Annotated in this window: 92 protein-coding genes (2 of these 92 cut by a window edge); 60 read left to right on the forward strand and 32 right to left on the reverse strand. The window is 53.3% G+C overall.

The window, feature by feature from the left end:
• Both H144_RS0115685 and H144_RS0115690 read right to left on the reverse strand, forming a co-directional pair.
• On the reverse strand, positions 1 to 3128 hold the 5' portion of the coding sequence (locus tag H144_RS0115685; protein WP_019943035.1) for an ABC transporter permease/M1 family aminopeptidase. The gene continues 406 nt to the left of window position 1, outside the view; 3128 of the gene's 3534 nt are visible here — the first part of the coding sequence; it begins with the start codon at positions 3126 to 3128; its stop codon lies off the left edge, out of view.
• Positions 3122 to 4018 carry an ABC transporter ATP-binding protein gene (locus H144_RS0115690; RefSeq protein WP_019943036.1) on the reverse strand — a complete coding sequence of 299 codons (897 nt, stop codon included), beginning with the start codon at positions 4016 to 4018 and terminating at the stop codon, positions 3122 to 3124. Before H144_RS0115690 ends, H144_RS0115685 begins: the two co-directional genes overlap by 7 nt.
• Before the next feature lie 205 nt (positions 4019 to 4223).
• Here H144_RS0115690 and H144_RS33340 point away from each other — a divergent pair, with 205 nt between their 5' ends.
• The 3 genes from H144_RS33340 (at position 4224) to H144_RS0115705 (ending at position 6898) form a co-directional block, all read left to right on the forward strand.
• Positions 4224 to 5708: a sensor histidine kinase gene (locus H144_RS33340; protein WP_169409401.1), complete on the forward strand. Its 1485-nt coding sequence runs from the start codon at positions 4224 to 4226 to the stop codon at positions 5706 to 5708.
• Positions 5705 to 6421: a LytR/AlgR family response regulator transcription factor gene (locus H144_RS0115700; RefSeq protein ID WP_019943038.1), complete on the forward strand. Its 717-nt coding sequence runs from the start codon at positions 5705 to 5707 to the stop codon at positions 6419 to 6421. Before H144_RS33340 ends, H144_RS0115700 begins: the two co-directional genes overlap by 4 nt.
• Positions 6422 to 6493: 72 nt before the next feature.
• The gene (locus H144_RS0115705) at positions 6494 to 6898 is read left to right on the forward strand and encodes a hypothetical protein (RefSeq protein ID WP_157504756.1); all 405 of its coding nucleotides are present in this window, start codon (positions 6494 to 6496) and stop codon (positions 6896 to 6898) included.
• An 83-nt stretch (positions 6899 to 6981) separates the two neighbouring features.
• On the opposite strand, the gene H144_RS0115710 is transcribed toward H144_RS0115705, so the two are convergent.
• Entirely contained in the window at positions 6982 to 7338 is a 357-nt protein-coding gene (locus H144_RS0115710) for a winged helix-turn-helix transcriptional regulator (RefSeq protein WP_019943040.1), read from the reverse strand.
• 190 nt (positions 7339 to 7528) lie between these two features.
• Here H144_RS0115710 and H144_RS0115715 point away from each other — a divergent pair, with 190 nt between their 5' ends.
• The 9 genes from H144_RS0115715 to H144_RS0115755 all read left to right on the forward strand — a co-directional run bounded on the left by H144_RS0115715 (position 7529) and on the right by H144_RS0115755 (position 20245).
• Positions 7529 to 8119 carry an RNA polymerase sigma factor gene (locus H144_RS0115715; protein WP_026350729.1) on the forward strand — a complete coding sequence of 197 codons (591 nt, stop codon included), beginning with the start codon at positions 7529 to 7531 and terminating at the stop codon, positions 8117 to 8119.
• 52 nt (positions 8120 to 8171) lie between these two features.
• On the forward strand, positions 8172 to 9302 hold the full coding sequence (locus H144_RS0115720) for a FecR family protein (RefSeq protein WP_019943042.1): 1131 nt from the start codon (positions 8172 to 8174) through the stop codon (positions 9300 to 9302).
• A 119-nt stretch (positions 9303 to 9421) separates the two neighbouring features.
• Positions 9422 to 12919, forward strand: coding sequence for a SusC/RagA family TonB-linked outer membrane protein (locus tag H144_RS0115725; RefSeq protein ID WP_019943043.1), 3498 nt, complete (start codon positions 9422 to 9424; stop codon positions 12917 to 12919).
• Positions 12920 to 12930: 11 nt separating this feature from the next.
• Positions 12931 to 14457, forward strand: coding sequence for a SusD/RagB family nutrient-binding outer membrane lipoprotein (locus H144_RS0115730; protein WP_019943044.1), 1527 nt, complete (start codon positions 12931 to 12933; stop codon positions 14455 to 14457).
• 22 nt (positions 14458 to 14479) lie between these two features.
• Positions 14480 to 15250, forward strand: coding sequence for an HpcH/HpaI aldolase family protein (locus H144_RS0115735; protein ID WP_019943045.1), 771 nt, complete (start codon positions 14480 to 14482; stop codon positions 15248 to 15250).
• 12 nt (positions 15251 to 15262) lie between these two features.
• Positions 15263 to 16729: a GntP family permease gene (locus H144_RS0115740; RefSeq protein WP_188982597.1), complete on the forward strand. Its 1467-nt coding sequence runs from the start codon at positions 15263 to 15265 to the stop codon at positions 16727 to 16729.
• A gap of 27 nt (positions 16730 to 16756) precedes the next feature.
• Positions 16757 to 17611 carry an NAD(P)-dependent oxidoreductase gene (locus H144_RS0115745; RefSeq protein ID WP_019943047.1) on the forward strand — a complete coding sequence of 285 codons (855 nt, stop codon included), beginning with the start codon at positions 16757 to 16759 and terminating at the stop codon, positions 17609 to 17611.
• Positions 17612 to 17645: 34 nt separating this feature from the next.
• Positions 17646 to 18767, forward strand: a complete 1122-nt coding sequence (locus H144_RS0115750) for a mannonate dehydratase (RefSeq protein WP_019943048.1) — start codon at positions 17646 to 17648, stop codon at positions 18765 to 18767.
• A 188-nt stretch (positions 18768 to 18955) separates the two neighbouring features.
• The gene (locus H144_RS0115755; RefSeq protein ID WP_019943049.1) at positions 18956 to 20245 is read left to right on the forward strand and encodes an enolase C-terminal domain-like protein; all 1290 of its coding nucleotides are present in this window, start codon (positions 18956 to 18958) and stop codon (positions 20243 to 20245) included.
• Here H144_RS0115755 and H144_RS0115760 read toward each other — a convergent pair whose 3' ends face one another.
• Both H144_RS0115760 and H144_RS0115765 read right to left on the reverse strand, forming a co-directional pair.
• Positions 20246 to 21127: a sugar phosphate isomerase/epimerase family protein gene (locus H144_RS0115760; protein ID WP_019943050.1), complete on the reverse strand. Its 882-nt coding sequence runs from the start codon at positions 21125 to 21127 to the stop codon at positions 20246 to 20248.
• A 55-nt stretch (positions 21128 to 21182) separates the two neighbouring features.
• Positions 21183 to 22739, reverse strand: a complete 1557-nt coding sequence (locus H144_RS0115765; protein ID WP_019943051.1) for a carboxylesterase/lipase family protein — start codon at positions 22737 to 22739, stop codon at positions 21183 to 21185.
• A 94-nt stretch (positions 22740 to 22833) separates the two neighbouring features.
• Between H144_RS0115765 and H144_RS0115770 the strand changes: the two genes are divergently transcribed.
• Positions 22834 to 23034 carry a hypothetical protein gene (locus H144_RS0115770; protein WP_157504758.1) on the forward strand — a complete coding sequence of 67 codons (201 nt, stop codon included), beginning with the start codon at positions 22834 to 22836 and terminating at the stop codon, positions 23032 to 23034.
• A gap of 12 nt (positions 23035 to 23046) precedes the next feature.
• Here H144_RS0115770 and H144_RS0115775 read toward each other — a convergent pair whose 3' ends face one another.
• Positions 23047 to 23928, reverse strand: a complete 882-nt coding sequence (locus H144_RS0115775; RefSeq protein WP_019943053.1) for a phytanoyl-CoA dioxygenase family protein — start codon at positions 23926 to 23928, stop codon at positions 23047 to 23049.
• A gap of 160 nt (positions 23929 to 24088) precedes the next feature.
• On the opposite strand from H144_RS0115775, the gene H144_RS0115780 reads away from it, so the two are divergent.
• A complete protein-coding gene (locus tag H144_RS0115780; RefSeq protein ID WP_019943054.1) occupies positions 24089 to 24955 on the forward strand; it encodes a helix-turn-helix domain-containing protein in 867 nt (288 codons plus the stop codon).
• A 116-nt stretch (positions 24956 to 25071) separates the two neighbouring features.
• Here the strand turns inward: H144_RS0115780 and H144_RS0115785 are convergent, their stop codons facing one another.
• Positions 25072 to 25590, reverse strand: coding sequence for a hypothetical protein (locus tag H144_RS0115785; protein ID WP_019943055.1), 519 nt, complete (start codon positions 25588 to 25590; stop codon positions 25072 to 25074).
• A 228-nt stretch (positions 25591 to 25818) separates the two neighbouring features.
• On the opposite strand from H144_RS0115785, the gene H144_RS0115790 reads away from it, so the two are divergent.
• Entirely contained in the window at positions 25819 to 27282 is a 1464-nt protein-coding gene (locus H144_RS0115790; RefSeq protein ID WP_019943056.1) for a Gfo/Idh/MocA family protein, read from the forward strand.
• Positions 27283 to 27341: 59 nt separating this feature from the next.
• Here the strand turns inward: H144_RS0115790 and H144_RS0115795 are convergent, their stop codons facing one another.
• The 4 genes from H144_RS0115795 to H144_RS0115810 are packed head-to-tail and all read right to left on the reverse strand — an operon-like array spanning position 27342 to position 32613.
• A complete protein-coding gene (locus tag H144_RS0115795) occupies positions 27342 to 28283 on the reverse strand; it encodes an amidohydrolase family protein (protein WP_019943057.1) in 942 nt (313 codons plus the stop codon).
• A 10-nt stretch (positions 28284 to 28293) separates the two neighbouring features.
• Positions 28294 to 30072 (reverse strand): amidohydrolase family protein, encoded by a 1779-nt coding sequence (locus H144_RS0115800; RefSeq protein ID WP_019943058.1) that lies wholly within the window; start codon positions 30070 to 30072, stop codon positions 28294 to 28296.
• Between the two features lie 42 nt (positions 30073 to 30114).
• A complete protein-coding gene (locus H144_RS0115805) occupies positions 30115 to 30471 on the reverse strand; it encodes a high-potential iron-sulfur protein (protein ID WP_019943059.1) in 357 nt (118 codons plus the stop codon).
• Positions 30472 to 30504: 33 nt separating this feature from the next.
• Positions 30505 to 32613 carry a PVC-type heme-binding CxxCH protein gene (locus H144_RS0115810; RefSeq protein WP_019943060.1) on the reverse strand — a complete coding sequence of 703 codons (2109 nt, stop codon included), beginning with the start codon at positions 32611 to 32613 and terminating at the stop codon, positions 30505 to 30507.
• A 236-nt stretch (positions 32614 to 32849) separates the two neighbouring features.
• Here H144_RS0115810 and H144_RS0115815 point away from each other — a divergent pair, with 236 nt between their 5' ends.
• From H144_RS0115815 to H144_RS0115870, 11 genes are all read left to right on the forward strand, one after another.
• Positions 32850 to 35960 (forward strand): heparinase II/III domain-containing protein, encoded by a 3111-nt coding sequence (locus H144_RS0115815; RefSeq protein WP_019943061.1) that lies wholly within the window; start codon positions 32850 to 32852, stop codon positions 35958 to 35960.
• An 83-nt stretch (positions 35961 to 36043) separates the two neighbouring features.
• A complete protein-coding gene (locus H144_RS33900) occupies positions 36044 to 38242 on the forward strand; it encodes a fibronectin type III domain-containing protein (RefSeq protein WP_169409402.1) in 2199 nt (732 codons plus the stop codon).
• A gap of 162 nt (positions 38243 to 38404) precedes the next feature.
• Positions 38405 to 39091: a hypothetical protein gene (locus H144_RS0115830; protein WP_157504760.1), complete on the forward strand. Its 687-nt coding sequence runs from the start codon at positions 38405 to 38407 to the stop codon at positions 39089 to 39091.
• A 21-nt stretch (positions 39092 to 39112) separates the two neighbouring features.
• Positions 39113 to 39739 carry a hypothetical protein gene (locus H144_RS0115835; protein ID WP_019943064.1) on the forward strand — a complete coding sequence of 209 codons (627 nt, stop codon included), beginning with the start codon at positions 39113 to 39115 and terminating at the stop codon, positions 39737 to 39739.
• A gap of 10 nt (positions 39740 to 39749) precedes the next feature.
• A complete protein-coding gene (locus tag H144_RS0115840; RefSeq protein ID WP_019943065.1) occupies positions 39750 to 40682 on the forward strand; it encodes a hypothetical protein in 933 nt (310 codons plus the stop codon).
• Positions 40683 to 40733: 51 nt separating this feature from the next.
• Positions 40734 to 41318 carry an RNA polymerase sigma factor gene (locus H144_RS0115845; RefSeq protein WP_019943066.1) on the forward strand — a complete coding sequence of 195 codons (585 nt, stop codon included), beginning with the start codon at positions 40734 to 40736 and terminating at the stop codon, positions 41316 to 41318.
• Positions 41305 to 42684: a hypothetical protein gene (locus H144_RS34600; protein ID WP_019943067.1), complete on the forward strand. Its 1380-nt coding sequence runs from the start codon at positions 41305 to 41307 to the stop codon at positions 42682 to 42684. The genes H144_RS0115845 and H144_RS34600 overlap by 14 nt, the downstream gene beginning before the upstream one ends.
• A 152-nt stretch (positions 42685 to 42836) precedes the next feature.
• A complete protein-coding gene (locus H144_RS0115855) occupies positions 42837 to 44057 on the forward strand; it encodes a Gfo/Idh/MocA family protein (protein ID WP_026350733.1) in 1221 nt (406 codons plus the stop codon).
• Positions 44057 to 45079 carry an FAD:protein FMN transferase gene (locus H144_RS0115860; RefSeq protein WP_019943069.1) on the forward strand — a complete coding sequence of 341 codons (1023 nt, stop codon included), beginning with the start codon at positions 44057 to 44059 and terminating at the stop codon, positions 45077 to 45079. Before H144_RS0115855 ends, H144_RS0115860 begins: the two co-directional genes overlap by 1 nt.
• Positions 45080 to 45423: 344 nt before the next feature.
• Entirely contained in the window at positions 45424 to 48501 is a 3078-nt protein-coding gene (locus tag H144_RS0115865) for a SusC/RagA family TonB-linked outer membrane protein (protein WP_019943070.1), read from the forward strand.
• A gap of 21 nt (positions 48502 to 48522) precedes the next feature.
• Positions 48523 to 50274, forward strand: a complete 1752-nt coding sequence (locus H144_RS0115870) for a RagB/SusD family nutrient uptake outer membrane protein (RefSeq protein WP_019943071.1) — start codon at positions 48523 to 48525, stop codon at positions 50272 to 50274.
• 67 nt (positions 50275 to 50341) lie between these two features.
• Here the strand turns inward: H144_RS0115870 and H144_RS0115875 are convergent, their stop codons facing one another.
• The 4 genes from H144_RS0115875 to H144_RS0115890 all read right to left on the reverse strand — a co-directional run bounded on the left by H144_RS0115875 (position 50342) and on the right by H144_RS0115890 (position 56674).
• Positions 50342 to 51058 (reverse strand): hypothetical protein, encoded by a 717-nt coding sequence (locus H144_RS0115875; RefSeq protein ID WP_019943072.1) that lies wholly within the window; start codon positions 51056 to 51058, stop codon positions 50342 to 50344.
• Positions 51059 to 51181: 123 nt separating this feature from the next.
• On the reverse strand, positions 51182 to 52540 hold the full coding sequence (locus H144_RS0115880) for a TolC family protein (RefSeq protein ID WP_019943073.1): 1359 nt from the start codon (positions 52538 to 52540) through the stop codon (positions 51182 to 51184).
• Positions 52530 to 55634 (reverse strand): efflux RND transporter permease subunit, encoded by a 3105-nt coding sequence (locus tag H144_RS0115885; RefSeq protein ID WP_019943074.1) that lies wholly within the window; start codon positions 55632 to 55634, stop codon positions 52530 to 52532. Before H144_RS0115885 ends, H144_RS0115880 begins: the two co-directional genes overlap by 11 nt.
• 8 nt (positions 55635 to 55642) lie before the next feature.
• Complete coding sequence (locus tag H144_RS0115890; RefSeq protein WP_019943075.1) at positions 55643 to 56674, reverse strand: efflux RND transporter periplasmic adaptor subunit; 1032 nt, start codon at positions 56672 to 56674, stop codon at positions 55643 to 55645.
• A gap of 220 nt (positions 56675 to 56894) precedes the next feature.
• Between H144_RS0115890 and H144_RS0115895 the strand changes: the two genes are divergently transcribed.
• Positions 56895 to 57371: a DUF6252 domain-containing protein gene (locus H144_RS0115895; protein WP_019943076.1), complete on the forward strand. Its 477-nt coding sequence runs from the start codon at positions 56895 to 56897 to the stop codon at positions 57369 to 57371.
• Between the two features lie 58 nt (positions 57372 to 57429).
• The gene (locus tag H144_RS32005) at positions 57430 to 57819 is read left to right on the forward strand and encodes a LytR/AlgR family response regulator transcription factor (RefSeq protein ID WP_019943077.1); all 390 of its coding nucleotides are present in this window, start codon (positions 57430 to 57432) and stop codon (positions 57817 to 57819) included.
• On the opposite strand, the gene H144_RS0115905 is transcribed toward H144_RS32005, so the two are convergent.
• From H144_RS0115905 to H144_RS0115920, 4 genes are all read right to left on the reverse strand, one after another.
• On the reverse strand, positions 57809 to 59059 hold the full coding sequence (locus H144_RS0115905; RefSeq protein ID WP_019943078.1) for an SGNH/GDSL hydrolase family protein: 1251 nt from the start codon (positions 59057 to 59059) through the stop codon (positions 57809 to 57811). The two genes, H144_RS32005 and H144_RS0115905, sit on opposite strands and share 11 nt — an antisense overlap.
• A gap of 208 nt (positions 59060 to 59267) precedes the next feature.
• A complete protein-coding gene (locus tag H144_RS0115910; RefSeq protein WP_019943079.1) occupies positions 59268 to 60248 on the reverse strand; it encodes an alpha/beta hydrolase in 981 nt (326 codons plus the stop codon).
• A 136-nt stretch (positions 60249 to 60384) separates the two neighbouring features.
• Positions 60385 to 61083 (reverse strand): hypothetical protein, encoded by a 699-nt coding sequence (locus H144_RS0115915; protein ID WP_019943080.1) that lies wholly within the window; start codon positions 61081 to 61083, stop codon positions 60385 to 60387.
• 26 nt (positions 61084 to 61109) lie between these two features.
• Positions 61110 to 63497, reverse strand: a complete 2388-nt coding sequence (locus H144_RS0115920) for a S8 family serine peptidase (protein ID WP_019943081.1) — start codon at positions 63495 to 63497, stop codon at positions 61110 to 61112.
• 488 nt (positions 63498 to 63985) lie between these two features.
• Here H144_RS0115920 and H144_RS0115930 point away from each other — a divergent pair, with 488 nt between their 5' ends.
• Together H144_RS0115930 and H144_RS0115935 are read left to right on the forward strand one after the other, a co-directional pair.
• A complete protein-coding gene (locus H144_RS0115930) occupies positions 63986 to 64843 on the forward strand; it encodes an SDR family oxidoreductase (RefSeq protein WP_019943083.1) in 858 nt (285 codons plus the stop codon).
• A gap of 33 nt (positions 64844 to 64876) precedes the next feature.
• The gene (locus H144_RS0115935; RefSeq protein ID WP_019943084.1) at positions 64877 to 65686 is read left to right on the forward strand and encodes an AraC family transcriptional regulator; all 810 of its coding nucleotides are present in this window, start codon (positions 64877 to 64879) and stop codon (positions 65684 to 65686) included.
• Here H144_RS0115935 and H144_RS0115940 read toward each other — a convergent pair.
• Entirely contained in the window at positions 65677 to 66657 is a 981-nt protein-coding gene (locus tag H144_RS0115940; RefSeq protein ID WP_019943085.1) for an endonuclease/exonuclease/phosphatase family protein, read from the reverse strand. The genes H144_RS0115935 and H144_RS0115940 overlap by 10 nt on opposite strands.
• Before the next feature lie 170 nt (positions 66658 to 66827).
• On the opposite strand from H144_RS0115940, the gene H144_RS32010 reads away from it, so the two are divergent.
• From H144_RS32010 to H144_RS0115980, 8 genes are all read left to right on the forward strand, one after another.
• The gene (locus tag H144_RS32010) at positions 66828 to 69488 is read left to right on the forward strand and encodes a DUF6528 family protein (RefSeq protein WP_019943086.1); all 2661 of its coding nucleotides are present in this window, start codon (positions 66828 to 66830) and stop codon (positions 69486 to 69488) included.
• A gap of 127 nt (positions 69489 to 69615) precedes the next feature.
• On the forward strand, positions 69616 to 70209 hold the full coding sequence (locus tag H144_RS0115950; RefSeq protein WP_019943087.1) for an RNA polymerase sigma factor: 594 nt from the start codon (positions 69616 to 69618) through the stop codon (positions 70207 to 70209).
• 94 nt (positions 70210 to 70303) lie between these two features.
• The gene (locus tag H144_RS0115955) at positions 70304 to 71563 is read left to right on the forward strand and encodes a FecR family protein (protein ID WP_019943088.1); all 1260 of its coding nucleotides are present in this window, start codon (positions 70304 to 70306) and stop codon (positions 71561 to 71563) included.
• A 294-nt stretch (positions 71564 to 71857) separates the two neighbouring features.
• Positions 71858 to 75322, forward strand: coding sequence for a TonB-dependent receptor (locus tag H144_RS0115960; RefSeq protein ID WP_019943089.1), 3465 nt, complete (start codon positions 71858 to 71860; stop codon positions 75320 to 75322).
• A gap of 23 nt (positions 75323 to 75345) precedes the next feature.
• A complete protein-coding gene (locus H144_RS0115965) occupies positions 75346 to 77070 on the forward strand; it encodes a RagB/SusD family nutrient uptake outer membrane protein (protein WP_019943090.1) in 1725 nt (574 codons plus the stop codon).
• Between the two features lie 21 nt (positions 77071 to 77091).
• Positions 77092 to 79332: an outer membrane protein assembly factor BamB family protein gene (locus H144_RS0115970; RefSeq protein ID WP_019943091.1), complete on the forward strand. Its 2241-nt coding sequence runs from the start codon at positions 77092 to 77094 to the stop codon at positions 79330 to 79332.
• 313 nt (positions 79333 to 79645) lie between these two features.
• The gene (locus H144_RS0115975) at positions 79646 to 81028 is read left to right on the forward strand and encodes an enolase C-terminal domain-like protein (RefSeq protein ID WP_026350737.1); all 1383 of its coding nucleotides are present in this window, start codon (positions 79646 to 79648) and stop codon (positions 81026 to 81028) included.
• Positions 81029 to 81091: 63 nt separating this feature from the next.
• Positions 81092 to 82789, forward strand: a complete 1698-nt coding sequence (locus H144_RS0115980; RefSeq protein ID WP_019943093.1) for an SGNH/GDSL hydrolase family protein — start codon at positions 81092 to 81094, stop codon at positions 82787 to 82789.
• Positions 82790 to 82820: 31 nt separating this feature from the next.
• Here H144_RS0115980 and H144_RS0115985 read toward each other — a convergent pair whose 3' ends face one another.
• Entirely contained in the window at positions 82821 to 83357 is a 537-nt protein-coding gene (locus H144_RS0115985) for a hypothetical protein (RefSeq protein ID WP_019943094.1), read from the reverse strand.
• A 181-nt stretch (positions 83358 to 83538) separates the two neighbouring features.
• Between H144_RS0115985 and H144_RS0115990 the strand changes: the two genes are divergently transcribed.
• From H144_RS0115990 to H144_RS0116020, 7 genes are all read left to right on the forward strand, one after another.
• A complete protein-coding gene (locus H144_RS0115990; protein ID WP_019943095.1) occupies positions 83539 to 84234 on the forward strand; it encodes a LytR/AlgR family response regulator transcription factor in 696 nt (231 codons plus the stop codon).
• Between the two features lie 15 nt (positions 84235 to 84249).
• Positions 84250 to 86124 carry a hybrid sensor histidine kinase/response regulator gene (locus tag H144_RS32015; protein WP_019943096.1) on the forward strand — a complete coding sequence of 625 codons (1875 nt, stop codon included), beginning with the start codon at positions 84250 to 84252 and terminating at the stop codon, positions 86122 to 86124.
• A 33-nt stretch (positions 86125 to 86157) separates the two neighbouring features.
• Positions 86158 to 86463 (forward strand): hypothetical protein, encoded by a 306-nt coding sequence (locus H144_RS0116000; RefSeq protein ID WP_019943097.1) that lies wholly within the window; start codon positions 86158 to 86160, stop codon positions 86461 to 86463.
• 24 nt (positions 86464 to 86487) lie between these two features.
• Positions 86488 to 87759, forward strand: a complete 1272-nt coding sequence (locus H144_RS0116005) for an MFS transporter (RefSeq protein ID WP_019943098.1) — start codon at positions 86488 to 86490, stop codon at positions 87757 to 87759.
• Positions 87760 to 87850: 91 nt separating this feature from the next.
• Entirely contained in the window at positions 87851 to 89062 is a 1212-nt protein-coding gene (locus H144_RS0116010; protein WP_026350739.1) for a GDSL-type esterase/lipase family protein, read from the forward strand.
• Positions 89063 to 89122: 60 nt separating this feature from the next.
• Positions 89123 to 92575, forward strand: coding sequence for a PVC-type heme-binding CxxCH protein (locus H144_RS0116015; protein ID WP_019943100.1), 3453 nt, complete (start codon positions 89123 to 89125; stop codon positions 92573 to 92575).
• A gap of 183 nt (positions 92576 to 92758) precedes the next feature.
• Positions 92759 to 93502 carry a ThuA domain-containing protein gene (locus H144_RS0116020; protein ID WP_026350740.1) on the forward strand — a complete coding sequence of 248 codons (744 nt, stop codon included), beginning with the start codon at positions 92759 to 92761 and terminating at the stop codon, positions 93500 to 93502.
• A 160-nt stretch (positions 93503 to 93662) separates the two neighbouring features.
• On the opposite strand, the gene bla is transcribed toward H144_RS0116020, so the two are convergent.
• Positions 93663 to 94400, reverse strand: a complete 738-nt coding sequence (gene bla / locus H144_RS0116025) for a subclass B1 metallo-beta-lactamase (RefSeq protein WP_019943102.1) — start codon at positions 94398 to 94400, stop codon at positions 93663 to 93665.
• Between the two features lie 86 nt (positions 94401 to 94486).
• On the opposite strand from bla, the gene H144_RS0116030 reads away from it, so the two are divergent.
• The 3 genes from H144_RS0116030 to H144_RS0116040 are packed head-to-tail and all read left to right on the forward strand — an operon-like array spanning position 94487 to position 95397.
• On the forward strand, positions 94487 to 94717 hold the full coding sequence (locus tag H144_RS0116030) for a hypothetical protein (RefSeq protein ID WP_019943103.1): 231 nt from the start codon (positions 94487 to 94489) through the stop codon (positions 94715 to 94717).
• On the forward strand, positions 94710 to 95030 hold the full coding sequence (locus H144_RS0116035) for a type II toxin-antitoxin system PemK/MazF family toxin (protein WP_019943104.1): 321 nt from the start codon (positions 94710 to 94712) through the stop codon (positions 95028 to 95030). The genes H144_RS0116030 and H144_RS0116035 overlap by 8 nt, the downstream gene beginning before the upstream one ends.
• A gap of 4 nt (positions 95031 to 95034) precedes the next feature.
• Positions 95035 to 95397, forward strand: a complete 363-nt coding sequence (locus tag H144_RS0116040) for a DUF1304 domain-containing protein (RefSeq protein ID WP_019943105.1) — start codon at positions 95035 to 95037, stop codon at positions 95395 to 95397.
• Between the two features lie 148 nt (positions 95398 to 95545).
• On the opposite strand, the gene H144_RS33345 is transcribed toward H144_RS0116040, so the two are convergent.
• Together H144_RS33345 and H144_RS0116050 are read right to left on the reverse strand one after the other, a co-directional pair.
• Positions 95546 to 96133 carry a helix-turn-helix domain-containing protein gene (locus H144_RS33345; protein ID WP_019943106.1) on the reverse strand — a complete coding sequence of 196 codons (588 nt, stop codon included), beginning with the start codon at positions 96131 to 96133 and terminating at the stop codon, positions 95546 to 95548.
• A gap of 86 nt (positions 96134 to 96219) precedes the next feature.
• Positions 96220 to 96495 carry a GIY-YIG nuclease family protein gene (locus H144_RS0116050; RefSeq protein ID WP_211220692.1) on the reverse strand — a complete coding sequence of 92 codons (276 nt, stop codon included), beginning with the start codon at positions 96493 to 96495 and terminating at the stop codon, positions 96220 to 96222.
• 94 nt (positions 96496 to 96589) lie between these two features.
• Between H144_RS0116050 and H144_RS0116055 the strand changes: the two genes are divergently transcribed.
• The 4 genes from H144_RS0116055 to H144_RS0116070 all read left to right on the forward strand — a co-directional run bounded on the left by H144_RS0116055 (position 96590) and on the right by H144_RS0116070 (position 103408).
• Positions 96590 to 98839: a M28 family metallopeptidase gene (locus H144_RS0116055; protein ID WP_019943108.1), complete on the forward strand. Its 2250-nt coding sequence runs from the start codon at positions 96590 to 96592 to the stop codon at positions 98837 to 98839.
• A gap of 405 nt (positions 98840 to 99244) precedes the next feature.
• On the forward strand, positions 99245 to 100174 hold the full coding sequence (locus H144_RS0116060) for a hypothetical protein (protein ID WP_019943109.1): 930 nt from the start codon (positions 99245 to 99247) through the stop codon (positions 100172 to 100174).
• Positions 100175 to 100227: 53 nt separating this feature from the next.
• Positions 100228 to 101766, forward strand: a complete 1539-nt coding sequence (locus tag H144_RS0116065; protein WP_019943110.1) for a DUF8727 domain-containing protein — start codon at positions 100228 to 100230, stop codon at positions 101764 to 101766.
• Positions 101759 to 103408 (forward strand): hypothetical protein, encoded by a 1650-nt coding sequence (locus H144_RS0116070; RefSeq protein WP_019943111.1) that lies wholly within the window; start codon positions 101759 to 101761, stop codon positions 103406 to 103408. Before H144_RS0116065 ends, H144_RS0116070 begins: the two co-directional genes overlap by 8 nt.
• Before the next feature lie 142 nt (positions 103409 to 103550).
• Here H144_RS0116070 and H144_RS0116075 read toward each other — a convergent pair whose 3' ends face one another.
• Positions 103551 to 104018, reverse strand: coding sequence for a hypothetical protein (locus H144_RS0116075; protein ID WP_019943112.1), 468 nt, complete (start codon positions 104016 to 104018; stop codon positions 103551 to 103553).
• Between the two features lie 358 nt (positions 104019 to 104376).
• On the opposite strand from H144_RS0116075, the gene H144_RS32025 reads away from it, so the two are divergent.
• A complete protein-coding gene (locus tag H144_RS32025; protein ID WP_019943113.1) occupies positions 104377 to 104643 on the forward strand; it encodes a SymE family type I addiction module toxin in 267 nt (88 codons plus the stop codon).
• Positions 104644 to 104669: 26 nt separating this feature from the next.
• On the opposite strand, the gene H144_RS33910 is transcribed toward H144_RS32025, so the two are convergent.
• From H144_RS33910 to H144_RS0116100, 4 genes are all read right to left on the reverse strand, one after another.
• Entirely contained in the window at positions 104670 to 104843 is a 174-nt protein-coding gene (locus tag H144_RS33910; protein WP_019943114.1) for a type II toxin-antitoxin system ParD family antitoxin, read from the reverse strand.
• A 98-nt stretch (positions 104844 to 104941) separates the two neighbouring features.
• Positions 104942 to 105697 (reverse strand): MBL fold metallo-hydrolase, encoded by a 756-nt coding sequence (locus H144_RS0116090; RefSeq protein ID WP_019943115.1) that lies wholly within the window; start codon positions 105695 to 105697, stop codon positions 104942 to 104944.
• An 81-nt stretch (positions 105698 to 105778) separates the two neighbouring features.
• The gene (locus tag H144_RS0116095) at positions 105779 to 106462 is read right to left on the reverse strand and encodes a hypothetical protein (RefSeq protein ID WP_019943116.1); all 684 of its coding nucleotides are present in this window, start codon (positions 106460 to 106462) and stop codon (positions 105779 to 105781) included.
• Entirely contained in the window at positions 106459 to 106788 is a 330-nt protein-coding gene (locus H144_RS0116100) for a T9SS type A sorting domain-containing protein (protein ID WP_019943117.1), read from the reverse strand. Before H144_RS0116100 ends, H144_RS0116095 begins: the two co-directional genes overlap by 4 nt.
• A gap of 148 nt (positions 106789 to 106936) precedes the next feature.
• Here H144_RS0116100 and H144_RS0116105 point away from each other — a divergent pair, with 148 nt between their 5' ends.
• Positions 106937 to 107767, forward strand: coding sequence for a hypothetical protein (locus H144_RS0116105; protein ID WP_019943118.1), 831 nt, complete (start codon positions 106937 to 106939; stop codon positions 107765 to 107767).
• Between the two features lie 10 nt (positions 107768 to 107777).
• Here the strand turns inward: H144_RS0116105 and H144_RS0116110 are convergent, their stop codons facing one another.
• Complete coding sequence (locus tag H144_RS0116110) at positions 107778 to 109145, reverse strand: alpha/beta hydrolase (protein WP_019943119.1); 1368 nt, start codon at positions 109143 to 109145, stop codon at positions 107778 to 107780.
• A gap of 198 nt (positions 109146 to 109343) precedes the next feature.
• Here H144_RS0116110 and H144_RS0116115 point away from each other — a divergent pair, with 198 nt between their 5' ends.
• Positions 109344 to 109781, forward strand: coding sequence for a glycine zipper family protein (locus H144_RS0116115; protein ID WP_229207916.1), 438 nt, complete (start codon positions 109344 to 109346; stop codon positions 109779 to 109781).
• A 52-nt stretch (positions 109782 to 109833) separates the two neighbouring features.
• Here the strand turns inward: H144_RS0116115 and H144_RS0116120 are convergent, their stop codons facing one another.
• Entirely contained in the window at positions 109834 to 111333 is a 1500-nt protein-coding gene (locus H144_RS0116120) for a BNR-4 repeat-containing protein (protein ID WP_019943121.1), read from the reverse strand.
• Between the two features lie 168 nt (positions 111334 to 111501).
• Here H144_RS0116120 and H144_RS0116125 point away from each other — a divergent pair, with 168 nt between their 5' ends.
• Together H144_RS0116125 and H144_RS0116130 are read left to right on the forward strand one after the other, a co-directional pair.
• Positions 111502 to 112155 carry a dihydrofolate reductase family protein gene (locus tag H144_RS0116125; protein ID WP_019943122.1) on the forward strand — a complete coding sequence of 218 codons (654 nt, stop codon included), beginning with the start codon at positions 111502 to 111504 and terminating at the stop codon, positions 112153 to 112155.
• Positions 112156 to 112242: 87 nt separating this feature from the next.
• Positions 112243 to 113007 carry a methyltransferase domain-containing protein gene (locus tag H144_RS0116130; protein WP_019943123.1) on the forward strand — a complete coding sequence of 255 codons (765 nt, stop codon included), beginning with the start codon at positions 112243 to 112245 and terminating at the stop codon, positions 113005 to 113007.
• A 3-nt stretch (positions 113008 to 113010) separates the two neighbouring features.
• Here the strand turns inward: H144_RS0116130 and H144_RS0116135 are convergent, their stop codons facing one another.
• On the reverse strand, positions 113011 to 113901 hold the full coding sequence (locus tag H144_RS0116135) for an NAD(P)H-binding protein (protein ID WP_019943124.1): 891 nt from the start codon (positions 113899 to 113901) through the stop codon (positions 113011 to 113013).
• A 79-nt stretch (positions 113902 to 113980) separates the two neighbouring features.
• Between H144_RS0116135 and H144_RS0116140 the strand changes: the two genes are divergently transcribed.
• The 3 genes from H144_RS0116140 to H144_RS0116150 form a co-directional block, all read left to right on the forward strand.
• Entirely contained in the window at positions 113981 to 114367 is a 387-nt protein-coding gene (locus H144_RS0116140) for a winged helix-turn-helix transcriptional regulator (RefSeq protein WP_019943125.1), read from the forward strand.
• Between the two features lie 84 nt (positions 114368 to 114451).
• A complete protein-coding gene (locus H144_RS0116145; protein ID WP_019943126.1) occupies positions 114452 to 114862 on the forward strand; it encodes a DUF6157 family protein in 411 nt (136 codons plus the stop codon).
• A 128-nt stretch (positions 114863 to 114990) separates the two neighbouring features.
• Positions 114991 to 115343, forward strand: the 5' portion of a protein-coding gene (locus H144_RS0116150; protein WP_019943127.1) for a hypothetical protein. It continues 229 nt past the right edge of the window; 353 of the gene's 582 nt are visible here — the first part of the coding sequence; its start codon is at positions 114991 to 114993; its stop codon lies beyond the right edge, outside the window.

Below are 115343 nucleotides of genomic sequence, written 5' to 3' on the forward strand. Positions count from 1 at the left end.
ATCAGGTCGGTGGCATCCGGTTTTTGCAAGGGATAGCCATGCTTGTTGACCAGTCCCCGCAATGCGCGGTTCAAATGGGTTTCGCCGAGTGTTTCTTTGAGGCGGAATAGGACCAATCCGCCTTTTTGATAATGTACGAAAGGCTGGTCGGTGGTTAGCCAAAGCGGTTTCTCCTTTTCACCGAAAGCACCTCGGTAGGCGAAATAGAGCTGCGAATCCTTCACTTGGCACGGCCGCAGGTGCATTTTACCAAACCGTTTTTCGGTCACCATTGCCTCGGTGTACTTGGCGAGGGATTCGGTCAGCAATGCGTCTCCGGGGCCCGCCGGGGCTGCCAGCCGTCCTGCCCACCACTGGTGCGCCGTTTCGTGCGCGGTAGTGGCGTAGGTGAAGTTAAAACCCGCGCTGTCGCTGAAATTGCCTCGGAAATTGGCCCGTTCCTGGCTGAAAATCACGCCGGGATAGGCGGTAGCGGAGCCGGGATAATGCGGGATTTCGGCCAGCGTGAGCTCGCGGTGCGGGTACGGGCCGAAATTTGCATTGCCGTAGTCGATGGCGTCTTTCATGGCTAGCAGGATGGTCGGAACATTCTCCGGATGTTGGGGATGGTGGTAAATACGGAATGTCGTGCCTTTGTAATGTTCTGTTTTGACAGCATAGCGGGCAGAACTCAATGCGAACATATAGGGGATCGGTTCTTTGGACTTGTAATGAAAATAGCTGCGTCCAGCCTGCTCCCAACTTTTGGCCAACGTGCCCACGGTCACTGCGTGTTGCCCGGTTTTCGTGGAGATAGTGTTTTGAAAGTGAATAAAATGGTATCGGTGATCGGTCGATAGTAAGTTCTTGCGGGGAGGTAGGCCATTTGCTCGCCGCTGCTCCGGGTCTTCGATTTCGTAAGCTGCCCGGTACCCGAAATGCGGCAGGTATTTTTCCAATTCGATGTAGGAGCCATTTTGGGCTACCGCATTCTCGCTGTTGAATGTCTTAAATGCAGATCGGTCGGCGCGAAGCTCGAAATGGATGGTCATCTCCTGGCCGGGCGCGAGCGGCCTGTCTGGGCGGTACCAATGCTGCCCGAAGGTTTCGTCTGCGGATTCCGGCGAGGCGTGTTCGGGAATGAGTTTCAGCAGTTCAATATCAGGGTCGATACCGATGCAGAGCCGGGTAATGGGCTGTTTTGATTTGTTTTTAACCTTCATAGAACCCTTCACCGTGTAGTAGTGCTCGTCTGGAAAAAGGTCGGTATGCAGGTCGACAGCCGTGACGACCGGCTGCGGCTGGCTTTCAAGCGGTTTGTATTTGCGTTCGTACCGTGCCTGCCATTCCGCATCGGCCGACCCGGTGCGGTTATGCGCCGAATAGCCTGTTTGGTATTGTATATAAATGCCCGTCCCGATGGCCAGCAGGAGACAAATCCCGATGAATGCGACGGTTCGCCTCGCGGGCGTGGGGCTGGTACGTATGCGTGCGCGCCAGCTCTCCTGTGCGTCACCCGGCCAAATACGCGTGGCTGCCGCCGCGAATGCGAGCGCGATCAGCGTCCAGTAAAGCATATACCAGCCAAACGAGCCGTCGCTGTGACCAAATCCGTGGAAATCCGAATAGCGAAGGCGGGGAGCGGTGGCAAAGCGTGCCAGGTAGTTTTCCAGCCCGAATTTTCGACCAAAAATAATAACACCGATCACGAGCCCGCTGATGAGCATTCCGAGGTATTTGTTGCGCACGGCGGTTTGGATGAATACGATCAGGATCGCGTAAAGCACGAGAGGCAAGCCTGCGTAATAGTAGAGCGAGCAATAGGTATCCCATTCCAAAAACGCAAACCCGGAAAACCATTGCACAGCTACTCCTACCGCAATATGCACGGTGATGAGCGCCGCGATCCAGGTGATCAATGCGGCGCATTTGGCCAGGGCAAAAACCGTCATTGAAACCGGCGTCGAGAAAATCAGCGGATGGATTCCCGTTGTATTCTCCCGGTGAATCGATTCGGAAGCGTAAAAAATGATGAGCAGCAATGCGGGACGAACGGCCGTGAGCTGTTCGGCGAGGATTCCGCTCGTAGCATAGCTCCGTACGCCGTAGGGGCCGTTGGAAAGGTTTTCGAACAGTTCGACGGCATTGAAAAACACCCACAATGCAAAGATCAGCGCCGTTATGACCGGCCCGAAGAGCGTTCTTGTTTCAAGTTTGAATATTCGCCAGAATGCCAGCCGTTGATAGCTTCGCTCATTAATGCAATGACCGATTACGCGATAAGGGATAGCGTTTGCCATCTCAGGTGGCTGTGCGCGGCCCGTCTTATTTTCTTTTTCCACCAAAACCCTGAATTGGAACCGGCTGTAAGCAAGCCCCAGCAATGCGAGGGAAATGGCGGTCCAGAGCAAACGGTTGGCGATGAATATTGGCGTTAGCGGAAATAGCTCCTGGTTGCGCCGCCAAGCGGGCCAGTTCATGGTTTCTCCGAAAAACGCCGTCAGACCGAAGGGGTCGATCAGCACCGAAAGCCAGCCCGGGCCGCCCGGGGCGGGAACGGACCCGGCCATGACCGGCGAATTGCCGAGAATAGAAGCCGTAAAATAGCTAATGAATATTAAAACACCGGCGGTGTAAACCAGACGCGCATTGCGCGTGAGCAGCGCTGTCGCATACACGATGCTGCAACCAAACACGCCCCCCGGCAGGCCGAATGTAAGCAGCGGCGCCAGGTAATATGATAAATGAAAAGGCCCGAGCAGGTCTGCCGGGGCCAGGAACGTTACCATCATGGTGCCCAACGCGGCGAGGCAGATGATCAGGAAGACGGCGCCCAGCAATCCCGCCAGCCGGACTGCGAAATAGGGCAGGCGGCCCATGCTGGTCGTGAAAATCAGCGCTTCCATACGATGCTGCGAATCTCGGAGGACCACCGCCGCGCACGCGAGTGTGCTCACGAAAATGGTGAAAAGTGCGAGCAGACAAATGATGAAATTGGTCACATACGGTGCATTCCGGTGTATTTCATCGCCGCCAAAGCTGCCGAACGGCATGATGATGCCCAATATCAGGAAAAGCAACGCGGCTATCCGGAAGGTGACCTGCCGGAAATGATAACCCAATTCGAAACAGAGTGCGGCGGTCAGCATGGCAGCTCCTCCTTTCTCCCCATGCCCGCGAGCGTGGCAAAATAGACGTCTTCCAGTCCCGGATCGAATGCTTCGAAACCTTCCCCGGGGTGCTCGCCCTCATACACGTGCACCTGAATGCGCCCGGCGACCCTGCGCGTGGAAATAACGCGGACGGCGGTTTGGAGCTCGATTAGCTCTGCCGGTGTCACGGTTTTTCGCCATAGCCGGCCTTTCAGGGAATGTGTCAGGACTTCGGGCTTGCCTTCTAGAACGACGCGGCCAGCGGCCAGTACGGCCATTTGCGGACAGAGGTCGTGCACGTCGTCCACAATGTGCGTCGAGAGTATGACCACAATCTGCTCCCCGATCTCGCTCAGCAGGTCGTGAAATCGGTGCCGTTCCGAAGGGTCGAGCCCGGCCGTGGGCTCGTCGACGATCACCAGCTGTGGGTTGCCGAGCAATGCCTGCGCGATCCCGAATCGCTGGCGCATTCCGCCTGAAAACGTGCTAACGGCCTGCCTGCGGTACTGGTAGAGGTTGGTCCGCTGCAAAAGCGCCGCAACTTGTTCGCGCCGGTCGGTTTTGCGGGTAAGCCCCTTCAATACGGCCAGGTGGTCGAGTAAATGTTCAGCCGATACGCCCGGATATACGCCGAAATCCTGCGGTAAGTAACCGAGCCTGCTTCTCAGCCAGTTGGGTTCGCGGGCGATATCCTGGCCGTCGAAGGTCACCCGTCCGCTGTCGGGCTGGGTGAGCGTGGCGAGGATGCGCATAAATGTCGATTTGCCCGCGCCATTGGGCCCGAGCAACCCGAACATCCCGTTCGGTATTTGGAGCGACACGCCGTCCAGGGCGCGGACGCCGTTGGGGTAGGTTTTGGAGAGGTTTTCGATTATTATTCGTTGCATGACATGGCTTTTGAAGTTCCGGCTTCAAATATGGATGTCATGGGCGCCGTATTCAATTAATAATGAGCAAGGTAGCCAGGTATGTGACGAAGGCGTTCGCCCGCGCGATTTCGGGCTTTTTTTACCAATATCACCAAAATCGCGACGGTCGTCATTAATTTTTGACCGCAAGCGGGCCGTCCGTTTTATTTGCAGGATGTTGGCAATGGAAAGAATAACCGGCGCATCGACGCGCCGGAACGATACCTGGCTTTATGTCGGGCTGTTCTGCTGGATTTCGGTCGGGTTTACGATCGGCCGGGACGACTACTGGGGCGCGTACTTTCGGTCCCTGCTGGCTTTGGCGGTGTTGTGGTCGCCTGTGCTTGCGGTTACGTGGGTGCGTGAGGGGAGCGGGGAGGGGCGTTTCGCGGGGCGCAACCGCACGGCCTGGTTGGGGTGCTTTCTGGGGTATTTGCCGCTTTTGCTGATCGTTTCCGGGGCACTTATAAACCCGGATCGAATGATCTGGCCGGTGGTTTTCACCGGCGGGCTTTGTATTGCGACCCTGGAATGTGTGCTCGTGGCGGAGAGCCGGTATTTCGGGCGTTGGTATCAGGTAAAATGGGTGCGGAAACTGAGCCTGGAAAAGGCGGTACTGGTGAGCATTACCGGGCTTGCATTGCTGCTGGGTGCGATGGCAGTGTCGAGTCTCGATAATCCGGTGTACCATTCGGGCAAGCAGTTATTGATTGGTTTTGAGATACATATCTTCAAAGTCCTGAACCGCTTTCCCACATTTTTAAGCTATTCCCTGCAATTGCTGATCATGTACCTCGCCGGGTACTTTTTCTTTTATATCAACAGCCGCTGGCTCGTCCCGCGCATTTTGAAAGAGCGTGGTATATTGTACTATTTACTTTGTTCGGCGGCGCTTGTCGGTATTTTTTATCCATTCTGGGGGCAATTGCTGGCGAATTTGCCACTGAGCAAGGTGCTGGGCGGCGTGTTTTCTGCCAACCCTTTCGTGTCGGAGAATGCGTTCGGGGGCATATTGGTGCTGGCGATCAGCCTTCCGGTACTGCTGGCAATCCAATGGGCGAAGCAGAACAGCCTGATTGCCTCGTTGAAACACGAGAAATCCCAGGCGGAACTCGACCTGCTGAAACAGCAGCTGAACCCGCATTTCTTTTTCAATACCCTCAATAACCTTTACGCATTGAGCCTCCAACGCTCCGAGCATACGTCGGAGAGCATCTTGCAGCTTTCGGAACTGATGCGGTATGTCATTTACAAAGCCAAAGAACCGCTTGTGACAATGGAAGACGAGGTTAAATACCTGCGAGACTATCTTCAATTGCAGAAGATCAGGCTGAAAAGGAACCTGGACCTGCAATTTGAGGAAGAAATCGAGGATGGCACGATCCTGATCGCCCCGCTGCTGCTGATCGTATTCGTCGAGAATGCATTCAAGCACGGCGTGGAAAATGCGGAAAGTGACGCATTCCTGAGCATTAGCCTCAAAGCCGACCGGCATTCCGTGCGTTTTACCTGCGAAAATTCATTCGAACCTGCGCCGGACGCGCATACCGGCATTGGATTGACTAATTTGCGAAAACGGCTGGCATTGCTCTATCCCGCAAAGCACCGGGTAACCACCAGTGCCGGGAGCGGAGTGTTTGTTGCCACCCTGGAAATCGATCTGCTATGAAATTACGCTGTCTGATAGTCGACGACGAGCCGTTGGCCCATCATGTGATCCTGAGGTACCTGGAAGATATTCCGTTCCTGGAAAATGCCGGACAATGCTACCTCGCCACGGAAGCATTCGCATTTCTGAACCATCACGCCGTAGACCTCATTTTCCTGGATATCCGTATGCCAAAGCTCAGCGGGCTCGATTTCCTGCGTACGCTCAACCAGCGCCCGCTCGTCGTGATCACGTCCGCTTACGAGGAACACGCGCTGGAAAGTTTCGAGCTAGAAGTGGTCGATTATCTGCTGAAACCGTTCCGATTTGACCGGTTCCTGAAAGCCGCCAACCGCGCATTGGAGCAACATACCTTGCGCCGTCAGGCGGTAGCCGCACCTGGGCCGGCCGTGATGCCGCAGGAGCCGGAGCCATTGTATATCAAATCGGACAAAAAGCTGGTCCAGATGCAGCTCGACGAGGTGTATTACCTTGAAAGTCTTGGTAATTACGTAAAAGTGTGGGGCCGCGACCAGTTCCTGCTCACGCAACGTACCCTGGGAAGTTTTGAAGAGCAGCTGCCGGCCGAGGCGTTCATCCGGATACACAAATCTTTTATATTGAATAAAAAATTCGTGCATTACATCGAAGGCAATGTGATCCGGATGCGCAACGGAAAGGCGCTCCCGCTCGGTAAAACGTTTAAGCACGTCATCAAACTGTTTCCGGGCTGATCCTTGAAATTTTACCGCTGGCTGGATATATTTGTCGATACACGAATCGATAGACGCCACCCACGTACCATCATGAATTCACTCGATTACTTACGCGACGAGATCAGAACCTATTATCCTGAATCGAAAGAGCTGCTACTTTCGTCGGCATTCGACGGTCTGCCGCGGTATAACTTTTACTTTGAAATAGCTCCCGGCCAGCGCCATCTGCTATACCTGAACTGGGACGGTGACATCGATGGCTTTACATTGAAATGCCTCGAATTCCCGGATGCAGCATTATTGAAAGAACTTGCAGACGCTTACACGGATAAGGGCTCCAAAATGTTCAACATCGGTCGGCCCATCGCTACGCTCTCGTTTCTATACCACGAGAACGACCGTCTCAGCGTCCGCAGCTACCACGGAAAAGCCCACCTCGACTCCCGCGAAATATCCGGCAGAAAAATGATGTACGCGGTGAACCCGTTCGAGTGAGCAAATGCCCAGGGAGCACTCACAATTTCCGAAGTGACTGTTAACAATTGTTAAAGACCGGGCGGACGGTCTTCAGGGCGGTGTCACTCCGGGAATTCCATTTCCGTTTCGGAGAAATGGCAGAGGCCGTCCAGGAGTTCGCTGAGTTTGGAACCGGTTTCGGACAGCGAGTATTCGACGCGGCTGGGTACTTCGCGGAAATTGTCGTTTCGGATGATCAGCTTGTGCTGTTCGAGCAGTTTCAGGCGGTCCGCTAAAATGTTGTCGCTGATGTGTTTGAGGTCTTCTTTCAGCGTCGAAAAGCGGTTGTTGCCTTCCTCAATGCTGAACATCACTTCGGTCAGCCACCGTTTGCTAAGCAGGTTGATCAGTTCGTTCAACGTACATTTTTCTTCCAGGAACGTCTGATTGTAATAATTTGTCGAGGTCAGTTTTCTCATAGTGTTCGGCTCATTTTTACGGGAGTTACTCACAATTTACGGAGATAACAAGGGCTTGTCAACGGGAGGTTGTTGTCGGCAACCACCCATTTGATGTACATTCTGTATTATTTTAATAAAAAAGATAAAAATAGTGGGGTATATATGCGCAACATGAGTCTCATTTAGAAAAAGTGACAGCTACCACGAGATGAGACCACGCATTACTCCTGATGAAGCTCAGAAACTTTGGACCGAATACCAGTCGGGCGATATGTACGCGCTGGCGCACATCATGCAAGGCTACTATTCCGATTTGTTTCACTGGGGCGTTCGCCTGCACGGCGAGCGGGAGTTTGTGAAGGACTGCATTCAGGACATGTTCGTGAACCTTTGGAAAATGCAGCAGTCGGCCGCTGCGAACGGTGCGGGACCTGCCGGTGGAGTCGCTAATGTGCGCTCGTACCTGCTTGTGTCGCTGAAAACACGGATTCTGCGCGAATTGTCGAAAAAACATGTGACCCACCAGTCGATGCTGTCGGACGAATATTCATTTTCCGTCGAATTCTCCTCGGACCTGCGGCTGATCGACGAAGAGCATGAGATATACCAGGTCCGCAAACTGGAATGCGTGCTGAACAGCCTGTCGGAGCGGCAGAAGGAGCTCATTTACCTCCGTTTTTACCAGAGCCTGAGCTTCGAGCAGATTGCCGAAGTGATGAACCTCAGCAGGCAATCGGTTTACAACCTTTTACAAAAATCACTCGGGAGCCTCCGCAAGCATTACCAGCCGAGTTCCTGATCCGCATACCGCATGAGCGTATAGTGTATAGCGTAACAAAACTAAAACCGGAATGAAGCCTTACGAATCGTATACTTTGGAGGATTTCCTGGAAGATGAAAGTTTCAGGAAATGGGTACAGGGCCGGGGCAAGGAGGAAATGCGCTGGCTTTCTTTCCCGGAGAGATACCCCGGCCAGCGTGAGGCATTCCGGCAGGCGGAAGCCCTGATCCGCGCCGCGAATGTGGACGAAGACCGGATATCCGAAAAGGAAATACGCACTGAGGTAGAGCGGTTTATCGAGTCTGCGGATCGCGGCCCGACCGGTCGCGGCCCGACCGAAAACCCGGCGACGCATTTGCTGGTAGGATTTGCGGATGATGATGAGGCTGAAACGGGCCGGCGTATTTTTTGGAAAAGATGGCTGCTGGCGGCGGCGGCCATGCTGGTGCTGGGAGCCGGGATCGGGTGGTATTACTATGAGGAATATGGCGTAACAACAGTTGCCGCCGTCGCCGACAACAGCCCGGCTGATCTGGTAACCACGCGGAATGATAGTGGTAATCCATTGAACATCAATCTTTCCGACGGCTCCGAAGTGACGCTTAGCCCGGAGAGCAGCTTACGGTATCCTGCCGAGTTCGAAGAAGGTGCGCGGACGGTATACCTGACCGGCGAGGCATTGTTTTCGGTCAAAAAACAGGGGCAAACATTCATGGTCCACACCGGCACGGTGGTGACCAAAGTGCTCGGTACCCGCTTTGTCGTGAGCGCATTCGATAACGACCGAAATATCACTGTGCAGGTGAAAACGGGCAAAGTATCGGTGTATGTCGATAAACCTTCGGAAAAGGAGGTGAAGGGCCTCATTATCACGGCCAATCAGGCGGCGGTTTTTGAGAAAAGTGCTAACCAGCTCTCGAAAACGGTGGTCGAAAATCCCGAAAAACTGCCGGATGGCCCCGTTGAAAGCATATTGAAATACGATGAAGTACCGCTGCCGGTCATATTGAGGGATATCGAAAAATCGTACGGCATCCCCGTCCAGTTCGACGCCGACAGCTTTTGGACCTGCAAAATTACGGTGGCTTTCTCCGACGAAAGCATGTATGACAAACTGAGCATTCTCTGCAAAACTGTTTCGGCCGGTTACGAGATCGTCGACGGACAGATCGTCGTCAGCGGCCAGGGTTGCAGTAAATGAAAATGGCAGCGGAAACCGCTGCCATTCAGGTCGGATCACGAGCGGCCACTCGCCAAAGTTACACGCTCGGAATCTGCAAGTTCCCGGTTAAAAGAACCCTTTAAACCCTGTTCAAAAGTATGAAAAAACGCATTACCAGAAAATTCTGGCTGAAACTTATGAGGTTTTCGATCACACAGAGTTTGGTCATGGCGTTGCTCGCGGGCGTGGCGTATGCACACACGGGCACTGCGCAGGAGTACCTGAACCGGCGGCTGTCGGTACAGGCGGAGAACCGTGAAATCAAACGGGTGCTGGCACATATCGAAAAGGAAACGGACGTGCAGTTCGTGTACAGCTCCAACGTCCTCGAAACATCGCGGAAAGTGACGATCAAGGCCGTGAACAACACTTTGGAAGAGGTGCTCTTTAAATTGTTAAAACCCTTGAAGATCAAATACGAATTATCCGGGAGAAAAATCATATTATCCTCCGGTGAGTTGCCGGGTGCGGATAATGGCCTTTTGGTACCGGAAAACAACCTGCTGAACCTCTCACCGAAGAAAAGCCTTTCGGGAAAGGTGACCGACGAGAAAGGCGCCGCATTGCCGGGCGTGAATATCATCGTAAAAGGCACCCAGCGCGGTACGACAACCAACGCCGACGGCTCATTTGTGATCGAATTACAGGAAGGCGACGGCGCGTTGCTTTTCAGTTTTGTAGGGTACCAGTCCAAAGAGGTGATTTTGGGTAATCAGACGAGCCTTGTGGTGTCGCTCATGCCGGAAAGCAAGGCGTTGGAAGAGGTCGTTGTAACGGCACTGGGCATTAAGAAAGCGGCTAAAAGTCTGGGTTATGCCACTGCCAGCGTGCCTACGGAGGAAATGACGGTCAACCGCACGGCCAATTTTATGAATGCACTGCAGGGCAAAATGGCGGGCGTGAACATTACCTCCCTTGGCTCGGGGCCAGCCGGTACGAGCAAGATCCGCATCCGTGGCCAATCGTCTTTCGGCGGGAATAACTCGCCTTTGATTGTCGTCAATGGCGTGCCGATCGATAATTCCAACTTCGGTGCGCGGGGCGATGCGGCGGACAAGGGCGCGAACCGCACGTCCGACAGCGGCGACGGGCTGAGCAGCATTAATCCAGACAATATCGAGTCGATGACGGTACTGAAAGGCGCTGCGGCATCGGCATTGTACGGCTCCCGGGCGAAAGACGGGGTGATTATGATTACGACCAAAACGCGCGGCGCGGGGATCGGCATCGGCATTGAGTTCAATTCCAATTTTACGACGGAAACACCACTCGATTATACGGATTATCAATACGAATACGGCCAGGGCGAGAACGGCAAGCGGCCTGTCACGCCCAACCCGACGTCGGGGCAATGGAGCTTCGGTGAGAAGTTCGAGCCGGGTATGACACAGATCCTTTTCGACGGTGTGGAAGTGCCTTATGTGCCCCAGCGGCATCAGATCACCGATTATTACCGGAAAGGCAGCACGTTTACGAATACCATTACCGTGTCGTCGGGCGGGGAGTTCGGCGGTTTCAGCCTGTCGCTTTCGAACCTCGACAACAAGACCATCCTGCCGGGCTCTGGTTACCACCGCAAGACGGTAAACCTGGGTTTTACCCAAACTATGGCCAAAAAGCTGACGATTTCGGGCAATATCAACTATTCCAACGAGGACCGCAAAAATCCGCCGAACATTGCCGAGCAGGATTACAGCCCGGTAGTGCTCTACAACATGGCTAACTCCATGCCGCTCGATCTGCTCGAAAAGTACGCAACCGATGCGAACGGCAATGAATATGTGTGGTCGCGCTTCACGAACCGCACCAATCCGTATTTCGCATTGAAACGGTTCGAGAATGTCGAGAAGGACCGTGTTTTCGGGAACCTTTCGGTCCGGTATAGCTTCACCGACTGGCTTTACGCGCAGGTGCGCGTGGGGCAGGATTACTTCTCGCGCGAGCAGGATTATAACCTGCCTACCGGTAGCCAGCGGCAAGCGGCAGCGCCCCAGGGGTTTGTGAATGGACAATATGTGCAGGACACGCGCTCCGTCCGCGAGCTGAATACCGATTTCCTGATCTCGGCTAACAAAAGTTTCGGACGCATTGGCCTGAATATCAATGCGGGCGGCAACCAGATGTATCGCAAGCTGAGCCGGCACAATGTGTTCGTGCAGGACTTTTACGTGCGCGACCTGTACACGATCGGGAACGGCCGCCAGCGCGACGCTACCTATGAGTTTTCCAAGCGGCAGGTCAATTCGTTGTACGGCGCGGCGGAGATTTCCTACAACGACTTCCTGTTTCTGAACGGTACCATCCGCAACGACTGGTTCTCGACCCTTTCGCCGGCAAACCGGAGCATTATCTATCCTTCCGTGACGGCCAGTTTCGTGTTTTCGCAGGCATTCACCGCGGCGCTGCCTTCGTGGATTTCGTTTGGCAAAGTACGCGTGGCCTATGCCGAAGTGGGTAGCGATACGGATGTGCAGCCTTACGCCAATAATTTGTTTTACAACATTAACGCCCAGCAATTTCCCAATCCGGGTGGTGCCGGGCAGCCGCTGGCTACGATCAACGGCTCCACCGTGCCGAATGCGAACCTTCGCCCGATGCGGGTTTCTGAAAAAGAGGTGGGTTTGGAGTTGAAACTGTTTGAAAACAGGCTGGGCCTCGATTTTACCTATTACGATAAACTCTCGTCCGATCAGATCCTCCAAGCGCAGACTTCCGACGCGTCCGGTTATCTCACGCAGCTGATCAATGTCGGCAAAGGCCGCAACCGCGGGCTCGAAATGATGGTGAATGTAGCACCTTACCAAACCAAAAACTTCGTCTGGAACCTGAATTTCAATGCAGCCTATAATGTAACGAAAACGCTCGACCTCGGCAGCCATGTAAGTGACGCCATGATAACCGTCGGTACGGGCGATTTTACGGGTGAGCTGCGGCAGGTAGTCGGTAAATCGATGGGCCAGCTCTACGGCTTCGGGTACCTGCGCGATGCCCAGGGCAGGCAGGTTTTCGATGCCGGGAATGGCCGGCCGCTGCGCACACCGACGCAGATCGCATTCGGGAGCGCGTTGCCGAAGTGGGTAGGGGGCATTACGAACAGTTTCAATTACAAAAACTTCTCCGCCTCGGTCCTCATCGATTTCAAGCTCGGGCACAAGATGATTTCGGGTACTAACCACAATGCCTGGCGGCATGGGTTGCTCAAAGAAACGCTTCCCGGCCGTGCGGAGGGGTTTGTGATCGGCGACGGCGTGAACCCGAACGGCGAGGTGAACCAGACAAAATCGGTGGTGCAGGCCTATTATGAAACCGTTCGCTCGCAGAATATCGCCGAACAGTTTGTTTACAATGCCGGATTGTGGCAATTGCGACAGATCACGTTCGGCTACGACTTCGCCCGCTTTTTACCCAAAAACATCCCGTTTATCAAAGGTGCGCGGCTGAGCATTGTCTCCAACAATGTAGCGGTCCTCAAAAAGTGGGTGCCGACGATCCACCCCGACCAGTTCGGGTTTCCGTCCGACAACCTCATCGGCCTGGAAGCAACCGGGCTGCCCATTACCCGCAGTACGGGATTTAACCTTAACCTGAAATTTTAAGCCTGTCGACTATGAAAAAGGCCATTCAAATATGGATCAGCGCGATTTGCATGACGGCCATGCAAGCCTGCGACAGCGGTTTTGATAAAATGAATATCAACCCCATTGCATTGACTGCCGTAGACCCTGCCTATCAGCTCAATACGACAATCGTAAACAGCGCGCCGGTGTACGGTAATCTGAGCTACGAGACCACGATAGTCAAACAGATGATCACGCCGTTCAGCGGGCAGGGTTCGGCGGCGAACTTTAACCAGGATAACCGGGGCGTGACGTCGGGTAACTGGAATACCTATTACCGTACGATTATCAAGGAGCTGGCGGATGTGGCCGCCAAAACGAAGGACGATGCCGCCCGTACGAACTTGTACAATATGGCGCGGATCTGGAAAGCCTATGCGTTCATGGTGCTGACCGACACCTACGGCAACATTCCTTACACGGAGGCCGGCTCGGGCTTCCTGACGGGTGACACGGCGCCCGCTTACGACAACCAGGAGGCGATTTACAACGACATCCTGTCTGAGCTTGAAGCAGCTTCTAAGGCATTGGACGGGGCCAAACCCATTGTGGCGAGCGACGTCTTATACAGTGGTGATGTTTCAAAATGGCGGAAACTGGGCAATTCGCTGCTGCTTCGTGCTGCCATGCGCGTTGCGAAGATCAATCCGGCGAAGGCGGCTGAATATGTGGCTAAGGCGGTTGCAGGAGGGCTGATGGCCTCGAACAACGACAATGCGGTGATCCGCCACACGGCTAGTTTTACCAATCCGGTGGGTAGTTCGCTCAACGGCGGCCAGTCGGCATTCTACTACCTGGACGATGAATTTGTGACCTACCTCGCTACCAACAACGACCCGCGCCTGGCGTCCATCGCCGTGCGCTACGTGGGGGCGCAAAGCGGGGCGGATCAGGTGGAGGCGAAGGCCAACCGGTCGGTAGCGGTGCAGATCGGAATGCCGCAGGGTTACGACAATACGACGATCAGCGCCGACGTGGCTGCCAAGAAACTGGCGAGCCTGTGGGATTACAGCCAGCTCGACCGGACCCGCATGGCGGCATTGACGGCCCCCAGTTTCCTCGTCACCTACGCGCAAACGCAGCTGCTCCTGGCCGAGGCGGTATTCCGCAAATGGACAACCGGCGACGCGGCGGCGATGTACGCTGAGGGTATCAGGGCGCATATGCAGCAGTTTTTAATGTACGGCGCGGCCACGGCGATCGGCGACGCGGCGATCAGCGCGTACGTGAACGCGCACCCATTGCACGCGGGCAAGGAGCTGGAAGAGATCAATACGCAATACTGGGTGGCATCCTTCCTGGTCGGGCCGGAGGCATTTGCCAACTTCCGCCGCAGCGGTTTCCCGGTTTTGAAACCCAATCCGTACCCAGGCAGCGATCTTAAAACCGAGCCATTTATCCGTCGGCTTACCTACACCGATGCCGAACTGAACGTAAACCACGACAACGTGCAGAAGGCGATCGCCCTACAAGGCCCGGACCTGCTCGACACGCGTGTGTGGTGGGACAAAAAATAGCATTGTATCAACCGATTTTTGAATGAAAAACCTGAAAAAAAGACTGCAAAACGGGGAAACCCTGCACGGCTGCTGGCTCAATACCGGCAGCTCGCTCACGGCGGAGATCGTAGGACTGGCCGGCTTCGACTGGGTATTGATAGACCTGGAACACGGCGCCGGCTCGGAAAAGGACGTGCTCTACCAGTTGCAGGCGCTCGAACATACGCCTACGGCCGCGATCGTACGTGTGGAGAGTTCGGAAAGCCAGCGCATTCACCGCGTGCTCGATATGGGTGCGGAAGGGGTAATGTGTCCTAAAATCCTGAACCCGGAGGGGGCGCAAAAGCTCGTGCAGGGCCTGCATTACCCGCCGTTCGGAGGGCGCGGCGTAGCCAAAATGGTACGCGCGACGGGTTTCGGTCAGCATTTTCAGGAATATTATGAAAACAGCCGGGCCAGTATCCTGGGCATCGCGCAGATTGAAACGGTGGAGGTGCTCAACCACCTCGACGCCGTGGCGCATACCGACGGCGTGGATGTCCTCTTTATCGGCCCGGCAGACCTTTCGATGGAGCTCGGCATTTTCGGGCAGTTCGATCACCCCACATTCCGGGAAGCCGTTCGCGAAACGTGCGAGGCCGCACGAAAAGCCGGAAAGGCCGTGGGTATCCTGTTTTTTAACACCCGGGAATACACCGCCTACCATGAGCTGGGCATCCGGTTTATCGCCTGCGGCTCCGACGCCACTTTTGTAGCCGAAGGCGCCCGCACGATGGCCAAAAAGCTGAACGAACTCCGTCCAACAATCTAAATCCCACCATTCATGACTTTAATGACCGTTCTGTTCAGCGACCCGCTCTTTATTCTCCTTATCGGGGTGATTATCGTGGTAGGAGGCATTATTTTCCTGCAACTGCACCCTTTTCTGGCGCTTATCCTGGCGGCTTTCGTGGTGGCGTTGCTCACGCCGGCCGCGTCCATCGAGGCGTTCGCGATCGCGAAAGGGTCTTCGCCCGAAGCAGCGGCCGCATTGGCAAAAAAGAGCATCGGCGAGCGCATTGCCACGGAATTCGGCAGTACCTGCGGGAAAATCGGTATCCTCATTGCAATGGCCGCGATCATCGGGAAAAGTATGCTCGAAAGCGGCGCGGCAGAGCGCATCGTACGATCGATGCTGGCGGTGACAGGCGTGAACAATGCCCCGTTCGCATTCCTGGTAAGCAGCTTTTTCCTGGGTGTGCCCGTGTTTTTCGACATTGTTATTTTCCTCATGATCCCGCTCGCGAAAGCCGTCAGCATGCGCATCGGCAAAAATTACCTGCTGCTCGTGCTCGCGATAACCGGCGGTGCGGCTATGGCCAATTCGTTTGTTCCGCCCGCGCCGGGACCCTTGTTTCTGATAGGTGAAATGAATATTCCCATCGGTATGATGATGGCCGGCGGCACATTGCTGGGGCTCGTCACGATCACCGCCGGTTTCATTTTCGCGAAATGGGCGAACGCTAAATGGCCGGTAGAGCTCCGCGACTCGCTGGATGCGCGCCTGGACGATATCCGCTCCCTCGCCGAAAAGGCCGATAAAGACCTGCCTCCGCTATGGTTTTCGCTGCTGCCCGTGACTTTTCCCCTGGTATTCATTTGCCTGGATAACATCCTGAAGTCGATGATCAAGTCAGGCGCATTTGTCCCGGAATCGACCGTGGCGCGTTTCCTGGTAGACCTGATTGCCTTGATCGGCGACAAAAACATCGCGCTCGTAGGCGGCGGCCTGATCGCCCTGGTCCTGCTGGCGGTTACGAAAAAGGGCAGTAAGGACGGTATTTCGGCATTCGTGCAGGCTGCACTGATGAGTGGGGGAGGCATTATCCTCATCACCGCGGCCGGCGGGTCGTTCGGAGGCATTTTACAGCAAACGGGCATCAGTTCACGCATTGCGGCCCTCACCGCCGATTACCAGATGACGCTCATCCCGCTCGCGTTCGTGATCAGCGCGGTGGTGCGCACGGCGCAGGGCTCGGCCACGGTGGCGCTCATTACGGCGTCCGGCATTCTGTCGGGTATGGCCACGAGCGCCCATTTGGAGTACCACCCGCTATACCTCGGCCTCGCCATCGGGTGCGGCTCCAAGCTCGTGCCCTGGATGAACGACGCCGGGTTCTGGATCATCGTCAAGATCAGCAACCTCACCGAAAAGGAGGCATTGAAAACATTTTCGCCCATGCTCGTGGTGATGGGGTGCGTGGGTCTGATTGTCCTGATGATCGCGGCGCGGGTATTTCCTTTGGTTTAATAATTTCAAAAACAGCGTGTTGTTATCATGGAGAAAATCGGTTTTATCGGGCTTGGTATCATGGGTAAGCCTATGGCGCTCAATTTGTTGAAAGCCGGCTTCCCGGTGGGTGTGCTGGCTGGCAGCCAGGCATCCGGCGCATTGCGGGAAGCCGGTGCGGATGTATGGCCGGACGCGGCGGCGCTGGCAGCCGGCAGTGATATGGTGATTACCATGCTTCCCGACTCGCCGCAGGTAGAGGAAGTGGTAAATGGCGGCGTGCTGGCAGGCATTCGCGCGGGAAGTTTATTCATAGATATGTCCACGATAGCGCCGCTCGTCGCCCGGAAACTTTACGAAACCATGCAGGAAAAGGGCGTCGAAGCGCTGGATGCGCCCGTTTCGGGCGGACAGGTGGGAGCGGAGGGGGCCACCTTGTCCATTATGGTGGGCGGCAATGCGGCAGCATTCGGGCGGGCGCTGCCGGTTTTTCAGGCTATGGGTAAAAACATCGTCCATATCGGCGAGCCCGGTGCCGGACAGACGACGAAAGCCTGTAACCAGATGATCGTCGGGCAGACGATCCAGGCAGTGGCGGAAGCATTTACATTAGCCGTGAATGCAGGTGTCGATCTTGTCAAAATGCGGGAAGTATTGCTCGGCGGATTCGCCCAAAGCCGTATTCTCGACCTGCACGGCCAGCGGATGATCGATGGCAATTTTAAGCCCGGTTTTAAAATTAAACTACACCAAAAAGACCTGAACATTGCCCTGCAAACGGGCCGGCAGCTGAACCTGACGCTGCCAGGTACCGAAACGGCCGCCCGGCAAATGCAAACCGCCGCCGCGCAGGGGAATGCGGAACTCGACCACAGCGCCTTGTTCCTGGCCATGAAGAAATAAAGGTTCCGATATTTCACCTTAACCGATTCAGATCATGAAAAGACACCAGTTTGTGAAAGTGCTCGCCACCGGCTCGGTAGGAGCGGCGGTACTGGGCGAAAACGAGGCATCGGCGAAGCCCGCCGCTGCCGAACCGAAAAAGGTATTGATGAAAGTAGGCTGCCAGTCGGGCGGCACGACGGTCGAAAACCTGGAATTCAAGGCCCGCCACGGCGTTTATAACATCGATGGCGGCGCGCCGAAGGTCATTGAAGGCAAAGGCTGGGACCTGGACGATTCCATGCGCAAGCGCGAAGCGTGCGAGAAGTACGGCATTGCATTGGACGCCTACCACTGGCCGCTGGCATCGTCGGGTATCGATAAAGCCATTTTTCCGAATGTAATGCTGGGGAAAAGCCCGCAGCGCGACCGCGAGATCGAGCAGTTACAGCAGATGATCATGGTCGCGGGCAAAACGGGCGTGCCGCTTTTGAACTACAACACAACCATTTTACCCGTCCTGCGTACCGGCCGCACGACTGACCCGAAACGTGGCAATGCGACGTACAGCACGTGGAATTACGAAGAAGCATTGAAACAAAATCATCCCAAAACCATCGCCGGCGACGTCAATATCGACATGATGTTCGAGCGCATTACCTACCTGCTCGATCGCTGCCTGCCCGTGGCCAAAGAATACAAGGTGAAGCTCGGCAACCACATCGCCGATCCGCCGACGCCCGTCGGTTACCGGGGCATTACGCGGTGGAACAGTCCCGACGTGTTCGCGGGCATCAAACGGTTTGCGCAGCTGTACGACAGCCCGTGGCATGGCTTCAACTTCTGCATCGGCTCCATCGCCGAAGGGTTGAAAGACCCGAAAACCGAAATTTTGCCGATTATTAAATGGGTAGGAGCGCGCAAACAGATCTTTAATATCCATTTACGGAACATCAAGGGCGGCTGGAACAATTTCCAGGAAGTGTATCCCGACAACGGCGACATGAACTTCCTGCAATGCGTACGAGCCCTGCGCGACGTCGGCTTCGACGGCATGGTCATGCCCGACCACGTCCCGCACCACGAGGCGCCCGGCTCGACGAACGAGGCATTTGCATTCAGTTACGGGTATATCAAAGGGCTCATTCAGGCCGCTTCGGACGAGGCGGGGGCGTAGGGTAGGGAGGGCGGTAGCGCGTCTCGTGTATTGACCGCCGACGGCCGACCACTGACGACCGACGGCTGACCACCGACGGCCGACCGCCGACCGCCGATGGTCCGCGGTCAGGAATATCAATCAAACAATCGTAAACGCCCATCGGCGGTCGGTCGTCGGCCGTCGGCGGTCATTCAAAATCAGTACCGATGCCCAAAATCCAGGAAATCCACATTACCCCCATTGCCATTAGCGATCCGCCGCTGCTGAATGCTGCCGGCCTGCACGCGCCTTATGCGCTTCGTACGGTTGTTGAAATCGTGACCGACGACCGCATTTCCGGCATCAGCGAAATTCCCGGCAACAGCGATATCGACGCCGCACTGGAAGAGGCGAAAGCCCTGCTGCTAGGCCGGGATGTGTTCAATCTGAATGTGATCCGCGAAGTGTTGACGGGGCATTTCGGAGCGGAATCGGCGGCGGCGCGGGGTGATGCGCCCTGGGACCAGCGAAAACTGGTGCATATTTTCAGCGCGGTGGAAGTAGCTTGCCTGGATATTATCGGCAAGGTAACCGGCCGGCCGGTGGTGGATTTACTGGGTGGTAAAATGCGGGATAGGGTGCCGTTTTCGGCCTATTTGTTTTATAAATATGAAGGAGCAGGAGGCCCGCTGGGGTTCGGTACCGATCCGGGCGCCACTGGCTGGGCGGCCGGGCGACAAGCCGCGGCGCTGGACCCGGACAGCATCGTCGGACAGGCACGAGCGATGTGTCAAGAATTTGGTTTTCAGTCTATTAAATTGAAAGGCGGGGTTTTTGAGCCGCGTGTGGAAGTGGACTCGATGCTGGCGCTGCATAAGGCATTCGGCCCGAATGTGCCGCTGCGCGTGGACCCGAATGCGATTTGGGAAGTGGAAACGGCCATCCGTTACGGCCGCGAACTGAAAGGCATTCTCGAATACCTCGAAGATCCCGTGCGCGGCCAGGAGAACATGGCCATCGTGCGAAGGGAACTGGGCATTCCGCTGGCTACCAACATGTGTACCACGTCGTTCGGCGATATCCCCCGCAGCATCAAACTCGGTTCGGAGGACATTATCCTCAGCGACCACCATTTCTGGGGCGGCCTGCGCGCTTCGATGACGCTATCGGGCATTTGCGAAACCTTCGGCCGAGGACTGTCCATGCATTCCAACAGCCATTTGGGCATCTCGCTGGCCGCGATGGTGCATTTGGGCGCTGCATTGCCGTCGGTGCCTTACGCGCTCGACACCCATTACCCGTGGCAGAGCGACGAGGTGATCGTCGGCGGCCGCATGCAATTCGACGAAGGCAGTGTAGCCGTGCCCACCGGCCCCGGCCTGGGCGTGGAACTGGATCGGGCGGCATTGCAGAAACTGCATGAAAGCTACCTCGTCTGCGGATTGAAAAAGCGCGACGACGAGATAGAAATGCAGAAAAAAGTGCCCGGCTGGAAATTCAAAGCCGTTCGTTGGTAATCAGTATTTAGCCATCATCGTGTCGAATACCTGCCGCTGCTGCTTCAACGCCCCGATTTTATCGTCGGGGTTGGTGTGGCATTCTAGCAGTACCCAGCCTTTGTAATCCATTTTGGCCAGATTATCAATGAGTTCGGGGTAGGGATAATCGGTGCGGTCGAGCTCGCGTACATGGCATGTATCACCGAAATATTTCTTGACGAGGTCGAAATTGGATTGAAAACCTTCTCCGTTCAGGTCCTGTTTGTTGCAATTCCAGCAGATTTTGGCATTGCGGTGATCGGCGTAGTCCATGATTTTGCGGATGTTGGGCAGTTCCTGCGTTTCTTCGCCGTGTACTTCCAATCGCAGTTGCTGGCCGAAGTCGGCGGCATAAGCGGCCAATCCGCGCAAAGCAATGCCTATTTGTTCCAAAGTCTTCTCGGCAGGCACTTCTTTGTGCAATGCATTGGGCTTCACCTTCACGCCCGTGCCGCCCACATCCGCGCTGAGGCGTATAAATTCCTTGGTACGCTCGATTGACGCGTTGAGTTTTTCCCGGTCGGGATAATCGTACTGCTGGTTCGTCCCAAGTCCCACGATCTTGACGGAACTGTCGGCAAACTGCTTTTTGACCTCTTTCCGCTGCTCAGCCGTTAGGTCGGGCATAACCTTATGTGCGTGCTCGACGCGCAATTCCACGCCCGTGATCTTCGTGTCGGACAGGTTTTTAATGAGGGTCGGCAGGTCCCATTCCTTTCCCCAGAGGTAAGTCACAAACCCGAGCTGCATTTTGGGCTTTTTCAGAAATAGCGATTCTGCCTTTGCGAAATCGGTCAGGAGTGCTGCGCCAGCGGCGGCGGCGCAATGTTGGAGGAACGTCTTTCGGTCGATATGGATCATGGGCCGGCCTGGATTGGTCTGGTTACAATCGCTTTAAGCCGGCCCGGGAAGATTTCTACCGTTTCGCGGCTTGTTCGATGAGAAAATCGAGTGCGGGTTGTTCCGTGAGCGGCCCCGCTTTCATTTCTTCGCCGATCAGCATCATTTGCGGCGCATTTGCATTGAATGCGGGCCATTGCGGCATTCCGGTGCCATTCGGATTACCTGTTTTGATAAAATTCACCCAAAAGGTCGACATCAGGTTAGCAATCTGATCGTCTGTCCCATCCAGCGGTCGCAGCGATCGATCGATGAAGCGGAGGTTGTCGTACGCATAAGCCACCTCGCCGGTGTGGAACGCGCCATAACTGGCGTATATGCCCGTCGCAGGCAGTTTACGGGTGAACCGGTAGAGGTAGGCGGCTTTGTTCTGCTGCGCCTGAGCGACCGCCCAGGAGTAATTCTGTACGCCGTAACTCATATCCCGCGCCAACTCGTTTTGCGAATGCGCGGCCTGGGCGTCGGTTTGAGCAGGGTAATGCTGGAAAAATGTCTGCGCAATAGGGCCGTATTGCTGATTGTATTGGGCCTGAAATTCGGTGGCACTTTTCGGTTTGGCTACGGCATTCTCGTTCTGGTTCCAGCCGGTAAGCAAAGCGACAGAGTTCTGTTTCCCAGCCTGATAAATGGCGCTGACAGATTCCGGCAGCACCAGGCCATCGACGATCGGGCCGCGGTAGGAGGTAATGTTCTTTAATATCTCGTCCGCGGGCAGCTTCCGCAGTGCCGCCAGTGATTTCGCGCCCAGCTTTTCGCCAGCTTGTAAACCGGCCTCTTCGGCTTGTTTCAATGTAGGGTAGTTTCTCCCGAAGCCCGCCCCGCTTTCCGCGATCGCCTTATTGAACAATCCTTTGGCCTGCGGGCTCACCACCAGGCAGTTGACGCTCATCGAACCCGCAGATTGTCCGGCGATCGTCACATTCTCCGGGTCACCGCCGAACTGCGCGATGTTTTTCTTCACCCATTTCAATGCGGCGACCTGGTCCATTAAACCGTAATTGCCGGAGGCGTTTTTACCGGATTCCTTGGTCAGCTCGGGGTGCGCAAAAAAGCCGAATGCGCCCACGCGATAATTGATACTCACAAAAACGACGCCCTTTTTGGCCGTAGCTTCGCCGTCGTAAATGGCACATCCCGCGCCCCCACTCACAAAGCCGCCGCCGTAAATCCACACGACAACGGGTTTTTTCGCAGCCGTTTTGCCGCTGCTTTCCGTCCAGACGTTCAGGTAAAGGCAATCTTCGCCGATGGGCGTTTTCGGGATCAGGAACTCCGCGCTCCACATGCTGAACGGTACCGGTTCTCCCTGCACAGGGCTCGGTCCGAATTTATCGCAGGCGAGCACGCCGCTCCATTTCTTTACGGGCTGAGGGGCTTTCCAGCGCAGATCGCCCACCGGCGGGGCCGCGAAAGGAATGCCTTTGTAAATATGCACCCGGTTGTCGGGGCTGTTAATGCCGGATATCTTCCCGCCTTCGACACGGAGCGTATCGGCGGCGAGCGTGACAGCATGCAAGCAGGTGAGAACGCCCGCCAGAAGCAGGCAATGAAGGGAAAATGCACGTAAATTCATTGGAAATGCTGATAATCGTTTCAAGCGCAAGTTCGGCTTTATTTTTGACATGCTTGCTTTCCTGCTCCCGGATTGCCATTCCTGCATTAACCCCATGTCCTTCGATTTTTGCAGCGACCGCTACCACCTGGCGATGCTTCCGAAGTCGCGGAGCGGCTACACGCGCCTTTTCTCGGGCAGGCTTGAAACGGCGCATGGCACCAGCGCCCCGGCTATGGCGGCGGATCTTCAACAAAAAAGGCTGCCCAATGGAACGGGCAGCCTTTTTCAAGCGTGTGTAATGATCAGGATTTAGGAATAGTCAGCGTTATGCGTCGAAAAGAAGGGGGAAAAATTGTCCCTTCAATTTCTCTCCTTTCGGGATTACCGGTACGCCGTCCAGCAGGACGCCATCGGTGTCCGAAGTGGTACCATCGGCAAAAACGTTAAGCACGAATGCACGCCGCGAGCGTTCGGAGCGGTTTTCGTACGATCCATGCACCATCAACGGGTGGTGGAAAGTGCCGTGTCCGCGCTTCATTTCAATGGGTATGGGTTTGAATTCCGCTTTTTGTTCTTCGGTTAAATATTGCATGAGCCCTTCCATGTCGCCGGCCAGCTCGGGTTTGTCGAGCAGCCCCCAGCGGTGACTTTTTGGAACATAGTAAAGGCATCCATTTTCGATCAGTGAATCGTCAAGGCCGGTCCAGCAGGTCAGGTGCTGCATGGGTACCGAGCGCGTCCAGTAAGAGTAATCCTGGTGCCAGGCGACCACGCCGCCGTGACGTGCGGGTTTGCAGAAAAGCTGGTCGTGCCAGAAGCGCACGGGCTTGTTTCCGAGCAATTGGCTGGCGGCCATCACAAATGCCGGGTTCCACAGCACATCATGGAAGCCTTCCGTCACGCGCCATGCGCCCAAAGCATGCAACAGAACGGCATTCGGGTCGGCCGACTCGTTGGAATGGAACTCGTAATATAAATGATGACCGGGGTGCGAAGGATCGGTGTTAACGGCCAGTTCCTCGTTCAGGGCATCTACCTGCCAGTCTTCCAGCAGCTTAATGTCCGACAAATAGCCGTATTCATGGAAAAACGCCACTTGCTCATCGCTCAGGCGATATTGCTCCCATTCCGCCCGGGTGGAAGGCTGTTTGAAAAGGTCGGATATCAGCTCGTGATAACGGGAAAGGTCGCGGGTTGCTACTTCCATAATGTCTGCTTCGGAATTAGTTTCAGTAGCACAAATATGAGCGATGGCAGGACTTGAAGAGGTTGCTGATTTTGATCAATAAGTACACTATTTTGTATCTTGTAAAATCAATACATTTGCTTTTTTATCTAAATAAGGTATAAATATCCACCCAGAGACTGTGAAAGCACAATTTGAAGCATTTCAGCCGCTACCTGAATCGTCGTTCCGGATTTTCGGTTACGAGGTGAAAGAGTTCGACGCCCCCTGGCATTACCACCCGGAATATGAGCTGACGATCATTCTGCAAAGCGTGGGAATCCGGTATGTGGGCAATAGCATGGAAAGTTTCGAAGCGGGCGACCTGGTGCTGCTGGGGCCTAACCTGCCACATTGCTGGAAAAACACGCAGGACAATGTCGTGGCGGCCAGTTCCATCGTGGTGCAGTGGCCGGAGGCGTTTATAGGTAATGGTTGGCTGGATGCGGAGGAATTCAAATCCATCCGGCGGCTGCTGCAAATGGCGGGGCAGGGGATAAAGTTCAACCAGGATGCGGCGGCACGCGTGAAACCGATGCTGGAAGACATGCTCGAAATGCAGCCTTTCGCCCGCCTGATCAAATTCCTGGAAGTGCTGGAAATGCTGGCCGGCATAAAAAACATCCATTTCCTTTGCGAGCAGGGCTTTGCTTACCCGCTGAATTACGAAGACAACCAGCGGATCAATACCGTTTACAACTACATTCGCGAGCATTACGCGGAACGCATCACACTCGCCGCGCTGTCCGCGCTCGTCCATATGAGCGAGGAAGCATTCTCGCGGTTTTTCAGTCGCACGATGCAAAAGCCCCTTTTCACTTTCCTGAATGAATACCGTATTAACATGGCGACGAAAATGTTAATCGAAACGGATATGCAGGTTGCCGAGATCAGTTTTGCGTGCGGTTACGACAGTCCGCCCTTCTTTTTCAGGCAGTTCCGCAAGTTCGGCGGCATGACGCCGGCCGCCTATCGAAAACAATTCCGCGCGACGGAAACCGAAGGATAATTGGTGTTTTGATTGTGGGTTAAAAATTTTGCCCGGAAAATAAGGCATATTTTCGGGTTATTAGTCAACCAGCTGGCTCAGAAACGGCTGGAAAGTCTGACCTGAAAATCGGCGGGCTACCGCGCCTTCGTAAACGTTTTACTCAACTTCGTATCAAAAGCGATATCCACTACCGGCCCGCCGGAAGCAGACTGGTCGAATTTCAATGTGCCGGTTAGGTGCTCGGGCGTGTCCGTCGTTAAGCTCAGGAACTCATTCTGTGCCGTGCCGGAATATTGGACGAGCTGGTTGTTCAGGCTGATCCAGTAGAGCAGGCGGGGAGCGGCGTCGAGGTCCACCTGGATGCCCTCAATATATTGATCCACACAATTCATAGCGGCGCACGACTTGATTTTGTCACCCAGCGGATGAGTCGTGAAGATGAGGCGACGGATTTTTTTACCGCTTTCGAAACCGTCCGGTCCGGCGATGAAGGAGGCGGATTGAATGTTTATGTCAAATGATTTGCTCCCCGTTTTATAGGCCAGTTTGCCTTTGCCCGCGTCCGAAATGGTATGGAACGAGAAGAAAAGACCAATGCAGCACGCCAGCAGCAAGCGGAGGTGTACCTTGCGGAAATGGTGAAGTGTTTTCATAAAGGGATAGTTACGGAACCGATGGAAAGAAGGGGTGTACAACTTTTGTAAAAGTTAATAAAAAACGCCTGCTTTTTTAGTGTACTATCTTGCCGTCGGCAGCGGGTTGACTGCCATCATTGGAGTTTTCCGAGTAAATACTTGAAAAAAAGTGCTTAGACGAGTAGTAAACTTTGGTGAAGTACCTGTAATCTGTATATCCATTTCCTAAATCAAACCATCACGTACATGGAAAAAAAGAATACCGTTCAAGATCAGCCTTCTTCTTCGCGAAGGGATTTCATTAAAGCAGCCGCAGGTACAGCCGCCGGACTGATGATCGTTCCCCGCCATGTGCTGGGCAAAGGGTACGTGGCGCCCAGCGACAAGCTGACTGTGGCAGGAGTAGGTGTGGGCGGAAAAGGAACGTCCGATATCGCCAATTTCTTCAAAAGCGGTAAGGCCAATATCGGGTACCTGTGCGATGTGGACGACAGACGTGCAGCCACCTCCGTTAAGAATTTCCCGCAGGCCAAATACTATAAAGACTGGCGGGAAATGTTTGAAAAAGAATCCAAAAATTTTGACGCCGTATCGGTTTCTACGCCCGATCATACACACGCAGTGGTAGCCATGGCTGCCATGCAGCTGGGCAAGCACGTATACGTGCAGAAGCCGATGACACACGATATCTGGGAGGCGCGTATGCTCACCGAAGCGGCCGCCAAGTACAAGGTAGTGACCCAAATGGGTAACCAGGGCTCGTCGGGCGACGGTGTGCGCCAGTTGCACGAGTGGCACGATGCCGGTATTATCGGCAATGTGCACACCGTCTACATTTGGACCAACCGGCCCATCTGGCCGCAAGGCATTCCCTGGCCGACCGACAAACCCGCCGTTCCCAAAGAACTGGACTGGAACCTCTGGCTCGGTACGGCACCATACAAAGACTACGTCGATAACCTGATCCCGGGCAGCTGGCGCGGCTGGTGGGATTACGGTACCGGTGCATTGGGCGACCTTGGTTGCCACCTCATGGAAGCGCCGTTCCGTATTCTAGATCTCAAATATGCATTGGATATGCAGGCGAGCGTCGGCAGCGTGTTCACGGCATTCGGTAAGCGCGGTATTTTCCCGGACAGCTGCCCGCCATCGAGCCATGCGACACTCACTTTCCCGAAAACATCCAAAACAAAAGGCCAGGTAACGATGCACTGGATGGACGGCGGGATCAAACCCGAGCGTCCCGAAGAGTTAGGCGCTAATGAGCTGTTCGGCGATGGTAACAGCGGTATCCTTTTCGTAGGTACCAAAGGCAAGATGATGGCCAGCGAATATGCCGCAAACCCGCGCCTGCTCCCGCTTTCACGCATGGAAGAGGTGAAGGTGAAGCAGAAATTCGCCCGTGTGCCGGGTTCGGCCGAGGGGCATTATGCGCAATGGGTTGAGGGCTGTATCGCCGGTTATGGTAAGATGGAGCTCAGCTCGTCGTTCGACAAGGCGGGGCCGCTTACCGAGGCGATCCTGATGGCGAACCTGGCGATCCGCGGTGCCGACATGCCGAAACCGCGCGCTACGGGTAACGGCTTCGACTATCCCGGCTCGAACCTGAAAATGTTGTGGGATGCCCAAAACATGAAAGTGACCAACTTCGACGAGGTGAACCAGTGGGTGAAACGCACCTACCGCGAAGGTTGGAGCCTGGGAGTTTAGAAATGAATAGATTGGTTATTATACTAAGCCCTCTTGTGCAAGCAGGAGGGCTTTTTTTGTCATAAGCGAAACAATTTCTTCGCATTATCGTGCAGTATTTTCCGCTCGATGGCTTTCGATGCGGCCAGTTTGCGGATCTCGGCGATCGTTTGAGCGCCCTGGCATTGCTCGCCGCTGCCGATATGGTCGTCGCAATCGCTGCCGTAGAGCAGCTTGTCCTGGTGCCGGTTCAAAAAAGATTTCGCATGTTCTTCGTCGCGGGTCATCGAGAGCAAGCCGGAACCGGCGGATAGGTCGCCGTACATATTGGGATAATCGCTCAGCAGGCGATCGGTGAGGCCGCCGGGCGTCACTTTGGTTTTGGGATACAAAATGCTTTGGTCCGAATGGCCTTTGTCGATATTCGCCCACCAGGTTTGTGCGTGGCCGATGAAATTCACTTTCGGATATTTTTCCAGCATTTTCGGAAAACGCTCGAAGTTGAAATTGAACATTTGGAACTGCCAATGCATGAGTACCGGCACATTGTAATCCTCCGCCAGCTTGTATATGTGCTGCATTTCCTTCGAATCGCAATCCAGCCCGAATTTCAGTTCGCCGATTACGCAGCCGCCTTTTTTCAGGTATTTTTCAATTTCCTGAACGGCGTCGGGCAGGTCGGGGACCTCGTTGGAACCGAAGGCGAATTCTTTTGGAAATTGTTGGGAAATTTGAAAACATGCTTCATTGCCAGTACATTGTGCCTGTAATCCATTGGTTTTGCCTCCATGCGTGGAAGTGCCGAATGCCGCTGTGCCCGCCGGCAGCAATATCGTTTGGGCAATGCCCATCGCCCGCTGGTGCGCAATGAGCACGGCGTCGGGCCTGGCGGCGTAATGCACGTGCTGGTGGATGTCGATGATCGGTTCCGGTTGGCTGGCCCCGGCAAAAGCGCCCGCCAGCAGCATCGCGCCGGTGCCTGCCAGGAATTCGCGTCGGTTAATATTTGGTTGCTGGCACATGGGGAATAGTTTATTTGGAGGCCAGCGAAGGCCGGCTGTGTTCAGGCAGGCGGTCGAGGCACGGCTTGATAACCTGCATGGCGTTTTCGGCCAGTATTTTCTTTTTTACTTCCAAAGGCAGAGTCGAGAAAACGAGCCAGCCGAGCTGCTGTCGCGGGTCGCGCATGGGCAGGTCGGAGCCGTAGAGCATACGGTTTTCGCCCGCGCCCGCTACCAGGTACTCGATCACCCCGAGCGGTACGGGTGTGAGCGTGATCTCGGCATACACATTAGGGTACTTTTTGATCGCCGCGATGGCCATATCGGCCATTTTGAAGCTTCCGCCGGCATGGGCGATGATCCAGCGGACGTCCGGGTAGCGTTTCGCCAACGTCTCCACTTCCAGCAAATCAGCGCGCGAGTTGTGGATCAAACCGTAAAATTTGTTTTGATTACCATATTCCCACCACGCATCATACACCGGATCGTGGTATTCGAAGCCGTAAAACTGGTAGGGTTTCATGCCGATGAACCGCTTGTCGGCGTACACGTCGGCGATCATTTTACGCAATTCATCCTGGCTGTAATGGCTCGGATCGAACGTGGCGAGGCCCCAATAGCCTTTCGGGGCCACATCCAGTGCTTCGGCGGTGCACGGATTGCCGGCAATGGCATTCTGGCTCACCACGCCGTTCCAACTCATAATGCCGCCGCCCTGGTAACCCAGCCGTTTGGCCATACCGAAAATGCCTTTGGGGCCACCATTTTCCATCCGGTAGGTCCAGCCGCCGCTGTCGAGGCCTTCGTGCAGCATGTGCATATGCATGTCGATCACGGACACAGGCAGCGGGGAGCCCGCGCGAATGGCGCGCATGAGGATGTCCTCGTTCTGGTTTTGGCGCAACGCAGGCTTTTGGGTTATTTTCAACAGGCGCATGAGGTTGCCGCCGGCTATTTTGGCGCGATCGGCGGCGGGAATGGCCGCGTAATCGATGTAGCTGCGGTGGGCGCCGGCCGACATGGTGGGGCTGTTGGAGGCAAAAATCAGCTGGTCGGTGCAGCCGGTGCGGTGCAGGTATTCGACACCCTCGTTGATCTGAAAATTATCGAAACTGATATGCAGGTTCTTGTATTGCTGCACCAATGGAAGCACATAGCGCTGCTCGTTCCAGAAGGCGCCCGTGAGCAGCAGCGGCAGGGTGGGATAGCGGATCAGAAACTCCTCCAAATCCTCCCACGCGCCCAGCTCCGGCGCGGTGGTAATGGTCAATATTTTATTTTTACTCAAATGCGCGAACAATGGCGTGCAATGCCGTGCTTTCCAGTCCCAGGCGTTGGTCTTCGGGTGAATCGTAACGGCGCGGACATTGTTCTCTGCCATCAGCCGGCCCAACCCGGTAGGGTCGGGGAACTCGCCCGTTTGGTGCGGCATCACATTCCAGACCGGGAACAAATGCGGGTAAGGTTTGATCAGCCGGTTCAATTCCAGGTTGGAATACATCAGATCGTAGTTCACCGACTGCGTGTAAGCCACCAAAGCCGCCGAAATCGAGCATTGGTCCATGTCTTTCAGCAGGTGTTCAAGCTTCCACTGCTCCGCCGGATGCTTGTATTTCCGCGGACCGATACGGGTAAATCCATCAAAAAAAAGCAGATTTTCCCCGGCAGCCCCGTTCAATGTATGGGCTTCGTCCTCCATAACTTCCAGGCGGCCGGCCCTGACCGTTTCCTGACCATCCCGGACTACCTCCTGAGACGCAAATCCCGGCAAAGCCCCAATGCCTACCCCCATCCATGCATTGGTTTTCAAAAATTTACGACGACTTAACGACTGTTTCTGCATAAAACCGGATCAAACTTGTGGTGCCCAATAAGTACAATGCCCGCCCGGATTGACCGGCCCTGTAAAAAGCAGGCAACCGCCGCATTCTTTACCTTCCTTCACGGGAATCCATAATTTACAGTTATCGCATTGGCTGTCCGGTAAGGGCGATTGGCTGGTATACCCGAGCGATTTGCGTTTCTGCACGTCGACCGGATCGACGCCCGTCAGGTCGCTGCACGGGTCGGCATTGGTACTGGTTGCGGTTTGTGCCGCAAGGGGCTTTTTACTACCGGCGCATTGCGCCAGCAGCATGCCGCCGAACGTGAATGCACCGGCTGAGAGGCATTTTTGCAGAAAAATCCGGCGTTTGGTGACGGTTTGCATACAGTGATGGTGATGTGGGTTTAACAGGGTATCTCAAATGTTCCACGCCTTGCGGAGCGCGGCCACCTGCCTTTTTACATTCTCCGAATCGTGCGATTCCAGTTTTTGAAGCTGCTTGGCCACCGACTTGTCGGGTTTGGTAGCGGCTTTCCGGCTGCTGCGCAGAAGCCCCGATGTGATGGCGATGGCCCATTCCTTGGCCTGGAGCTCGGTGTTAACCAGTTCGAGCAGTCGGTTTACCTCACCCTTCTCGTTCCGCATGCCGGCGATGTAGCCGAAATCGTCCAGAAATTGCAATTTGCCCGGCGAGGGCGCACTGAAAAAGCTGTTTCTGTCAATCAATGAGCGGATTAGCTCAAAATCAGAACCTGCATCCGAGCTTAGTACCGCGAGCCGCCACGAGGGATTTTCGGCGCCATTTTCGGTTGAGAATGCTAGCGCGGCCAGTACTTCCTTTCCTGAGAATTGGCCCGCGCTGAGGCAAGCCTGGTAGGCGACCTGAGCGGAACCGTCTTTGGCCAGACGCAGTATGTCGGGCAACAATGCGGGATACTTTTCGGCAAGGATAATGGCATGCTCCCGCACGCCGGCATGTGCATCCGCAAGGGCATTTTTCACGATCGTCTCGTCCAGTGCGCCCAGCGCATCGAGTGTGTAAATGGCATGCAGCCGGGTCCGCGGATCAGCGTTTGTAACGAGTTTTTTCAAATCACTCACCGCCGATTTGTCCTGCTTTTCTACCAAAATACGCTGTGCATTCAGTCGCCACCACTGGTTGGGATGGGTTAGCAATGCCACGAGCCGGGCGGTCGTTTGCTGGCGAAGGTCAGGCAAAGTAACCGGCCGCTTCTGACCGTCTTTTGGGAAAATGCGCCAAATGCGGCCGTATTGCTCGCCATTCGCGAAATCCATGTCTTTTTTGAGGTCCTCGGGAATCGAAACCGGCGTTTCGATGTGCTGGCGGTACATATCCACCATGTACAAATAGCCGTCCGGGCCTGTTGTGAGATTGGCGGGTCGGAACCACGGATCGGTGGAAGCGAGAAATTCGCGGTCTTTTTCCGCACCGTCGCGCGTGGCCGTGAATGCGGGCGAGCCGGCTTGGAGTACATCGCGGTGTACGAGGTTACCGGCCACTTCCCCGGTGAAAATGTTGCCCCGGAATGCCTCCGGGAAGCCGTCGCCGCCATAAAACGTTCCGCCTGAGGCTCCCGTGAAATGGTCGCGGGCCCATTCGGTGAAACCGGTTTTCAACGAGTCGTATTTGGCTTGCCGCCGATCGCTGCGCTGCTGGCGCCAGTAGGGCGTGGCCGATTTCTGGAACATGACGAGCTCGTGGTCGGAAATATTGACATCGCTGCGAAACGACGGCAGGTAGTTATGCCGGTGCAAATACCGCCATGCGATAGGCGATTGCTGAATATGCAGGGTGTTTTGGGTGTAAAACCGGTGGCCCCATTCATCCATTGCCAGCCCGAACTGCCCGTTCCCCGATTCTACTTCGAACAGCTTCCTGTCCAGCCGGAACCGGAAATTGCCGCCCGCCACGTTCAACGGCGGCGCGTCAGGACGGAGCGGGGAGGTGATCATACCCGCCTGGCCGCTGTTGTTGGCGTAAATCCAGTTATCGACGCCGTACCGCATGCTGGTGATCTGTGCTTCGGAATTTTTGGCAAAAAATCCGGTAAAAAGTACCTCGCGGGTATCGGCCTTGAAATCGCCATTGGTATCACGGAGCAGCAGGATATCGGGCGCAGCGCATACGATGAGGCCGTCCTGGTAGGGTAAAACGCTCGTGGCGCTCGGCAGGCCGTCCGCGAAAACGTAGGATTTGTCGATTTTACCGTCGCCGTCGGTGTCTTTCAGCATCCTGATGCGGCCCTTAAATTTTCCTGGCTGGGCATCGTAGGGATAGTCGCCCATTTCAACGACAAACGCATTGCCGGCAGCGTCGAAAACGAGGTCTACCGGTGAAAGCACGTCAGGTTCCGTCGCGAACGGCTCGATGCTGAATTCTTCCCGGAGCTGAAATGCCTTCAGCGATTCAGTGGGCGACAGGGCCTCGGAGTACCGTTTCTGCGCCACCGCCTGCACAGAAGCAAGCGCCAGGCCGGATAGCACGATGATCTTGAAATGGGTCATTAGTGTTCAGGTTTAGTCGAAAATGCTCGTGTACGTGCCCGATTTTGGCTAAACACATTTCGGGCAGATGCATGCAAGGCAAATCTATGAATTAACCGAATAGAAAAAGAATATTTTGCGACAAAAAAGTTTACAAAAATTAAATATTTTAGTTTACAAAAAAATATTACAAATTTGATGACCGGCACATTATTCCGCTCTGAGTAAATCCGCTAACCTCGTTTGGCTATACTTGAATGAAAACCCGCAAATCCTGGAATGCCACAGCGTTGGCTGTCACGTTGCTGAGCATTCCGTTAACATTTAAGCCGGCATCCGGTCAGGGAGCCCGTGACGGGCTCGTCATCCCCGCATTTGTGCCCGTGCCGGAACGCACGCCGCATTACCCGCTCAAAACGGCGCGGATGATTTATAAAGAGGCGGATATTATGAAGGCGCGTATGAACCTGGTCAAATACGAGGAGGCGCGCAAAGTCCGCGACAGCATCGTCAAGGCCGCCGATCCCTGGCTCACCCGCGCCGATTCGGCCATTATCGACCTCATGCCCGACGCCCGCGTGCCCCGCGCATTCGACCTGAACCCCAAAGGAAGCCCCGTCCATGGCGACACCGTTTTCAAAGTCGGCGGGTTTTACCCGTGGATCGTCGACCCCGATCACCCGTTGCAGGTCAAATCGCCGATCGACGGGCAGGTGTTCCCTTCGAACGACTATCTGGCCTACTATAAAAGTGGTTTTAGCCGTCAAACCGGCCTCGACCGCACCTATGCCGACGATGGCTGGGGGTGGATCGCCCCGGATGGAGAGCGCTATTGGTTTGTGGCCTATGCCAATCAATGGATGTGGAAAGGGCATATCGAGCCCGCATTCGCCGACCTCGCGCATGCGTACCTGCTCACGGGCGACAAGCGTTACGCGCACAAGGCGGCTGTCATGCTGTACCGGCTGGCGGAGGTGTACCCGGCGATGGACCACGCCGTGCAGTCGCGGTATGGGCTGATGGAGCGTATGAAAGGGCATACCTATAATGGCAAGATACTGAACCTGATATGGGAAGCGAGCCTGATCCAGAATGCGGCGGAGGCTTATGATGCCATTTGGGACAGTATCGATGCCGATCGGGAGCTGCAACAGGCCACAGGGAAATCCGGCGAGCAAATCCGCGCATTCATCGAAGCCAATGTGCTGGAAGATGCGCTCGACGCCTATTTACAGCGTAAAATCCAGGGGAACTACGGCATGCACCAGATCGCATTGCTGTACATTCTGCTTGCGAGACAGCATATGGACACTGAAAAGTACCTGCATATGCTCGTGGAAGAGCCGGGCGAGAGCCGCGTGCAGGCGGGGCTGCGCTACGCATTTTACAATATGATTTTCCGTGACGGGCAGCCGTTGGAGGCCCCGCATTATAACTTGCTGACGGTCCAGAAAATCACCCGTTTTGCCGATATGCTGCGAACGGGCGGCACGGATCTTTTCGCCGAGCCGAGGCTGAGGGGCCTCATCGACAGCCCGCTGGAAATGGTGGCGACGGGCAAATTTACACCCGCGATCGGCGATAGCGACGACGTGCTGGGCTCGCTCACCGGCCAGGACGCGGATGTGTACCAGGTAGGGTACCAGACCTACCGCGACCCGCGCTATCTGACCTGGCTTTCGGCTGTAAATAAAACAGGTGCCCGTTCGTTTTCGAGTTTTGAATCGCTGTTCCGGGATGTGCTACCGGAGGTGCCGCCGCTTGCGGGGGGACGGGCATTGCCCGCGAGGCCGTCGCGGTTGCTGGCGGGGTATGGAATGGGTATGCTCAATAACCGCCCCGATGCCGTGGCGCTCACATTCAATTATGGTTTTAAGGGCACGCATTACCATTGGGATTTCCTCAATTTCGAGCTGTTTGCCAATGGCCGGAAGATGATTCCCGACCTGGGCTATCCCGATGCGATGAATGAATATGTGAAAGAAGTGTACACGTGGTCGTTCAACTCAGTGTCGCACAATACCGTCGTGGTGGACGCGCAAAGGCAGGTGAACAACGTTCAGGGCACGCTGCACGACTTTTCAGAGGGCGCGTTCGCGCGATCGATGGACGCGTCTTCGAGTACCTATCCGCAGACGACGGCCTATCGCCGGAACCTGATCATGGTCGATGCGGACAGCGCACACAGTTATGTCGTCGATTTTTTCAGGGTAGCGGGCGGAAAACAGCATGATTATGTGCTGCACGGCCCGCCAGGCAAGGTGGTTGCCGAAGGGAACTGGGGCGAAAAGCAGCCCGGCACGCTGGCGGGGCGGGATGTTCCGTTCGGGGAGATTTATGATGATGCCAAAATGGGTGTAAAGGGCTACACGGGAAGCTACTGGAATTATAAAGGATCTGGCTATCAATACCTTCACAACGTTCAAAAATTGAATGGAGATAGAACGGTGCTTTCTTACAGCCACGTCTCAGATCCGAATGCCCGCATAAAAATCCATCTGCTACCCCAGGCCGGACAGGAAATTCTCATGGCCGATGCGTGGGATAAGCCCCGCGCGAAGAACCATCTTTTGAAATACGCCATCAGCCGGAAAAAAGCTGCCGGTAACCAACCGCTGCGAAGCACGTTTACCGCGGTTATGGAGCCTTTCGAAGGGGATCGCCCGTTGATCACCGCCATTAGAAAGCTACCGGCGGCACAGGGAGAGGTGGTGGAAGTCACGCGACGAGAAGGGACGGACGTCATTATCAGCGATACCACCAATGGCCGAAAGGTCATTTCCGGCCGTAACATTGAAACGGACGCCCACGCTGCCGTCGTCAGTTTCGACCGGCAGGGGGCAGTGAGCCGGATATATTTCAGTGATGGTAACTATCTGAAAGTGAATGGTAAAATATTTAAAGCTGAGGCTACCACTGGCGTGGTAACCGATGTGGATGTAATGAAGCGACAGGTTAAAGTGACTTTAACGAAACCTTCCACGAAAATCCCGGCCGGCACGATCGCCCATTTCGCCAACTCGTTGCGCAAAACCGGGCACCCGCTTAAAATCGTAGCTATGGCGGGAAATGCATTGACCCTGGAAACGGCCGACGACATCCTCATCGGTAAGGTGCATACTACGGTCAATTCCGCCGATTCGCTCGTAACGGACACGAATCTCCCATTTGCTCCGCTGTACACCGGCGCTACCGTCCTCGATCGGGGATTGAAGCCGTTGGGTACGCTCAAAGTGGTGCAGGGTAATGCATTGCTGCCGTCGGGTAAATTTAGCAGGACTCCGGCGGCCGGGGAGGATGTCTGGATTTCGAATATCGGCGTGGGCGATCGCGTGATCATCAAATCCAAATTTTCGTGGGTGCGTTAAGGGTTTGTGGGTGAGGTGAATAGGCATTGCCGCGGGCCGATCGTATATTTCGGGGGATGGTCTTATCCGGGAAACCGTTCGTATTGGATATAACGACGGACGTTTTTGGTAGTATTCTTACCCTCCGGCTCCGGCCGCTTTCCATGATGTACTTTAAAAACAACATTTCAAAAATCCTATCGACCGGCGCGCTCGCGGCCTGGGCACTCACTGTTTCCGCCCAGAATCCTGAACGCTACGCGCCCACGGCCGTGCCCGACCGCATCGTACTCAACGTAACGGCGGATCCGTCGACTTCGATGGCGGTGAACTGGCGAACTTCCGAAGCCGCAACGGAAAGTTTCGCCGAAATTGCCGTCGCCGAGGCCGATCCGCGGTTTGTGTCAAAGGCGAAAAAGCTGAAAGCCAAAACCGAGAAGCTGGTTTGGGAAGATACGCCCACGGCCCATTACCATTCCGTTATTTTTGAAAACCTGCAACCGGGGACGAAATATGCCTACCGCGTCGGCGGGGAGGCTGGGTGGAGCGAGTGGATACACTTCACGACGGCAGGCACCCGCGCTGACAGGCTTTCGTTCATCTACTATGGCGATGTGCAGGTGAATATCTCTTCGATGTGGTCGCGCGTGGCGCGTGAGGCGTATGCGAAGGCACCCGACGCGCGCCTGGCCATTTACGCGGGCGACCTGATCAACAAGGCCAACCGGGACGTGGAGTGGGGCGACTGGTTCCGCGGCGGCGGCTTCATTCATTCGATGATCCCCGCATTCCCGACGCCGGGCAACCACGACCATTTCGAGACACCGGAGGGTATCAATACGACATCGGTGTTCTGGCGGCCGCAATTTACATTACCCGAAAACGGCCCGAAAGGGCTGGAAGAGACTTGTTATTATGCAGATGTTCAGGGCGTAAGGTTCATTTCGTTAAACTCGGATCAGGTAGAGGTGTCGGAGCATTGGGCGCAGGCGCAGCGGCAATGGCTGGAAGGCATCCTGAAAAACAACCCGAACCCCTGGACGGTGGTTACTTTTCACCACCCGATTTTCTCCCCCAAAACCACCCGCGATAACCAGCGCATGCGGGAGACCTTCAAGCCGTTGTTCGACAAATATAAGGTCGATCTCGTGCTGCAAGGGCACGACCACACGTATGCGCGCGGCATGGCGAACATCCCGATGGCGGAAAAAGGGGCGCAGTCGGGGACGATGTACGTGGTTTCGGTAAGCGGCCCTAAAATGACCGACTCCAATGTAGAAAAGGCCGCCTGGATGGACCGCTCGGCCATATATACCCAGCTTTTCCATGTCGTCAATGTGGAAGGCGGGAAGCTTTCATTCGATACCTACACGGCTACCGGCGCGCTTTTCGACGCATTTGACCTGATTAAGCAACCCGGAAAGATCAACCGCATGGAAGAGCGTATGCAAGGCAATGCAGCAACGGAGTTCCCGGCGGAAATCGTCAAATTCAAAGCGCATAACGGAAATCCGCTTTTCAAGGGAACCGCCGATTCCAATACCTGGGATGAGAAGATCCGGGAGCGCGGCTACATTCTCCGTGAGGGCGGCAAGTATTATATGTGGTACACCGGCTATACCAAAGCCACCGGCGACAGCATGAAATACCTCGGCCTGGCCACTTCCGATGACGGTTTGACCTGGAAACGTCACCCTAAGAATCCCATTCACAAGAGGTTGTGGGTAGAGGATATGTGCGTCGTGAAAGACGGCAGCACCTACTATATGTTCGCCGAGAGCAAGGATGATATCGCGCATTTGCTCACCTCCACCGACCGCATTCACTGGAAGGACCGGGGCGCGATCGATATCCGCCTGAAAAACGGCTCGCCGATCAGCAAAGGGCCTTTCGGCACGCCGACGGTCTGGAAGGAAAAAGGCATTTGGTACCTCTTCTACGAACGCAACGACGCGGCCGTATGGCTCGCCACGAGCAAAGACCTCCAAAAATGGACGAATGTACAGGACGAGCCCGTACTCGACGCCGGGCCGGAGAAGTACGATGCATTCGCCGTCGCATTCAACAAGATTATTCAGTACAAAGGCTTGTATTACGCTTATTACCACGCCTCTGCATACAAGGACTGGCGCGAGTGGACGATGAATGTGGCTGTATCGAAAGACCTCATTCACTGGAAAAAATATGAAGGTAACCCGATCGTCGGCAACGATTCTTCGAGCGGGTTCCCGGTGTTCGACGGCAAACAATACCGTTTTTACACCATGCATCCCGACGTGCGGGTGTATTTCCCGGAAAAATAGAAATGTCTCTCTATTGATTCTTAAAGCATTGCGACCACCGATTTGGGGTTGCAATGCTTTTTTTGTTTAAAAAATTAAAAAAAAATGTACGGATCGCCACGCTGGCGCTGCGCACGGGTGTCTCTGTTTTTGTACTTTGCTGCGTTTTAAATCAAATTGGTCATGAAGAGACTCATTCCCACGATGTTAGTGATGGCAATGCTGGGCCTGGCCGTATTGCATACCAGCTGCAATAAAGACAAAAACGAAGAGCCAGACCCCAAACCCGAGCCTGTGCGCCTCGACCGCGACACCGTTTCTTCGTGGCTGGCGAGGTCTTCCTTCTACATCACGGACGCGTGGCGGTTTTCGGGCAAAGATTCGGTGGATATGTTCAAGGCTGATACGCTGCTCAGGCTTTACGCCAATGCCGCTTTCCTGAATTTTTACATCGAAAAGGGTAATGGCCAGATCATGTTTCATGGCGGTGGAAGCCAGATCCCGAATACGGAGATACCTGGTAACGCATTGACTTTCAGTTTAAATATCCGGATTTTCCTGCCTACGGAAATGAGTTTGAAATGGAACGAGGAAATGGGCACGCTCGGCGTCGAGACGGCGCGGACAACCTCGTATTTCCCGATGATTGTCCCCGGGAAAAAAGGCTACCTCGATCCGGCGAGTTTCAACGTCAAAATGTCGATGGAGCAGGCCAAAAACGCGAAAATCAAACCCAGTATACGGTTCATTTATGACGACGACGATCCGAAACTTGGTAAAGTAACCTACAAAATAACGATGAAACCGATGTACCAATACTACCGCGATCCCGGCCAGCAGGTCAGCGCGAAGTATGTGGTGTTTCCTTAAATAATTGAAAATTTGTAATATATGAAGAGTTTGCTTGCCTGTGCCGTGATTTTGGCGATGTTGTTGGGGTGTAAAAAGGAAAAGGAACCGGTGGAAATCGTTGAGCCGGAGGTCGTGTTGACGAGGGAGGAGGTGATGACCGATTTGAAGGGAAGTACTTACCAGATTGCTGAATGGTATGGCGTTAGCGGCAAAGACACGACCTTCATGCAGAACGATCAGTTCTATGGAGCTGTGATGAAAAGCGTTTTTTTGCTTTTCGACGGCGATCGGCGAGTGTACTACTACATTGGGAATGAAATACCTAATACGACTTTCCCGGGCAAGAAAAGGACTTTCGATGTGAATGTGTTCTATTTTCGACCGATTGATCTAGGCTACTATTGGAATGAAAAAGAAAATAACATGCTCCTGGAATGGGAAAACCATTCCGATAATCTGCACATTATGCCGCGGGGTATAACGCTACGATTGAATCAAAAAGGATATAAACGTGTGAAAACATATGCCCAGGGAGAGGCGGCAGGCACTTCGGGATACATGCGCTTTGATTATGACTACCAGGGAAAAACATATACAATGTTGTTGAGACAAATGTGGAACTATGGCGAAGCAATGCCAAAGCACAATCTATTCGTCGTTTTTTGAACTTAGAATTATGAAGGCCCTCGCTTTGATACTCGTTCTTGCCATGATGCTTTCCGGTTGCAACAACCTGAATGACCTGCGTCCTGTCGATCCGGGAACGGAGATACCCGAGATAGCGGTAAAAGTGGTCAAGGCCAAGTTCCCTAAAGCCGAGGAGCTGGTTTTTAAGCCGATCCTGGCGGATAAGATCTGGGAGGTAAAACTGAAATCCGATGCCGAAAGATATTCCTCATTGGTAGACTATGGAAAAATGTGGGAGACATTTAAAATATTGCCGAATGACATCCCGTCGCCGTTGCCGGAGATGGTCAACAGAAGTGCCTTCGGCGGAGGCAAACTCTCGGGGTACACCACTTCATACTACGCGACAACTACTCCTAATAAATTGATTTACAATTACAAAGGTGAGGATTATTCATTTGAATGGACAGGGTTAGGCGCAACGGGCGGCCCTGGGGCTGCTACATTTGATCCATCCATTTACAGGATTACGACCTATGAAGTCAATGATTTGCCTGTTTTTGTAAAAGATTCATTACAAAAAATTCCCAATCTTGAGTTTACGGTGGGCTACACCTGGGTGCGAATGGATGATTCCCGGAAATATTACGTCATGGGACGTCAGAAGAATACCGACCGGATGGAAACCATTACTATGCTGTTCGACGACAATGGAAAACTCAGATGGAGCAGTCTGGCATTTTCGCACCCCGCTGCACCGAATAACTCAAATCTTGACTCTATACCCCCACCGATCACGGCGTATCTGGAAGGCATGCCCGAACTCGTAGGTTATGAATATGTTTGGAAAGTGGTCAACAACGTGCAGGGCCTGACGAGCTATTATATCAAGGTGAGAAAAGGGATTACTTCGGAATGTGAAATATATTTTGATAAGGATTTCAATGTCATTAATAAAAAATTCTTTGTACGTGACATATAAAAAATAGGTTTTTACTAAGTTTAAACAAGTTCCTGAACCGCCGTTCCCCTGATGAAATTCTTCCGTTCCAACAAATACGATAGCCTCGCCAGCCTCGTGAAAGCCTGTCAGAAGCTGGACCCGAGGGCGCAGACCGTATTCTATGAACGGTACAAAGCCAGAATGACCGGTATCTGCCGGCGTTACGCCAAAACCGTGGCCGAAGCCGACGATATTTTTCAGGATGCGTTTGTGAAGATTTTTAACAATATCGGCAACCTGCAAGAGCCCGAGGCGGCGGATAGCTGGGTGAAAACGACGGTCATCCGGACGGCCATCAACTATTACAACCGCACCACCCGCCACGAAGAAATGCACGGCTCGATCGAAAACGTCGAATGGCATGTCGAATCGGACGATTATGTGCGCATTATCGACCAGATGAACGTCCGCGACCTGCTTGACATGATCAACGAATTACCCGACAAGTACCGTACGGTGATCAATATGCACCTGATCGACGGCTACACACACACCGAAATTGGTGAAATGCTGTCCATGTCCGATGCTACGGCGCGGTCGCAGTTTATGAGAGGACGTAACCTGCTAATGAAAAAACTCGAAAAAAAAGGAATAGTGCATCATGAGAACTTCTGAGGACAAATTTAACGAAGCACTGCGCGACGTCCTCAAACGCAAGTTTGATGACTATGAAGAGCAGCCCAAACCCGGCGCGCTCGATCGCATCCGTACACGTGTGAAGCCCGCGAGGACGTTCAGATATTGGTGGTTTTCAGGCGCATTGGTGCTTATAACCATATCCGGCCTGCTGCTCACCCGCCATTTCGATGGCGAGCACCTGGCTGCGGGAGAGGCAAAAAATACCGTGGGTGCCGATGTGGCAGTAGCCAAAGTGCCGTCGGTCGATGCGGAGCCTTCTGGTAAAAAATCTTCGACACAACCTGTTAACGAAGAGATTTCCGGTACTAACGGCAATGCGGCGGAGGCAAATGCAGGTGTAACTGCCGTAGCAGCCAGGAGAAATGCTCAGGGCGCTGCGGTCGTATTGAACCGTATGAAGGTTAGCAAAGAAAAGGGAGTTTTTGCGACAGGCCTGAGGGATAGTCCGGAAGCGGAATCACGTCAGCTACATGCCGTTTCGCACACAACTGTAAGCCGCTGGAATGGCAACCGCCGTGCCAATGGAGTGCAGCAGGCGTTACTGCCGGACGAAACTGACTATGTGACGGCACATTTGCCGGGGACGATCGCCGCGGAAACAGCAACGCACGCGGATTCGGCGATGACGGAAATGCCCCTGGAAGAACTGGACGCGATCGCATTGAAGGAAGCGCCGGTCCCATTGCATATGCGCGGCGTCGTGGCGCCCCGCTTCAAACCCGTGAAACGCATTGTAACCAACCCGGCGAAGGTGGCGTGGCTCGTCAATGCGTCGGTGCTGCATTCGTACCAGATCCTGACAGTACCGTCGTTCGCAGCGACGGATTTTCAGAATTTCAATTTTCCGACGCTATTTACCTCACGGTCAATAGGCTACAAGTTTAGCGCCGGGGTTGAGCGCCGTGGCATTCAGCTGCAATTGCATTACAGTGGTTTCAGGCAGACCTATTCGTATGAAATCGCCAACAATAATTATCTCGTCAAGCCCGACGACAAAGGCCAGTACCATACCGTCCGCCAGGGCGACCGGATGGAGGAAAACCGCCGCTTTTCGATGCTCGGCCTGGGTATTTCCCGCCAGTTGCGCTGGGGACATTCGCCTGTCAGCCGGTTTTACGCGGCACTCGGGGCCGAGTATTCGCATGATCTGAACAGCAGCCAGAGCCTCGCGTGGGTGAACCTGGGATTAGGCAAACAATTCGCCGTGAGCCGGCATACCGCATTCAGCATAGGGCCCTACGCCGAGTTCAGCCCGGTAAAGGTCAAAGGCATCGCAAACCCGTTCTACTATCAGCCATACCGCGTGGGAATTTCCGCGGGGCTTCGCTTCGTGCGACCCTGAGCTGCCCATCAGCAGGTAGAGTCCCGGTAGCACACACTGCCGGGACTTTTTTATGTCCGTACTTTTTGTGTGTCCTATTCATTTTCAATCCGATAAAAAATATATACATTTACGGGCACGTGCCCGTAACTATTCCTTAACCCATTCAGATCATGACAAAATCAGTTGCTTCCAGGAGAGATTTCATTGCTACCGGTCTCGCCGCCATGGCAGGAGCCGGCCTTTCGACGGCATTCACGCCCCTTTTTGGAAAAACCATCGGCCCGGCTGATAAAATCCGCCTGGGCCTCATCGGTACCGGTTCGCGCGGCGCCGGCCTGGCCACGCTCATCCGCGAAATGCCGGACTACGACCTCGTAGCCTGCTGCGACATTATTCCCGAAAATCTGCAAAAAGGGTTAAGTTTGGCTTCCAAAACCGCCAAAGGCTACACCGATTACCGGAAATTGCTCGATGACAAGTCGATCGACGCTGTGGTGATTGCAACGCCATTGTACCTGCATTACCCGATGGCCGTAGCCGCATTGCAAGCCGGAAAGCACATTTACCTCGAAAAATCGATGACCTACGACATTCCGCAGGCGATCGACCTCGTGAAAAAGGTGAAAGCGTCAGGACTCGTGTTCCAGATCGGTTACCAATACCGGTATTATGGTTTGTATCATCGCGTGAAAGAGATTATGAAGGAAAACTGGCTCGGCAAGATCACGCATTTCGAATGCCAGTATAACCGTAATTCCAACTGGCGTTTTCCCGTAAAAGATCCTAAGATGGAGCGGGCGATCAATTGGCGCATGTACCGCGAATACTGCGGAGGTCCGCTGTCGGAACTATGCGCACACGAGATAGATGTGGTCAACTACCTGACGGACAGTCGTCCCGTGAAGGTGGTCGGCCTGGGCGGCATAAACTATTGGAAAGACGGGCGCGATACGTACGACAACATCCGCACCGTATACGACTATCCCAATGGTGTGAAGGCCAGCGTCACTTCCGTGCTTTCGAATGCCTATAACGGGTACAGTATCCGTATTCTGGGCGACAAGGCCACAGTCGAAATCCTGCGCGACAAGGCGCTTATTTATCCCGAAACCATCAACAATGCAAAAGGCACGGTGGACGGGGTCACCGGCGCTACCATTGCCGTTACCACGCAGGGCAAAGGTGCGGAAGTGAAATTCGGCAAGCCGGGCGAAGCAGAACTTGAACCGACGGTTTTCGCGCTGAAAGATTTCGCGGAATGTGTCAGAAACAAAAAAGAACCCGTTTCGAACGTCGAAACCGGGCGGGACGGCTCCATTGCGATCCATATGGGCAATGCGGCTGCCGATACCGAAAAAGTACAATATTGGAAACCCGAATACTCCGCCTGATGAACAGAAAGGCATATTCCTTCTGGCTTGCCGCAGCGGCAATATGCCTTTTTACCCTTGCATCCCGGCCCGGAGCCGCCCTGAAAACATTCCGCATCAGCGGACGCGCGCAGGGCACGACGTATGCTATTACCTACTATGCCGAACGCCCGGCCGTTTCGCAAACGCAGACGGACAGCATTTTCAAAAGCCTTGACAACTCGCTGTCCATTTACCAGCCGGGCTCGCTGATCGACGCATTCAACGCGTCTCAGGAAGGCGTTGTGATGGATAAGCACCTGACGAATGTCGTGTGGCGATCGATGGAAATTTATGAGCAAACCGGCGGACTGTTCGATATGACCGTGTTCCCGCTCGTGCGTGCGTGGGGATTTGGTACGAAAGGGTCCGATCAATTACCCGATAGCGCTGCCATTCACGCGATTATGCCATGCGTCGGTTCGGACAAGCTGCAAATTTTTGGCGGAAAACTGGTTAAAAACAATCCCTGCATTCAGATCGATGTGAACGGCATTGCGCAGGGATACTCGGTGGATGTCGTGGCTAATTTCCTGGAAGCGCGCGGCGTAAGGAATTACATCGTCGAGGTAGGAGGGGAGATCCGTACGAAAGGACACAAATATCCGGGCAAGGAAAGGATGTCGATTGGCATTGAAACACCTTCCGCTACCGAATTCGATGCGCCGGAGATCCGCGCGGTGATCAGCATCGGCGACGGGGCGGTTACCACATCAGGCAGCTACCGCAAGTTCCGCGAGCAGGGCGGCTTGCGCCTATCGCACATCATCGATCCGAAAACCGGCTTCCCCGTCCAGCGAGAGGTTGTCAGCGCCACAGTCGTTGCCCCTGACGCGATCACCGCCGACGGCTTCGATAACGCGTTACTCGCCGCAGGCGTCGATGGGGCATTCGGAATACTCCGTGCCCACCCGGAATTGCAGGCGTATCTCATTTACCGGCGCTCTGATGGCACCGTGGCGGATACGGCGTCGGCCGGTTTCGGGAAGTATCTGGTGCGTTGACCGTCATCGACCGGCCGGAGGCCTGCTAATATCGGGCATGAAGCAGCGCTTCACGCCAGTACGCGGGCAACATTGAACACCTACCTTCTTCGTTTCGAGAACGTTATCGGTACTATTTCTGGTGAATGTTATGGATAGCTATTAAATTCCTCGTAACATTGTTATAAGCCAAAATTAAATACTGCCTGACGCTGAAAATGCATCATAAACTACTTCGCAGCCGCATTGCGAGGAAAGATTTGCTATGTCCGGATTTTGGCCGATCTGTCCCCGGGAAATCTGTTTCTCAATTCCTAACCAACATCTTTATGCATGTAAAACTACCAACCCACCCATGGGCCCGAATGCTGGTTCTCTTCGCATGGCTCAGCCCGGTATGGCTGTACGGGCAAAATCTCAAAGACGTGACGGGCGTCATCTCCGACAGCCTCACAAAACAGGGCCTCCCCGGCGTGACCGTCGTCGTGAAAGGCACCCAGCGAGGCACCACCACCGACGCCGATGGCAAGTACGCCGTCCAGGCGAGCCCGTCGGATGTGCTGACATTCAGTTATGTAGGTTACCTGATGAAGGAAGTGGCCGTGGGGAACCAGTCGATGATCGAGATCGCATTGCAGCCCAGCACCAATGCGCTCGACGAACTCGTGGTAGTAGGGTACGGTACGATGAAAAAGAGCGACCTCACCGGTGCCGTCATCCGCATTGATGCTAAAACATTCAAAAACCAGCCCATGACGCAGCTCACCGACATGCTCACCGGCACAGTGGCGGGCTTCAATGCCAACCAGGCGACGTCGGCGGCAGGAGGCAGTTCGTTGCAAATACGGGGCCCCAAGTCGCTGACGGCCAATTCGAGCCCGATGGTGGTCATGGACGGCGTGATTTTCAACGGAAGCATTTCCGACATCAACCCGGCCGACATTGAAACGATGGACATCCTGAAAGACGCGAGTTCGGCGGCGGTGTTCGGCGCGCGTGCGGCAGGCGGCGTGATTTTGATTACGACCAAAAAGGGCGCGACGGGCAAGCCGGTGATCAACGTGTCGGCGAATGTGGGTACAGCGCAGACGACGAACGATTTCAAGCCATTCGATAAGGACGGCTACCTGAGCTTCCGCCGTGACCTCCTGCGTGCGACCAATCCTGACCGTCCGGCTTTTTATTATGACAATCCGGGTGCGTTACCGGCGGGCGTTTCGTTGGAACAATGGCGTACTGCGAGTAACAATCCCCAGGCCGACAATACCCAGGAATGGCTGAGCCGCCTTCGCTTTTTTCCCATTGAAACCGAAAATTACCTCGCCGGGAAAACGGTAGACTGGTACAAGGAAGTGATCCGCACCGGCCTCCGCCAGAACTACGACGTGAGCATCGGCGGCGGCTCGCAGAATGTGACCTACTACTGGTCATTGGGCTATCAGAAAAACGAAGGAATCCTGCGCGGCGACCAGTTTTCGACCATCCGCTCGCGCCTCAATGTCGATTTCAAGGTAACCGACTGGCTCAATGTGGGTGTAAACAGCCAGTTTGCCGACCGCGACGAGAGCACTGTGCCCGCCAACCTCGCCCAGATGTTCATCATGAGCCCCTATGGTTCGGTGTTCGATGCGAATGGCGATGTAATGTGGTACCCCAACAGCTTCGCCGTCGCCAACCCGCTGATCAATTATTATGGCCAGGAGCGCATGAAGAAGGTAAATACACTCTTCGCGTCGCTGTATGGGAAGATCAAACTGCCGTTTGGGTTTGACTACAAAATGTCTTTTCAGCCACGCTATGAGGCTTCGAAGGACTACAATTTCTGGTCGTCCAACACGCTCGATGGCGGCTCCACGCGTTCGGGCGGGTATGGCACACGTGCGGACGCTTCCACGTACGAGTACATTCTTGATAACCTTCTCCACTGGAATAAGCAGTTTGGCATTCACCAGTTCGACGTGACGTTGCTGTACAGCGCCGAGCGCAACCGGGGCTGGTATTCCAAAATCGCGAACCAGGGTTTTGTACCAAACGAGAACCTGGGCTTCCACGGATTGCAATACGGAACGAGCCCGGCGATGGAGACGAACGACTCGCAGATTACCGGCGACGCGGCGATGGCGCGGCTAAACTACACCCTGTTTGACAAATACCTGATCACGGCATCGGTCCGCCGCGACGGTTTTTCGGCATTCGGTACCAAGCAGCCGCGGGCGGTCTTCCCGGCGGCGGCCATTGCCTGGAAGATTTCGGAAGAAAAGTTTTTTAACCTCGACTTCGTGAGCCAGATGAAGGTGCGGGCTTCCTGGGGCGTGAATGGTAACCGCGATATCGGTGCCTATTCCGCATTGGCGCAGCTGCTTTCGGCCATGTACTACGATGGTACCAATGTGCAGGTGGGCGTGTACAACACCTCGCTCGCGAACCCCAACCTGGTTTGGGAAAAAACGAAGTCGATCAACCTCGGGATCGACCTGAGCCTGCTTAAAAACCGGATCGACATGAGCCTGGAATATTACGATATGACCACCACAGACCTGCTTATGAAGCGCCTTTTGCCCGAAATCACAGGTTTTAAAGACATTACGACAAACCTCGGCTTGCTGGGCAATAAGGGTTTTGAAATGACGATCAATACCGTAAACAGGGAGTCTGCCAATTTCTCCTGGCGGAGCGGGCTTGTCTTTTCATTTAACCGAAACAAAATCAAGCGGCTATTCGGCGATTACAAGGAAGAAACCGTCGACGGCAAAACCGTGCGCTCCGAGCTGCCCGACTATTCCAACGAATGGTTCCCCGGCCAGGCGATCGACCGGGTGTGGAATTACAATGTGACGGGTATCTGGCAAACCGCCGAGAAGGATGCCGCCGCCGTGTACAAATTGCAGCCCGGCGATTTCAAGGCCGTGGACGTGGACGGCAACGGCAAATACGAGGCATTGATGGACAAGCAGTTTATCGGCTACCGCCAGCCTCGCTTCCGTATTGGGTTGCGCAATGAGTTTACATTCTTCAAAAACTTCACCGCCAGCGTGTTCTTGCGCAGCGAACTGGGCCATATGGCGCCATTCGCGGAAGGTCTGCGCACAGGCGGCTCGGATACGTACGACCGCCGCAATACCAACGACTTTCCCTATTGGACACCCGAGAACCCGACAAACGACTATGCCCGCCTGAACACCAATACCAATGTGTTCGGGGGCGGTATCAAGGTGTATAAAAAGCTGTCGTTCCTGCGTGTGCAGGATGTGAATGTGGGCTATTCGGTCCCTTCCGGTATTGCTAAAAAGCTGAAAGTGAATAATATGCGCGTTTTTGCGTCGGCTCGAAACCTGCTCACGTTCACGAAATGGCCGGGCTGGGACCCCGAAGCCTGGGATAGCGACGGCAACAATGTGCCGATGCCGAAAAACTTCACGGTCGGTTTGAACCTCTCATTGTAATCTGTCATTAACAACTGCATTATGAAAATATTTAAATACCTCATACTGTTTGCATTGCTGCTCTGCCAGACAGCCTGCGACAAGGATTGGCTGAAACCCGAGCCGCTGTCGTTTTTCAGTCCGGAAAACGTGTTCGTAGACAAAGCGGGGATGGAGGCGCTGCTCATCACCATGCGGAAGGACCTCAAAAACGAGAGCACCGGCACGATGCCGAACCTCACGATGGAGTTCGCCGCGTCGGACCTGGCCTCGCCCTGGTCGCAGCTGGATTTTTACAACCTTACGCCCAATACCGACCAATATTATCGCTTCCTGGCGATGTTTACGGTCATGTATTCGTCGATCAAGAACTGTAATGTGCTCATTACCAGAATTGACGATATTAAATGGGCATCCGATGCGGAGCGGAACGCGATCCTGGCGGAAGCGCTCTGGCACCGGGCGTACTGGTATTACCGGCTTGTCAATTCGTATGGGGACGTGCCGTTTCTGAGCGGGGAAATACAGGAGGCCAAACTCGATTTCCAGACCCACAGCCGGTGGACGATTCTGGAAAAAATAAAAACAGACGTGGAGTTTGCCGCGGAACGGCTGCCGGTAGCGGCTAAGTCCGGCGTCATCACCAAAGGCGCAGCAAACCATTTGCTGGCAAAAATTTACCTCGCGAACCTGGAATACGACAAGGCCATCGAGGCAGCCAACAAAGTCATTAACGGCCCGTATGCTTTGATGAACAACCGTTTCGGCGTGGATGCCGCGAAGGCGAACCGTAACCTGATCTGGGACCTGCACCGCGCGAAGAATTTCAGCATTGCGCAGAATACGGAGACGATCCTGGCGGCCATCGACCGCTACGAAGCGCCGCCGGCGGCACGGTCCGTAGGCTTGTACACGATGCGGCTTTACAACTGCCAGTGGTTTCAGCCGCAGGTACTCGACAGCCAGGGCAAGCCGGGAATGGTGGCGAGCGGCCCGATGTACGATTCGCTCGGCCGGGGCAATGCGAATATCCGGCTCACGGGCTATTTTCAATACGATATCTGGGCTTATAAAGGCGCTACATGGCGCAATACCACCGATCTGCGCCGCGCCGATATCAACTGGGTCGATATCCACGAATTGAAATACAACAACCCCGCTTCCGTCGATTTCGGTAAGCCCATTAATACCAAATTCCTCGCAGCGCAGGTGGATACGTTCAAGCACGTGTACGCGATGCCGCATTACATCATGTACAATCCGCAGGACGACCCGAAAGCCACGCCGATGGGCGGCAATGGCGACTGGTACATTTTCCGCCTCGCCGAAACGTACCTGCTCCGCGCAGAGGCCTACTTCTGGAAAAACCAGCTCGCGTTGGCGGCCGACGATATTAATAAAGTGCGGACAAGGGCCAAAGCATTACCCGTTTCGGCCGGCGAAGTGACGATCGATTTTATCCTGCACGAGCGCGCCCGCGAGCTTTTTGCCGAGGAACCGCGGCATTCGGAGCTGGTGCGTATTTCGTACATCATGGCCAAAGCCGGACTGAATGGATATAGCCTGAGCAATTTCAGCGAAAAGAACTATTACTTCGACCGGGTGATGCGCTATAACAATACCTACGAGAAGAAGATCCAGCTGCTGGGTAACACGGCGAATATGGCGCCATTCCACGCATTGTGGCCGATTCCCTCGCTGGTGATCACGGCCAATACAAAAGGGGTGATCAACCAGAATGTCGGTTACGACGGCGCCGACAGGAACGTGCCGCCGCTGACGAAGATTGAATAGGATGTTTTTGAATACAAAAAAAGGGGTGCTGCTCAATGCAGTACCCCTTTTTGCGGTTTGTGATGGATCAATAGTCGACCGGTTTTTTTGAAATATAAAGCGTACCGCGGTAATCTTTGTCGCCGCAAAAATCCACTTTGCCGTTTTTGTCGCAGAGCGGGGCCGAAGCCGTAATATGCAGGCGAGACTTACCGTCGAAATACACGCTGCTTAGCTGATGCTTCCACGGAAGTCCTATTCGCCGCCCGCTTTCCGATTTGACGCCGAGATCCTCGGAATTGCCGAAGGAATCGTACACTTTATCGATGGAAAAACGGATACCGTTGCCGGAATGCGCGAAGTTGATGGGCTTTTTCATGTCCAGATAATCAGCCGAACGCGCCAGCTTTTGCCATTTAATGCCGCCGTCGACGCTAAAATAGTAGGGCCGTGACGCGTACCTGTTGCCGGGATCGGCGGTAGTGCTGGTTTCGGTATCGAGCACAAACAGCGTGTCGTTGCGCGAAGTGAAGCCGGCCAGCCCGATGCCGGTATTGTAGTCGGCCTGGTTCCAGGTTTTGCCGCGGTCGTTGGTATAGTAAATGCGGAAACGGTCGGTAATGAGCAATGTGCCGTCGATATCGCCGTAAACCGCCTGTATTTCCCGGTTGTCGGGCGCACGGAGAATGTACCAGTCGGGGTGCTGCATTTCGAAGCCCTGGTCTGGTGCAGGGGTTGGATTTTCGTCTTTTTTACAGGAAAACAGCAGGATGAATGCTGCTGCGGCAAGTAAGATTTGTTTCATGAAGGGGCAGGATATCAGGTGAGTGTATTATAACGGTTACAATTTATCTTTTAAACCAATTCATATTTAAACTGGATATTAAATAATCGTTAACTTCTCACAAATTGCTTTCCTGCCAGCCTGTTATTCCGATGTCAGCCGAAGCAAATCTGAAAAAGCCAGCCGGTAATTCAGCTGCGCCGCCAGCAAATCTGCCTCGGATTTGGCGAGCAGCGAGCGGGTATTGAGCAGGTCCGCTTCGAGGTTCAGTCCGGAGGCTTGCTTGTCGGTTTGAACTTTCAATTCTTCGGTACGGTATTTCACGGCTTTTTCGGCCACGGCGATCAGCGCGGTTGCTTGTGTGAGCTTGCGGTACGTTTTGGCCACATCGTTTTTGACCTGATTTTGGGTATTAATCAAATTTTCGCGTGCCTGTTCGCTCAGGAAATGCCGCTGGCGGATTACTTCCCGGTTTGCGATCAGGTCCTGGATGTTCCATTTCAGCTGCGCGCCGAGGAATGGGTTGTTGTTCGGAAAGAGCAGGTTACCGGTCTGGTAGGAGTAGCCTGCTACCAGGCCGACGTCGGGGAGGTTGCTCTGCTCGGCGGCTCGGATGGCTTTCTGGGTTTTGATCTCCGTCAGGTTAGCAATTTTAATATCGTTGTTGGAAATCGCGGCATTCGCCTGGTAGCTGTCCAATGGTCCTGGGGCACCGATGGGCGGCGCGCCGGGCGTCGGACTACCGGGCGTACCGGCGAGGGTAATGCTGTCGGCTTCGATGCCCGTCAGCTGTTTCAGGTCTGCCATGTAATCGTCCGTCTGAATCTGAAGTTTCAGCAGGTTCTGCTCCTCATCGGCGATGTTGGCTTGCAGGCCGGCTTTGTTCACGTCGAGGGTTTTGCCCGAAAGTAATGCGCTTTCCACATCGTAGAGCCGCATTTGCGCGAGGCGGATCTTTGCATTTGCTTCTTCCTGCTGTTTTTCCGTAATGAGCAGGCCGTAATACAGTTTCTCAATGGCCTGCGTGATTTGCAGCGAGGCTCTGGATTGTTCCTTGCGCGCCAGTTCCGCATCCGTTTGCGCCACTTCAATGCCCGTTCTGATCTTTCCGAGCTGGGTAATGGGCTGGTAGACCGTCACGCCCGCATTGAAATTGTGGTGTTTACCCAAAGGAAAAGTTTTTTGCTCGTTGGGCAGCTGAATGTTTGTCCCGCCAAGCGGCAATGCGCCGAACGAACCCTGTTCGATCACGAGCGAACCCAGGTTCACATTGTACTGGTAGGATGAACTCACCGAGGCGACGGGGTAGCGCTTGATGCGGTCCTCGGCTACCTTCGCCTCCTTCTCGGCTACCTGCAGCTTGCGCACATTGAGCAAGTGGTTGTTCTGCAAAGCCAGCTCCACGGCACGGTCGAGCGTGAGCGGCTGCGCCTGCTGCGCGTACGTGCGGATGAGCGGAAGCGCGAGAAGGAATAGTATGGGAAGAAACGGCTTAGTTTTCATGGTGTTCAGCAACTGGGGTTACCATCAGGTCTTTTTTGTCGTGTGGTTTGATCATCGCGATGTACAGCACCGGCACTGTCAGCAATGCCATCACCATCGACCATATCACACCGACGGCGATCACGCTCGCGAGCGGGCTCCACATGGGCGAGCCCGAAAGGATCATCGGCAGCACACCGATGGCCGCCGCCATGGCGGTAAGGAATATAGGCCGTAGCCGCCGCTTACCCGATTCGATGGCGGCCGTGCGGATGTCCATGCCGTGGCCGAGGAGCTCGTTGGTATGGTCCACGAGAATAATCGCATTCCGCACCACGATACCCGACAGGCTGATTAACCCTACAAATGCCGTGAATCCGAAGTTGTTATGGGTTATGTACAGGCCGATAAGCGCCCCGAATAGGCTGAGCGGGATGGTGAGCATGACCAGCATCGCCTCTTTCAGGCTGCGGAACTGGAACAGCAGGATGAAGAAGATCAGTACGAGGCTGATCGCCAGCACCACCATCATCTGGCTGAACGTCTCGTTTTTATTGAACTGCTCACCGCCATATTCGATGCGGTAGCCGGCAGGCAGGGGCAAGTCGGCAATTTTGGGGCTTATTTCCTTCACAAGGTCGGCCGGGAGCACGTCGCCTTCCGTTTCGCTCAGGACCGTGAGCGTTCGCACGCCGTTGCGGTGCATGATCTTACCTGTCTGCCATTGCGGTTTCAGGTCGGCGATCTGGCGGAGCGGCACGCTGGCATCGGTCACGGGCGACGAAATATAGGTGTTTTCGAGGTTGTCGGACGACTGCCGGTTCTGTTCGTCGAGCCGGAAAACGATATCCAGCGGATTGTTGCCCTCGTACATGGTCGACACGGGGGCGCCGTTGAAACCCGTGTAGATCATTTGTGAAATGCTGCCGGTTGTGAAGCCGAGCTTGTTGGCCTCGTCCTTAAGCTGGATGCTGATACCGTAATAGTCCTCCCTGAAATCCGACCGGACCATCGTGCTGCCATTGGCCTTCTGAACAATATCCAGCACTTGTGCGCCAATGGCTTTCAAATGCGTGATGTCGTCTCCTACAATGCGTACTTCCACGGGCGATTTATAAGGTGACCCCTGTTGCATCAGTTTCACTTCCGGCGAACCTTCCGGGATGAGGGCAGCCAGTTTGCCGTCCAGATCGCGGGCAAATTCTTCGGCAGTTTGATCATCCGTCGTATTGATGAGGATCTGGGCATAATTGGTGACGGGTACCTCTGGCGAGAAATTGTAATAGAACCTGGGAGCGCTGGTGCCTGTGAAAGTCGCGTAGGAAGTGACGCGCGGGTCGCCTTTGACGAGCTTTTCAGCTTTGAGAATGGCCTGGCTGGTTTGATCGAGTTTGGTGCCCGTCGGCATCCATAGTTCTATTACAAACTGATTACGCTCCGCCGCGGGAAAGAATTTTTGTTTAATTCCCTGATAGACAAAACCGGACAGCACGACGGTGATTAGACTGACGCCGATGGTCAGGCCGGAATGCCTGACGCACCATTCCAGGGCCGAGTTATAGCCGTTTTGCATGCGATCGAGCAGGCTGACACGCTTTTTCCGGTCGGCGTTTTCCGCACTATGGTCGTGCAGCCCTTTCTTAATGAACGTGTAGCAGAGAAGCGGGGTCAGGATCATCGCGACGATAAACGAAGCGGCCAGCGCGATGGTGACGGTAATGGGCAATGTATGGATGAACTCGCCCACCGAGCCGGTCAGGATCACCATCGGCATGAACGAGGCGATGATGGTAACGGTGGCGGCCAGTACCGGGATGACCAGGTCGGTGGCGCTGCGCCAGGCTGCCGTCCAGCGGTCTATGCCTTCGTCCAGCAATTCCACATAGTTATCGGCGATGACAATGGCGTCGTCCACCACCATGCCCAGCACGACGATCAGGCCGGCCAGTGAAACCTGGTGCAGCTCGATGGAGAATGCATTCAGCAGGGCAAACGTTACCGCGATCGTCATCGGGATCGCCATCGCGGCCACGGCGGCAATGCGCAATGGCAGGAGCAGGATTACCACGACGACCACCGAAAAAATGGCCAGGAAGAATTCCCGGATAAAGTGCGTAATATTTTCGTCCACCAGATGCGGCTGGTTTACAATCGTCGTCAGTTTCACATCCGATGGCAGCCGCTTTTCTGTTTCGGCGAGTTTTGCGGCCACTTCTTCGCCGAATTTCACGATGTTGTTGCCTTCCTGCATCTGGATCGCCAGCATCATCGCATTATTACCGTTGACCGTCGTTTTGCTCGTCGGTTCGGTGTATTCGCGTTTAACCTGAGCCATGTCGCCGACCCGGATCAGCTCGCCGGTTTGAGTAGCGCCGACAATCTGGTTGGCAATTTCATTTTCGGTGCTGAAATAGCCGGATGTATAGAGCGGCGTCTGACTGGTGGCCGTCTTGATATCGCCCGTCGGGCTGATCACATTCTGCGATTGCAGCACCTGGATCACCTGCGATAGCCTCACATTGTATTGCGACAGCTTTTCGGAGCTGCAGGTAACGGTGATCTGCTCTTTTTGCTCGCCGATGCGCTTGATCTTCGAAACCGATTTAACGGTCCTGAGCACATCTTCGAGCTTTTGGGTATAATCCCGCAACTGGGCATAAGTGGCCTTGTTGCTTTCAATGCCGATTACAAGCGCCTCGGTATCGCCGAAATCGGAGTTCACGATCGGGCCGCGGACGCCTTTTGGAAAATCGACCTGACGCGCCACCAGCAGCTGGTGACGCAGCTTGCTCCAGAATACGTCCGGGTTTTTGACATTTTCACCCAGCTCCACATTCACGACCACCATGCCGTCCTGCGAGGTAGAGTAGGTTTTTTCCTTGCGGATTTCTTCAAACTGGAAAAGATATTGTTCCAGTTTCCTGGTCACCTGGTCCTCCACCTGGGCCGAATTGGCGCCCGGAAAAAAGGCGAGCACAAGGCCCTGCCTCACGGTAATTTTCGGGTCTTCGCGCCTCGGCATGTTCAGGAGCGAGTAAACGCCCACCGCGAATACCAGCAGCAATACCGACAGCGTCACCTGCGGATATTTCAGGGATGATTTGACGAAGTTCATAATGCAGCTTATTGGGTGATGGAAATGGCCGTACCGTCGGTAAGCTTATGCTGTCCGCCCGTCACGACGCGGTCGTTTTCGGAAATGCCCGAGGTAATTTCGATCTGGTTGTCGGTCAGCTGGCCGAGGCTTACCTTCCGTTTCAATGCGATCCTGCGGTCGGTATCGGCCACGAATACGTAGCTTTGGTTGTCGAGGTCGTGCAGGACGGCCTCGGTAGGGAGTACCAATGCTTTTTTCGACTGGTTGGATGCCATTGTTACTTCGGCGATCATGCCGGGTCGGATAAGCAGCTTCGGGTTGTTCAGTACGATTTTAATGGTAAATGCCCGTGAAGCCGCGTCGGCCGCCGAGCCCACCTCCGTCACTTTGCCGGTAAATGTCTCGCTCAGTGAAGAAACCAGTACTTTCGCTTCCTGGCCAAGTTTGATATTGTGCAATTCACTTTCGGGGATATACGCATTCACTTTCACCGTGCGGATGTCCGACACGACGAACAGCGGCGTGCCCACGCCGACGATCTCGCCCACCTCGGCCATCTTTTTGAGCATTACCCCGCTGATGGGCGCGTAAAGCCTCGTGTCGGACAGGTTTTTGGCATGCAGCTTCTCCTGCGCACGTGCCTGTTGCAGCCCGAAGCCAACCTTGGCGAAATCGCTCTCGCTCAGGCTCCGACGGTCGTGCATGACTTTCAGTCGGTCGTATTCGTCCTGAACCTGAGCTACTTGTACGTCGGCTAGTTCTTTGGCAATGCTGTAATTGCCGGGGTCGAGGCTCGACAGCAACTGGCCTTGCTTCACCAGCTGTCCTTCCGCGGCGGCGATGTAGTTGATCTTTCCGCCGACGAGGAAACCGAGGCGGACGGTCTTGTTGCCTTCGATATTCCCGCTGACGGAGATCTGGTTGTTGGCGGTAATGTTGCGGGCTTGCCGTGTCACGACGGGCAGCGGCTTTTCGACGGATTTGGCCTGATCGCCGGATTTGTTGCAGCCGGAAAGCGCGGCTATCAGGAGAGTGAGATAGATAGAATTGCTTTTCATAGAATGGACGTTAGGCAATGCTTTTGATCTATACCAAAAAGTAACCCTAACATACTGAATTCGTACCTTATCCCCGCCATTCGCAGCCGGATTTCGGCTGGGCTTCGCCGGGTTTAAACCCAAACCCGCCTGATGTGTAGTCGGTTACACGTACGGCCCGACGTATAGTAGTTTTGAAATGTCAAACGACTACTACACATTATTTAACTAAATCAATTCCATGAAAACTTTCAGATTACTGACCATCCTATCCGTTTTAAGCATCGCTGTCCTGACTGGTTGCAGCAAAAAAAGCGACGACGTGAACCCCGACCCGGCAACCGGCAAGGCGGGTTTCAAGGTGAAGGTGGATGGCAAAGAGTATGCTCCCGATTATTCTTACGCATTAGCCAGCTTCCCGGCCAACGACCTTTACTACGCCATCTACGGCCTGGATAGCAAAACGACCGACATCGTGGCTATTGCATTGCCCAAGACGGTGAAAGAAGGCACATTCCCGATCAATGCGGTGAATTTTGCCGTGATGACTTTCGATAAACAGGATTTTTCGACGATCAACGGAGGCAGCGGCACCATCACGATCACAAAAAGGACCGATGCCAATATCCAGGGCACGTTCAGCCTGACGGCCGTGGACGCGACGGGCACCAAAAGCCGCACGCTGACGGACGGCAGTTTCAACGTGAATGTTCGCTAGATCGCACAATTTCAGCCATCCGGCCCGCGCTATCCATCCAACGATCACCGCTATTGATATGAACACTTTTACCCCGTTTAGTCCGGTTAAGGACGAGGCCAGCCCCGCACCGGCACAGCTATCGGTGCATTTCATGGGGAGGGTGCTGACGATCCGCGCGGAACAGATCACATTCCTCGAAGGCGATGGCAATTACACGTACGTATATACCTGTGCGGGCACGCGTTACCTTGTCTGTAAAACCCTGAAATCGCTTGCCTGCAAGCTGGACGACAACTTTATCCGTGTCCACAAATCATTTCTCGTGAACTCCAATTACGTGATCGGCTGCGCCGTAGACGGGCGCGCGCTCAAAATGCGCTGCGGCAACGAGGCAGTAGTAAGCCGACGTAAAACCAAGGAAATCATCAGCATATTTGCCGACCCCACGCGGCGTATCAGGGCGTAAGCAATGCCTTTTCGCGGATCATTTTTACCAATGCGTCGGAAATTTTGGCATGGCCGGAGGCTTTGATATGGCCGTCGACCGGATAATAGTCATGAGCGCTGAGCAGCTCGTCGGTGTGCAGGAAATACAGATGTGCATCGCCGGGCTGCCGGCCTTCGGCTTCGAAAGCGCGGATCATTTCCGGGCGTGTATACCTGCCATCGAGATGCAGCACGATGATGTTGCCCTGGTAGTAGCGGCGGATTTTTGCCAATGACTTATAGAAATACCCGGTGTGCAAACGCGTTTCTTCGGGCGTCTTAATGTCCGGCGGCGTCACCACGGCGTGTTGTTCGCCTTTGACCCAAGCCGAAAGCGCGCCTCCGATTTCTCCGAATACCTGTAACGGGCTCGTCCAGATGCGTTTCAACAAGTCTTTTTCCCGAACGAAGAAGTAAGTGAAGCGCATCGGATAATAGGTTTCATTGATCCGGTTAAAAACGGCCGTATTGTCGAATGTCGCCGGCGTGAGCAGCTGGCCCTGGTTGGCAGGCTCGTTGCGCGCCTGGTTTTCTTCGAGATCGTTGTCGCAGTATTGCAGCACCAGCAGCCGGCAGGAATCCCTTTTAATTTTTGAAAAAAGCAGCATTTCCCGGTAGGTGCCGTAAGATGAAATGCCTGCGTTCAGCGTTTTCACGCCCAGCTTACGGCCCGTCTGATCGGCGTAGGTCTGGTCCTGGTCCACGCCCCAGCCCATTGTGAACGAATCGCCGACGAACACCAGTTTCGGGTTTTCGAGTGAAGCCTCGTCGTCGCGTACGCCGAAGCTGTTGATTTTAAATGCATTGCTGTATTCCAGGCTCGAATGCACGTCATCTGCGCCGGGGCGGAGCCGGTAGCCCAGGTCGGGGGAATAGCTGCTGAAATGGCGGTTGAACTGGATCACATCGCGGTAATTGACCCATTTGGACAGTACGCCCACCTCGTGCCGGTCGGCATTTGTGTTGACTTCAATAGTGTGACGTATGTATAGGTACGAAGCGGTTTCGAGCCCTGCGGCAGTCAGCAATGCGGCCCAGAAAGGTAGTTTGAACAAACGGATAACCGCCCAGATGAAGAGGACGAACGCAACGGGCACCAATCCCTTGAAAAACACAATGGTGGCGATGAAGTGTGTGAAAAGTTGCCAGCGGTACACCGTGATGGCGAGGAGCAGATACCCGGCGAATACGGATATCAGCCCAATTTGTCTGTGGGTCATACAACTACTCAAATGAATTCAGGACGGCCAATCCAGCCGGTTTTATATCAACATGACACACAAAAAAGGCATTATGTTATCAAAAATCTCTTATTTTTTTATCAAATATTTATAATTAATTGATTTTCTGGTCGATACTGATTATTAAATGTAAAAAACGGGTTACACTTGCGCATAACCCGTTCCGGTGTAGTAGTATGTTGAAAATCTATTTCAGCGCTTCGCGGATCGCGGCGCCGGCTTGCAGCAGCGCACCTTGCACGGCGGGCACGTGGGCGAGGGGGTTCAGCAGGCCGTAGTCGTGGATGAGGCCCTGGTATCTTGCCAAAGTGGTTTTCACGCCGGCGGCCTCGAGTTTGCGGGCATAAGCTTCGCCTTCGTCGCGGAGGACGTCGTTTTCAGCGGTTTGCACGAGGGCAGGAGGCAGGCCTTGCAGCTGTTGGGCAGTTGCTTGAAGCGGTGATGCGTAGCGGTGTTTTCTTTCTTCGGGATCGGTGGTGTAGTTGTCCCAGAACCATTTCATCATGTTTTTGGTCAGGAAGCGGCCTTCGGCAAACTGGTTGTAGGATACAGTTTCAAAATTGGCGTCGGTAACGGGCCAGAGCAGTACCTGCAATTTGATTTCAGGGCCATTGTCATCTTTGGCTTTCAGCGCGGTAACCGCGGCCATATCCCCGCCGACGCTGTTACCAGCCACTGCGAGCCTGGTCCCATCTACATTGATTTCGTCGCCATGTGCGGCCACCCATTTGGTTGCGGCATAAATTTCGTTGATCGCCACGGGGTATTTGGCTTCGGGCGATGGTGTGTAGTTTACGAAAACAGCCGCTGCACCGGAATACACGACGAGGTCGCGGACAATGCGTTTGTGGGTAGGGAAATCGCCAAGGACCCAGCCGCCGCCGTGGATGAAGATGAACACCGGCAGTTTCTCGGTGGTACCGGCCGGCTTCACGATATCCAGTTTCACGGTGATGCCGTCTTGTGTAATGGTTTTTTCGCTGGTTTCAATGCCCGACAAATCCACTTCCACCGATTTCTGTGCGCCTACGAGCACATTGCGTGCATCAGCGGGCGACAATTGTTCTAGCGGGGTACCGCCGCCGGAGTTCAATGCATTGAGGAAAGTTTTTACATCTTCAAAAATAGCAGGGTCGTTGGCGGGGTCGATGATATTCAGAGTTTCCATGATCTTAAAAGGTTTTGAGATTTAATATTCGTTTTGTCTTGCTGTGCTTGATTTGATATGACAAAACTAGACCTGCCAAAGATCGGAAACATTAACCTAGGTTAAGAAAGGTGGGGGTGGAGGAAATTTTTTTGGGTCATTGGGAAGCGGGTTTTGTGATCAGGAACGACATGCTAATCGTATACCCTTGTCGGAAAATACTCCGCCTGACTTCATCGCCCGTTGACAGCTTATATCCCTTTGCAAAAGTGTTGCCCATATTTCGGTGGTATTCCGCCGACAGGCCTATTCTCTTCCATTGCAAACCGATTTCACCTGAGATTCCGGGATTGATGCGGTTATACCCTTGCGCATTCCAGTGAAAGCTGCTGTTATCGTTTCGTTTTTCCCCGTACCCGACAAAGTAGTATGTCAGAACACCCATACCGGCAAATGCCTTGACAGCCGATCGCTGGGACAAATAGGCACGCAAACCCAGCGCCAGCCAAGCCGTGTGATGAAGTTCTTTTTGCAGGTAATCCAAATGGCTGCAATTGCAAAGCGTGTTGGTCGGAACATTTTGGATGCTGTAACGGATCTTTGGTACAACGGACAGTCTGTTCTTTACAAATTTTTCACCATACACACCTAGTTCCACCGAATATCTGGAATTGAAGTTCCCGGGAGCGCCGGAAGATCCGCCAGGACCCTTGACTTTCCTCTGATAATAGTCCGTCCCATATCCGGCGTGAATCCCGATATGAAATGGCTTCCGGTTTTGACCGACTACATCGTTGATGATCAGCGAAAGTAAAGCGAGCACGAGAGCCAGTTTGCAGGTTGTTCCCTTTTTCATGTTGGTTTGCTGATATAGAGTTGCGATTATTCCAAAAGAATGCGTACGCTTTCGCCTTTGAGCTTTGAGGTTTTTCCAGGAATGGCATGAACATAATAGACCCCTCTGCTAAGGTCGGACACGTTTATCTCAACTTTGTTACCTTCGATGAACTGTTTCCCTTTGAAGATTTCGCTAACATTTACCGTTCGGACAACTCGACCAGACTGCTCACAAATTAATTGAATTTCATGATACAGGTTGTCCATATCATTTGTGTTCTCAAATTCAAATGTCACGATATCACTGGCAGGGTTGGGGTAGACGAGGAAGTTGGCACAACTGATGGATTTTAACCCATAAAACTTGGACAAGGCTGCGCAAGCATTGGAGTAGTTTAGCTTGAATATGCCTTGCTGCCCGATCGACTGAAAAGTAATGCATAAATTTCCTCCTGAGGAGCTCCAAAGTAAGCCGATCGGGGTTGATGAGATTTTAGTCCACGAAGTAGAAGTAGAACCAAGGATAGATGTAAAGACATTTCCAGTTGTTGGATTAGCATTCCAGCAAATTGTATTTGGATAGGACTCATCCGATTCTACTAAACCATATTGTGCACCATTGCTCACATAGTAGCCGTTCATGAGAACAGGCATACCCACATGGATCTTCTTTATAAGAGTGACCGGACAGGATCCGGGCGCAGTTATTGTGGCTATGACAGTAACCTCTCCGTTAAAGCCAGCCTGTCGTGTTGCAGTGCCGGCGTTAGTTATTGTCAGTCCCGCATTTGTCGTTGACCATGATAAGGTCGCCCCTTGAATTGGAGAAGTTATACTAAAATTTCCAGTAGAGCAGACTAGGGTTGGGCCTACGATCGGCCCACCCGCCGCTTTTTCCAATGCTTTGAATGCATTGGCCCGACCATGCCCCATATCAGTGCTATGAGACAAATCAACGTATTTTATACTATTCCCGACAATGTATGAATAGCCGCCAACCTTTTCACAGGTTTCGACGATCAATCTCTTGACTTGCTGATGTGTGAGACTAGGATTTGCGGACAAAATCAGCGCAGCAATCCCGCCAATAGTTGGTGTAGACCAGGATGTTCGGTGATCGTTTGGTGAATTTGAATACGAACTTCCTGTGATCGTAGCAACATCTGGTCCGGGCGCTACGAGATCGATTTTGTAGGTTCCTGTGGGAGTATTGGTTCCACTCCATTTAGTATCATTTTGAACGGAGGTGCCCACGGCCAGAACATTGGGAAGCCGCGTTGGCAAGGTAAAGATGTTTGTTCCGTCGTTGCCCATCGCTCCCACCAAAACGCAGCCCTTATTTGCACGCCCAGTTGTCGTGGCATTGTTGATTGCAGCGGTGATTGCAAGGTCGACATTGGGATGAGAAGCGGAGACTATTGTCCAGGACATGCTAATGACATCGGCTGCACCTGCGGCAAAATTTATGGCAGTAGCAATAAAGGCGTCTGTGGATAAATTTCCTCCCAAAGTCGAGTACGCACGTACGGGAATAATTTTACATGTGTACGCTGCGCCTGCCAGTCCGATTCCATTACTTGCCGCGGCAGCTATTCCGGCACATTTAGTTCCATGTGGTATCTCGCCGGCAACAGCACCACCATTTGTTCCGCCGAGCGTCGCATCATATCCAAAAACCAAATTATCAATAAGATCAGGATGATTTAATTGTACGCCGTTATCGATAATTGCAATTTTAATAGCAGAACAACCTGTCGTAATGTCCCAGGCCTCCGGGATTTGCATTTTTGTATGTCCCCACTGACTTGAAAATAAGGGGTCGGCGGGTGTACCTGCTGGCTTGATATAACGTAAGGAGTTTGGTTGGGCGAATTCAAGAAGCTTCGTTGAACTTAGCTCATTGCATACACTAATCGGGTTGTTCAAAACAGATTGTCCGGAAATATAAAAGATTCTGTTATCGAACTTGTCAGTGTCCTTTATACTTAGTCCTTTTTCATTTAGAACAGACTGAAATAGTGTAAAATCTGCATTTGCTTTTAATCGCACTATCAATACGTCCAGAAAACCCGCAACTTCCTCGCCTTCCACGTTGGTCATCATTGCGTGTGCAGATCGAATATTTGGTTTAGTACGAATCGCCTGAATGCTTCTTTCCATGTCGGCCTTAGTCATGCCGTCAGGGAAGGTTACGTAAGCCATACCAGGAATTCCCTCTATTATTTTAATCGTCTCTGCAAGGTCAGCAAGGTTGGCGGCCGGAATATTTTCTATCTGTCTTTGGTCATAGAATTGAATCAGCGCGATCTTCTTACTAAGGTAAATTGGATACTGCGTTTCATTGGCGAAATGAAACATGTCTTGTGCAACAGCGACATAACCCAAAACATGAAGTACCAGAAAGCATACGTAGAATAGTGGTGTCTTTTTCATAGATATTGAAGGATGTTAAAAAATAGCCAGGTAATCTAATTTGACAGGTCAAAAACCAGGTCGATTTAAATCGACCTGGTACTAAACTTAGATGTCTTTAAACTATAAAGCTATTTCCCTTACCCCTCAATAACTTGGCGGCCGTTTTTGGGTGATTAACGGTAAGTTAATCCCCCAACCGCTTTACGATCCACAGGAGAGTCAGGCCCTGGCCGACCAGCGTAAAGAGCACCACAGCCACGGAAATGAAGATGATTTCGTTGCGGAGCGGGAAGGGCGTGCCGTTGGCGGGGTGGGTGGGTAAACCGATGGCGATGACGCGGGGACTGGTTAGGCTAGTGTCAAAATTCCGGTCGCTCGGTTTTCAAATCTAAGCACGATCGCGAAAAATCAAGGCTTGCGGGCGGAAAAACAGGTGCTGACGGTTTTGTTCTATTTTTAGGGACGCGCGGCTCCTAGTTTTGCTTTAAACCAAAACAAACACAACAATGATAGCCATTACAGGAGCAAACGGAAACCTCGGGAAAGCCACCCTTTCATTTTTGTTGAAAAAAACATCCCCGCAGCACATCGCTGCGATCGTGCGCGACGCCGCAAAGCTGGGCGAATTCAGCAAATCGGGTATTGAGGTTCGGGTAGCGGATTACGAAGACCAGGAATCGCTGGAAAAAGCGCTGGCTGGCGTGGACCGGCTGCTGCAAATCTCGTCGTCGGCTACGGGGGTGCGGGCGATGGCGCATGAGACGCGCGTCGTCCATGCGGCCGTGAAATGCGGCGTCCAGGAGGTGGTGTACACGAGTACGCTGTTCCCGCACGAGTCGGCGCGTTTCCAGTCGGCGCATGTTTGCCGCAATACCGAAGCCATGATCCGCCAGAGCGGCATGAAGTATGTTTTTTTTCGCAATAGTATGTACCATGAAACGATCCCGCTATTCGTCGGCGAGGCAATGGGCGACGGGCGTATTTTCTACCCATCGGGCAGCGGCCGGGTGAGTTTTGCATCGCGGAGGGACATTGCCGAAGCGCTTTCCAATGTGCTCACCGGGCCCGAATTCGCGAATGCAACCTTTCATATCACTGGTCCGTCGGCGCACAGTTTTGCGGATATAGCGCTTGCATTAAAGGATGCAGCGGGTTTCGGGGAAGCCGCACACACCGACATTCCGGCCGAAGACTACCGCAAGGGGTTGCTCGGTTACGGCCTGCCAGAGGAAGAAGCCGCTTTCTACGCCAGCATGGCCGACAGTATCCGCGCCGGCGAATTCGAGGGGACAGACCGTTCGCTGGAAGGCTTCCTCGGTCGCAAACCGCTTGGTGTTCAGGAGTATCTGAGGGGTTTGTTTTAAAAAATCGATAAATTGCCTTGACTAAGCAGAGCCATGAAATATCATCAGATCACACCGCCGCCGCATTTGCAGGACTACATCAAGTACTACTGGGCGCTCGAAAGCACCGGCCAGCCCGGCGAGCAGGTCCATTTCGTGACCATCGCGGACGGTTCGCCCGGCATAATTTTCCAGCAGTCGCCCGATACTTCGTTCCAGGAATCGAAGGAACTCGCGCCGATATTCCTGTACGGTCAGTCGACGGTGCATACCCGTATCGTCTCGCCCGCCCGGTTCAGCACCATCGGGGCCTATTTCTATCCGCATGCGTTGAAATCGATTTTCGGCATGGACGCGCACGAACTCACGAACGACTGCCTCGACCTGGACCTGTTCCTGAACGGCAGGCGGCTCAGGGAACGCCTGGAAAGTGCCGCCGACATGGAGGCGAAAGCGGCAGTGATCTCCGAATGCCTCTGGGAGCAGATCTGCCGCAATGACCACGGGCTGCAAGCGGCCGCGCGATACGCGATGCAGCGCATTATCCAGTCGCAGGGTGGTATTTCAATGAAAGAACTGCGGCAGGAGCTGCAAGTATCGGAGCGCACGCTCGAAAGGCGTTTCCAGGAAGGAATCGGCCTTTCTCCGATGCTTTTCGCCCGTATCTGCCGTTTCCAGGCGTCGTTGAACCAGCTTCGCGGCCAATCCTACGACAAGCTTTCCGACATCGCGTTCGAGCAGGAGTACGCGGACCAATCCCATTTCATCCGGAATTTCAGGGAATTTACGGGCTTGACGCCGTTTCAGTTTCGGAAGAGCGTGAAGGAGACGGTGGAGAACTTTCCGGTGTTGGTTCAATCATAGGCTATTACCTCGTTCCGTATTTTCCATTCAAACCGGGCCGAAACCGGGTGATGATCCGAAAGCGGCAAACCTTTGGCATTGGAGAATAATTGCTTTTCCAATGCATAGGCGGCCGGTTGGAGCTCGATGAACGCGCTGCTGCGGAACAGGATTTTGTCAATGGTTTCACAGGAATCGCTAATGCCGAGAATGTCGGCCGGGGGCATGGTATCGCTGGCTTCGGGAAGCTTACGGGCGCAGCGCAAATCCACCCAGGCATCCGTCAACCCATTCTCCCTTAACAACCACCCCACATTATCCTGGCCGAAGCTGTATCGGCCGTTCAGGTCGCCCATGATGACGACGGCCTTGCCGGCGGAATGCTGCTGGATGTAGGCCGATAGCTGCTCCATGTTGCGGCGGCGGGCGAGGGCTGCACGGGGGTGGTTGTACGCATTGGCGTGGACATTATAGAAGTCGATAAAGCGGTTGCGGGCGATTTCGATGCGTGTATAGGTGAAACCCTTGGGCGTGAGGCAGTCGGCGCCGGTACAGTCGGTCCAGGCGATGCGGCGGAGGTGGGTTACGGGAAATTTCGAGAGGGTGTTCAGGCCGTCGCCGGTCATGACAGTGCCTTTGGTAGGGGTACGGAACGGGTGGCTGTTGCCGGGGCCGTACAGATGCTGGTGGTAGCTGAAATCCTCCTGTACGTGTGCGATATCGTAGCGGTTGAGGAGCCTGCCGATGGCTGCAATGCTTTCCCTTCGCGGCGTGCCGGCGCTGCAAATGAGCTGGGGGAGGCCCGCGATGTTGTAGGTGATAACGGAAAAGCTGCCCGCACTGGCGGAGTCGCGCGGTACGATAATGGCGGGCAGGGATCTGTGCCGGAGCGGGTCTGCGGGCGGTGTGGCTTCGGAAAGAAAAAGGAGAATGAGCAGCCAGGATGCCGATTTGAAAATCCTGTTTTTGTCAAGCCATAAAATTGTCCGCATAAGACGCCCGTTGGTACACCCAAAACTACCGGTGGATTGTGGCGTGGGTAATTCTAAATTGTTAAGAATAGGTTATTTTTCAGGTAGCAATGGGGCTCTCTGCACCTAATTAGCGGCTCAGTGCCTTATTTTCGCACCAGTTCTGATTTTTAACAGTGATAACCTGCCCGATGACCCGTTTTTTTATTCATAGCACCTCCGTCCTGGCATGCCTGCTGACGTTCCTGCTTAACCACGCGTATGCCCAGGCCATTCCCCGGAAATCGTTCCTCGTGTGCGGCGACAGCAAGGTCCTGATCACCGATTACGCCGGCTCCAAAGACAGCATTCCGAAGATCGTCTGGCAGTGGGATGCGCACCAGGCGGCTGATCTGCCTGAGCAGTTCCGCACGAAGTTGTTCAATACCACGGACGACTGCAAGGCCGTTCGGGGCGGTCGCCAGCTGCTCGTATCCTCATCGAGCGGAGCCGTTGCTTTGCTGAATGTAGCCAATAAAAAAGTCCTTTTCCATGCGGCCGTACCCAATGCGCATTCGGTAGAGCTCCTGCCGGGCGACCTCGTTGCCGCCGCCGCATCGGTACATGCGAATGGAAACAAGCTCATGCTTTTTTCATTGAAGCAGCCCGGCAAACCACTGTATAGCGACAGCCTCTACTCGGCACACGGCGTGGTATGGAACGAGCAGCGCAAAAGTCTGTTCGCATTGGGTTACGATGTGTTGCGCGAATACAAGATTGTTTCCGGTAACAGCCTCAAAATGGTGGCCAAATGGACCATTCCGGGCATCGGCGGGCATGAGTTGCAGCCTGCCAATGCAGCGGGCGACCTGTTTGTGACCGAGCATCACGGCTCGTGGCTGTTCAGTCTCGCCACGCAGCAGTTTACCAAAATCAAGGATTTTCCGGATGCGGAAAATATCAAAAGCCTCGGTCGCGATGCGTCGGGCCAGTACATTTATACGATCCCCGAAGAAAGCTGGTGGACATTCCATGTGAAGTTCCATGCGCCTGCCCGCCAATTCGCGTTCCCGGACATGCACGTGTACAAGGCCCGCTGGTTTGATAGCGGCCTGGCCGAAAACCCGCTTTCCCGGGCACATTCGCATAACGACTACATGCAGGCGGCGCCATTCACGCTGGCCTACCAGAACCAGTTCGGTTCCGTAGAGGCCGATGTGCATTTGCGTAACGACACGCTTTTTGTAGCGCACGATTCCCGGGATATCAGCGCCGACCGCACCTTCGATAAGCTGTATATGCAGCAGATTGCCAAGCAGTTTGCCAAAAACGACGGAAGCATTTACAAGGACAAAAGCCGGGTAATGACCCTGCTTGTAGACCTGAAAACATCCTCCAAACCGACCCTCGCGGCGTTGGTGAAGGCATTGGCGCCGTATGAAAGCCTGTTGGTGCCGCAGGGTAGTGTGAAAGTAGTCGTCAGCGGCGATACGCCCGCGCCCGATCTGTTTGATCAGTACCCGGCTTATATTTTCTTCGACGGTCGCCCAGGTATCAATTACACGCCGGCACAGGCTGTGAAACTGGGTATGATCAGCCAGGATTTTCACCGCTATTCGCAATGGAACGGCAAAGGTATTCCCGTGGAGCAGGACCGCAAGGCCATTACCGAGGTCATCGCCCAGGCGCATGCGCTGGGCAAGCCGTTCCGTTTCTGGGCGAGCCCCGACAATATCAATGCCTGGAAAATCCTGATGAACCTCGGCGTGGATTATATCAATACCGACCACGTGGCCGAGCTCGGCACGTTCCTGAGCGGCCGCAAGAATGCCGAATATCAGGCCACCGAATTTTACAAACCCTACCAGCCGACCTACAAAAACAACGACGCGATGGGAAAAGTGAAAAACATTATCCTGCTCATCGGCGACGGAATGGGCCTCGCGCAAATCTATTCCGGCTTCACGGCCAACCGCGGCGAGCTGAACCTGGGACGCTTCCTGAATATCGGTTTTTCCAAAACGGCATCCTCCGATAACTACATTACCGATTCGGCTGCCGGCGCCACGGCATTTGCATCCGGCAACAAAACGCGTAACCGGGCCATCGGCGTGGATTCCAACCTGGTAGCGGTCCCTTCCATCATCCGCCAGGTCAAAGCGACAGGCCGTAAAGCCGCGCTGATTTCGGCGGGTGATATTACCGACGCCACCCCGGCGGCATTCTATGCCCACCGTCCCGAGCGCAGCCAAATGGCGGAAATCGCGACGGATTACCTCAGAGAGCCGGTCGACATCCTCATCGGCGGCGGTTACAGCCATTTTGCCAAAACCAAAACAGCCGACACGCTCAGAACACGCGGTTTCCAGGTATCCGACAATTGGGAAGACCTGTCGAAAATGAAGGCGCCGTTCGTACTCCTGGACGACAAAAACACGCGTTCCATGCTGAATGGCCGCGGTGATTTTCTCAAAGATTCATTTCAAAAAGCCCTTCAAACGCTGCAATCGAACCCGAAAGGCTTTTTCATGATGGCCGAGGGCGCGCAGGTAGATTACGGCGGTCACGCCAATGTGGTGCCGTATGTGGTCACCGAAATGCTGGACTTCGACAAACTGGTAGGGGAGGCGCTCCGTTTCGCGGATTCGAACGGTGAAACGCTCGTTCTCGTCACCGCCGACCACGAAACCGGCGGCCTCACGCTCCTGGACGGAAACCTGAAAACCGGGTATGTCGATGGCCAGTTCAGCACCACCGACCACACGGCCATTATGGTGCCGGTATTCGCCTACGGCCCGCATTCCCTGGATTTTCGCGGGGTATATGAGAATACCGAGATTTACCACAAGATGAAGCGCTTGCTGGCTAAGTAAGATGCAGTAACGGTGCGAAGCGAAACTTCGCACCATCCTCCCTTCCTTCCTTTTCAATATTTTATACCCATATTCTCCTATTCAATCCCTTTTGCTATTACATTTGTAGGAATCTCATGGTATTCCCTTGAAAATAGACGCGTTACATAACGAAGCGGAGTTGCTGACTGAAATCGCGGCGGGCGGCGAGAAGGCGTTTGCTACCCTGTTTCATTGGTACCGCGACAAGGTGTATTCCGCCGCATTCCGGCTCACGCATTCCACTTTTCTGGCCGAGGAGGTTGTTCAGGACATTTTTTTGAAGCTTTGGGTCAAAAGGGAGACGCTGCTCGAAATCGTGGGTTTCGAGGATTACCTGTTTATCATGACCCGCAATCACGTTTTTTCTACCCTCAAACGCATGGCGCGCCAGCAGCAGCTCGTCGACGACCTGCAACTGGAACTTCCCGTGGGCGAAAACACGACCTACAACCGCATTATCGACCTGGAAATCGAAGAAATCGTGCATCAGGCGGTAGAGCTGCTTCCGGCCCAGCAAAAGCAGATTTACCTGATGAGCAGGGAGCAGGAATTGAAGCGGGACGAGATCGCGAAAAAGCTGCGTATCTCTTCGGAAACAGTCAAAACCCACCTCGCACGCGCATTGCGACACATCCGCGCGTACAGCAAATTGAAGCTCGAAATCGCAATCTCCTGGGTGTTGTTTTTCTTGGTAAATTAATTTTTAAACTTTTTTTTATCTCATTGTCCCCCATAGCCGTCCGACGGAAGTCTTTACGGGTGCAGGGCGGTAAAGGCCGTCCGTAATCCTGACTATGATGCGAAACCGACGCCTGGACGACTTGTTTTTCCGGTATTGCGAAAAAAAAATCACCGACGAGGAGCGGGAGGAACTGATGGCCATGCTGCTGTCGGACGATCACCGTGAGCAACTCAACGGGCTGATCGACCAGTTTGTACGCCGCGACGGCGCAGACCATACCATGCCCGATGAAACGGCCGAGGACATTCTCAGCTCCATATTTTCGGCCACCGGCCGGGGAACTTCGGAAGGTAGTGCAGGCCATTTGGCTGAACCGGAACCCGATACGGAGCCCGACGAAACACGCACGCGGCCAATGTGGCTGTTCAAGCTGGCAGCGGCTTCCGTGGCGCTCATGCTCGTTTACGGCGGCTATCGCTGGCTGAACCGCGCGCCTGAAACGCAACCGGTGGTGGCTTCGCAAAGCGTTTATGGCGACGATGCCCCGGCAGGCGGCAACAAGGCCAGCCTCACGCTAGCCGACGGCCGGACCTACGATTTGAATACCATCACCGAAGGCAACCTGTCGGTACAGCCCGGGACGACGATCGACAAGTCGAAAGGGGAGGTGACCTATGGGCTAAATGCCGCTAACGCAGGTGCTGTGGCCTATAATGTGCTGAGGACGCCGTTGGGCGGCCAGTACAAGATCGTCCTGCCCGACGGCTCGAAGGCGTGGCTGAATGCCGGTTCCAGTTTGAAATACCCTACTGCATTTACAGGCAAGCACCGCGATGTGGAAATGACGGGAGAAGTTTATTTTGAAATAGAACCCGACAAAAAAAGGCCGTTCCTCGTGCGCGTGACCGACCGGAACGGGAAAGGAAAGGATATGGAGATCACCGTGTTAGGAACACATTTCAATATCAGCTCCTATGGTGACGAGCCTACTATGCAGACAACGCTGCTGGAAGGCTCGGTAAGGGTGGAAAAAGACGCGGTGACCAGGGTGCTCACGCCCGGCCAGCAGGCGCGGGTAGCCACCGGCGGGGCTGCGCGGGAGATTGCCGTCAAAACGGTGGATACGGAAAGCGTGGTGGCCTGGAAAGAGGGCCGTTTCGAGTTCAATGGCAATATCCGGGAGATTATGCGGCAGATTTCGCGCTGGTATGATCTCGATGTGAAATACGAAGGAAATGTGGAGCGAAAATCTTTTGCCGGGACCATCTCGCGCAAGAACAACGTGTCGGAAGTGCTTAAAATGCTCGAAATGACGGGCGGCATCCAGTTCCGGATCGATGACAGGAAAATAACCGTGAAAAATACCGATTGAACACCTTCAACTTAACCCTGAAAACGAAATGAACCCCCTGAATTCTTCCTGAACGGCATTTGGAAAGGGTTATCGGGAAAAAAGACCGGATGCGTTGCGACCGCACCCGGCCCGACCTGATTAATCCTGAGATCATTGGACAACGATACATTCACTTTTAACCAAGCATACAAAACTATGAAATTTGTATACAAGGGCAAAACTGTCCTGTGGAGAGCGTATATACTAATGCGTTCTCTATGGCAGGCATATGCCGCAAAACACCGACCCGACTTTGGTAAAGTCCTCCTGGCAATGAAATTAACTGTGTTGATATTCCTGATTGGTACGTTGCAGGTGCTGGCCGAAGACACTTTCGCCCAGCAGGTATCACTCAAAAAGAAGGATGCAACGTTACTGGAAGTGCTCAAAACCGTGCGGAAGCAGACGGGCTATGTCTTCATTTGCGACCTGGAAATGCTCGATCAGGCGGAGAAGGTCAATATTAATGTGACGAATGCCCCTTTGAAAGAAGTGCTGGACGCCTGTTTTGCCGGGCAGCCATTGACCTACAACATTGTAGATAAGACGATTATCGTCCGGAAAAAGCGGGAGCCGGTCCGGAAGCCCAGGGAGCAAGCCAGCCTGAAAGAACCATTCTCGTTCGCGTCCGACCCCGTGCTGAAAGAACGCATGACGGAGCTGATGCGCAAGAAGGTGGATCTGCAAACGATCTTCGATATCAGCGTCACCGGGAAAGTCAGCGACGAGAAAGGCGAGCCGCTCGCAGGCGTGAACGTGATCCAGAAGGGCACCCAGCGCGGCACATCCACGAACGAACAGGGTATTTTCAATATCGATATTACGGACGCCGATGCCGTGCTGACCTTCTCTTTCGTGGGTTTTATGTCCCAGGAAGTGATCGTAGGCCGCAGGAGCCAGATCGACGTGACGCTGAAAGTCGACAACAAGGCTTTGGAAGAAGTGGTGGTAGTGGGCTATGGTACGCAAAAACGGTCGGACCTGACGGGCTCGGTATCGTCGGTGAAATCGGAGGAGATCAAAAACCTGCCTGTGCGTAGCGTCAACGAGGCATTGCAGGGCCGCGCGGCGGGTGTGCAGGTGACCCGGAACGACGGTGCGCCGGGCGGCTCGTCGGACATTGTGATCCGGGGCGTAGGCTCGATCGGCGGAATGGCACCGCTCTACATTGTGGACGGGATCAGGATGTCGGCCGGCAACAATTTCAACTTGCAGGATGTGGAATCCATTGAAATACTGAAAGATGCCAGTGCCGCCGCGATCTACGGCGCGCAGGCTGCGGGCGGCGTGGTGCTCGTCACCACCAAGCGAGGCGTGGCCGGTTCCGACAAGATGAACATCAATTTCAATGCCTACTACGGCGCCCGTAAGCCGCTGAATTTGTACAGCATGCTCAACACGCCGGATTATATCAAGGCGAAAGCGGCTTCCGGCGTCAATACCAGCGGCTGGGGCGACCCGAATACGCTGCCCGACAATGATTGGGTAGACCAGATTTACCGCACCGGCAGCGACCAGAGCTATTCGCTATCGCTCTCCGGCGCGACGGCCAAGACCAATTATTACCTCTCGGCCAACTACCAGCGTGAGGGCGGTACCATCATCGACAACTGGTTCGAACGTTACGGTATTCGTTCCAATGCCGATTTCAAGATCAACAACCGCCTGAAAGTGGGGGAGACGCTCTACGGATGGAGCACCCGCAACAATCCCGTGCAAACGAGCACATTCCCGTTCCGTTCCGCGCCTGTGATCCCCGTTTACGACCCTACTAATCCCGTGGGCGGCTGGGCCAAGACGGGTACGTTCTTCACCGGTCCGAACCTGGTGGCGAACGAGCTCATTAACCATGCCAAAAACAACCAGTACGCATTGGAGGGCAATGTGTACCTCGACTGGGAGATTATCAAAGGCCTGAACTTCCGCTCTACGTTCGGGGCGTCTATTTACGCTTTGAACAACTATAAGTTTACCGAAGCCTATGATTTTGGTACCCTTAAAAACGTGAATGCATTCCTGAGCCGCGATCAGAACAACTCCCGGAATTTCACCGGCAACTTCGTGCTCACCTACGGCCGTACATTCGGCCGCCACGAGGTGAAGGCAATGGTCGGTTACGAGGCGTACCAGTCGAACCTGAGCAATTTACACGGCGAGGCGCAGGGCTTCCAGGTGATCACCTATAACCTGGGCATGACCACCAACCCGAGCACTTACCGGGCCAGCGGCGGCGAGTTCCCCCAAACGAGGCTGCTTTCGCAGTTTGGGCGGATCAACTATACTTTTGCCGACAAATACCTTTTCACCGCCAACGTCCGCCGCGACGGCTCCGACCGCTTTGGTCCGGCCAACAAATGGGGTGTATTCCCTTCGTTCTCCGTAGGCTGGAAAATGAGCGAGGAGGCATTTGTAAGGGATAATTTTTCACAAATATCCAATTTGAAGCTCCGCGCGAGCTATGGTAAACTGGGCAGTACGAGCAGCATCCCGCAATACACCTACCAGGCGTCGTTCGGCGGCACAGGCGGTACCAATATCCTCGGCCTGCCCAACGGCGACCGTTCCAAAGGCTATGCATTGACGGCCCAGCTGCCCAACCAGAATATCAAATGGGAGCAGGTGAACCAGACGGACATCGGTCTGGACATTGGTTTGTTCAAAAACGCATTGAATATCACAGCCGACTGGTACTCGCGCCAGACGCAGGATATGATTTACCAGGTGCCCGTGCCGGTTTCGGCGGGTTTCTACGGCACGAGCGGAGTGTATACCAACATCGGCCAGATGAGCAACAAGGGAATCGAACTCGCGGTGGATTACCGGGGTAAGGTGAAAGATTTTACCTATTCGGTGAGCGCCAATGCGGCATTCAACAAAAACCTTGTGAAGCAGCTGAGCGGTACCAACAACAACCCGATCAACGACGGCGCGGCAGGCGACTACCTCGAAAGTACCGTCACGCGCACGCAGGCGGGCAAGCCGCTGAGCCAGTTCTATGGCTACATTGTCGAAGGCATTTTCCAGAGCGACGCGGACGTGGCCGCCTTGAACCAGCGTGCGCAGGAAGCCGCGTCGGCTGCGGGTAAGCCTACAACCGGCGTGTTCTTCCAGAACGCAGGCACCGGCGCGGGTGACCTTAAATTCCGCGATGTGAACGGCGACGGACGCATCACCATCGACGACAAAACCTACATCGGGAACCCGTGGCCGAAGATCACGTACGGGTTTTCGCTGAACCTGGGCTGGAAAGGCATCGATTTGCAGGCGATGTTCCAGGGTGTGCAGGGCGTGGATGTTTTTAATGGAAATAAGTACTATACCCAGTTTTTCGTAGGGGATTACAACACCACCAACGACATATTCAAGACCTCGTTTTTCAATGGAAACGGCCTGACCGACCAGCCGCGTGTGGGTACCAAAGACGCTTCGGGAAATTATGTACGCGATCCGAACTCGAACTACACCCGTATTTCGTCATTCGTCGTGGAGAATGGCTCGTTCCTGAAACTGCGCAACCTGCAAGTGGGCTATACACTGCCGTCGGCATTGGTGAAGCAATGGAAAATGAGCGGGTTGCGGATCTATTTCCAGGCCCAGAACCTGCTGACATTCACTGGCTATTCAGGCCTCGACCCCGAGGTGCTGGGCCGCAACGGCACCACGGCGCGCGGGCTTGACACGATTTACTCGTACCCGCGCACGAGACTGGTTTCCATGGGTATCGATCTGAATTTCTAACCGATTTAACAGCTAGTACAGCTATGAAAATATTTCACAAACTACTTCTGCTCCTGGCGCTGACCGGTATGTATTCATGCAGCGACGACTTCGTCAATGTCGAAAACCCCGGGGCATTGGCGCCGTCGCAGTACCCGGCTTCAGTGGCCGACCTGGAACAGCTGCTCACAGGCGTATACGCCACGCAGCATGCCAACGGCCTGTACGGGCACACGATGCTCGGCAAAAACCTCTGGCTCTGGGACCATACCCTCGACCTCAGCTGGCAGGGAACGCCTACCTGGATTCAGATGGGCCAGAACAATTCCCAGCCAAACGACAGCTTCCTGTACGACACCTGGCGCGAGCTCTGGCGCGGGGTACAGCGTAGCAACACGCTCCTGACGAGCATTGAAACCTACCGGCAAAAAGCGCCCAATGACGCCGCGGCGATCGACCTCATCAAAGGGCAGGCGCTCTTCCTGCGTGCCTGGTACTATTTCCACCTGGTATCGTTCTGGGGCGAGGGCTTCAATGCGGCAACCGACGGCGCCAAAATGGGCGTGCCGATCATTACCGGGGTAGCTTCGGGCCTCGACGAAACGCAGGTACCGCGCAAAACGGTAAAGGAAGGCTGGGATTTCATTATTTCCGACCTGAAAGCGGCAGAAGGTTTGCTCAAAAGCACCAACTGGACGGGCGCTACCGACAAGTACAAAGTGTCGGGCTGGGCGGTAAAAGGGTTTTTGGGTAAAATCTATGCCTACCAGGCCGATTGGGCCAATGCCAAAACCTACCTCGGCGACGTGGTGAGCAACAGCGGCAAATCCCTCGTGACATTCGATGTGTATAAGGATATGTTCAATGGTAAAAATGAGTTTACCAGCGAGTCGCTGTTCGAGCTGAACCTGAATGTGGATATGACCGCCCGCGGTGGCGACGACCAGTCGATGGGATCGAGCGTAGGGATGGTGATCGCGCCGACGTACGTGAGCGACAATGGCGGACAGGCCGCCTCGGCATGGTCCAACGTGTTCCCGCATTCGAAAAACATCGCGCGCTTCGGCTTCAATGAGGGGCATTACTTCAAAGCCGGTACCACGAGCGCCAACATTGCCAGCGTGGACCCGGCCTACATTGCCCGCTCGCAGGAAGCCAAAAAGAAGCAGACCGTGGACCCGCGCCTGTGGGTGGCCTGCTACCAGCCTTACGTGGATTCGATGGTCGTAAATGGCCGCAAGCGCCCCGTTTCGCATTATCTCGACATTTCGGAGCTCGACATGGAAGCATGGAGTTTTCGCAAATTCACCAATCCGAACGGTACCGAAGCAGAGATCAACATGGCCAACGGCGCGAATTTTCCGTGGCTGCGACTGGCCGACATTTACCTGCTTTATGCCGAAACGCTGTCGCATTCCGGGGATAACGTCAATGCTTTGGAATACATTAACAAAGTCAAACGACGCGCCTACGGATTGCCGGTGAACGCGCCTTCGGCCATCGACTACAAAAGCCTCACCGACCTCACGAAAGCCAGCGACGCCGTCCTGAAAAACGACCCGCTCAAATACGAACGCTGGGCCGAACTCTTCGGTGAAGGACATTGGTGGCTCGACGTCCGCCGCTGGCAGATCGGCGACAAGGAAGCGGCTTATTACCAGCGCATTCGAGGCGGAGCCATCCAGTGGGACCCGACCGACTACGCCCAGCCCATCCCGATCAACGAGATCACGGCGAACGTGAACATGCGGCAAAACCCAGGGTACTAAATCAAACCACCGCGCTATTTCATGAATCCGAAACAACGGAAGCATAGCGGCCGGCCCGTGCGATTGTGGCACGTGCTGGCCGCACTGGGGATGATCGTCCCGGCGGTTGCACTCGTGGCAGTGACCTCGCCGCCCGACGACCGCAATGCCGACTGGGTCGCCTATGGCGGCAACAAGGCCGGTAACCGCTATTCGCCGCTTAAACAAATCGATGTCGGCAATGTAAGCAGGCTGAAAGTTGCCTGGGAGTACGATGCGACGCGCCTGGCGCCGGGCATTACCGCTCCCCGGCGGCCGATGGAAATCCAGTGCCAGCCGATTATAGTAAATGGTATCCTGTACGCCACCACGCCGCATTTGAGCCTGTTCGCATTAAAGGCCGATACCGGCGAGGAGCTGTGGCGCTTCGATCCGTTTGCCGGGGGTACGCCGCGGTTCCATGTGAACCGGGGTGTGATGTTTTGGGAAAACGGGCAGGATAAAAGGGTGCTCTACACGGCAGGAAACCAGCTTTGGGCCGTGAATGCGGCCGATGGCAAGCCGGTGGACGATTTTGGCGACGGGGGCAAAGTCGATCTCAGCCAGGGGGTAACCGGCCGTCCGGGACGTGAAAACGACAAGTTATCGGTAGACGCCACCTCGCCTGGTGTGATATACAAGAACCTGCTCGTGATCGGCTCGCGCGTGTCCGAATACGGTGACGCCGCACCGGGGCACATCCGCGCGTTCGACGTGCGTACGGGAAAGCTCAAATGGACGTTCCATACCGTGCCCGAACCCGGTGAGCCCGGCCACGACACCTGGCCGAAAGACGCCTGGAAGCGCATCGGCGGGGCCAACAACTGGGCCGGAATGGTGCTCGACGAAAAGCGGGGCGCCGTGTATTTCGGTACCGGCTCGCCGTCGGTGGATTTTTATGGGGCCGACCGTGAGGGGAAGAATTTGTATGCCAATTGTGTGATTTCGCTGGATGCGGAAACGGGTAAGATGAACTGGTATTATCAAACAGTACACCACGACCTGTGGGACCGGGATATTTCCTGCCAGCCCAACCTGCTCACCGTCACGCACAAAGCAGCAAATGGCAAGTCCCGGAAGATCGACGCCGTAGCCCAGGCGACCAAAGACGGCCTGCTGTTCCTGCTCGACCGGGATACGGGCAAGCCGCTGTTCGCCGTCGAAGAGCGGCCGTCGCTGGCGGATTTCCATTTGCCCGGCGAACATCCGTGGCCCACCCAGCCATTCCCGACCAAACCGGCGCCATTTGCCCGCCAGCATTTCACCGAACAGGACATTACAGACCGCACGCCGGAAGCGAATGCATTTGTCAAAGCCAAATTTGCCCAAACACGCTCCGGGAACAAGTATATGCCGCCCAGCCAGGAGGGCAGTTTGTACCTCGGCATAGGCGGAGGGGCCGAGTGGGGCGGTAATGCGGCCGATCCGGAAGGTATTTTGTACCAAAATTCCAATGAAATGGTATGGGACCTGAAAATGATGGATTACCGGGGCCGGCCGGCAGGCGGCGCGAACCAGGCCTCGCCAGGCCAACTCGTGTACATGCGCAACTGCGCCGCGTGCCACCGCGCCGACAGGCAGGGGAGCGGGCAGGAGTACCCGAGCCTGGCACAAATAGGTAACAGGATGTCGAAAGAGGAAATTTCGAACATGGTCAAAACCGGCCGCGGCCGGATGCCGGCTTTCCAGCATATCAGCGACAAGGAGCGCGACGAGCTCGTGGCATTCCTTGTCAATGCGGAACCCAAAGCACCGGCAACTGATAATCACAGCGCCGGCGAAGCACCGGCGGAAGCGAAATCGGCATTTCCGTACATTCCGCCTTACATTAACAACGGCTGGACGCGCTTCTTCGACCCGGATGGTTACCCGGCCATCAAGCCACCCTGGGGCACGCTCAATGCCATTGACCTCAATACCGGCGAATACCTCTGGCGCGTACCGCTCGGCGAATTCCCTGAACTTACCAAAAAGGGCGTCCCTATTACCGGTACCGAGAATTACGGCGGCCCGATCGTCACGGCGGGCGGGTTAGTGTTCATAGCCGGTACCAAGGACGAAAAGATCCGTGCATTCGACCGCAAAACGGGTAAAACCGTTTGGGAATACCAACTACCCGCAGGCGGTTTCGCTACACCGGCCACTTATATGGTCAATGGGAAGCAGTATGTGGTCATCGCAGCGGGAGGGGCCAAGAACGGCCATAAGCCGGGCGGGAAATATATTGCGTTTGCACTGCCATGAGGTGTTTTGACCGCCGACGACCGACCGCCGACGGCCGACGACCGACCGCTGACCGCCGATCGCTGACCGCTGATCGCTGACTGCTGACCGCCGACTGCTGACTGCCGATCGCTGACCGCTGACCGCTGACCGCTGATCCTGACCACACCTGACCACACCTGACTATTCCTGACAACAAATGACTATTCCTGACCACACTTGACTATCCCTGACCACACCTGACTATTCCTGACCAAACCTAACACTCCCTGACTACATCTGACCATTCCTAACCCAAGAATTAAATCAATCATTCCTAATCCAAAAAACACTGATGAAGAATAATACCTCTGAGCCTGCGCAAAATCGTCGTGATGCGTTAAAAATGTTGGGAGCCGGATCCGCGGCGGGTTTGCTGGGCGTACTGGGCGCGTCCGGCCGTACCAACGCTGCCGGTACCGATCCGCGCGAGCATTATGTGCAGCCCGCGTATGCGAAAGGCCTGGCGCCGGTGAAAATCAAAAGCGTGAAGGCCATTGCTACGGCCCCGCAGGGCTCGAACCTCATTGTAGTGAAAGTCGAAACGACGGAGCCGGGCTTGTACGGGCTGGGCTGCGCCACATTTACGCAGCGTGCGGTGGCGGTGGTGACGGCCATTGATACTTATCTCAATGAGTTCTGCGTCGGCAAGGACGTCGATAACATTGAAGATATGTGGCATTCGACGTATGTGAGCTCGTACTGGCGCAACGGCCCGGTACTGAACAATGCGTTGAGCGGCCTGGACGAGGCCTTGTGGGACATTAAAGGCAAGCGCGCCGGTATGCCGGTGTACCAGTTACTCGGCGGCAAGGCGCGTTTCGCGATACCATGTTATACCCATGCGAACGGCAACACGCCCGAAGCCGTCGCCGACGATGTGCAGCGTATTATGGACCGCGGCTTCAAATACATCCGCATTCAGCAGGGCGGCTATGGCGCGGTAGGGGCTACGGAGCAGAAGCCGGATTTCAAGGCGGCCGGTTTCGGCGGCGCTACGGATAACTATATGAACGAGCGCGCCTACCTGAAATCGGTACCCAAGCTTTTCGACGCCGTGCGGAAGCGCTGCGGGGAGGATATCGAGCTCCTGCACGACATCCACGAGCGCGTGCAGCCGATGGACGCCATTAACATGATCAAAGCGTTGGAACAATACCGGCCATTCTTCATCGAAGACCCGTTCTCGCCCGAAAACATGGGCTGGTTCAAACAGCTACGCCAAAGTACGACCGTACCCATTGCCATGGGTGAGCTGTTCAATAACGTGAACGAGTTCCGCGACCCGATGGCCAACCAATGGTTCGACTACATTCGCTGCCACGTGTCGCAGATCGGCGGCATTACCCCGGCCATGAAAGTGGCGCGGCTGGGGGAGTGGTTCAATATCAAAACGGCATGGCACGGTCCCGGCGACGTTTCGCCCGTCGGTCATGCGGCGCACGCGCACGTCGATTTGGCGGTTTGGAACTTCGGTATCCAGGAAGCGGTGAGTTTCAACGACAAAACGCAGGCCATATTCAAAGGCTGCCCGACGATGAAGGACGGGTACATGTCGGTGAACGAAGTGCCGGGCCTTGGCGTGGATATCGACGAAAAAGAAGCCGCGAAATACCCGATTACGACAAAATCCAACTGGCAGGTTCGTAAATTTGATGGTACGAGCATCCGGCCGTAAAATGCCGCAGGGAGATCATAACGAATGAAACGAAAGTCGATTTTTAAATTTATTGCCGTATTAATGCCTTTTCTGGTACTGCTGGTACCGGAAGGGGCATTGCGGTTGGTGGGTTACGGGCACGATCTGCGTGTTTTTAGCGAAGATCCGGCGCGGAAAGGCTACATGGTACTGAACCCGCATGCGTCTAAGCGCTATTTTGCCAACCAAAAAAATGCTACTTACGGCAATGCAGAGCCGTTTCTAGCAAAAAAAGCACCCGGCACGACCCGCATTTTCGTGCTCGGCGAATCGACGACGATCGGTTACCCGTACATGCACAACGGCTCGTTCCACCGCTGGCTGCAATACCGGCTGATGCATACGTACCCCGACCGCGATTTTGAGGTTATCAACCTTTCGCTCACAGCCGTGAACTCTTACACGGTGCTGGATTTCGGCAAGGCAGTGCTCGACTATGAGCCGGATGCCGTGCTGGTTTACACGGGGCACAACGAATATTACGGTGCTATGGGCGTCGCGGCTACGAAAGGTATCGGTCACAGCCGGGCGCTCGGACGCTTGCTGATGAACCTGCGCAGCTGGCGGCTCACGCAGCTGATCGCCTCATTGACAGACCAAATCGGCGAAGCGCTATCAGGCCGGAAGACCGACCTGCGCGAAAACCTCATGAAACGGATGGCTGAAAACGAGCAGATTCTTTTCGGTTCGGAAGAATATGAGGCGGGCCTGACGCAGTTCAGGAAAAATATGGATGAGCTGGCCAATGCATTCGGCATAAAAGGCGTACCGTTGCTGATCAGCAACCTGGTAAGCAACGAGAAGGACCTGAAACCGTTTATCAGCATTAAAGACAGCGAAGGCCGCTCGGCGGATATGCATTACCGGGCCGGTATTGACTTTTACAAAAAGGGGGATTGGAATCTCGCCAAAAACGAGCTGGTGCAGGCGAAGGAGCTCGATGCATTGCGTTTCCGTGCACCGGAGCGGTTCAACCGCATTATCCGTGACATCGCAGGCGCACACCGGCGCGTGACGCTCGTGGATACGCGCGCGTTGTTCGAAGCGCATTCTGCGGGTGGCATTTTAGGCAGTGAAACGCTGCTGGAACATGTACACCCCAATTTGCAGGGTTATGCATTGCTGTCAGAGGCATTTTATCAATCCCTGAAAAAGACGGGAGTTTTGCCGGCGCCTGCCACGGAAATGCCGTTTGAAATACTACAAAAACAAATGCCCGTCACACGCGTCGATTCGTTGAAGGGCGAATATGAAATGATGATTTTGAAAGAAGGCTGGCCGTTCAACATCCCGATGCCTGCCGAGGAAAAGCGGGCGAAAACCGAGGAAGAAACCCTCGCCGGCGCACTGGTAGTGAAGCAGATCTCCTGGCGCGACGCGATGGGGCGTCTGCAAACGCATTACGCGGCCGGTCGCGATACGGCGGGGATGCTGCGGGTAGCCGAGGCGTTGGCGCTGGATGATCCGTTGAACGCCGTGTATTTCGACAATGCCGGCAAGCTGAGTATCGCGCGGGGCCTGGACCGGCAAGCCGTCCACTACCTCTCCAAAGCATTCCGTCTAGAAAACAGCTTCGAGCGAGCCCGGATGCTTTTTGTGATACTACTCAAAATGGGCGAGCCGGAAGAGGCTCTGCCCTATGTGCGTTACGCGGCTGCTAACAATACTTCCCGGTTTAATATCAATGAATTGTATGCGTTGGTGAAGAAGCAGGTAGAAGCCCGAAAGATAAGACAATGAGGCGCGGGGCCGTTGCCTCGCGCCATCATTATCATTTGCGGAGAGTGCTGAAAAATGATACCTGTCCATCGGCTTTGACCATCAGTACATCGGCCTCTTTGCCTTTGGAAACAGTGACGAAATAGTGGTCGGCGTCTTCGAACTGGGTGCCGTAAAGCAGCATGTTGGTGTCGTTGTTTTCATTGTCTTTGTATTCCAGCACACCGCCGATGGCGTAACCTTTGAAGTGTTTTTCAATGTCCTGCTGCGCTTTGGCAGGAATGTCGGCGAATTTTTTGTCGGCAGTAGTACCTACGAGCATGAAGTGGCCGTCGTAGAATGCGGTCAGTTTCTGACCGTCTTTGGTGAATGTCACTTCGTCGAATTGCGGGCCTCTGGACCAGACGGCGTCGTTAACCTGTCCGAAATCGGCGTAGAAGCTGTCTTTGGAGCGTGAGCTTACGTCGTTGCGGGCTTCGGCATGTTTTTCGGCTTTGTTTTCTTTGCGGATTTCTTTGGCGAGGGTTTGGGCTTGTGCTCCGGTGATGGCCAATGCGGCGATAATAGCGGATGTGATGAAAGTTTTCATTGTGATGCTATGTTTAAATGGTGATTGATCGTGTTTGAATGATCCAAAACTAGCGGGTACCGCCCACGTGGGAAACAGGAAATAGGCAGAAGGGCAGAAGGTGTCGGTGAAACGGGCGAAAGTGTCTTTCTGATTTCTTTTCATTACATTGGTTTCCGCAACGTAACCCGATCGTCAGAATATGAATTGCCTGGTCATCGACGACAATATCATCGCCCGCACCACCTTGAAACAGCTTGTGAAGCAGGATAAGGAACTCGTGCTGGCAGGCGAATGCGACAACGCGATGGACGCCTACCGCAGGATCATCGACGAACCGGTGGATTTGCTCCTGCTCGACATTGAAATGGAAGGTATGACGGGCATCGAGCTCGTGAGGAGCCTCGGCACCCGCCACCCGGTCATCATTTTTACCACATCCAAAAAAGAATACGCCGCCGAGGCATTCGAGCTGAATGTAGCCGATTACATTACCAAACCGGTCACGCCCGCCCGTTTTTTACAGGCGATCGAAAAGGCCAAGGAGATTTTCAGGAGTAAAAAACAGGAGGTAAAGGCCGAGGACGATAGCTTTCTCTTTATCCGCGATTCCAATATTGTGCGCCGTTTAAAAATCGAAGACATATTATATGCCGAAGCAATGGGCGATTATGTCAAACTCTACACGGCCGACAAATTCTTTTCCGTACATTCCTCGCTGAAAGAAGTGGAGTCGAAACTGCCCGAATCCCGGTTTCTGCGCGTGCACCGGTCGTTCATTATCCAGGTGGGAAAAATCGATACGATCGAAGGTGGCACGCTTATTATCAACCGGAAAATGGTGCCCGTCGCCGACACCTACCGGGCCGCGCTGAACCGGCGGCTGAATGTATTATGACCTTGAAACCCGGCTATGAGAGTCCGCACGCTTGTGATATATATTACCATCGGTTTCGCCGCCGCCGTGCTGGCGCTGATAGCCGTGCAGTATATTACGCGCCGTAACCTGGAAGAACTCATCACGGCCAACGAAAGTCTGCTCGACGAATACCGCATGAGCAGCGGGCTTTCCCACCGCGCCGACAGCACCAGTCGCGCCGTACTGGCCCGGAAAATGGATGTCGTCGATCAGAGCGGGCAGCGGGTGCTGCGCTGGAACCTGTACGTGATGGCCGGGGTGCTGGTGTTGCTCGTGGCGGTCTTTGCCATTATTATAGGAAGGATGAAAAAGCAGGCCGAGCTCATCGGACAGCTCAATATCAGCGAGAAAAAGCTGAAAGAAGCCGTGCTCGTGAAGGAGAATTTCCTCGCCAATATGAGCCATGAGATCCGGACGCCGCTCAATGCGATCCTGGGTTATACCCATTTGTTGCAAAAGAAAAAGCTCGACGAAGATACCCGCCTGCATATCAGCACGGTACAGCAGTCGGGGGAGACGCTGCTGGCGATCGTGAACGATATTCTCGATTTATCCAAAATAGAATCGGGCATGATGCGGATCGAGCGCGTACCGTTCAATCCCGAGGCGCTCGTGCATTCGGTGGCGACGATGTTCCACCACCGGTCGGAAGAAAAACAGGTACCCCTCGTCGTGACGTTCGAAACGGCCATTCCCGAGACCATCTCCGGCGACCCGACGCGGCTGACGCAAATCCTCGTCAACCTGATCAGCAATGCATTCAAATTCACGGAAAAAGGGGAAGTAAGGCTGCGCGTCACAGCCGCAAACACCGCGGAAGGCCATGTGGACATCACCTATGCGGTGAGCGATACCGGCATCGGCATTGCGGCCGGCGAGCTGCAAAGCATTTTCGAGCGGTTCAGGCAGGCGGAAGCGTCCACCACCCGGCAGTACGGCGGCACCGGTCTCGGGCTTTCCATCGTGCGCGACCTCGTGCATTTGCAGGACGGGCATATCGACATTCAGAGCAGGCCGGGCGAAGGTACCGCCGTGCGGGTCACGATCCCGTACCGCATTGCTTCCGGCGGCGAGATCCCCGTGCCGATCGCGTCGCCGGGGGCGCAGCATATGCGCAGTCCCGGGCTGCGCGTGCTCATCGCGGAGGACCACCCCATTAACCAAGGCCTGATGACACGCCTCATGGAAGAGCGCGGCATCGCCAGCCGCATTGCCGGCAACGGAGGAGAAGCCATTGAAATACTTCGAAATGAGCCGTTCGACCTCGTTTTTATGGATATTCAAATGCCGGGTATGGACGGCTACCAGGCCGCGAGCGCCATCCGCGAGCAGCTGAAACTCAGCATTCCGGTGATCGCCATGACGGCCCATGCCATGGAGGGCGAGAAGGAAAAATGCATCAGCTACGGCATGAACGACCATATTGCCAAGCCCGTTCGCGAGAGCGAGCTCGACCGTATTTTCAGGGAGTATGCCAAACACAATGGCGCAGAAAGTGCCGTCAGCGGGCTTGTTAACCGTTTCAAAGTCATCGACCTCGACTACATGCGGGAAATCAGCAACGGCGACGAGGCTTATGAAAAACTCGTTACCGAACAATTCCTGCACCTGATGCCCCGCGAACTGGAAGCCCTCTCCAACGCCGCCGACCGCCGCGACCCCGGTGAAATCCGGCGCATCGCCCACGGTATAAAAACGACGATTTCGATCATGGGACTGAATACATTGCTGGACGGGCGGCTGGATACATTGGAAGACGCTACCGTCAATATCGAAGCGCTCGTGCCGCATGTCGAAGCCGTCCTGGCTATCTGCAAGGAGGCGCTGGGCGAGGCCGGGGAGTTTTACAGGCAGTTTCAGCATGGCTGACGTCCGCGCCGGTTTGGAAAATTTAACATAAACATGCAACGTTTCAGGGCATACAAACGAGGCGAAACGAACCAGTTTTACTACCAAAAGGCCGACTCGACTTACATTCCGCTGGTGTATAAACGCTACATCGACGGGAACGGGCAAACGGCGACCAACTTCGGGTTCCGCCAGCAGCTGCTGAGCGGTTTCTCCTGCGAGCGCGTCACCAAAACGCAGATCGAGCGGACCCTGTACTGCGAAACGGATTTGACGCGCTTTTTTGTTGCTGCCCATATTGCATCGCTGCGCGATTTGCAGGTACCACATGGTAGAACCCGCACGGAAATGCCCTTTTAATACAAAACCATTTCCTAACCCTGCATGAAGCCGCAACTTGCACAGGTACGCTGGTACCGGATTACCCCCGTCGTTTTTGTCACATACAGCCTCGCTTACCTCGATCGGGCGAACTTCGGGTTTGCCGTTGCCGGTGGGATGGCCGATGACCTGCATATCACACCGAATACCTCGACACTGCTCAGCTCGCTGTTTTTTCTCGGCTACTTCTTTTTCCAGATCCCCGGTGCGCATTATGCGGCCACGCGTACCGCTAAAAAGCTGATATTTTTCTCGTTGATTCTCTGGGGCGGACTGGCGGCAGCTACCGGCATGGTGAACAATACCACCGTGCTGATCGTCATGCGGTTCATGCTTGGCGTGGTCGAAAGCGCGGTGATGCCTGCCATGCTGATTCTGCTCAGCCAATGGTTTACGAAAGAAGAGCGCTCCCGGGCGAATACTTTCCTGATATTGGGAAACCCGGTGACGGTGCTGTGGATGTCGGTGCTGTCGGGCTACCTGATCGACTCGCTGGGCTGGCGGTGGATGTTCATCATTCAGGGTGTGCCGGGCATTCTGTGGGCATTTATCTGGTGGAAGCTCATCGACGAGCGACCGATGGCCGCCAACTGGCTTACCGACGAAGAGAAACTGGCCGTGGAGAACAAACTGAAAGCGGAGCAGGCGGGTATTAAACCGGTGAAAAACTATGCGGAGGCATTCAAATCGACGAAAGTGATCCTGCTTTGCCTGCAATACCTGCTTTGGAGCGTGGGTGTTTACGGGTTTGTGATGTGGCTGCCGTCGATCATCAAGGCGGCACCGAACATGAATATGGTCACGACGGGTTGGCTGTCGGCGGTACCGTACGTGTTTGCCGTGGCGGGTATGCTGGCGGCGTCGTATTTCTCGGATAAAACGGGCAACCGGAAAGTGTTCGTATGGCCGTTTCTGCTCATTGCGGCCGTGTGCCTGTATGCGGGGGTGTGGATCGGCGCGGAAAAGTTCTGGCTTTCCTACGCGCTGCTCGTGGTTGCGGGAGGCGCGCTGTATACGCCTTACGGGCCGTTTTTTGCCGCTATCGCCGAAATATTGCCCAAAAATGTCATCGGCGGGGCAATTGGTCTGATCAATAGCCTGGGTGCATTGGGTTCATTTGCAGGCTCTTACCTCGTGGGCTACCTGAATAGCGAAACCGGTAATTTCAATGCTTCCTACACGCTCATGGCCGTGGCGCTCGTGCTGGCTACGATCATCACCATTGCGGTGATCCCGGCGCCGGAAGCGTCGGTACCAGTTGCGGAGGAGGTTTAACTGCCGAATTTTGGTGGCTGGGCGGTTAAGTTCGGCGGCTTTGGGCCTTTGTATAATAGTAAAACTCTGCCAAAAACTTAATCCCAAGTAAATGAGAAGTTTAAGACTGCCGGTGATGCCGGTTTGTGTTTTTCTGTTGCTACTAACCCTCGTCTACAGACCTGCAATCGCACAAAACAAAAGCCCGGACAATACCGCTGCATTTCAGCTCAAAGACGGCGACCGCGTGGTTTTCCTGGGGAATTCGATCTTCGAAAACGACTTTCAGTACGGGTACCTCGAACTGGCCCTTACGACGCGTTTTGCCGACAAAGGCATTACTTTCCGCAATCTCGGCTGGACGGGCGACAACGTCTGGGGCGAGGCGCGCAGTACGTACACCAACCCGCCGACACCCTACGAGCATTTGATGGAAGACATCACCAAAGCCGCTCCCACGGTCGTATTCCTCGCATATGGGGGCGTAGAAGCGCAGGAAGGGCAGGCCGGCGTGCCGCATTTCAAGGAGGGTTTGAATAAACTGATTGATAAAATCGACGCATTGGGCGCCCGCACGGTGCTGTTATCGACAATTCCGGTCGTCTCCGCGGACACGGCGCAGCACATCGCCAGCCGGAATGCCGATCTGCGGCTGTATTCCAAAGCCATTTCCGAGGTGGCGGCGCAGCGGAGCAAGCGGTTTGTAGACATCTACCAACCCATCGAAACACTGGCAAAAAAGGAGAATATCGTTGAAAATACCGTGCATTTGAACGAGGCGGGCTATTACCATCTGGCGATGGCCCTGGAACATGCATTGGGGCTCATTGACAGTAAGGTAGAACGCAATTTTGATGAACAGGCATTGTCCAAATCATCCGGTGGCTCAGCCATACTTACTTTTAAAACATTACCCTCGTTCCTCCCGCTTCCCTGGCCCACCGATGCGGCCGGCTCCACGGCGCAGTTGGAAACGGTGCGTATCAGGGGTTTGAAAAAGGGCTATTACACCCTCAGCGCCGGTCACGGCCAGGTGGTGACAGGTTCTGCGAAGGATTGGGAAAAGGGCATCGACATTGTGCAGGGACCGGCGTTCGAGCAATCGGCGCGGGTGCGGGAGATGATTATCCGTAAAAACGAGCTGCATTTCTTCCAGTACCGCCCGTTGAACCAGACCTACATCACCGGTTTCCGCAAATACGAGCAAGGACGCCACGTGCAAGGTCTCGAAGAACAGAATATCCTCATCAAATGGCTCGAAGGGCAGATTATCCTGCACAGCACACCGAAAGAGGTAGTGTACGAATTGCGGAAGCTGGATTGACATTAACTATCAGAACATTAAGCCGACGGACCGCCGACCGCTGACCGCCGATTTTCACATATGAAAAAGCTATTCTACGGAGCGTTGCTCCTTCCCCTGGTGCTGCTGACCTCCTCGACCGAGCCCGAGCAGCATCCTTTTAACCTGGACCCTGACGTTGAAAAGGAACTGAAATCGTTCAAAGTCGCCGATGGTTTTGAGGTAACCTTATTTGCCGCCGACCCGATGGTTGCGAAGCCGATCCAGATGAACTGGGACACCGACGGCCGCCTCTGGGTGGTGAGCAGCACGGTGTACCCGCATTTGAAAACCGGCGAATCAGCGAATGACAAGATATTCGTCCTGGAAGATACCGACGGCGATGGCAAAGCCGATAAGTCAACCGTTTTTGCCGAAGGATTAATACAACCAACCGGTATCCTTCCCGGCGACGGTGGCTGCTATGTCGCCAACTCGACGGAGATCCTGCACTTCGCGGATACCGACGGCGATGGTAAGGCCGATAAGAAACGCCGCATTCTCAACGGCTTCGGTACCGGCGACACGCACCATTTGATCCACACATTCCGCTGGGGGCCGGAGGGGAGGCTGTATTTCAACCAGTCGATCTACATTTACAGCCACGTGGAAACGCCTTTCGGCATCAAACGGCTCGAAGGCGGCGGCGTATGGCAGCTCAATACGCGTAACCTGGATATGGACGTGTACGCACGCGGGCTTGTGAACCCGTGGGGCTTGCAGTTCGACCGCTGGGGGCAATCGTTCCTGACGGACGGGGCTGGTGGCGAAGGTATTAACTATGCATTTCCCGGCGCTACTTTCGTGACGGCACCCGGTGCGGCCCGCATTTTGCGCGGCCTGAACCCCGGCCAGCCGAAGCATAGCGGTCTCGATGTCGTTTCGGGCTCGCATTTGCCCGATGCATGGCAGGGACGCATGATCACCAACGATTTCCGCGCGAACCGCATCAACAGTTTCAAGCTGGAAGAGCAGGGGAGCGGCTACGTTTCGAAGCAAACGGACGACCTGATGTGGTCGGACAATGTGGCTTTTCGTCCGGTAGATATCAATGTAGGACCGGACGGCGCCATTTACGTAGCCGACTGGTATAACCCCATTATCCAGCACGGTGAAGTGGATTTCCACGATCCCCGCCGCGACCAGCAGCACGGCCGCATCTGGCGCATCGTCGCCAAAAACCGTCCGGTCGTGAAGAAGCCGCAACTCGGTAAGGCGACTGTGAACGAGCTGCTTGAATCATTGAAGTTGCCGGAAGACTGGACACGTTTGCAGGCGAAACAGGTATTGAAAGCACGCGGCTCGAAAGAAGTATTGCCGGCTCTGGAAAAATGGGTAGCGGCTTTGGACAAAAACGATGCCAAATACGAGCATAACCTGCTGGAAGCATTGTGGTTATACCAAACTCTGGAGACCGTAAACGAACCGATACTGCTCAACCTGCTGAATGCGAAGAGCCACAACGTTCGCGCGGCGGCATTACGTGCATTGGCACTATGGTACCCGAAGGTGTCGAACACACCGGCGTTGCTCGCGAAAGCGGTCGGCGACACGCATCCGCAGGTACGCCTCGAAGCGGTGATCGCATTGCGTAAAACCAAAACACCGGAAGCAGCGAAGACCGCATTGACGGTGCTGGACGCGCAGATGGACGAATTCCTGGATTTCGCGCTGTGGCAAACCGTGCGCGAACTGGAACCGGTGTGGGTGTCGAAACTGAAAACCGATCCCAACTTGCTTGGAGACGCTAAAAAAACTGCCTATGCATTGAAATCGGCTACGAGCGCCGATGCGGCGGCATTGCTGACGGCATTGTACCAGAAAGGTCAGGTGCCTGATGAATATCAAAAAGACGTCCTCGCGTCGATCGCACGCCTCGGTCAGCCCGGCGACCTGAATATGCTGCTGGACCTGGCCGTTCAACCGAATAACAAGAACGCCGCCGCGCAGCTTGCTGCCCTGGAAGAAGCGGGCAGCCAGCGGAAAGTGGTGCCGAACAAAAATGCGGAACGCATTGCTTCGCTGATCGGCAACGACGATGAAGCGGTAAGTCTCAGTGCCATTCGTTTGATCGGCCTTTGGAAGATTTCGTCGCTGAACGACAGGCTCACCAGCTTGATCCAAACGGGCAATCCGGCGACTAAAAAGGCGGCATTAGGCGCATTAGGAGCCATCGATAAGCCGAAAGCATTGCAACTCGTATCCGACCTCACCGGCCCGAAAAATACGCCGGAAGTACGCATTATCGCCGCGGCGCAGCTAGCGGGACTGGATGAAAAAGAGGGCGCGAAGGCGAGCGCCGAGCTGATGCGCACATTGCCTGCGGATACGGACATGTCCGAGCTTTTCCTGGCATTTATCCCTTCCAACTCCGGTGCAGCCGCATTGGCCGACGCCATTGCCGCGAAGAAAATCCCCGAACCGGTAGCGAAACGCGGGCGGGTGCTCGTGCAGCAACGCGCCGGCTGGACGCGCCAGAGCATCGACGAGATCGCCGCGTTGAAAAAGGCCCTGGAAGCATCAGGAGGCACCATGCCGGCACCGAAAATGCCGCAGGACCTTGACGATAAAACGATTGAAGGCCTGGCGAAGCTTGCCCGTGAAAAGGGCGATGCTGCCAAAGGGGAGCTGATTTTCCGAAAGGCAGAATCGAGTTGTACGACCTGCCACGCCATTGGCGGCGCGGGCGGATTGATCGGCCCTGATTTGAGCAGCCTCGGTACCAGCTCGCCGGCCGAAACCATTATTAAGTCGATACTATATCCAAGCGCCTCTATTAAAGAAGGTTATGACCTCAAACGCGTCGTGAAAAAGGACGGCTCCGAATTGATGGGCTACCTGGCCTCGGACGGCGCCAACGAAATCGTGATCCGCGACGTGACGGGCAAGGAAGTGTCGATCGCCAAAAGCCAGGTGCAGGTAATGGAAAAAGTGCCGGGCTCGCTCATGCCTCCGGGCCTCACTGCCAGCCTCGACCGCGACCAGTTCGTGAACCTCGTCGCATTCCTGACCAAACTCGGCGAGCCGGGCGACTTCCGCGTACCCGCGACGCGCTATGTACGCAGGTGGGAGAGTATCGAGCTTAGTAAGGAGTTGGCGGGTAAGTTTTCGATGGAAACGCCGGTCATTGCCGGTAAAGGGGCAAAAGTGGTTACCAGCCCGGCTTATAGCAAAGTCTCCGGCGAGCTCCCGACCGACGACCTGGCCGAAATGAGAAACAGCGCGGGCAAAACATTCAGTATTGTCCGTTTCGAAATCGAAGCCCTCACTAAAGGCCCGGTATCTTTCGGCCTGAATACCACCAGTGGCATCACCGCCTACAATGGCAGCAAACCCCTGAAAGTGGCCGACGGTACCATCACCGCCGACCTCTCGCAGGGTATCCAGCCGATCACCCTCGTCATCGACCGAGGCGTCATGAAGGATGCCGGTTTGAAAGTGGAATTGAAAGACGTCGCCGGCGGCGCGCAGACGCGGTTGAAGGTGGGCAGGTAATTTGTTTTGGATGTTATCGGAAAGCAGCCGGCGCGTGAGTGTCGGCTGCTTTCCTTTATCGAATTGATGATAAGCTACTTATTTTAATAGTGGCAATTGGAGATCGAAAGGATGTTTGCAACAAGTAAATTTCCCATTCAGTTTGTTTTAAATACTATTTCCATCTTTACCCAAATTACAACCATGCTCAAAAAATTACTGGCACTGTCTCTTCTGATCGGAAGTGCGGTTACGGCGCATGCGCAGCAGTTTAAGGCACTGCTATTTACCAAAACTGCCGGTTTTCACCACGTTTCGATCCATGAGGGCGTGACCGGGATCAGGAACCTCGCAGCGCGGCACAATTTTTCGGTCGACTGGCAGGAGAATGCGGACGTATTCAATGACAAAAGTCTGGCTAACTATGCCGTGGTGATCTTCCTGAATACCACCGGCGATATCCTGAACGACGCGCAGCAGGCGGCCCTCGAAAAGTACATCAAAAGTGGAAAAGGCTGGGTAGGCATTCACGCCGCGGCAGATACCGAGTACGACTGGCCGTGGTACGGCAAGCTCGCGGGCGCCTATTTTAAAACCCACCCGGCGCAGCAAACTGCGTTCCTGGATGTGAAAGACAGCAATTTTCCCGGCCTGGAACGTTTTCCGAAACGCATGCTCTGGACCGACGAATGGTACGAATACAAAAAGCCCCTCAATGTCGATGATCTGAAAGTGCTCATCACACTCGACGAGAAAACCTACGATCCTAAAACCAGCCAGGGTACCGGCATGGGCGATCACCCAATCGCATGGTACCACAATTTCGACGGTGGCCGGGCATTTTATACCGGATTAGGCCATATTGGATTGGTTTACTCCGATCAGTCGTTCCTGGATCACCTGTATGGCGGCATTTACTGGGCTGCGACCGGGAAGGGCGTCAAGTAGGCGTTGGTGCGGGATGGGTATCGTCGGTGTTTTTGACCGCCGACGATCGACCGCTGACCGCCGATTCGTATTGCGGTAATGCTAACGATTTCTTGAACAGCAAAACCAGTAGTCGGCCGTCGGCGGTCAGTAGTCGGCGGTCAGTAGTCGGCGGTCGGACCTACTTCTCTCCGCTAAACAACTTCACCGTGTAATCCAGTAATTCGTTCCCGCCGATTTTACCGTGCCCGGGAATCACTACCTTCACATCCGGATACTGCGCTTTGATTTTCGTCACCGTTGCGGGCCATGCTTCTACATTGGCGTCGGCGAGGTTGCCTTTTGTGGCATCGACTTCCTTGATCAGGCAGCCGCCGAACATGACCTTCTCTGACGGGAAATAGCCGATGATATTGTCGCGCGTATGGCCTTCACCGTAAAACGCCGCTACGACCGCTTTTTTACCCACTTTCAGGTCCAGCTTGTTGTCGAAACCCTTTTGAGGCACGGGGAATTTGCGTTCCTTATCGTATGCGATTGTTTTGTTTGTGGCATAAGAGGGGATTCCGTGATCGTGAAATGCTTTCAAACCACCGACGCAATCCTCATGGAAATGCGTGGCTATGACAGCTTTCACCTTACATTTTAAACTATCTTCCACCCATTTGATCACCTTTTCCGACGTCGCATCGTCGACGGGAGTGTCGAAGATCACCGCCTCGCCTCCGTCGAAAACGATGAGGCCGTTGCAGGGGACTTTGCCGAAACTCTCGGTTTGCAGGTAAGTAAGATGGTTGTAGGCGTGATCGCTGACTTTCTGGATGACGAGGTCGTCGGTTTTAAAGCTCTTGTCGGGCGTTTGCGCGTGTGTGAGGGTGTACGTGAGTGCTAGCAGGCCGGCGAGAATGTGTTTTTTCATCGGTTGGTTGGTGAATAGAAGTGAACGGGAGTTTCGGTAGCAAGATAAAGTAAATTGCTATATTTGAATGTACAAACTATATAACCATGACAAAGCAAGCTATCATAGCGCGGACTTTGGAAGCTATCAACCAACTTCCGGTAGATAAGGCGGAGGAAATTTCCGATTTCGCGGATTTTGTCCGTAAACGTCATGAGGAACAGCAGCTTACCCAGGGCATTCAATTGCTCATTGAAAATAGCACAGCATTCGATTTCCTGAAAGACGAAGAGGATGTCTACACACTAGCCGATTTGAAAGAAGTGTATAATGGTTAAAGGAGACATTGTACTCATCCCGTTTCCATTTACAGATTTGTCAGGGAGCAAATTGCGACCTGCGGTAGTTCTTATGGCAGACAAAATGGATGTTACGGTTTGCTTTATCACAAGTCAGATCGGTTGGCAAGAGCCTACTGATGTTTTGCTTGTCCCCAATCCTACAAACGGTCTCAAATTGGCGTCACTTATCAGGACGAGTAAAATCGCATCTTTGGACAAAAGGTTGGTAAAAGGGTTATTGGGCAGGTTATCGGCCCAGGAGCTGGCCGATCTGAATTCCAAACTAAAAATATTGTTTCAACTCCCGTAGCCCTATGCAAACACTCTCCACCATCCTCGTCGCCCTCGTCGCGCTGGAACATCTTTACATTCTCTACATCGAAATGTTCGCCTGGGAGACGAAGGGCAAGGAAACGTTCAAAGGCTCCCTGGCGCCGGAGTTGTTCAAACCGACCAAAACCCTGGCTGCCAATCAGGGGCTTTACAATGGGTTTCTGGCTGCCGGACTGATCTGGTCGCTGCTGATCGAGGACCATCATTGGCGGTTGTATGTGGGCGTTTTCTTTTTGTGCTGCGTGATTGTCGCTGGGATTTACGGGGCTGTGACGGCTAGCAAGAAGATATTTTTTGTGCAGGCGTTGCCGGCGATTGTAGCGCTGGTGGTGCTGCATTTGTGAAAGGTAGGTTGCCGAGAGCTGCCGTTTGCGACAGGGTTAATATTCATTTCCAAAAAGTCATCGATGGAATTGTGTTCGCACGCCGCGGGCATTCTTTTTCATATTTTGAAATTGTCCTGCCAGAAAATGGAAGGGTTGAACGCATAAGTTAACCCAAACCTAAAATCCGGTCTTTGCGACGCCCTATCTGGAAGTGTGTCCAGATGATTGCAATGGTGTTAACCACCAACAGCGCACTCGTGGCGTACAATGCAAACTGGGGCATGCCAAGGTGGCCGAAGAATGGCGAGAACATGGCGATAAATGCGATTCCGTAAGTAAGTACTGTCCATGCAATCTGGAATTGCAGAACCCGCTTTCCGAATTCCGCGACGCCGGCAACACTGTTTCGTTTGTAGATCCAAAAAGCAAGCGGCAGGAGCACGTTACCAAACGGCATTACCCAAAGCGACAACGCGGAAAGGTTCAGCAGTTTCAAAGCCCCCGGATCATCAATAACCGGTGCCGGCGGGATAGCGACGGGGACAGTAAATGTGTCAGCAGAGAAAGTTTCGACTTCTACCCCCAGCGCCTGCGCAAGGAGACGAAGTGTCTCACCGCGGGGTATTGTGTCGCCGTTTTCGATGCGTTGCAAAGTGCGCAGGTTAATGCCTGCCATTTCGGCCAGCGCTTCCTGCGAAAGGCCTTTGCTTTTGCGCAAGGTGCGTATTTTTTCGGCGATGGTTTGTTTGCTCATGTTGAAGTTGTTTTGCCCAAATTTACCCTTTTGGAAGTATGAATGATAGCGGCATTTTTACGGCATTTGCCGAAACAGTCGGCGAATCAGCTTCTATTGTTTTTGTAATGGCTTGAATTCTGACATTCCGCAAGCGCCTTTAAATCATCCCACCGGTCTTCAATGATCGCCTCCTTCTTTTTCCGGCTCCAACCCTTCACCTGTTTTTCAGAGGCAATGGCCTGTCTTACATCCTGGAATTCGTACGAGAACACAATTTCAACGGGCCGTCGTGTAAAAGTATACGATCCGGAATCCTTACCAGAGTTATGCTCCGCCAGCCGCCACTCCAGACCACTGGTGACGCCAGTATAGGCTGACATGGCCATACGGTGGCACATTCTCTTGAAATCTTCCCCATTCCTCCCCTCCATTCATTATATTTAAGCATCATCAAAAAACTTTCACTCCGTTCCTATGCATCACCTTTTCAAAAGAACATTTATTCCAATACTACTTTCCGGACTGGCAGCGGTGCCTTCGCTCGCACAGCAACAGCCATCGCTTCTCGGCTTCGGTACCGAGGCAGCGAAGAAGGAGCTCGACCTCGAAGCCGCGTTCGATAAACAATTACAGGCTAACAATCTGCGGGACTGGATGAAGCGCATGACCGCCTTCCCGCACCAGCTGGGCTCGCCGTACGGCCTCAATAATGCGCTTTTTCTGCGCGACAAGCTTGTTTCATGGGGTTTCGATGCGCGGCTCGATACGGTGCATGTGCTTTTCCCGATGCCCAAAGTGCGGATACTGGAATTGACCGAACCGACGAAATTCAAGGCTTCGCTGACGGAAAAACCATTGAAAGAGGACGCCACATCGGCGCAAACGAAGGATGTACTGCCGCCGTACCACGCGTTTTCAGCCAATGGCGATGTGACGGCCGAGCTCGTTTTCGTCAATTATGGCGTGCCGGATGATTATGAGGAGCTCGCGAAGCTAGGCGTGGACGTGAAGGGCAAGATCGTGATTGCCAAATACGGCGGTTCGTGGAGGGGCATTAAGCCGAAAGTCGCGTACGAGCATGGTGCGATCGGCTGCATTATTTATTCCGATCCGAAGGAGGACGGCTATTTCCAGGGCGACGTATATCCCAAAGGGGCATTTAAAAACGAGTCGGGCGTGCAGCGCGGGTCGGTGGTGGATTTGCCGTTGGCGCCGGGCGATCCGCTCACCAATGGTTTTGTGGCCGACGCGCAGCACAAGCGGCTGTCGTTGGAAGAGGCACCTGCGATGATGAAGATTCCCGTGCTGCCGATTTCCTACGGCGATGCATTGCCGCTGCTCAAAGCATTGGGCGGTCAGGTAGCGCCCGCGACGTGGCGGGGCGCATTGCCGATCACCTACCACGTCGGCCCCGGCCCGGCAAAGGTGCATTTGAAGCTGGAATTCAATTTCGATATCGTGCCTTGCTACAACGTGATCGCGACGCTGAAAGGCAGCGAGTTTCCCGACCAATGGGTGATCCGCGGTAACCACCACGACGCCTGGGTATTCGGTGCAGCCGACCCGGTGAGCGGTGCCGTGGCCGAACTGGAAGAAGCGCGGGCATTGGGTGAGCTCGTCAAAACGGGCTGGAAACCGAAGCGTACCATCGTCTACTGCTGGTGGGACGGCGAGGAGCCCGGCCTGCTCGGCTCGACGGAATGGGTAGAGAAATACCAATCTATTTTGAAGGAAAAGGCCGTTGTTTATCTCAATTCGGATGGAAACGGCCGCGGGTACCTGGGTGCGGGCGGGTCGCATACGCTTGAAAAATTCGTGAACCAGGTAGGCCGCGACGTCACCGACCCCGAAAAAGGCACGAGTGTGATCGAGCGCCTGCGCTCACGTACGATCCTGAACGGCTCGCCGACCGCCAAACAGGAAGCCCGCTCCCGCACCGACCTGCGCATTGGCGCGCTGGGTTCCGGTTCTGACTATACGCCGTTTATCCAGCACCTCGGCATTGCCTCGCTCAATATCGGTTATGGCGGCGAAGACGCCGGCGGCGACTACCACTCCATTTTCGATTCCTACGACCATTACACCCGTTTCAAGGACGGCGACTTTGCCTACGGCGTAACGCTCGCCAAAACCCTCGGCCGTTCCGTCCTCCGCTTCGCCAATGCCGACGTGCTACCCTTCGATTTCAGCAACTTCGCAAACACGGTGCAAGGATATACTGCGGAAGTAAAAAAGGAGCTCGAAGCCGCGCGCACCAAAGCGGAAGATCACAACAAAGTGCTTGGCGAAGGCCGCTTCGAAGCTGCGGCTGATCCCAAAGACCCATTTGTGAACCCTGCCGTTGAATCGGTGGCACCCTACCTCAACTTCGCGCCGCTGGATAATGCATTGGTGAGGTTGGAACAAAGCGCGAAGGCATTTGCTTCGGCATCCTCGAAATTCTCCGCACTTCCCGCTGACAAGTTGAAGGAGTTGAATGAGATTTTGTACAAAACAGAAAGGAAGCTGATTCATGCGGATGGATTGCCTCGTCGGCCCTGGTACCGGCATCAGATTTATGCTCCTGGGTTTTATACGGGGTATGGGGTGAAGACTTTGCCGATGATCCGGGAGGCGATTGAGCAGAAGAATTGGAAGGAGGCTGAGGAGGGGATTTTGCGGGTTAGTGGGGTTTTGGAGGGGTTTGTTGGGGAGGTTGAGAAGGCGAGTGGGGTGGGGAGATAATTGCATCGACGGCTCTATCGGGTGTGCCTCTTAATCGCGATCTTAGCCTGACCTAATTTTGTTTTTTGAGGTGGAGGTAGGGTGAAGGTAAGTTGATCTTTGACAGGGACTGGTCATCGTTGTCGACATATATCACTCTTACCTAGTGTAAACAGAGCTTAGTTGCAAAAACGTGATACTAAATTTCTCGCAAGATATCCATGTGCAGATAACAAATTAATAAACTGTATCTTATTGAAATTCAGAGCTTTGTTTAGGTCCCGGGATTGCTGAATTTTTATGATCCATAAAGTAGGCGTATGAGTATAGACTGGTGTTTAGGGCCTTTTTAGAAAAAAATAAATCAAGTTCAGTAAATTGCTATATAAATTATAACGTCCTCTAAATAAGTTAACTAGAACAAAAATGTTAAAAGGTCAATTAAGTGCGGAAACTTTTAGTTATAGAGATAGTCATCGATTTACAGATACAAATTATATTCTGGTTGTTAAAGATGAAGAATTTCCAAATAATAGTTTGATCTCTATTTTTTACAACAGCAGCGGGAAACTCATTGATATTGATGAATACGAAATGGGCGACCGAATATTGGCAACGAAGAATATGTTGATGGATATTCCTCCTCTTAGCGAGCGGTTTTCACTTCATCAATTGGTTAAAATTTCTTCTGGGACAATTATTAAAAACGAAAAATATTACGATGGTTCGACGTTTCCTAAAAGTATTACTTTCCACACAAACGTCAATGCGCTTAGAGAGAATGAGGTAATCGAAATATTCGAAGGTATTGTGAGTGAAGAAAGCGCAATTTTTGAGCTTAACGAAATCGCTCTTAACAACTTATTAAAAGATTACATTCAAACTAATAACTCGTTCTTTGTTTTAGATAATGGTAGTTTGACGGGACCATTTAAGGTCAAAAATACCGATACGTCTGGAAATTTTATTGTTGAGAAAAGTTCGTGGATTGCATTCGGTGATTATGAGTACACCGACCACACTTACGTTCAATTTGAGGCGAACCATATCACTAGAAAGATAATTATCCCTTCAATTGCAAAGTTGAATATTATAAAGGAAAAAGATTTTTTAACCAATAACGAACTAATTAAAAAGTTTGAAAATCGCTTGTCCAGAACTCCTGAACTTTATTCTGTTACCGAGATTGAGAGAATTTTAGATGTTACAAGAAAGGTGGTGTCCAATTCTCTATCCGAAAACAGAGAAGAGGAGCGACGATTAAGGGATATATTGTTGCGTGGTGAACAAGGTTTGTTATCTAACATAGACATTGCCAACCTAATCCAGAAATTCCTCTCGTCAAATCTGAGATAGAACGATTAGAGCTTACAAGGCATAACTTAGCGAAAGATATTCAAAAGATTGAAGTGAGTAAACTATCAATCGAGCAGGAACTTAATATCAGTCGCGACAATTTAGAACAATTAAGGGAGGAAATTAAGGATATAGAAAAATTCAAAGCGGAAGAGTTGAGGAAACAAAAAATTAGTCTGGAAGATGAGATTGTGCAGTTGGAAGAAAAAAAACTTAATATTGATCAAGAAATTGAAAGAGAGCGGGAGAATAAATCAAACCAAATAAATGAACTAGAAGTAACAATTAAATATTTGGAAAGAACGATGGATTCATTGCGGGTCGGAATACAAACTCTTCAAGAGAATTTTACTGATGAGCAGAAGTCAGCTCACAAAAAATTGCAAGAGCTGTTAGTGTTGAATCAGCACTATAATATTCTTAGTGGAAGAGATTTTGATTCACGTGGAGAGGAGAGTCAACAGCAATTTCAAAGCCATGAAATTCTCGAAGAAGATCAAGTCAATATGGATAGATTTGAATTATATAAGAAATTGAAGGATGAATTTGTTGGAATCCTTAGTAAAAATAACAGAAAATTTGACTCACATTTCATTGATAATATATTGATATCTGTGCATCAAGGGACCTTAACGCTTTTCGCCGGAATGCCCGGGAGTGGAAAAACATCATTAGTCAGGATATTGATGAGTGCCTTGGCACCTAAAGAGCGAATACGAGAAGTTTCTGTTGGAAAGGGATGGACCTCACAGAAGGACCTGATTGGTTTTTTTAACCCTTTATCTAAAAAATTTCACTCGTCATCAACAAACGTTTACAGCCTTCTGAAGCAACTTGATTGGGAACATGAGAAAGGTTTATTTAACAAATCACCTATGTCTTATATTCTTTTGGATGAGGCAAATCTCAGCCCATTGGAACATTATTGGTCAGCATTCTATAACCTAACGGATAATGTAGCAAATACAGGTGCTGGGATGAAAATCTTTTTAGGTAATTCTGAGACAATTGAGTATTCGAATAATTTACGTTTTATTGGGACTATCAATTATGATCAAACGACAGAAGAACTGTCACCACGTGTGGTTGATCGCGTTAATATAATTCGGATGGAGAGTCAGCGTTCATTCGATATTGCCAAAATAACAGATTCTGATATAGATAGTATAAAACTTTCATTCGGTAAATGTCGAGAAATTTTCGGGTTGTTGGACTACTCAAATAAGCTTGATATTTCGATTGATGAAGATTTTGAAGTTCGATTTTCTCAAATTTTGAAGAAATTTGAGGACTTGCGGATATTTGTAAGCCATAGAGTTCAAATTGCTATTAGGCGATATTGTAAGGTTGCAAAAAATTTGATGTATGAACAGAACAAACCACTGGATTACTGTATAGCTCAGCGACTTTTACCGCTGATAAAGGTTCAAGGAGCAAGAGCAAAGTCGAAATTGAAAGAGCTCAGGACGTTACTTGACGACAATAAGTACGATATATCATCAAGAATTCTGAACGAAATAATTATGATCGGTGAGGAAGGGGAAATGTTTCAAGATGATTTCAACTACTTTTTGACTTTATCTCATGTTTAGACTCTTTGAAGTTTTTCCGACAGGTCGAGTAGAAATTTTCCAGATTGAGGACACCTTTAATGTTAAAGAGTTAGGTGATTATGAATTTGAATTTTTCGGCCGGCCACTATCCCAACTGGATGATGACGTTTTTGTTGAGGATTTACCTCTCGAAAGAAATCTTTACATTGCAAAATTTGATAGTGTTGTTTCTACGAAAGCATCTAAGTTATTTCAAGACTACTTTGGGGCTGCATCTTTTTCAATTCGTGGCGAAGTTTTTAAAATGAACATCCAAATAGAAAAATTCAGGGTGTCCGAGATTGAAGAAATTTTACTGTTTTTATGGGTGAATGACAATAAAATATTTGATAATTTTTTTTCTAAAAGTAGTATTAAATCGAGCGTTGGAAGAGATGGAAGTGCATATAATCTTACATCTAAATTTATCTTATTTTCTCACGCCTTTTGTGAAGTGTTTGAATCATTGCTGCCTGCTTTTACAAAACTTCCTAGGTCTAAATTTTCGAAAAATGAGGAAATTGTGGATTATTCGCCGAGGGTAATATCTGAAAAATCATTGGACTGGTTGGTTCAGAACCTAGACGAAGTTCGGTTCGATGCCTCTTACAGAAATCACCCGGACTCGATTCCAATTGCATCTAATTTCGGATATATTCAACGTATAGCAACTGACGCAGTCTACTCAAATAAAAACACCTTTGAGAATTCCATAATACTTGGCTCATTCAAATATTTACTTTTAACAATAAACTCATTGAAATCCAGTATTCAGAGCGCAGTGCCTATTAAACAGGAATTCAGTTCAAAGGAATACGCCGATTTTCGTGACTTAAAAAAGGTACCTTATTTGAAGTTGCTTCGTGATTCTGAGTATTTAGAAGTAAAATTGAAGATTCTATTTGCGAAGTATCAGAATATTTTTGTGGATACACGCGTTAAATTGGGAAGACCAAGAATGACTAACGTGTTTTCACATGTGTCGCATTATCGTCAAGCTTACAAAATTATAGCAACAGTATATGATTACAAACTTCGCTTAGATGGAGCATTTGACCTTTTGAACGTTCGAAAACTTAGCCAGTTGTATGAAATTTATAATCTTCACCAGATTGTTCACGGTCTCACAGAAAATCTCAATATGAGCGTATTCAGTGTAAATTTTACCTCTTCGCGAAATGATGGAATCACCAATCTAGTATCCTTTTCATACAGAGAATATGCTATAAGCGTGTATTATGAGATGCAGTACCCTAATTCGCTGACTGATCAAATTCGGTTAGACACGAGGGCAGGATCATACTATAAACCTGATTATGTCATTGAAATTAATACCCCGGATGTGACATTAAACTTCATATTAGATTCGAAATACTCACGTTATCAGGTCGTTAAGTACAAATACTTGAATGATGCAATCTTTAAATATATTTTAAATACTGGTTTCAGGAATAATCGTTATAAAAAAGTCGATGGTCTTGTTTTGATCTTTCCTGGTGAGCACGATGAAGTGGTGGTTTTGGGGCAAAACTATTCCCCACAAATTCGCCTTATATCGTCTAAACCTAAGTTCGACTCCGGCTTGCGTAACTTTATCGCTAGTATCCTTGATGGCGTCTTACCTTCTATGTTACGAATTTGAAGCGAGAGGTAGTTAAGTGCAATGACATGTTAACCTGCCAGTCCATTGAATCCGGGACCAGCTGATTGATGTTTTCGTGAAATTTTAGATTTCGGGTTGCCTGACGAAGGTGGTCTTCAATATGCGTCAAAGGTGTGTGCTGTTATTTGCCGAACAAAAAGTGATAATGGCTTGGGACCGAAAGCATATCGCATTGCTCAACAATGGTCGTTGTCATATCGAACCCATGTTGGTGATACTTTGCATTGATCTTCGCTTCTGCCATAATCAACGCTCCTTCAACGGCCTCCGCGTCGTTTTCGATTTCAGCCCAAACCAGAAGTTCGGAGTTGTGAAAGCTTACAGCGAGTTTGAGAAACGGCGCATTTTCGAAATCCTTTAAGAGATGGATATAGTCGACCAGCATGTTTTGGATATAGTATTGCTGGGCGGTTTTCGTTGCCGTGTCCATCATATCCTGAATGTTGCCGTCGATCAGGGTTTCATACAGATGCTTCTTGGCGTCATTCGCAACGCCAGTTTCCAATGCAAGCTGATCGATGCGGATGGAGGAAACAAGGTCATCGAACCAAACGTCGGTTTTGCTCTTTTCTTCTGTTACGTTTTGCATGTGTAGTAGTGTTTTAGTCCGTTATGGAATGAAAAGGGTCTGCGAATATAATAAGATTACGTCGGAGATTAATACGCTTTACCTAGTAGAAGCTTGCAGTAATCACAGTCGATCAAACCAAAATCTCAAGAAGCGGCCACTTAGCCCGTTCAAATCGAATAATTTGAAAAATCATAGATTTTTTTCTTGTCATTTACATGCACGTGAAAATATAATTTCTTGGCGTTTTGTGTAAATTAAATAGCAGATTGCATCACATTTATCAGTTTAATTCGCTGTATTTCAGTTGTTTGATTCTTTTCTTGCTTTGATTGTTAGCATTTTCTGTGTTAATATTGCCATGTAAACATTACAAACTATGCCACACAGAAAACAATCTCCGGCCCCCACCGAACGCCGCCTTACCGTCTACCACAAATACCTCCCGCGCGCATACAAATACACCCTCATGCCCGAAATCCGCCTATGTGGTAAATGGCTGGAAGAAGCCGGTTTTGAATGCGGCAACGAGGTCACGGTGAGGTGTTTTGGGAATAAATTGGAGATTACGCTCAATCCGGTGAAAGAGCCGGAGCCTGCGCCGGTGAAGAAACGGAGAGCTGCGCAAAAGAAGGTTGGTTGGTAGGAAATGTTTAGCCAACTGAGATTCCATTAGGAAACAGTTTTGGCACGCATTCGAGTCTTAAATTTCTCAGCGTCAAAGTTATCGACCCAGCCACTTTGTTCCCCGGCGATCAATGCCTGCCTTAATAGTCTCAGTTTTTCGTCTTTTGTGGTAAGCGTATCGGAATGCAGACCCAGGGAAGTAGATTTGTTTTTGGCCATGACGAGTATTGTTGGTACTGTAAAAATACCAAAACCCACCAACAAAAAATCCCTCCGACAACTCGAAGGGATTCCAATGCATTATCAAAGGGAAAATGCTATTTCACCGTATACCAATCCCTAACCCGCACATCAATCTTACCATCCTTCTCATTCACCAATTTCTTAAACGCCTCCGTATCGCTAAACCCATTCTGCCCGCGATAATGATAAGGATAAACCACCTTCGGCTTAAACGCGAGGACGGTGGTTGCAGCCTCGTTAATATCCATCGTATAAGGCAAATTCATGCACACGAATGCCACGTCGATGTTTTTCAATGCCTTGATCTCCGGGATGCCGGAGGTGTCGCCGCTGAGAAAGACCGATTTGCCGCCCAGTTTGAGGACATAGCCGTTGCCGCGGCCTTTGGTGTGGCGGGAGTCGGCGGTCTCGGGGAGGTTGTACATCGGGATGGCGGTGATGCTGATGCCGAGCTTTTCGGTGGTGGCGCCGTTGGCGAGGACGGTCGTTTTGGCTTTCAGGGCGTCGGACATTTTGTCGACTACGGCCTGCGGGGCTACGATGACGGTGCCGGTCAGGTCGAGGGCGTCGAGGGAAGCCGGGTCGAAGTGGTCGCCGTGGATGTCGGTGATCACGATCAGGTCGGGTTTGGCGATGCCTACGAACGTTTTAGGCGCCTGATAAGGGTCGGCGTAGATGGTTTTGCCGTTCCAGGTGAGCGCCAGCGTGGCGTGGTTGAGCGGCTGGATTTTGAGCGGACCTTTGGAAGTCGAGATTTCATCGGGCTTGGGAAGCTGGGCCCAGCAAAGCGAGGCCGCGAACAGGAGCAAAAGAGTGAACGTCGTTTTCATGATGTGTTGGTTTTAGAACAATCAAATTTAGCTTTCCCGCCGGCTTTTGCAACTTTCGACCGTGAGAATGTTCAGGCTGAACTACTTCAATTTGAATCCCACTTCAAGCGATAGTACATCAAACCTTTCGTTTTTGGCCTTCCCTAAATCGCCTTTGATCCGGTTCAACACGCCGATGTCGTAGCGGAGGTTGATGACCGTCCTGGGAAACCGGTACGATAGCTCAACGGGGATAACCGGCAGAAAAGTTTTGTAATGGTGGTTGCTGATAAACGACTTCTCCGTCGGCAGGCCGTAGCCGTAGATGGCCGGCGTTCGGGAAAAGGAGGCGAGGAGTACCTGCAAGCCAGCTCCGGCGCCCAGCGAAAGGTGGTCGGCGAGGTGGTAATGGATGAGGCCGTTCAACCCCGCCAGATAATCGGAACCGCCTGCCTGAAAGATGCCGACGTCTTCTCCCACCGCGCTTTTCAGTTCTACCGGATCGTCCCAATACGACACTTTGGACAAATATCCGTGGGCTTTTAAATGGAAATCCGCGGAAAGCGGCCGGAGCATGAAGGCGCCGAAACCAATGCCGCCCAGCAAAAATTTCGGGTCGGTATTCTTGTTGTATGCCAAAACAGGGTAAACGGATTTTTTGGAACCGCCGCCGGGAATGTGCAGGTTCGCATTCGCATCCAAAAACCATTCGGTGGAGGCCTCCTGCGCGTTTACGTGAAGGGCTAGGAGCAATGCCGAGGCCCAGATGATGATGCGGCAAGTCATAAGATCATAAATTTTTTGGTGTACACCGAACCGTTCATGCGTAGTACCGCGTGAAATGCGCCCGTGCCGAAAGGGGTCGGGTCAAAATCGAAACTGTTCGCAGGATTGCCGCCCGGCACGTACTGTTCAAATACCGCTTCGCCGTCCGTGTCGAAAATTTGCAGCGTAAACTCATGCAGCGCATCATTTTCGACGTGAATACGGACGCGCTCGGCCGTCGGGTTCGGGTAAACCACGAGGGTGAGCGCCGGCTCTGGCTCGATTTCGGGCGGATTATTGCAGCTCCAAAGAAGCGATGCAAAAAGGAAAGCATAAAGGTATTTCATGCAACAGAAAAAAGGTGTAGGTTTCGACTGCGCCGCAAAGCGGTGGCCTCAAAGTTAATAAGACATTTGGCGGTTACAAATCGACCATTGTTTTTGTTGCGGTTGAAAAAGTCTGCTTAGCTTGCGCCTGCATTGGCTGTGTTTTTTTATGATCGTTCAATACTTGAAAATGGCGTCCCTGGCACCACCGGTGCCGAAAGCCCCGAAGCGGTTCTGCGTGCTATTTACGATTGTGATGGCATTACTATTTACCGATGCAAACCCGGCACTGGCGCAGCAGTTTGTCGTGGCGCCGTTCAATTTTAATGTGGAAAACGGTCTTTACACACCTGCCAGCACGAATGCGCAGGTGCTCGCGGGTACGGAGCAGGAGATTGCACCGCAAACCGCAATGCCCAAGCCCGATCCGACCCTCGCGATGCTCTTCCCGCAACCGGGCGGCATTTTGCTTTTCAAATCCAAGGATATCAAGGAGGCCAATAATGTGGTTGGTAAACTCATGAAGCCCTCACTGGTCGTGATCGATACCATTTTTCATAATCAGGTTTATCTCCAAAAAAACGCTGATGGCGGCCAATATTCGTTTGATATGTGCTATTCCGTGCGGATCGACGGCAAGCGCTATTACACGGACTTCCGGCCGCATACCTTCACCTACTTCCGCTATCCGCTGGTGTATCATAAACAGCTTTTCATGATTGCCGCACAAGACATGGGTTATGAAGTGTACGCCGACAAAGGCTACCCCGAGCATTTTCGCATAACGGTGTTCGATATGGTCAATGGCGCTATCAAAATGCGTTTCACGAGCGAGGAACTGCCGTTTCAATACGGTTACGAATTTCTGGACCAAAGTGACGACGTTATGCAATCGGACTACAAATCCGCCGACCAGCGTTTGTATTTTGAAATCAAAGGCTTGAACGAGACTTACAAAGGCGTCTGGAATGGGAAGGAATTAAAGCATTTAAGCAGGTAATCCGGTCCTCTTACACAATAGGCGCTTCACCTTCCAGCACCGGCGGCTGCGCGGGGATGCCTGCGAGGCGTTGCAGCACATGCGCCACCACGGGCCGGCAGCTGAACAGGTAGGCGTGGTGGCTCATCAGGAAATGCCGTTCCCAAAACGTATCGAGCAGGTTAATGCCGCCGTAATCTCCCGTCCGGGCGCGTGCCATGGCTGCATCGGTGTTCGGTTCGAAGCCGTAATAGAGCGGGTCTGCGTCGGGGCCGGTGCTTTCCTTGATGATATCCAGCACATTATAAAAGTGGAAGCCGCTTTCGAGTTTCAGGCTTGGATCTTTTTTGAAGATTTCGTCGCCATAGGAGCCCAGGTTGCGAAAGTCGGTCGTGAGGCCGTTGGCGTCGGGGCGCGGGTCGAATTGGGCGGTATTGGCATTCAGGTTAAACTGTTTGGAACTCACATACAGCAGGTAATCGCTCGGATCGTAGTAAATGTGGACGTTTTTGGCGAGCTGTTTCAGCGGGGTGTAATTGTAGTGGAAATGCGGTCCCTTGAACTTCCGGCGCATATTCCGAAGCTGCACGCCGCCTTCCTGCACGGCCAGGTGCGTGATATCCGGGGCCATCAGGAAGATGTTTTCGAAAATGCCCGTCGGGATGGTATGCCCTTCGCCGGGGTTCACCATGCCGTTCAGCAGCTGGTGGCCGAATGAATGCACGACGAGGTTCAGCGTTTTGCCCGCTTCTTTCAGTTTCCGTGAAAGCACTTCAAAGTATTCAAACAGGCCGTTTCTCGTGAATTGCTCCCCGTAGCCGATCGAACGGTCGTCGGCCTTCTTACGCCAGCCGTACGACGGCCAGCCGAAATACAGCACATTGGCTACGCTGTTGTCGGGATGGGCGAAATAGCTTTGCACGAACTGCGGCACGAGGTCGAGTTTCAATCCCGGCTCCCAGTCGAATCCGTGAATGTATACAAATACATGCTTGCGCGATTCCGGCAGTCGGCTCACCACCTGCGTCACGCCGGTGGCCCACACTTCGGGAAGCAGCTCGTTGACCCGGAATGTCAGATTGGGTGAAGGAGGCAGGTTCGCAAAAAACAGCTTGTTCGGTGCATCGGCCATTTCGATGATCGGGATGCCATTCTGCTGCGCCCGGTAGCAGATGAAGAAATGCGCCTGGTCCTGTGCCGATAGCCCCGAATAACCGTCCAGCTCCACTTTGTTGGCGATTACCCTGGCGCCGTCTGACGTAATGTACCAAAGCGTGCGGTCGTCGCGTTCGGCGCGGACGATCTGTACTTTGGTGCCTTTCGTATAAAAAGGCCGGGGACCGTTGGCGCCGGGGCGCTGGGAGAGCCGGTCGAGATCGTCGCTGATAATGCCTTCCATGGAGGTGGTGGTTTAAAGGTCGAGGTATTTCGACAAGTTAGCATTATCCTAAAAAGCATCCGACTGTCATTTATTAACCGGTTCGCCGGATCAAAATAGTTTTTTAAGGAAGAGGGCCTGGCGACGCGGGCTTTGGTACGGTTTTGGAATACTTAAAAGCATAACCATCCAACACCAAAGATGAAAGCGATACTTTCAATGTTACTCGCAGCCTCCGTTTTGACGGCTTGTAACACGCAGTCTGACAAGCAGGAAGCAATTTTGAAAGCTCAACAGAAAACCATCGATTCCATGCGCATTGCCATGGAGAAAAAGGCGATCATAGATTCCATGAACACACTGAACGCCCAGCGCGAGAAAGAGGAAAAGTGGGAAGAGATTGAGAGAAATGAGGCAACAAGCCACACTCAGGCCGTTTCTCACACAGCTGCACCGGCCGCAGCCCCGGCTAAAAAGAAATGGAGCCATACCGCCAAAGGCGCAGTAGTAGGGGCGGGGACCGGCGCGATTACCGGTGCGATCGTCAACAAAAAACGTGGTGAAGGTGCATTGATCGGTAGCCTTATCGGCGCCGGGGTAGGTGCCGGTACCGGCGCAATCGTCGACCATAGCGTCAAAAAACGGAAGCAACAATAATCACAAACACGCTGTATAAATAAGAAAATGTCGGTCCCCGGGCCGGCATTTTTCATTTCACGGGTATGGGCGTGAGCATTGCCGCATGACCGTGGCGGGGCAGCCTGTACACGTCGCCATTTGTATTTGAAAAATAAATGAACGATTCCGATGGTTTCCTGCCATGCCCGTCCGCCCAGATCGCGTAAAATCCGTCCTGCGCATGTAGGGGCTTGCGCACGTACGAGTGGTTCATCGGGCTGTTGCGGGTCAGCTGCCTTTCCAGGGCCCACTGTTTGCCGCCGTCGTCGCTGCGCCACATGGCCACTTCGCCACCCGGATTGTAAGCCTGCGGGCCATCCACGGCCGGGCCCACCACCCGCCAGCTGTCTTTGGAAATGTGGTATACCGAGCCCATATCGTAATTGTTGTCCGATGTCGTTACCACATGATGCTCCCAGCCCTGCTTCCCCGGCCGGTAGAGCGTCCATTCGCGGGGGCCGTTCGCGGGACCGGCTTCGTAGCCCTTGCTGGCGATGACTAGGATGGCGGGTTTGGTTTGCGGATCAAACGTGATGTCGAGCAGGTAGCAGTTTCGTTTTTCGCTCGCATAGTCATGTACGGTAGCGGCGTTTTGGGGGCTTGTTAATGGCAGCTGCGCCGTTTCGCCATTTATATTCTGCCAGGTTTTGCCAAAATCCGACGTTTCGAGGTAATGCAGGTTCGTGCGGTAGTTAAGACCCTTTCCTTTGGGATGGTAGTCGAACGCGACGCCGATCTTGCCGTTCCGTTCCGTACTGATCTGATAATGTCCTTCCTCGATGTGGGCGAGCACTTTCCATTCGTTCCAGCGCACGCCGTCGCGGGTAGTATTGTAGCCGATCACCCGCTGCCCGGATTTGTTGTATTTGGTAAAAAGCGCGATGAAACCTTTGCCCTTCACGTGATAAACCTGGAAATAGGAGAAATTATCAAACGGCCGGGTTTCCCCATTCACCGTTTCGGTGGCATGAACACGCTCAAAAGCGCTGATATCGAATGGCTTCTTGCTTTTATGAATGTACGATGGACGCGAAATGCCGTGAGAAGTCGAAAAGATCCAGATATGACCACGATCATCGATGGAAATCACCGGGTTATCGTGCGCGTCGGTGGTCTTTTTGTCCAGTATCGTGAGCGGGTTCGCCACCTTGCCCGTCCGGTGATCGAAGTACGAGACATTGTGCATTAATGTGGAATTGGTGCTGTCCGTCCCGCCGAAACAAAAGAATGTTTTATCCACCTGCCGGGCATAGATAGCAAAAGGTCGGTGATTGGCCGGGTAAACAGCCAGCCCGCCGCTGTATTTGTACACATATTCATCATTCGAAGGCTGGTTCATATACCATATTCCCCGGAAGCCGTTCGCCTTTTTCATCACCATTTGCGCCTCGGCGAAGTTGCCGTCGGTGTTCTGGGCGGTGGCGGGTGCAGTCAGGAACGTCAGAAATGTCAGGAAGGTCAGGTATTGTTTTAAATGCGGGCGGGCGTTTTCTGCGGCGGTCATATTGCGGGCGGTGTAACTGGTGATCACATTGTTTAGTAAAACCGGCGGGGCGTGTTAGTTACTGATAACAAGCGAAAAATTGCCGCAAATGACCCTTTTCAAAGGCGTTTCGACACCCGTTCCGAATGCGCCGGCTGATCTAATTTTGTGTCAACACAATCAAAAACTATTCAGACCATTAACTTTTCGAAAACCATGAGAAAGATCATCACCAATACCTTCGCGACATTAGATGGCATTATCCAGGCGCCGGGCGGACCCGAGGAAGACCGCGCCGGCGGCTTCGAGTTCGGCGGATGGTCGTTTCACTACTGGGACGATGTCATGGGCCAGGTAATGGGCGAGGGGATGAGCCAGCCGTACGACCTGCTGCTGGGCCGCAAAACCTACGACATTTTCGCCGCACACTGGCCATTCCTGGAAAACGACCCGACGGCAGAGCAGTTTAACGCCTGCAATAAATACGTGGCTACCCAAACGTTGAAAGACGCCACCTGGCAAAATACCGTGCTGCTCAACGGCGATACCGTGGCACAGGTCAAAGCCCTCAAAGCCGCCGACGGCATCGATTTGCAGGTGCATGGCAGTGCCGATTTCATCCAGACGCTCCTTCGCCATAACCTGATCGACGAAATGAATATCTGGATCTTTCCGTTGGTAATTGGTCATGGCAAAAAGCTTTTCGCGGGCGGTACCATTCCATCCAACCTCAAACTGACGAAGCATACCGTGTCGAACACGGGCGTTATCATCACCACCTACGTACGTGATGGCGAGATCAAAACGGGTTCTTTTGCATTGGAAGAGCCGAACGAGCTGGAAGCGAAACGGCGGGAAGGAATTGCTTAAGTGACCGTTTTATGAATTGAATTTAGCTTGTAAATCTAGCATCGGTTGTTAGCTTTACAAGCTAAATTTATTTGAAATAGGTGTCGAATGGCCTGGAACCCGAAAACGTATAACCAATTCAAAACAGAACGCTCGGCGCCGTTTTATGACCTGCTCGCATTACTGAATGTGCAATCAGGGCTGGAAGTGGTCGATCTGGGCTGCGGTACAGGCGAACTTACGGCCATACTGGCCGAAGCATTACCCGGCGCAAACGTTCTCGGCGTCGATTCGTCGGCGGAAATGCTGGCGGGCTCGCAGCAAAGCAATGGGAGTACATTGAATTTTGAAAATAGCTCCATTGAAAACCAACTGACAAAGCTTCAACAATGGGATGTCGTGTTTTCCAATGCGGCCCTCCAATGGGTAACGGACCATGAAGCGCTGTTTCCTCAAATCATTTCCAAAATAAAACCCGGCGGCCAGCTGCTGGTACAAATGCCCGCTCAGCAACACAACATTACTAACCGTCTGCTCAACGAACTCGCCACGCAAGAACCATACGCGAATTTGTACCAGGGTTGGAACCGCATATCGCCCGTTCTTGAAATCAACCGGTACGCCGAAATCCTCTTCGAAAACGGCGGCAAATCCATGCAGGTTTTTGAAAAGATATACCCGCTGGTGCTGAGCGATGTGGACGCATTGCTGACCTGGGTTTCCGGCACGGCACTGATCCCTTACCTCGAACGCCTGCCCGAACCGTTAACCAGCCGCTTCCGGGACGACTACCGCGCATTACTGAGCCAGCAGTTCCCGAAAGCGCCTGTTTTTTATCCGTTTAAGAGGATACTGATCGCAGCCCGGTTTTGAATACTACCCCTGATATGCCCCCGCGAACCGTTTCGCGAAATCTTCCAGTTTAAAACTGCCCTTGATTTCCCCACGGTTTTTCCAGTAATCTTCCTGCATTGTGCCGTTTTGCAGCGCCTGGCCCATGTCGCGGTAGAGGCCGGCGAAGCTTTCGTTCAGGCCGGCTTGGAGCATGCCGTTGTAGGAATCTTCATCGGAAAAGGGGACCCAGGGCAGGCCTTCCTTGCCTATGGCCGCGCCTAATACCGCCGCAATTTCGGACGGGTGACGCTCGTCGCTGGAGATGTAGGTGATCGTCTGCGGCTCGGTGAATGGGGCGAGCAGTTGTTCGGTGGCTACTTTCGCAATGTCGTCGGTATCTACCAGGACTAGCTTTTCATCGGTGCTGCCGAAGTTGCTGCCCGCGATGCCTGCCTGCCGGATGAGGCCGATCTGGCTGTACAGGTTGTTGAAGAAATAGGAAGGACGCAGGATTTTGACCTGCAAACCCGGAATGGCCGCCAGTTTTTCCTCCAAATATCCCAGCGCGTCGATCGGTCCCGCGCCTTGGCGCAAATGTGCGCCGACGCTGCTCAGAAGCACGATACGCGTAATCCCGGCCGATCGAAGGGCTTGCACATATTTATCGGCCACTTCGCGCTGGAATGCAGCATAATCGTTCAGTGAAAAATCGCTCGGGATCATCAGGTAAGCGACGTCGCCGCCCGCAAATGCCGATTCTAGGAAGGCCTCGTCCTGCACCGACCCGATGGCCGCTTCGGCGCCCAGGTCTTCTATGGGTGCTTTTTTGGAAGGGTTGCTGCTGATAACGGTTACTGAATGACCGGCTGCAATGAGATTTTTGGTGACCGGCAGACTGATATTACCGAGTGAACCTGTGATGATGTATTTCATGTCGTTTTTGAATTGTTTTTTGATGGGACAAAGCTATATTTGTACTTACTTTTTGACAAGTACTTACCCGAGAGTATGTATGACTAAAATTAAAGAAAGCTCCACTTACAATGCGAACCGGGAGATTGTAATGCAGGAATGCCCCGTTACGTATGTGATGAACAAGATCGGCGGGCACTGGAAACCGATCATTCTCTACCATCTCCTGGCGGGCAGCAAGCGGTACAGCGAGATCAAGAAGGCGATGCCGCACATCACCGAAAAAATGCTCATCCAGCATTTGAAACAGTTGGAAAGCGACGGTTTGCTCATCCGTGAGGCCAAGCCTGTCGTGCCGCCGTTTGTAACTTACACATTGACGGAAAGCGGCCGGGAACTCGAATCGGTGATCAATGCGATGGCCGAATGGGCATTCCGTGACATGAAGCGGTCGAAGCGGTTTGAAGCGGAGGAAATGGCTGTTTAGTCGGTGTGATTTTTTTGATAAATGCAGGGTCTGCTGACATACTGTTGTCAATTAAAGCCCTAGTTTGCACGCAAAAAGCATGTCATGAAAGTCCATACCACCAATTACGAAAACACGCTGATCGAGGTCGCCGACGATTGTCCTGCGACTGCGGGCGAAGTACCGCCGGTGAAAGGCGATGTCAAAACCGTCGCGAACATGCAGTTCGAAATGATCAGCAAAAATCCTTATAAATTCACTTCTGACGACGTCTTGTTCCAGGTTTTCGCGGAGCGGAAAGACCTTACCGAGAGCGAATTGGAAGAGGCACGGAGACAATTTTTTTCCAAAGGTCAGGCTTGCCTGCGGGCCTCGCCGCTTACCAAACGGTATGGCTGGGGCGTGCACAGTGATCAGGAGGGGAAGATCGCGCTATATGCGTGCGATAGTCCGGAGTATAAAAAGTTAAAGGATAGCGACCTGAAAACGGTGAAAGCGATGAAATCGAGCCGGTAAGGGACGAGTGCTGTGATGGTTAGCGGCAGCACATTCAGTTTGAATATCGGTTATCCGCTCTGAAAATGGCGCACAAGTAAGTGCATTTTCAGAGCGGATTTTTTAATTTACCAAAAACTATAAACGCCATGAAAGCAAACATCAGAACTATTCAAAACGTCGCGTGGCTGCGCGAAACGCTTCTGTTTTTCCGTAGCCATTACCTCATCGTACTTGGTCTTGGCCTCATTGCCGCCGTCGGCCGGATAGTACAGCTCGGCGCATTTGGGTCGATTTCTCCCACACTGCACGTAGTCATGGAAGTGGTGATCGAATCGGCCCGGATTTTACTTTTCGTATATGCATTGGGCCTCACGCATTTGAAAAAAGGTTTTTTTAGGATAAAACTGATGCTCACCAGCGGCAAAGCCTGGAAGGAAAACTGGCAAAAAGCGGTCGTCCGCCTGAGGTCCGAATGGCGGTCGTTGCTCGCAAGTTTTGT

The organism is Dyadobacter beijingensis DSM 21582 (assembly GCF_000382205.1).
GTDB lineage: Bacteria > Bacteroidota > Bacteroidia > Cytophagales > Spirosomataceae > Dyadobacter > Dyadobacter beijingensis.

Excerpts from the sequence above, each read along its gene's own strand:
- H144_RS0115855 (WP_026350733.1), top strand. The coding sequence starts at position 42,837 with ATGACAAAATCAGTTGCTTCCAGGAGAGATTTCATTGCTACCGGTCTC.
- H144_RS0116100 (WP_019943117.1), bottom strand. The coding sequence starts at position 106,788 with ATGAAATACCTTTATGCTTTCCTTTTTGCATCGCTTCTTTGGAGCTGC.
- H144_RS0115960 (WP_019943089.1), top strand. The coding sequence starts at position 71,858 with ATGAAATTAACTGTGTTGATATTCCTGATTGGTACGTTGCAGGTGCTG.
- H144_RS34600 (WP_019943067.1), top strand. The coding sequence starts at position 41,305 with ATGAGAACTTCTGAGGACAAATTTAACGAAGCACTGCGCGACGTCCTC.
- H144_RS0116145 (WP_019943126.1), top strand. The coding sequence starts at position 114,452 with ATGAAAGTCCATACCACCAATTACGAAAACACGCTGATCGAGGTCGCC.
- H144_RS0115955 (WP_019943088.1), top strand. The coding sequence starts at position 70,304 with ATGATGCGAAACCGACGCCTGGACGACTTGTTTTTCCGGTATTGCGAA.
- H144_RS33345 (WP_019943106.1), bottom strand. The coding sequence starts at position 96,133 with ATGAGCAAACAAACCATCGCCGAAAAAATACGCACCTTGCGCAAAAGC.
- H144_RS0115735 (WP_019943045.1), top strand. The coding sequence starts at position 14,480 with ATGAAAAACCTGAAAAAAAGACTGCAAAACGGGGAAACCCTGCACGGC.
- H144_RS0115940 (WP_019943085.1), bottom strand. The coding sequence starts at position 66,657 with ATGCGGACAATTTTATGGCTTGACAAAAACAGGATTTTCAAATCGGCA.
- H144_RS0116005 (WP_019943098.1), top strand. The coding sequence starts at position 86,488 with ATGAAGCCGCAACTTGCACAGGTACGCTGGTACCGGATTACCCCCGTC.
- H144_RS0115795 (WP_019943057.1), bottom strand. The coding sequence starts at position 28,283 with ATGTGCCAGCAACCAAATATTAACCGACGCGAATTCCTGGCAGGCACC.
- H144_RS0115920 (WP_019943081.1), bottom strand. The coding sequence starts at position 63,497 with ATGAAAAAGACACCACTATTCTACGTATGCTTTCTGGTACTTCATGTT.
- H144_RS0115885 (WP_019943074.1), bottom strand. The coding sequence starts at position 55,634 with ATGAACTTCGTCAAATCATCCCTGAAATATCCGCAGGTGACGCTGTCG.
- H144_RS0115975 (WP_026350737.1), top strand. The coding sequence starts at position 79,646 with ATGAAGAATAATACCTCTGAGCCTGCGCAAAATCGTCGTGATGCGTTA.
- H144_RS0115805 (WP_019943059.1), bottom strand. The coding sequence starts at position 30,471 with ATGCAAACCGTCACCAAACGCCGGATTTTTCTGCAAAAATGCCTCTCA.
- H144_RS0115745 (WP_019943047.1), top strand. The coding sequence starts at position 16,757 with ATGGAGAAAATCGGTTTTATCGGGCTTGGTATCATGGGTAAGCCTATG.
- H144_RS32005 (WP_019943077.1), top strand. The coding sequence starts at position 57,430 with ATGAACACTTTTACCCCGTTTAGTCCGGTTAAGGACGAGGCCAGCCCC.
- H144_RS0115830 (WP_157504760.1), top strand. The coding sequence starts at position 38,405 with ATGAAGAGACTCATTCCCACGATGTTAGTGATGGCAATGCTGGGCCTG.
- H144_RS0115810 (WP_019943060.1), bottom strand. The coding sequence starts at position 32,613 with ATGACCCATTTCAAGATCATCGTGCTATCCGGCCTGGCGCTTGCTTCT.
- H144_RS32010 (WP_019943086.1), top strand. The coding sequence starts at position 66,828 with ATGACCCGTTTTTTTATTCATAGCACCTCCGTCCTGGCATGCCTGCTG.
- H144_RS0116095 (WP_019943116.1), bottom strand. The coding sequence starts at position 106,462 with ATGACTTGCCGCATCATCATCTGGGCCTCGGCATTGCTCCTAGCCCTT.
- H144_RS0116055 (WP_019943108.1), top strand. The coding sequence starts at position 96,590 with ATGCATCACCTTTTCAAAAGAACATTTATTCCAATACTACTTTCCGGA.
- H144_RS0116130 (WP_019943123.1), top strand. The coding sequence starts at position 112,243 with ATGGCCTGGAACCCGAAAACGTATAACCAATTCAAAACAGAACGCTCG.
- H144_RS0116070 (WP_019943111.1), top strand. The coding sequence starts at position 101,759 with ATGTTTAGACTCTTTGAAGTTTTTCCGACAGGTCGAGTAGAAATTTTC.
- H144_RS0115870 (WP_019943071.1), top strand. The coding sequence starts at position 48,523 with ATGAAAATATTTAAATACCTCATACTGTTTGCATTGCTGCTCTGCCAG.
- H144_RS0116140 (WP_019943125.1), top strand. The coding sequence starts at position 113,981 with ATGACTAAAATTAAAGAAAGCTCCACTTACAATGCGAACCGGGAGATT.
- H144_RS0115865 (WP_019943070.1), top strand. The coding sequence starts at position 45,424 with ATGCTGGTTCTCTTCGCATGGCTCAGCCCGGTATGGCTGTACGGGCAA.
- H144_RS0115875 (WP_019943072.1), bottom strand. The coding sequence starts at position 51,058 with ATGAAACAAATCTTACTTGCCGCAGCAGCATTCATCCTGCTGTTTTCC.
- H144_RS0115895 (WP_019943076.1), top strand. The coding sequence starts at position 56,895 with ATGAAAACTTTCAGATTACTGACCATCCTATCCGTTTTAAGCATCGCT.
- H144_RS0116020 (WP_026350740.1), top strand. The coding sequence starts at position 92,759 with ATGCTCAAAAAATTACTGGCACTGTCTCTTCTGATCGGAAGTGCGGTT.
- H144_RS0115985 (WP_019943094.1), bottom strand. The coding sequence starts at position 83,357 with ATGAAAACTTTCATCACATCCGCTATTATCGCCGCATTGGCCATCACC.
- H144_RS0115790 (WP_019943056.1), top strand. The coding sequence starts at position 25,819 with ATGGAAAAAAAGAATACCGTTCAAGATCAGCCTTCTTCTTCGCGAAGG.
- H144_RS0115935 (WP_019943084.1), top strand. The coding sequence starts at position 64,877 with ATGAAATATCATCAGATCACACCGCCGCCGCATTTGCAGGACTACATC.
- H144_RS0116000 (WP_019943097.1), top strand. The coding sequence starts at position 86,158 with ATGCAACGTTTCAGGGCATACAAACGAGGCGAAACGAACCAGTTTTAC.
- H144_RS0115700 (WP_019943038.1), top strand. The coding sequence starts at position 5,705 with ATGAAATTACGCTGTCTGATAGTCGACGACGAGCCGTTGGCCCATCAT.
- H144_RS0115965 (WP_019943090.1), top strand. The coding sequence starts at position 75,346 with ATGAAAATATTTCACAAACTACTTCTGCTCCTGGCGCTGACCGGTATG.
- H144_RS0116030 (WP_019943103.1), top strand. The coding sequence starts at position 94,487 with ATGACAAAGCAAGCTATCATAGCGCGGACTTTGGAAGCTATCAACCAA.
- H144_RS0115690 (WP_019943036.1), bottom strand. The coding sequence starts at position 4,018 with ATGCAACGAATAATAATCGAAAACCTCTCCAAAACCTACCCCAACGGC.
- H144_RS0115905 (WP_019943078.1), bottom strand. The coding sequence starts at position 59,059 with ATGACCCACAGACAAATTGGGCTGATATCCGTATTCGCCGGGTATCTG.
- H144_RS0115930 (WP_019943083.1), top strand. The coding sequence starts at position 63,986 with ATGATAGCCATTACAGGAGCAAACGGAAACCTCGGGAAAGCCACCCTT.
- H144_RS0115845 (WP_019943066.1), top strand. The coding sequence starts at position 40,734 with ATGAAATTCTTCCGTTCCAACAAATACGATAGCCTCGCCAGCCTCGTG.
- H144_RS0115755 (WP_019943049.1), top strand. The coding sequence starts at position 18,956 with ATGCCCAAAATCCAGGAAATCCACATTACCCCCATTGCCATTAGCGAT.
- H144_RS33910 (WP_019943114.1), bottom strand. The coding sequence starts at position 104,843 with ATGGCCAAAAACAAATCTACTTCCCTGGGTCTGCATTCCGATACGCTT.
- H144_RS0116035 (WP_019943104.1), top strand. The coding sequence starts at position 94,710 with ATGGTTAAAGGAGACATTGTACTCATCCCGTTTCCATTTACAGATTTG.
- H144_RS0115815 (WP_019943061.1), top strand. The coding sequence starts at position 32,850 with ATGAAAACCCGCAAATCCTGGAATGCCACAGCGTTGGCTGTCACGTTG.
- H144_RS0115760 (WP_019943050.1), bottom strand. The coding sequence starts at position 21,127 with ATGATCCATATCGACCGAAAGACGTTCCTCCAACATTGCGCCGCCGCC.
- H144_RS0116075 (WP_019943112.1), bottom strand. The coding sequence starts at position 104,018 with ATGCAAAACGTAACAGAAGAAAAGAGCAAAACCGACGTTTGGTTCGAT.
- H144_RS0115715 (WP_026350729.1), top strand. The coding sequence starts at position 7,529 with ATGAGACCACGCATTACTCCTGATGAAGCTCAGAAACTTTGGACCGAA.
- H144_RS0116015 (WP_019943100.1), top strand. The coding sequence starts at position 89,123 with ATGAAAAAGCTATTCTACGGAGCGTTGCTCCTTCCCCTGGTGCTGCTG.
- H144_RS0116010 (WP_026350739.1), top strand. The coding sequence starts at position 87,851 with ATGAGAAGTTTAAGACTGCCGGTGATGCCGGTTTGTGTTTTTCTGTTG.
- H144_RS0115840 (WP_019943065.1), top strand. The coding sequence starts at position 39,750 with ATGAAGGCCCTCGCTTTGATACTCGTTCTTGCCATGATGCTTTCCGGT.
- H144_RS0115725 (WP_019943043.1), top strand. The coding sequence starts at position 9,422 with ATGAAAAAACGCATTACCAGAAAATTCTGGCTGAAACTTATGAGGTTT.
- H144_RS0115890 (WP_019943075.1), bottom strand. The coding sequence starts at position 56,674 with ATGAAAAGCAATTCTATCTATCTCACTCTCCTGATAGCCGCGCTTTCC.
- H144_RS0116050 (WP_211220692.1), bottom strand. The coding sequence starts at position 96,495 with ATGTCAGCCTATACTGGCGTCACCAGTGGTCTGGAGTGGCGGCTGGCG.
- H144_RS32015 (WP_019943096.1), top strand. The coding sequence starts at position 84,250 with ATGAGAGTCCGCACGCTTGTGATATATATTACCATCGGTTTCGCCGCC.
- H144_RS0115910 (WP_019943079.1), bottom strand. The coding sequence starts at position 60,248 with ATGGAAACTCTGAATATCATCGACCCCGCCAACGACCCTGCTATTTTT.
- bla (WP_019943102.1), bottom strand. The coding sequence starts at position 94,400 with ATGAAAAAACACATTCTCGCCGGCCTGCTAGCACTCACGTACACCCTC.
- H144_RS0115990 (WP_019943095.1), top strand. The coding sequence starts at position 83,539 with ATGAATTGCCTGGTCATCGACGACAATATCATCGCCCGCACCACCTTG.
- H144_RS0115705 (WP_157504756.1), top strand. The coding sequence starts at position 6,494 with ATGAATTCACTCGATTACTTACGCGACGAGATCAGAACCTATTATCCT.
- H144_RS0116060 (WP_019943109.1), top strand. The coding sequence starts at position 99,245 with ATGTTAAAAGGTCAATTAAGTGCGGAAACTTTTAGTTATAGAGATAGT.
- H144_RS0115765 (WP_019943051.1), bottom strand. The coding sequence starts at position 22,739 with ATGAATTTACGTGCATTTTCCCTTCATTGCCTGCTTCTGGCGGGCGTT.
- H144_RS0115835 (WP_019943064.1), top strand. The coding sequence starts at position 39,113 with ATGAAGAGTTTGCTTGCCTGTGCCGTGATTTTGGCGATGTTGTTGGGG.
- H144_RS0115980 (WP_019943093.1), top strand. The coding sequence starts at position 81,092 with ATGCCTTTTCTGGTACTGCTGGTACCGGAAGGGGCATTGCGGTTGGTG.
- H144_RS0115860 (WP_019943069.1), top strand. The coding sequence starts at position 44,057 with ATGAACAGAAAGGCATATTCCTTCTGGCTTGCCGCAGCGGCAATATGC.
- H144_RS0115880 (WP_019943073.1), bottom strand. The coding sequence starts at position 52,540 with ATGAAAACTAAGCCGTTTCTTCCCATACTATTCCTTCTCGCGCTTCCG.
- H144_RS33340 (WP_169409401.1), top strand. The coding sequence starts at position 4,224 with ATGGAAAGAATAACCGGCGCATCGACGCGCCGGAACGATACCTGGCTT.
- H144_RS0116040 (WP_019943105.1), top strand. The coding sequence starts at position 95,035 with ATGCAAACACTCTCCACCATCCTCGTCGCCCTCGTCGCGCTGGAACAT.
- H144_RS0115970 (WP_019943091.1), top strand. The coding sequence starts at position 77,092 with ATGAATCCGAAACAACGGAAGCATAGCGGCCGGCCCGTGCGATTGTGG.
- H144_RS0115770 (WP_157504758.1), top strand. The coding sequence starts at position 22,834 with ATGTCCTTCGATTTTTGCAGCGACCGCTACCACCTGGCGATGCTTCCG.
- H144_RS0115915 (WP_019943080.1), bottom strand. The coding sequence starts at position 61,083 with ATGAAAAAGGGAACAACCTGCAAACTGGCTCTCGTGCTCGCTTTACTT.
- H144_RS0116135 (WP_019943124.1), bottom strand. The coding sequence starts at position 113,901 with ATGAAATACATCATCACAGGTTCACTCGGTAATATCAGTCTGCCGGTC.
- H144_RS0116115 (WP_229207916.1), top strand. The coding sequence starts at position 109,344 with ATGTTACTCGCAGCCTCCGTTTTGACGGCTTGTAACACGCAGTCTGAC.
- H144_RS0115750 (WP_019943048.1), top strand. The coding sequence starts at position 17,646 with ATGAAAAGACACCAGTTTGTGAAAGTGCTCGCCACCGGCTCGGTAGGA.
- H144_RS0116110 (WP_019943119.1), bottom strand. The coding sequence starts at position 109,145 with ATGGAAGGCATTATCAGCGACGATCTCGACCGGCTCTCCCAGCGCCCC.
- H144_RS0115785 (WP_019943055.1), bottom strand. The coding sequence starts at position 25,590 with ATGAAAACACTTCACCATTTCCGCAAGGTACACCTCCGCTTGCTGCTG.
- H144_RS0115710 (WP_019943040.1), bottom strand. The coding sequence starts at position 7,338 with ATGAGAAAACTGACCTCGACAAATTATTACAATCAGACGTTCCTGGAA.
- H144_RS32025 (WP_019943113.1), top strand. The coding sequence starts at position 104,377 with ATGCCACACAGAAAACAATCTCCGGCCCCCACCGAACGCCGCCTTACC.
- H144_RS0116090 (WP_019943115.1), bottom strand. The coding sequence starts at position 105,697 with ATGAAAACGACGTTCACTCTTTTGCTCCTGTTCGCGGCCTCGCTTTGC.
- H144_RS0115720 (WP_019943042.1), top strand. The coding sequence starts at position 8,172 with ATGAAGCCTTACGAATCGTATACTTTGGAGGATTTCCTGGAAGATGAA.
- H144_RS0116105 (WP_019943118.1), top strand. The coding sequence starts at position 106,937 with ATGATCGTTCAATACTTGAAAATGGCGTCCCTGGCACCACCGGTGCCG.
- H144_RS0115775 (WP_019943053.1), bottom strand. The coding sequence starts at position 23,928 with ATGGAAGTAGCAACCCGCGACCTTTCCCGTTATCACGAGCTGATATCC.
- H144_RS0115730 (WP_019943044.1), top strand. The coding sequence starts at position 12,931 with ATGAAAAAGGCCATTCAAATATGGATCAGCGCGATTTGCATGACGGCC.
- H144_RS0116125 (WP_019943122.1), top strand. The coding sequence starts at position 111,502 with ATGAGAAAGATCATCACCAATACCTTCGCGACATTAGATGGCATTATC.
- H144_RS0115740 (WP_188982597.1), top strand. The coding sequence starts at position 15,263 with ATGACTTTAATGACCGTTCTGTTCAGCGACCCGCTCTTTATTCTCCTT.